General features: G+C 61.9%; 79 protein-coding genes, 2 pseudogenes and 1 riboswitch. Of the genes and pseudogenes, 34 read left to right on the top strand and 47 right to left on the bottom strand.

Annotation, left to right across the window (positions count from 1 at the left end; all coding sequences use genetic code 11):
- Positions 1-38: 38 nt before the first annotated feature.
- From HX815_RS12295 to HX815_RS12270, 6 genes are all read right to left on the bottom strand, one after another.
- Positions 39-1157 (bottom strand): succinylglutamate desuccinylase/aspartoacylase family protein, encoded by a 1119-nt coding sequence (locus tag HX815_RS12295; protein WP_177028327.1) that lies wholly within the window; start codon positions 1155-1157, stop codon positions 39-41.
- Between the two features lie 145 nt (positions 1158-1302).
- On the bottom strand, positions 1303-2556 hold the full coding sequence (locus tag HX815_RS12290; RefSeq protein WP_177028326.1) for an OprD family porin: 1254 nt from the start codon (positions 2554-2556) through the stop codon (positions 1303-1305).
- 112 nt (positions 2557-2668) lie between these two features.
- Positions 2669-4312, bottom strand: coding sequence for an ABC transporter ATP-binding protein (locus tag HX815_RS12285; RefSeq protein WP_023658920.1), 1644 nt, complete (start codon positions 4310-4312; stop codon positions 2669-2671).
- A complete protein-coding gene (locus HX815_RS12280; RefSeq protein ID WP_168197512.1) occupies positions 4309-5187 on the bottom strand; it encodes an ABC transporter permease in 879 nt (292 codons plus the stop codon). The genes HX815_RS12285 and HX815_RS12280 overlap by 4 nt, the downstream gene beginning before the upstream one ends.
- Positions 5184-6125, bottom strand: a complete 942-nt coding sequence (locus tag HX815_RS12275; protein ID WP_003208135.1) for an ABC transporter permease — start codon at positions 6123-6125, stop codon at positions 5184-5186. Before HX815_RS12275 ends, HX815_RS12280 begins: the two co-directional genes overlap by 4 nt.
- Before the next feature lie 2 nt (positions 6126-6127).
- The gene (locus tag HX815_RS12270; protein WP_008437103.1) at positions 6128-7687 is read right to left on the bottom strand and encodes an ABC transporter substrate-binding protein; all 1560 of its coding nucleotides are present in this window, start codon (positions 7685-7687) and stop codon (positions 6128-6130) included.
- A 389-nt stretch (positions 7688-8076) separates the two neighbouring features.
- On the opposite strand from HX815_RS12270, the gene HX815_RS12265 reads away from it, so the two are divergent.
- Entirely contained in the window at positions 8077-8991 is a 915-nt protein-coding gene (locus tag HX815_RS12265) for a LysR substrate-binding domain-containing protein (protein ID WP_003208132.1), read from the top strand.
- 25 nt (positions 8992-9016) lie between these two features.
- Positions 9017-10447, top strand: a complete 1431-nt coding sequence (locus HX815_RS12260) for a serine hydrolase (protein WP_177028325.1) — start codon at positions 9017-9019, stop codon at positions 10445-10447.
- On the opposite strand, the gene nadE is transcribed toward HX815_RS12260, so the two are convergent.
- Genes nadE through HX815_RS12245 form a run of 3 tightly spaced genes read right to left on the bottom strand, consistent with a single transcriptional unit; the run spans position 10427 to position 13128 of the window.
- On the bottom strand, positions 10427-11242 hold the full coding sequence (gene nadE, locus HX815_RS12255; RefSeq protein WP_177028324.1) for an ammonia-dependent NAD(+) synthetase: 816 nt from the start codon (positions 11240-11242) through the stop codon (positions 10427-10429). The two genes, HX815_RS12260 and nadE, sit on opposite strands and share 21 nt — an antisense overlap.
- Before the next feature lies 1 nt (position 11243).
- The gene (gene pncB, locus HX815_RS12250) at positions 11244-12470 is read right to left on the bottom strand and encodes a nicotinate phosphoribosyltransferase (RefSeq protein ID WP_003208126.1); all 1227 of its coding nucleotides are present in this window, start codon (positions 12468-12470) and stop codon (positions 11244-11246) included.
- Positions 12471-12480: 10 nt separating this feature from the next.
- Positions 12481-13128, bottom strand: a complete 648-nt coding sequence (locus HX815_RS12245; RefSeq protein WP_177028323.1) for a nicotinamidase — start codon at positions 13126-13128, stop codon at positions 12481-12483.
- 147 nt (positions 13129-13275) lie between these two features.
- On the opposite strand from HX815_RS12245, the gene HX815_RS12240 reads away from it, so the two are divergent.
- Positions 13276-13983 carry an NUDIX hydrolase gene (locus HX815_RS12240; protein WP_008437074.1) on the top strand — a complete coding sequence of 236 codons (708 nt, stop codon included), beginning with the start codon at positions 13276-13278 and terminating at the stop codon, positions 13981-13983.
- A 163-nt stretch (positions 13984-14146) separates the two neighbouring features.
- Here HX815_RS12240 and HX815_RS12235 read toward each other — a convergent pair whose 3' ends face one another.
- On the bottom strand, positions 14147-14920 hold the full coding sequence (locus tag HX815_RS12235) for an L-iditol 2-dehydrogenase (RefSeq protein WP_003208119.1): 774 nt from the start codon (positions 14918-14920) through the stop codon (positions 14147-14149).
- A gap of 22 nt (positions 14921-14942) precedes the next feature.
- A complete protein-coding gene (locus HX815_RS12230; RefSeq protein WP_177028322.1) occupies positions 14943-16253 on the bottom strand; it encodes a sugar ABC transporter substrate-binding protein in 1311 nt (436 codons plus the stop codon).
- Between the two features lie 214 nt (positions 16254-16467).
- On the opposite strand from HX815_RS12230, the gene HX815_RS12225 reads away from it, so the two are divergent.
- The 3 genes from HX815_RS12225 (at position 16468) to HX815_RS12215 (ending at position 19588) form a co-directional block, all read left to right on the top strand.
- On the top strand, positions 16468-17418 hold the full coding sequence (locus HX815_RS12225) for an AraC family transcriptional regulator (protein WP_177028321.1): 951 nt from the start codon (positions 16468-16470) through the stop codon (positions 17416-17418).
- Between the two features lie 155 nt (positions 17419-17573).
- Positions 17574-18530 (top strand): nucleoside-specific channel-forming protein Tsx, encoded by a 957-nt coding sequence (locus HX815_RS12220; RefSeq protein ID WP_032899590.1) that lies wholly within the window; start codon positions 17574-17576, stop codon positions 18528-18530.
- Positions 18531-18550: 20 nt separating this feature from the next.
- Complete coding sequence (locus HX815_RS12215) at positions 18551-19588, top strand: purine nucleoside permease (RefSeq protein ID WP_177028320.1); 1038 nt, start codon at positions 18551-18553, stop codon at positions 19586-19588.
- Between the two features lie 126 nt (positions 19589-19714).
- Here the strand turns inward: HX815_RS12215 and HX815_RS12210 are convergent, their stop codons facing one another.
- The 3 genes from HX815_RS12210 to HX815_RS12200 form a co-directional block, all read right to left on the bottom strand.
- Positions 19715-20674, bottom strand: a complete 960-nt coding sequence (locus HX815_RS12210) for a zinc-binding alcohol dehydrogenase family protein (protein ID WP_177028319.1) — start codon at positions 20672-20674, stop codon at positions 19715-19717.
- A 30-nt stretch (positions 20675-20704) separates the two neighbouring features.
- The gene (locus HX815_RS12205) at positions 20705-20878 is read right to left on the bottom strand and encodes a DUF1427 family protein (protein ID WP_003208108.1); all 174 of its coding nucleotides are present in this window, start codon (positions 20876-20878) and stop codon (positions 20705-20707) included.
- 89 nt (positions 20879-20967) lie between these two features.
- The gene (locus tag HX815_RS12200; RefSeq protein WP_008437064.1) at positions 20968-21732 is read right to left on the bottom strand and encodes a helix-turn-helix domain-containing protein; all 765 of its coding nucleotides are present in this window, start codon (positions 21730-21732) and stop codon (positions 20968-20970) included.
- A gap of 116 nt (positions 21733-21848) precedes the next feature.
- Here HX815_RS12200 and HX815_RS12195 point away from each other — a divergent pair, with 116 nt between their 5' ends.
- On the top strand, positions 21849-22091 hold the full coding sequence (locus tag HX815_RS12195) for a DUF6555 family protein (RefSeq protein WP_003208104.1): 243 nt from the start codon (positions 21849-21851) through the stop codon (positions 22089-22091).
- 117 nt (positions 22092-22208) lie between these two features.
- Here HX815_RS12195 and HX815_RS12190 read toward each other — a convergent pair whose 3' ends face one another.
- The 3 genes from HX815_RS12190 to HX815_RS12180 form a co-directional block, all read right to left on the bottom strand.
- The gene (locus HX815_RS12190; protein WP_177028341.1) at positions 22209-22379 is read right to left on the bottom strand and encodes a metallothionein; all 171 of its coding nucleotides are present in this window, start codon (positions 22377-22379) and stop codon (positions 22209-22211) included.
- Between the two features lie 101 nt (positions 22380-22480).
- Positions 22481-22936 carry a DMT family transporter gene (locus HX815_RS12185; protein WP_003208100.1) on the bottom strand — a complete coding sequence of 152 codons (456 nt, stop codon included), beginning with the start codon at positions 22934-22936 and terminating at the stop codon, positions 22481-22483.
- A gap of 4 nt (positions 22937-22940) precedes the next feature.
- Positions 22941-23426, bottom strand: a complete 486-nt coding sequence (locus HX815_RS12180) for a DMT family transporter (RefSeq protein ID WP_026078275.1) — start codon at positions 23424-23426, stop codon at positions 22941-22943.
- Between the two features lie 118 nt (positions 23427-23544).
- Between HX815_RS12180 and HX815_RS12175 the strand changes: the two genes are divergently transcribed.
- The 3 genes from HX815_RS12175 to HX815_RS12165 all read left to right on the top strand — a co-directional run bounded on the left by HX815_RS12175 (position 23545) and on the right by HX815_RS12165 (position 25361).
- Entirely contained in the window at positions 23545-24477 is a 933-nt protein-coding gene (locus HX815_RS12175; protein WP_102604793.1) for a LysR family transcriptional regulator, read from the top strand.
- A 138-nt stretch (positions 24478-24615) separates the two neighbouring features.
- Positions 24616-24987, top strand: a complete 372-nt coding sequence (locus tag HX815_RS31625) for a type II toxin-antitoxin system Phd/YefM family antitoxin (RefSeq protein ID WP_003208094.1) — start codon at positions 24616-24618, stop codon at positions 24985-24987.
- Entirely contained in the window at positions 24984-25361 is a 378-nt protein-coding gene (locus HX815_RS12165; protein WP_003208092.1) for a type II toxin-antitoxin system VapC family toxin, read from the top strand. The genes HX815_RS31625 and HX815_RS12165 overlap by 4 nt, the downstream gene beginning before the upstream one ends.
- 10 nt (positions 25362-25371) lie before the next feature.
- Here the strand turns inward: HX815_RS12165 and HX815_RS12160 are convergent, their stop codons facing one another.
- A complete protein-coding gene (locus HX815_RS12160) occupies positions 25372-26691 on the bottom strand; it encodes an Nramp family divalent metal transporter (protein ID WP_177028318.1) in 1320 nt (439 codons plus the stop codon).
- Positions 26692-26732: 41 nt separating this feature from the next.
- Complete coding sequence (locus HX815_RS12155) at positions 26733-28286, bottom strand: DUF726 domain-containing protein (protein ID WP_177028317.1); 1554 nt, start codon at positions 28284-28286, stop codon at positions 26733-26735.
- 181 nt (positions 28287-28467) lie between these two features.
- Between HX815_RS12155 and HX815_RS12150 the strand changes: the two genes are divergently transcribed.
- A complete protein-coding gene (locus HX815_RS12150) occupies positions 28468-28869 on the top strand; it encodes a RidA family protein (RefSeq protein ID WP_003208087.1) in 402 nt (133 codons plus the stop codon).
- Here HX815_RS12150 and HX815_RS12145 read toward each other — a convergent pair.
- From HX815_RS12145 to HX815_RS12135, 3 genes and pseudogenes are all read right to left on the bottom strand, one after another.
- Positions 28859-29755 carry a LysR family transcriptional regulator gene (locus HX815_RS12145; protein WP_256579771.1) on the bottom strand — a complete coding sequence of 299 codons (897 nt, stop codon included), beginning with the start codon at positions 29753-29755 and terminating at the stop codon, positions 28859-28861. The genes HX815_RS12150 and HX815_RS12145 overlap by 11 nt on opposite strands.
- A 118-nt stretch (positions 29756-29873) precedes the next feature.
- Positions 29874-30179, bottom strand: a complete 306-nt coding sequence (locus tag HX815_RS12140; protein ID WP_003208085.1) for an XRE family transcriptional regulator — start codon at positions 30177-30179, stop codon at positions 29874-29876.
- A pseudogene (locus HX815_RS12135) lies at positions 30172-30536 on the bottom strand (type II toxin-antitoxin system RelE/ParE family toxin). Before HX815_RS12135 ends, HX815_RS12140 begins: the two are co-directional and overlap by 8 nt.
- A gap of 359 nt (positions 30537-30895) precedes the next feature.
- On the opposite strand from HX815_RS12135, the gene HX815_RS12130 reads away from it, so the two are divergent.
- On the top strand, positions 30896-32704 hold the full coding sequence (locus HX815_RS12130) for a monovalent cation:proton antiporter-2 (CPA2) family protein (RefSeq protein WP_008437055.1): 1809 nt from the start codon (positions 30896-30898) through the stop codon (positions 32702-32704).
- Between the two features lie 72 nt (positions 32705-32776).
- Positions 32777-33355 (top strand): hypothetical protein, encoded by a 579-nt coding sequence (locus HX815_RS12125; RefSeq protein ID WP_177028316.1) that lies wholly within the window; start codon positions 32777-32779, stop codon positions 33353-33355.
- Between the two features lie 146 nt (positions 33356-33501).
- Here HX815_RS12125 and HX815_RS12120 read toward each other — a convergent pair whose 3' ends face one another.
- From HX815_RS12120 to HX815_RS12110, 3 genes are read right to left on the bottom strand one after another with little or no spacing between them, the layout of a single operon-like run.
- Positions 33502-34221: an alpha/beta hydrolase gene (locus HX815_RS12120; RefSeq protein ID WP_003208077.1), complete on the bottom strand. Its 720-nt coding sequence runs from the start codon at positions 34219-34221 to the stop codon at positions 33502-33504.
- Positions 34222-34233: 12 nt separating this feature from the next.
- The gene (gene cobF, locus HX815_RS12115) at positions 34234-34989 is read right to left on the bottom strand and encodes a precorrin-6A synthase (deacetylating) (protein WP_003208076.1); all 756 of its coding nucleotides are present in this window, start codon (positions 34987-34989) and stop codon (positions 34234-34236) included.
- A 58-nt stretch (positions 34990-35047) separates the two neighbouring features.
- A complete protein-coding gene (locus HX815_RS12110; protein WP_177028315.1) occupies positions 35048-35611 on the bottom strand; it encodes a histidine phosphatase family protein in 564 nt (187 codons plus the stop codon).
- Positions 35612-35638: 27 nt separating this feature from the next.
- Positions 35639-35778: riboswitch (cobalamin riboswitch) on the top strand.
- 31 nt (positions 35779-35809) lie between these two features.
- Here HX815_RS12110 and HX815_RS12105 point away from each other — a divergent pair.
- Positions 35810-36022 (top strand): CbtB domain-containing protein, encoded by a 213-nt coding sequence (locus HX815_RS12105; RefSeq protein WP_003208073.1) that lies wholly within the window; start codon positions 35810-35812, stop codon positions 36020-36022.
- Between the two features lie 15 nt (positions 36023-36037).
- Entirely contained in the window at positions 36038-36766 is a 729-nt protein-coding gene (locus HX815_RS12100; protein WP_177028314.1) for a CbtA family protein, read from the top strand.
- Between the two features lie 40 nt (positions 36767-36806).
- Here HX815_RS12100 and HX815_RS12095 read toward each other — a convergent pair whose 3' ends face one another.
- Complete coding sequence (locus tag HX815_RS12095; protein ID WP_177028340.1) at positions 36807-37361, bottom strand: DUF4865 family protein; 555 nt, start codon at positions 37359-37361, stop codon at positions 36807-36809.
- A 92-nt stretch (positions 37362-37453) separates the two neighbouring features.
- Between HX815_RS12095 and HX815_RS12090 the strand changes: the two genes are divergently transcribed.
- Entirely contained in the window at positions 37454-38320 is an 867-nt protein-coding gene (locus HX815_RS12090; RefSeq protein ID WP_087694167.1) for a LysR family transcriptional regulator, read from the top strand.
- Here HX815_RS12090 and HX815_RS12085 read toward each other — a convergent pair.
- Positions 38298-40391, bottom strand: a complete 2094-nt coding sequence (locus HX815_RS12085; RefSeq protein WP_102604784.1) for an EAL domain-containing protein — start codon at positions 40389-40391, stop codon at positions 38298-38300. The genes HX815_RS12090 and HX815_RS12085 overlap by 23 nt on opposite strands.
- A 254-nt stretch (positions 40392-40645) precedes the next feature.
- Between HX815_RS12085 and HX815_RS12080 the strand changes: the two genes are divergently transcribed.
- A complete protein-coding gene (locus tag HX815_RS12080) occupies positions 40646-41941 on the top strand; it encodes a serine hydrolase domain-containing protein (RefSeq protein ID WP_371135993.1) in 1296 nt (431 codons plus the stop codon).
- Positions 41942-41968: 27 nt separating this feature from the next.
- Positions 41969-42298, top strand: a complete 330-nt coding sequence (locus HX815_RS12075; RefSeq protein ID WP_087694170.1) for a DUF6388 family protein — start codon at positions 41969-41971, stop codon at positions 42296-42298.
- Here HX815_RS12075 and HX815_RS12070 read toward each other — a convergent pair.
- From HX815_RS12070 to tssA, 16 genes are read right to left on the bottom strand one after another with little or no spacing between them, the layout of a single operon-like run.
- Positions 42295-43173: a serine/threonine-protein kinase gene (locus HX815_RS12070; protein WP_087694171.1), complete on the bottom strand. Its 879-nt coding sequence runs from the start codon at positions 43171-43173 to the stop codon at positions 42295-42297. The two genes, HX815_RS12075 and HX815_RS12070, sit on opposite strands and share 4 nt — an antisense overlap.
- A complete protein-coding gene (locus HX815_RS12065) occupies positions 43161-43898 on the bottom strand; it encodes a PP2C family serine/threonine-protein phosphatase (RefSeq protein ID WP_087694172.1) in 738 nt (245 codons plus the stop codon). The genes HX815_RS12070 and HX815_RS12065 overlap by 13 nt, the downstream gene beginning before the upstream one ends.
- The gene (tssM, locus tag HX815_RS12060) at positions 43895-47281 is read right to left on the bottom strand and encodes a type VI secretion system membrane subunit TssM (protein ID WP_177028312.1); all 3387 of its coding nucleotides are present in this window, start codon (positions 47279-47281) and stop codon (positions 43895-43897) included. Before tssM ends, HX815_RS12065 begins: the two co-directional genes overlap by 4 nt.
- A gap of 15 nt (positions 47282-47296) precedes the next feature.
- Positions 47297-48157 (bottom strand): type IVB secretion system protein IcmH/DotU, encoded by an 861-nt coding sequence (icmH, locus tag HX815_RS12055; protein ID WP_177022762.1) that lies wholly within the window; start codon positions 48155-48157, stop codon positions 47297-47299.
- A 4-nt stretch (positions 48158-48161) separates the two neighbouring features.
- The gene (tssK, locus tag HX815_RS12050) at positions 48162-49490 is read right to left on the bottom strand and encodes a type VI secretion system baseplate subunit TssK (protein WP_134326852.1); all 1329 of its coding nucleotides are present in this window, start codon (positions 49488-49490) and stop codon (positions 48162-48164) included.
- Between the two features lies 1 nt (position 49491).
- Positions 49492-49974 (bottom strand): type VI secretion system lipoprotein TssJ, encoded by a 483-nt coding sequence (tssJ, locus tag HX815_RS12045; protein ID WP_177028311.1) that lies wholly within the window; start codon positions 49972-49974, stop codon positions 49492-49494.
- Between the two features lie 5 nt (positions 49975-49979).
- The gene (gene tagH / locus HX815_RS12040) at positions 49980-51161 is read right to left on the bottom strand and encodes a type VI secretion system-associated FHA domain protein TagH (RefSeq protein WP_177028310.1); all 1182 of its coding nucleotides are present in this window, start codon (positions 51159-51161) and stop codon (positions 49980-49982) included.
- 18 nt (positions 51162-51179) lie between these two features.
- Complete coding sequence (locus HX815_RS12035) at positions 51180-51311, bottom strand: hypothetical protein (protein ID WP_003208049.1); 132 nt, start codon at positions 51309-51311, stop codon at positions 51180-51182.
- Positions 51312-51344: 33 nt separating this feature from the next.
- Positions 51345-52877 carry a sigma-54-dependent Fis family transcriptional regulator gene (locus tag HX815_RS12030; RefSeq protein ID WP_177028309.1) on the bottom strand — a complete coding sequence of 511 codons (1533 nt, stop codon included), beginning with the start codon at positions 52875-52877 and terminating at the stop codon, positions 51345-51347.
- On the bottom strand, positions 52877-55441 hold the full coding sequence (gene tssH, locus HX815_RS12025) for a type VI secretion system ATPase TssH (RefSeq protein ID WP_177028308.1): 2565 nt from the start codon (positions 55439-55441) through the stop codon (positions 52877-52879). The genes HX815_RS12030 and tssH overlap by 1 nt, the downstream gene beginning before the upstream one ends.
- A 12-nt stretch (positions 55442-55453) precedes the next feature.
- Positions 55454-56461 carry a type VI secretion system baseplate subunit TssG gene (gene tssG, locus HX815_RS12020; protein WP_177019437.1) on the bottom strand — a complete coding sequence of 336 codons (1008 nt, stop codon included), beginning with the start codon at positions 56459-56461 and terminating at the stop codon, positions 55454-55456.
- On the bottom strand, positions 56425-58200 hold the full coding sequence (tssF, locus tag HX815_RS12015) for a type VI secretion system baseplate subunit TssF (RefSeq protein ID WP_177028307.1): 1776 nt from the start codon (positions 58198-58200) through the stop codon (positions 56425-56427). Before tssF ends, tssG begins: the two co-directional genes overlap by 37 nt.
- The gene (gene tssE / locus HX815_RS12010) at positions 58190-58615 is read right to left on the bottom strand and encodes a type VI secretion system baseplate subunit TssE (protein WP_102604773.1); all 426 of its coding nucleotides are present in this window, start codon (positions 58613-58615) and stop codon (positions 58190-58192) included. Before tssE ends, tssF begins: the two co-directional genes overlap by 11 nt.
- Positions 58612-60087 (bottom strand): type VI secretion system contractile sheath large subunit, encoded by a 1476-nt coding sequence (gene tssC / locus HX815_RS12005; RefSeq protein ID WP_177028306.1) that lies wholly within the window; start codon positions 60085-60087, stop codon positions 58612-58614. The genes tssE and tssC overlap by 4 nt, the downstream gene beginning before the upstream one ends.
- Before the next feature lie 28 nt (positions 60088-60115).
- The gene (gene tssB, locus HX815_RS12000; RefSeq protein ID WP_003208038.1) at positions 60116-60613 is read right to left on the bottom strand and encodes a type VI secretion system contractile sheath small subunit; all 498 of its coding nucleotides are present in this window, start codon (positions 60611-60613) and stop codon (positions 60116-60118) included.
- A 32-nt stretch (positions 60614-60645) separates the two neighbouring features.
- On the bottom strand, positions 60646-62199 hold the full coding sequence (gene tssA / locus HX815_RS11995) for a type VI secretion system protein TssA (RefSeq protein WP_177028305.1): 1554 nt from the start codon (positions 62197-62199) through the stop codon (positions 60646-60648).
- 476 nt (positions 62200-62675) lie between these two features.
- Here tssA and HX815_RS11990 point away from each other — a divergent pair, with 476 nt between their 5' ends.
- Positions 62676-63191, top strand: a complete 516-nt coding sequence (locus tag HX815_RS11990) for an Hcp family type VI secretion system effector (protein ID WP_003208034.1) — start codon at positions 62676-62678, stop codon at positions 63189-63191.
- A 55-nt stretch (positions 63192-63246) separates the two neighbouring features.
- Here the strand turns inward: HX815_RS11990 and HX815_RS11985 are convergent, their stop codons facing one another.
- Positions 63247-64068, bottom strand: coding sequence for an aldo/keto reductase (locus HX815_RS11985; protein ID WP_003208032.1), 822 nt, complete (start codon positions 64066-64068; stop codon positions 63247-63249).
- Between the two features lie 108 nt (positions 64069-64176).
- On the opposite strand from HX815_RS11985, the gene HX815_RS11980 reads away from it, so the two are divergent.
- The 15 genes and pseudogenes from HX815_RS11980 to HX815_RS11910 form a co-directional block, all read left to right on the top strand.
- The gene (locus HX815_RS11980; protein WP_003208031.1) at positions 64177-64671 is read left to right on the top strand and encodes a DUF1543 domain-containing protein; all 495 of its coding nucleotides are present in this window, start codon (positions 64177-64179) and stop codon (positions 64669-64671) included.
- Between the two features lie 104 nt (positions 64672-64775).
- Entirely contained in the window at positions 64776-65876 is a 1101-nt protein-coding gene (locus HX815_RS11975) for a polyamine ABC transporter substrate-binding protein (RefSeq protein WP_177028304.1), read from the top strand.
- A 25-nt stretch (positions 65877-65901) separates the two neighbouring features.
- Entirely contained in the window at positions 65902-67320 is a 1419-nt protein-coding gene (locus tag HX815_RS11970) for an aminotransferase (protein WP_008437001.1), read from the top strand.
- Positions 67317-68234 carry a response regulator transcription factor gene (locus HX815_RS11965; RefSeq protein WP_250884643.1) on the top strand — a complete coding sequence of 306 codons (918 nt, stop codon included), beginning with the start codon at positions 67317-67319 and terminating at the stop codon, positions 68232-68234. Before HX815_RS11970 ends, HX815_RS11965 begins: the two co-directional genes overlap by 4 nt.
- Before the next feature lie 87 nt (positions 68235-68321).
- The gene (locus HX815_RS11960; RefSeq protein ID WP_003208024.1) at positions 68322-68603 is read left to right on the top strand and encodes a peptidylprolyl isomerase; all 282 of its coding nucleotides are present in this window, start codon (positions 68322-68324) and stop codon (positions 68601-68603) included.
- A gap of 140 nt (positions 68604-68743) precedes the next feature.
- Positions 68744-70603 carry an extracellular solute-binding protein gene (locus HX815_RS11955; protein ID WP_003208022.1) on the top strand — a complete coding sequence of 620 codons (1860 nt, stop codon included), beginning with the start codon at positions 68744-68746 and terminating at the stop codon, positions 70601-70603.
- Positions 70603-71664, top strand: a complete 1062-nt coding sequence (locus HX815_RS11950) for a microcin C ABC transporter permease YejB (protein ID WP_177028303.1) — start codon at positions 70603-70605, stop codon at positions 71662-71664. Before HX815_RS11955 ends, HX815_RS11950 begins: the two co-directional genes overlap by 1 nt.
- Positions 71664-72686: an ABC transporter permease gene (locus HX815_RS11945; protein WP_003208019.1), complete on the top strand. Its 1023-nt coding sequence runs from the start codon at positions 71664-71666 to the stop codon at positions 72684-72686. The genes HX815_RS11950 and HX815_RS11945 overlap by 1 nt, the downstream gene beginning before the upstream one ends.
- An 11-nt stretch (positions 72687-72697) precedes the next feature.
- Positions 72698-74269, top strand: a complete 1572-nt coding sequence (locus tag HX815_RS11940) for an ABC transporter ATP-binding protein (RefSeq protein WP_177028302.1) — start codon at positions 72698-72700, stop codon at positions 74267-74269.
- Positions 74266-75663, top strand: coding sequence for a sigma-54-dependent Fis family transcriptional regulator (locus HX815_RS11935; RefSeq protein WP_003208015.1), 1398 nt, complete (start codon positions 74266-74268; stop codon positions 75661-75663). Before HX815_RS11940 ends, HX815_RS11935 begins: the two co-directional genes overlap by 4 nt.
- 295 nt (positions 75664-75958) lie before the next feature.
- Positions 75959-77350: a GntP family permease gene (locus HX815_RS11930; RefSeq protein ID WP_177028301.1), complete on the top strand. Its 1392-nt coding sequence runs from the start codon at positions 75959-75961 to the stop codon at positions 77348-77350.
- 7 nt (positions 77351-77357) lie between these two features.
- Complete coding sequence (locus HX815_RS11925) at positions 77358-78131, top strand: 3-hydroxybutyrate dehydrogenase (protein WP_177028300.1); 774 nt, start codon at positions 77358-77360, stop codon at positions 78129-78131.
- A gap of 169 nt (positions 78132-78300) precedes the next feature.
- Complete coding sequence (locus tag HX815_RS11920; RefSeq protein WP_177028299.1) at positions 78301-80259, top strand: acetoacetate--CoA ligase; 1959 nt, start codon at positions 78301-78303, stop codon at positions 80257-80259.
- A gap of 135 nt (positions 80260-80394) precedes the next feature.
- Complete coding sequence (locus HX815_RS11915) at positions 80395-82932, top strand: PAS domain-containing protein (protein ID WP_087694211.1); 2538 nt, start codon at positions 80395-80397, stop codon at positions 82930-82932.
- Between the two features lie 27 nt (positions 82933-82959).
- Positions 82960-83250, top strand: a pseudogene (locus HX815_RS11910) (peptidylprolyl isomerase); the annotation flags it as partial.
- A gap of 124 nt (positions 83251-83374) precedes the next feature.
- On the opposite strand, the gene HX815_RS11905 reads toward HX815_RS11910, so the two are convergent.
- From HX815_RS11905 to HX815_RS11895, 3 genes are all read right to left on the bottom strand, one after another.
- Positions 83375-84283: a sugar kinase gene (locus HX815_RS11905; RefSeq protein ID WP_177008261.1), complete on the bottom strand. Its 909-nt coding sequence runs from the start codon at positions 84281-84283 to the stop codon at positions 83375-83377.
- A gap of 129 nt (positions 84284-84412) precedes the next feature.
- Positions 84413-85621 carry an amino acid deaminase gene (locus tag HX815_RS11900; protein WP_003208003.1) on the bottom strand — a complete coding sequence of 403 codons (1209 nt, stop codon included), beginning with the start codon at positions 85619-85621 and terminating at the stop codon, positions 84413-84415.
- 9 nt (positions 85622-85630) lie between these two features.
- Positions 85631-86395: an IclR family transcriptional regulator gene (locus HX815_RS11895; RefSeq protein WP_003208002.1), complete on the bottom strand. Its 765-nt coding sequence runs from the start codon at positions 86393-86395 to the stop codon at positions 85631-85633.
- Between the last annotated feature and the right edge of the window lie 53 nt (positions 86396-86448).

Raw genomic sequence — 86448 nt, 5'->3', positions numbered from 1 at the left:
CCGCTCCCACATTTTGACCGTATTCCATAGCTGGCAAATCAGGCGCTGAGTAGCTTGCCGCTGCGAATCGGCGTGGCACCGGACACCCGGCCCAGCGGATCCCCCGGCTTCACAAAGCGCACGTCGCGGCGCATGTACAACACGCCGGTGTTGTGGCTGCAAACCGTGGTGGCCTGCCCACTGTGGGGATCAACGATATCGAACAACGCCTGCCCGGCCTCGATGCGACTGCCCACTGCCGCCCGGTGTACCAGCACCCCGGCGCATGGCGCATAAAACTGTTCGCTGCCGGCCAACGGCGTCGCCGGGTTGCGCAGGGCTGGCAATGGCGGTGGCGTGCCTTCAACCGCGCCCAGGTGGGTCAGGTAATCAATGATCGCCGTGGCGTCATGTTCTGCCAGTTCATAGGACACATCCCGCTGGCCACGATGCTCGACGGTCACCGCCACGCTGCTGTCCGGAATCGGAAACCGATCGCCAAACCGCTCACGCAGGTTGACCCACAGCAGGTACAGCGCCTCATCGAACGAGTTGGCCTGGGAATCGGTGGCCAGCAACGAGGCTTCAGAGCCGATGTAGCGCGCCAGCGGCTCCACGGTCGCCCACACTGCCTCGCCGGTGTACACATGCATCGCCGCTTCGCGGGAGCAGTGCAGGTCCAGCACGATGTCGGCATCGTGGGCCAGCAGCATCAGGGTGCGTTGCAGCGATTGGAATTCGTCCAGCGGCGCCGCGTCCAGCAGACATTCGCCCCAGGCCTGGCGGATCAGTTGGCGGTTGGCGTCGATGTCCTGGCCCAGCAGGTGCTCGATTTTGTCGGCGATTGCCTGGTACGGCACCGGAAAGCCCCGGTTGTAATTACGCCCGCTGCCCAGTTCGAAACGCCCGCTGGGCGCGCCCATGATGTATTGGCTCAGCCCGGTGGGGTTGGCCACGGCCACCAGCACGATTTGCGCATTCAGCCGGTTGGCATTTTCCAGTACTACCAATTGCCGGCGCAGGTGCGCGGCCACCAGCAGCGCCGGGGTTTCGTCGGCATGCAGCGCCGCCTGGATATAGATTTTTCGACTTGCACCCATTGCACCGTAATGCTCACTGTCCACGTGCCTGTGGGTACCTGGTGTCGCTTGCAGCAAGGGGTGTGATTTAAGTTTCATAAACCGGAAATCTCGATATTCGAGTGATGAACGCTGAAGAAATATTAACGAGCCGGCGTGATCGTCTGTAAGGGCGGCCCACACTATCTTGATCTGGTAATCCGATCAGTGTGGGAGCGGGCAACCCCGCTCCCACAGTGGGTGGTTACCAGAGCGCCAGGGTGTAACCCAGCATCACGCGGTTCTCGTTAACGTCGTTGAAGTAGTTGCCTTTGCTCAGCGCGTTGCGCCAGCGCATCGACACGCCCTTGAAGGGCCCGTTCTGCACCACGTAGCCCAGGTCCAGGTCGCGCTCCCACTCGCGGCCTTCGCGGTTGAAGCCGAGCACTTCAGCCGAATCACCCTTGGCGTACTTGATCCCAAACAACAGGCCGGGCAAGCCGAGATCGGCGAAGTTGTAGTCGTAGCGGGCGTGCCAGGCTCGCTCCTTGGTTTGGGTGAAGTTGCTGAACTGGTACTCGGTGAACAGGTAGGTGATGGAGCCGTCCAGGTAGGTAAACGGCGTGGTGCCGTATTGCTGCTGGAAGCCGCCGCCGATGCTGTGGCCGCCGTACTGGTAGGTCAGGCGGCTGCTCAAGGCGCTGTTGTCGACCTTGCCCGCCAGGCCCGCGCCGTCCTTGTCCGACTTGAAGTAGCGCACGTCGGTTTTCAGCGTGCCCGGCCCCAGGCCGAAGTTGTTCTTGAAGCCCACGTATTGCTGCTGGTAGATGCTGTCCAGCGCCGCGAAGTGGTAGCTGAGCAAGGTGTTTGGGGTCAGCGAGTAGTCGCCACCGGCAAAGCGGAACTGGTCGCTCAGGGCGGTGCTCTTGTAGACCTTGCTCACCGTGGTCAGCTTCATGTCTTCGTAGTTGGTGGAGTCACGGTCCTTGGCCTGGTCGATCTGCCCGAGGGTGATTTTCAGGTTGCTGATGTCGTTGGACACCAGCTGGGTGCCGCTGAAGGACTGCGGAAACAGACGGCTGGTGTTGGGTTGCAGGATCGGAAGGTCCGGCACCAGGTAGCCCACACGCAGCTCGCTTTTGGCGAAGCGGGCCTTGGCGGTCACCCCAAGCTTGGAGTACTCGTCGGAGACATTCTTGTCGCTGTCACGCTGCAGCAAACCGGTGCCGGACAGCCCCGGGCTGGAGTCGAGTTTCACCCCCAGCATGCCGGTCAGGTCCAGGCCGAAGCCCACGGTGCCTTCGGTGAAACCGGACTTGATACCGAGGATAAAACCTTGGGCCCACTCGGCGCGCATCGACTGGGAAGCGGCCTCGCGGTAGTCACGGTTGAAGTAGTAGTTCTTCAAGTCCAGCGTACCGCTGCTGTCCTTGATGAAGTCTGCATGGGCCAGTGACGGGACCAGCCCGCTGCTGACAACGCCGACGCCGGTGATGAGTTGAGTCAGGGATTTTTTCATTTTTTTAGCTCCTGGCAGTGGGGTGGGGGTTGGTGTTTTTATTGTTCTTCGGGCATGGCTTCGCCGTTCGCGCAAATCGGCGATTTGCGCGGCGGGTGACGTCAGTCCTGGGTTACAGCGCTAGCGGTACGGGGCCCTGGCGGATGCGGTAGCCACCGTTTTCAAGTTTCTCCAAGGGGCTGGCGGCGGCCAGCAGCTTGCGGGTGTAGGGGTGCTGCGGGCGGTCGAAGATCTCGTCGCGGGCACCCATTTCCACCACCCTGCCCTCGCTCATCACCGCCACCCGGTGGGCGATGCGTTCCACCGCCGCCAGGTCGTGGGAGATGAACAGGCAGGCAAAGCCGTACTGCGCCTGCAGGCGTTCGAACAGCTCGAGGATCTGCTTCTGGATGGTCATGTCCAACGCCGAGATCGGCTCATCGGCAATCACCAGTCGCGGGTGCCGCACCAGCGCCCGGCCAATGGCCACCCGTTGACGCTGGCCACCGGACAACTGGTGCGGGAAGCGGTCGACAAACTGTTCCGCCAGGCCGATGTCCACCAGGGTTTTCGCCACCCGCTCACGACGCTGCGCGGGCGTCATGCCGGGCACATGGCGCAGGGGTTCGGCGAGGATGTCGCCAATCTTCATGCGCGGGTCGAGGGACGAATACGGGTCCTGGAAAATCATCTGGCATTGCAGGCGATGGTCACGGTTGCCAGCCTTGAGAATGTCCACGCCCTCAAACTCGATGGCACCGGAACACGGGCTGTTCAGGCCGACAATCGCCCGGCCGAGGGTGGTCTTGCCCGAGCCGCTGCCGCCCACCAGCGCCAGGGTTTCCCCCGGGGCGATGGACAGGTTGGCCGAATGCACCACCCGCTTGAACTGGCTGCGGCCCCACAGGCTGCGCGGCCCCGGGTGCTCGATGCACACGTCCTTGACCGTCAGCAACGGCCGGTCCGCCTTGGGCAAGGCTGCCAGGGTGCCGCGCCGCGGCAGGGCCTCGAGCAGTTGCCGGGTGTACTCGGCCTTGGGCGCCAGCAGGATCTGCTCGATGGTGCCCTGCTCCACCGCGCGGCCTTCGCGCATCACCACCACTTTGTCGGCGTAGCGCGCCACCAGCGACAGGTCGTGGCTGATAAACAGGATCGCCGTGCCCTGCTCGCGCGTAAGGTCGAGCATCAGTTTCAACACGTCCAGTTGCGCCAGGCAATCCAGGGCCGTGGTGGGCTCGTCGGCAATCAGCAAGGCCGGGCGCAGCAGCATCACCGAGGCGAGCATGATGCGCTGGCGCATGCCGCCGGAGAACTCGTGGGGAAACGCCGCCAGGCAACGCTCGGCGTCCTTGATGCCGATATGCCCGAGCATCTCCAGGCTGCGCTCGCGGATCTGCGCATCGCTCAGCCTGGTGTGCAGGCGCAGGCCCTCGGCCATTTGCTCGCCGATGCTCATGGACGGGTTGAGGGACACCATGGGTTCCTGGAACACCATGCCGATCTTCGCCCCGCGCAACTGGCGCAATTGCTCCGGCGCAAGGCTGCCCAGGTCATGGCCCTGGAAACGCACCTGGCCGCTGCATTGCTCAAGCGGCGGTGGCAGCAGGCCGATGGCGGCGCGGGCGGCCATGGTCTTGCCGCTGCCGGACTCGCCCACCAGCGCCACGATTTCGCCGGGGGCGATGGTGAAGCTCAGGTCATTGACCGCCAGCGGGCCGTTGGCCCCCACGCGGATTTTCAGCTTGTCGACTGCCAGAAGGATGTCAGTCATGGTCATTTACTCATCCGCGGGTCGAGACGATCGCGCAAGGCATCGCCACACAGGTTGAACGCCAGCAACGCCATGGCGATGCAGACACCGGGAAACAGCCCCAGCCAGCTGGCCGTGGCGATATACGGCCGGCTGGCGGCGAGCATGTTGCCCCAGGTGGCGGCCGGCGGCGGGACGCCCAGGCCGAGGAAGCTCAGGGAGCTTTCCGCCAGAATCGCCCAGCCGAACATACTGGTGGCCAGCACGCACACCGGCGCCACGCAGTTCGGCGCGATGTGCCGCAGCATGGTGTACAGCTCGGAGTTACCGATCACCCGCGAGGCTTCGACAAACTCTTTCTCGCGCAACGACAACACCGTGCCGCGCACCACCCGCACCACCGACGGTGTGTAGGCCAGGCTCAAGGCAAACACGATGCCGTACAGGCTCGGGCCGATGATCGCCATCAAGCCCAGGGCCAGCAGGATCCCGGGAAACGCCAGCAACGCATCGTTGACCATCATCAAGCCCCGGTCGACCCAGCCCCGCAGGAACCCGGCCAGCAGGCCCAGTACCGTGCCGGCGGTGATCGCCAGCGTCACCGTCAACACACTCACCCACAGGCTGGTGTGCGCGCCGATCATCAGGCGGCTCAGCACGTCGCGACCGTACTCGTCAGTGCCCAGCCAGTGCGCGGCGGTGGGCGCCTGCAAGCGCGCCAGCAGGTTCAAGGCCAACGGGTCATGGGGCGTCCAGACCAGGCCCAGCAAGGCCATGATCAACAACAAGGCCAGCAGCAGCGCACCGATCAGCGCGTTCAGCGGCGGCACACGCCAGGCCCTGGGGGCACGCGCCGGTGCCGGCAACAGCACCTCGGGTGCGACAGGTAGAGGCTTATTCATAACTTAACCCTGGGGTCGAAGAGCGGGTACAGCAGGTCCACCAACAGGTTGACCAGCACATAAACAAAGGTCACCAGCAGCAGGCAGCCTTGCAGCACGGGGTAGTCCCGGGCGTAGATGGCGTCGACCATCAGCCGGCCGATACCTGGCAGGGTGAACACGGTTTCGAGCACCGCGATGCCGCTGAGCAGGTTGCCGAGGATCAGGCCGATCAGGGTCAGGGTCGGTGCAAACGAGTTGCGCAGCGCATGGCGCCACAACACCGCCCGCTCCGACAAACCCTTGGCGCGGGCATGGGTGATGTATTCCAGGCGCAGCACTTCAATTGCACTGGCCCGGGCCATGCGGGTGATCGCGCCGAGTTCCACCAACGTCAGCGTGACAATCGGCAGCACGATAAAACTCAAGGCCTGCCACGGCGATTGGCCGAATGACACGTAACCCACCACCGGCAGCCAGCCGAGCTTGATGCCGAACGCGTAGAGCAACAGCAGGCCCAGCCAGAAACTCGGGATCGACAGCAACAGGGTCGCGGTGGAGACCACGCCAAAGTCCAGGGAACTGTTCTGTTTCCACGCCGAGAGCAAGCCCGCCGGTACCGCAATCAACGCCGCGAGCAACACCGAGACCAGCACGATCCCGGCACTCACCTGGAAGCGGTCAAGGATCAGCGGCAACACCGCTTCATTGGTGGTGATGGAATGCCCGAGGTCGCCGCTGAGCACCGCCTTGAGCCAGATCACAAACTGCAGCGGCAGCGGCTGGTCCAGGCCCAGGGACGCACGGGCGACCTCCAGGCTGTGGGCATCGGCCATGTCGCCGAGCATCAGCAGCGCCGGATCACCGGGCACCAGGCGGATGATCGCGAACACCATCAGCGAGATCAGCAGCAAAGTCGGGATCGACATCGCCAGCCGTTGAAAGATGAAACGCAACATCCTCAGTTACTCCCGGTCGCAGGCACGCTGACGGTCCACAGGCGCGGCTTGGACACCGGCCAGGTGCGCAGGCCTTTGACGTAATCACGGCTGGCGGCGATGGCGTTGCCGTTGTACATCGGGATCATCGGCACGTCCTTGAGCATCTGCTGATGCAGTTGGTCGAACAGCGCCTGGCGCTTGCTGATATCGCCTTCGCGCTGGGCTTCACGCAGCCATTCCTGGGCCTGGGGGTTGTCCCAGACCTTGCGCGCTTCCTTGTCCTTGTCGCCGGTCATCGAGTCGAAACTCAGGGCCGGGTCAAGGCGTTCGGAATACGGGAACGCCATCATCTGGTAGTTGCCGGTCTGGTAGCGCTCCAGCTGGGTGCCCCACTCCAGGGTTTCCAGTTCCAGGTTGATGCCGCTGGCCTTGGCCATGGCTTGCACGAACACGCCCATGTCGAAGATCGCGGCGTAGCGCTTGTTGACGATCAGTTTGATTGGCTGGCCTTTATAGCCAGCTTCCCGCAGCAGTTGGGCGGTCTTGGCCGGGTCGAAATCGAAGCCCTGGTTCTCGATTGCCTGGTGGTAGTGGCTGCCACTGGCGACCATCGAATTGTTGGCCTGGGAACGGCCACCGGTCAGGGCGGCGACGATTTGTGCGGAGTCCAGCGAATGGGCGATGGCCTGGCGCAGGCGCACATCTTTGAGCAAGGGGTCGCGGGTCTGGAACAGCAACGCGTTGACTGACATGGTGCCGCTGGAGGTGACCTTGATGCCGGGGTTGGCAGCCAGTTCGGTGGCGTCCAGCGGCGTGACGTCAATCAGCAGGTCGACGTTCTTCGACAGCAAGGCCGCCTTGGCCGCCGCCGGGTCCGGGATCACCAGCAGGCGCACGCGGTCGAGGGTTGTGTTTTTATTGCCGGTGTAGCCATCCGGCTCTTTCTCGTCCCGCGGGGTGTAGTTGGCGTTGCGCAGCAGGTCGATGTATTGGCCGGGCTTCCACTCGCCCAGGCGGAACGGGCCGGTGCCGATGGGGGCTTTCCACTGGCCGTCGACCACCGAGTCGGGGTGCAGGATGCCGCTGCCACCGCATTCCGGCAGCGCGGTGCTGGTGAGGAACAGGCCGTTGGGCTTGTCCAGGGTAAACACCACGGTGAGTGGGTCCGGGGCGCTCATGTCGACGATTTTCGCGCCGCCATGGCCGTCGAATTCAGGGGCGCAGCGCCATTGGGTTTTCGGGTCGAGGTAGTGTTTCCAGGTCCACAGCACTTCGGCGGAGGTCAGTGGCGCACCGTTCTGGAACTTGACCCCGTTGCGCAGGTGGAAGGTGTAGCGCAGGCCGTCGTCGGACACCTGCACGTCTTTGGCCAGCAGCGGGCCGACGGTGGCATCTTCACGGAAGGCCACCAGTCCTTCGGTAATGTGCAAGATGACGGCGTCGGAATTGGTGTCACGGTTGACGCCTGGCTCGGTGCTGCGAATGTCGGCGTTCAACGCGACTTTCAATAGATTCTCGGCGTGGGCAGTGCCCACCAGCGCGGCGGACAAGGCGCCAGCCAGGAATAAAGTCTTGTTCATGATAAATGCACCTTGAATGATCCTTACGCTTGGGTTCGGACGCTGGCAGGACCCAAAAAGAGGCACGGCCGAACACCTGAATAGTTGTTGTTGTTTTAGTCGCTGATTACGGTTTGCGAATGTTCCTGGACCGATCTTATTCGCCACCCGATCAACTTGAGAAGAACGCTCCGAGTGATCGGGCTCGGTTTATCCGATCATCAACCGTCCGTGGGTTGCCCTGGCCTTACCGTACCGAGAAATCAGGGCCTTGAGCTGGAAAAGATGGGGTTTTCCTGATCAAAAATAATGATCGCGATCATCCAGACCGATCTGTGCTCACCTATAGTCATCAGATAAGCTGGCTGGCATTCAATGGTTTAAATGCAGCACTGAGCGAGCCCACCGTCATGACCCTCACCCATCTTCGCGCGTTCTGCTCCGTGGTTGAAAAAGGCAGCTTCCGCTCGGCCGCACGCCAGTTGGATGTGGCCCAAAGCACATTGACCCAGTCAATCCAGACCCTCGAAAAGGAACTCGGGGTGGTGCTGCTGCAACGCTCCAACCAAGGCATCAACCTGACCCCGGCCGGCGAGGTGTTCCTGGCCCGTGCCCGTTCCATCACTCTCGACTGCGAACGTGCCCTGCTCGACCTGCAACCCTGGAAAGGCGAGCCCGAAGGCCATATCGCCCTGGGCGTCACCTCCGAACCCTTGGCCGAATTGCTGCTGCCGGTACTGAGCAACTTCACCCAGCGCTTCCCGCGCATGCAGGTGCACGTGGCCAGCGGCACCACCAAGGGCCTGGTGGAAAAAGTCCGCGATGGCCGCCTGGATTTCGTCTTGTGCCCGCTGGCGCCCAACGTGGCCGATATCGACCTGGCCATCGACCGCCTCTACAGCTCAAACGCCGGCATCATTGCGCGCAAGGGCCACCCGCAGGCCCACGCAAAATCCGTGCAAGCCCTCACCGACTGCCAGTGGATCAGCGTACGCCCGGCCGGCGTAGTGGGCGGCGCGGAGAACCGCTTGATCGAGCTGTTCCGTACCCAGGGCCTGGCGCCGCCAAAGATTGCGATCACCACTGATTCGTTGCTGGAAACCCTGCACATCGTTTCGGAAACCGATTACCTGACCATCGAACCGCGCATGCTGCCGGGGATGAAGCTGTTCTCCAGCGCCCTGACCACCATCGCCATCGAAGAACCGCTGGCGACCCGCGATGTATGCCTGATCAGCCGCCGTTCGTCGCCGCTCACCAGCGTCAGCCAGGAACTGACCAGCATGCTGATTTCCTATTCGCGGCTGGTGCACCGCAGCCGTTGATTTCCCTCCCCCTACGAGCCTGTTTATGCCCATGTCCTACGATGGTTTGTCCCGCGCCAGCGCCAGCAGCGTCGGCGTTGATCCCGAGCACCTGATTGCCTTTCTCGATGAAGTGAAAGCGGCCGGCCTCGACCTGCAAGGCCTGATGCTGCACCGCCACGGCCACGTGGTCGCCGAAGGCTGGAGCTGGCCGGTGGACCCCAACGAGCCGCGGGTATTGCACTCGGTGGCCAAGAGCTTCACCGCCTGCGCCATTGGCCTGGCCGTGGATGAAGGCTTGCTGAAACTGGATGACCGGCTGGTGGCGTTCTTTGCGGAGTGTGTGCCGGTGGATGCCGACCCGCGCCTGGCGGACATGACCGTAGAACACCTGCTGACCATGCGCACCGGCCACGCCGCCAATACCTCGGGTTCAGTGTGGCGGGGTATCGAGACCAGCTGGATTGCCGAGTTCTTCAAGATACCGCTGGCCTATGCACCGGGCACCACCTACGTCTATACGAGTGCGGCCAGCTACATGCTCTCGGCGCTGATCAACAAGGTCACCGGGCAAACCTTGCACGCGTACCTCAAGCCCCGGCTGTTTGTACCGCTGGATATCCATAATGAAAGCTGGGACATCGGCCCCGATGGCGTGAATCCCGGCGGCAATGGCTTGAAGGCGCCGACCTCGGCCATGCTCAAGCTGGGTGTGCTGCATGCACAAGGCGGCGTGTGGGATGGCAAGCAGGTTCTACCGGCGGCCTGGGTTGCAGCGGCCACCCGGCCACAAGGCGGGCCGGACAGCCGCTACGGTTATCACTGGATGATGAAACCGGCACACGCCTTCAGCGCTGTCGGGGTGTTTGTGCAGATGGCGATGGTGTTCCGCGAGTACGGTGCAACGCTGGTGGTGATCGGCGGGATGAAGAATTCGGCGGAGCTGATTCCGTTTGTCGAGCGGCATTTTCCGGCGGCGTTTGGCGATGATTGCACGGTCAAACCCGAAGCGGATGCACGGTTGGAGCAACGTCTGGCGAGCATGGCACAGCGGCCTGAGTTGCTTTCAGCGTGTGCAGGGCCGAGAGATTTCACGGGCGTGTATCAGGTAGAGCCCAACGGGCTGGATGTGCAGCAATTGGCGTTCGCCGTCGAAGGCAATGTACTGCGCTTCCAACTGACCGACAGCAAGGCGACTCATGCCCTAGAGGTGGGGATTGATCACTGGATCGCCGGCACCACCAACATGCCGGGCCGGGCGTTGCACCACGGTTATGAGTTCAAGGATGCGCAGATCGTTGCCGGCGCGCGCTGGCTGGATACCGGGACGCTGGAGATGACCTGGATCTACCCGCAAACCGCGTTTCGCGATCGGGTGGTATGCGGGTTTGACGGTGACCGCGTGAGTGTGGCGCGTACGGTCAACGTCAACAGTGCCGGGAAGGAACAGGAAGTCTTAGTCGGGAACAGCCGGTAATGCTCGCTTGTGGGCGGTCTTGAGGTAGGCGCTCTCGACAATCGCCCTCACCCGCTCACTCACTGCCTCGCCCATCAGGTAGCGGTCGATCTCGTCATAGCTGCAGCCATACGCCAACTCATCCGGCTTGCCCGGTGCCAGTTCTTCCAGGTCGGCAGTCGGTGCCTTGGCCACCAACTGCCGTGGCCCGCCAAGGGCGCTGGCCAGCAGGCGCACCTGGGTCTTGGTCAGCCCTGAGAGCGGCGCCAGGTCGCAGGCGCCGTCACCGAACTTGGTAAAAAATCCCATCAGCGCCTCCGCGCCATGGTCGGTGCCCACCACCAGGCCGTTGTGCAGGTTCGCCACGGCGTACTGCGCCATCATCCGCGCCCGGGCCTTGACGTTGCCCTTGATAAAGTCGATGCGTTCAGCGCTGGCTTGCGCGGCAGACAGGCTGCCCATCAGCCCGTCGACGCAGGCGACGATGTTCAGCGTCTCGATCCGGTCCGGTGCGATAAAGTCCAGGGAAGCCTGGGCGTCGCGCTCGTCCGCCTGGGTTTTATAGGGCAGGCGCATGGCAATAAACCGCGCCTCGTAGCCTTCGTTGCGCAGTTGTTCCACTGCCAGTTGGCACAGCCGCCCGGCGGTCAGTGAGTCGACACCGCCACTGATGCCCAGCACCAGCGCACGGCAGCCGGACTGGCGCAAGGTGCCCTTGATGAAGTCGATGCGCCGTTGCAGCTCAGCGCCCTCGCCTCCCTTGCCGAGCAGCCGGTTGATCTTCAGTTCTTGTGCGATACGTGCCTGAGTGTCCATGTCACACCCCCAGTTGCGGATTGACGTTGCCGACGTTGAACACCTGCGCCGCATACTGCAGGAACGAGGCGTCTTCGCAGACGTTCTTGATCGGGTCATCGGAGAATTTCACCACCGGCTCGCCGTGCACCCGCACCAGTTTCATCACGATGCTCAGCGGCTCCACTCCGTCGACATCACAGGCCAGGCTGGTGCCCATGCCAAAGCCGAACTTGGCCTTGCCCCGCACGTGCCGCAGGATCGGCAGGCATTTCTCGAAATTCAGGCCATCGGAGAACATCAGGTCCTTGGTCATCGGGTCGATGCCCAGCTCCTTGTAGCGAGCCAACACCTTGTCGGCCCAGACGATCGGGTCACCGGAGTCCTGGCGCAAACCGTCGTACAGCTTGGCAAAGTACAGGTCGAAATCCTTGAGGAAAAAGTCGGTGCTGATGCAGTCGGTCAGGGCGATACCCAAGCGCCCACGGTATTCGCGCACCCAGTTTTCCAGCGCCGCATTCTGGCTTTCCCGCAGCCGCCCCAGTTGCTGGTGCACCATCAGCCACTGGTGGGCCATGGTGCCGATCAGCGGCAGGTCGAATTCGTAGGCCAGGTGTGCATTGCTGGTGCCGATGAACTGGCCGGGAAAGTCGCGGCGCATGATGTCGACCACTTCACGCTGGGCCTTGAACGACAACCGCCGGCGGGTGGAGAAGTCCGAGACACGCAGGTCGGCCAGTTCGTCGCGGGTGAGGTTTTTTTCCAGCCAGTCGAATTTCTGGTAGAGCTTGCGGGTGACGTCTTCGAGGCTGACGTCGGGGTATTTGTCGCGGTTGCGCAGCTCGCTGACCAGGGCCAATACCGGCTGTTCGAACATGATGCAGTGCAGCATCGGGCCGACCACGCGGACGTTCAGTTGGCCGTCGATTTCACTGACGTGGATATAGCGCAGGTTGAAGCGGAACAGCCCCAGGAAGCGCTCGAAATCCGGGGTCAAGTACTCACGGCGCTGGTTGAACAGAAAGCGCAGCTCGCCTTCGCGCATGCTGAGGCCGGCGAGTTTTTCCAGCTCCACCCGCAGCTCGGGAATCAGGTGCCCCAGTTTTTCTCTGGAGCGGACGATGAACTGGTATTCCACATCGACATTCGGGTGCTGGTGCAACACGGCCTGCATCATGGTGAAGGTGTAGTAGTCGGTGTCCAGCAGGCCCTGGATCACAGCGTTTTCGTAGTCGTATGCACTTTCCATGAGGTACTCCTTAACGCGCGGCCATCGCGGCCAGTTCTTCCCGATTGCGGGTAATTACAACGCCTGATTGTTGCAAATGGCTGACCGCCTGCACACCGCCCTCCTCGCTGATGCCACGGCATGCCGGCAGGTGCAGGATCACCTCGAAACCGGCCTTGAGCAGTTGCAAGGCGGTGGTCTTGACGCAGTAGTCCAGGGCCAGGCCGCCGACAATCACACGCTGGATGCCCTGGGCATTGAGGTATTCGATGACGCCGGTAGAGAGTTTGTCGTGGAGGTCGTGGTAGCAGGCGCCGTAGGGATGCAGGTCGGGTTCGACGCCCTTCCAGATGAAGTAGTCGTAGTCATAAGGCGTGGGCAATTCCTCCAACAGGGTGAAACCTTCAGTGCCGGGCACACAGTGGGCGACCCAGGTGACATCGGCATGTACCAGCCCGGTGGGTTGCAGCATCTCGCTGTGCTGTTGCACCACCCAGGGCGCGTGCGGGGTATGGGCGTCCTTGCTGCCGACACGGCGCGCGGCGAGGCTGGCCATGTAATTGAGCTCGGCGCCGATCTGGTCACCGCCAGCGACCGGCAATTCGTTGGGGCACAGCGGTGTGAAGCTCTTCTGGGCGTCAACGTCGAATGAGGCGATAGCGTTCTTAGAGACGGTCATGGTCGTGTTCTCCTGTGGCCTGGATATAAAAGTACACGTCATGTACTTTCATGGCAAGAAACATTTTGTTATCTATCCTGGATCAAGTACACGACATACCCGTTTGATCCGTTAGACTGTGCCCCACCGCTGCCAACAGGACCCGACATGCCAGACCACGCCCCAACCCTTAGCGCCTACCTGCACACCGTGGACTTGTGCGTGCTGTTCTATTGCCGTGCATCCGGGGAACTGAAGATATTGCTCAACCAGCGCGACGCCGAGCCCTTCGCCGGGCACTGGGCCTTGCCCGGTGTAGTGGTGAATGGCGGCGTGCAAGATCTGAGCCTGCAGGATGCCGTGGAGCGGTTGCGGGCCAGTGACAAGGTTGGGTTGCCGCTGGCCTGGTATGAGCAAGTGGGGACGGTGGGCGATGCGTTTCGCGATCCGCGCTGCTGGTCGTCGTCGACCTATTACCTGGCGATCGTGGCTGATGAGGTGGAGCTGGGGGGGCATCAAAAGTGGTGCTCTGTTGATGCCGTGGCGACTGGCGGGGTCAAGCTGCCCTTCGATCACAACGCGATTGTGGCAGCGGTACAGGAAAGGCTGTTTTCCAAGTCGCTGTACAGCAGCTTGCCATTGATGTTTTTGGGCAATGAGTTCAGTGCGCCGGAGGCGACTACGATCTTTTCGCTGGTATTGGCGCGGCCGGTGCTGAAGACCAGTATTCGCCAGCGGTTGCTGAAGTTGACCGAGGCCGGTTTTTTGCGGGAGACGGGGCGCAAGAAGCATGGCGAGGGCGGACGGCCGCAGGCGACAGTGGAGAATCTGAAGCCTGGGGCGGTGTACTTCTTTGATCGCAGCTTTGCCGAATAAGACCAAGCCCCCTTCCCAGGACAATGAAGATCAACTGTGGGAGCGGGCTTGCTCGCGAATGCGGAGTGTCAGTCGCCGGATAGATTGACTGATACACCGCTTTCGCGAGCAAGCCCGCTCCCACCTTTTTTGATCTGCGATGGTTCGAGGAGCTGCGTCCCGCTCAATTCATCCAGTTGCCGCCGTCGACGTTGTAGGTCTGGGCAACCACGTAGTCGGCTTCTTTGGACGCGAGGAAAACCGCCATTCCGGTCAAATCCTCGGCAGTCCCCATCCGCCCAAACGGTACCTCTGCTCCTACGCGCTTTTTCTTCTCGCCCAACGGCAGCCCTTCGTGCTTGGCAAACATCGCGTCCACCCCGTCCCAATGCTCGCCGTCCACCACTCCCGGCGCGATGGCGTTCACGTTGATGCCCTGCTTGATCAGATTCAGCCCCGCCGATTGCGTGAGGCTGATCACCGCCGCCTTGGTCGCGCAGTACACCGCCACCAGAGGCTCACCCCGGCGCCCGGCCTGGCTGGCCATGTTGATGATCTTGCCGCCATGCCCCTGCTTGATCATCTGCCGGGCCGCCGCCTGCAAGGTGAACAACGTACCGGCGACGTTGATCGAGAACAGCCGGTCGAAGCTCTCGCGGGTGATGTCGGTGATGGGCGCCAGGTCGAACAAGGCGGCGTTGTTGATCAAGATGTCGAGCTTGCCGGCCTGCGCCACCACGGCGGCAATCGCGGCATCGATGGACGCCTGGTCGGTGACATCCATCGCCACCGCGTAGGCCTTCGGGCCCAGCTCCGTGGCGGTGGCCCGCGCCCGCTCCAGGTTGATGTCGGCGATGGCGACGGTCGCGCCTTCGTTGATGTAGGCCTGGGCAAACGCCCGGCCAATGCCCCGCGCGCTGCCGGTGACCAGCGCACTTTTACCTTCCAGTCGTTTCATCAATGCAGTGTCCCTGAGGTGATTATTTCGGGTAGCCGGCGCGTTTCATTTCACGCTCGGTGGTGGACTGCGCCTCGGCCAGTGCCTTGTCGACCGTCATGCCGCCGGTGAGCGCTGCCGAAAACAGCTTGCCCACCGAGGTGCCGATGGCCTGGAACTCGGGGATCGTCACGTATTGGATGCCCACGTACGGCACGGGTTTGGCCGACGGGTGCGCGGGGTCGGCGTGTTGCATCATCTGCAAGGTCACCTTGGCGAACGGCGCCGCGGCCAGGTACGCCGCGTTGTAGGTGGACTGGCGCGTGCCCGGCGGTACGTTGGTGATGCCGTCCTTATCCGCTACCAGCTGGATGTATTCCTTGGAGGTGGCCCAGGTGATAAAGGCTCTGGCGGCGTCCTTGTGCTTGGAGGTGGCCGGGATCGCCAGGGACCAGGCGTACAGCCACGACGAACCCTTGTCGGTGACCTCGGTGGGTGCGGCGGCAAAACCCACGCTGTCGGCGACTATGCTTTGGGTTTTGTCGGTGGTGAACGAGCCGGCAACGCTGGCGTCGACCCAGATCGCGCATTTGCCGCTGTTGAACAGCGCCAGGGTTTCGTTGAAACCGTTGCTGGAGACGCCCGGCGGGCCATAGTTTTTCAGGGTGTTGACGTAGAAGTTCGCCGCCGCCGTCCACTCGGGACTGGTCAGCTCGGGTTTCCATTGCTCGTCGAACCAGCGTGCACCAAAGGCGTTGGCCATGGTGCTCAGCAACGCGATGTTTTCACCCCAGCCGGCCTTGCCCCGCAGGCACATGCCGTATTGGTCCTTGGCGGGCTGGTTGAGCTTGGCGGCGAACTCGCCCAGTTGGGTCCAGGTCGGATGCTCGGGCATCGCCAGGCCGGCCTGCTTGAACAGGTCGGTGCGGTAATAAGTGACGGTGCTTTCGCCATAGAACGGCAAGGCGTAGAGGGTGTCGTTCACCGACAGGCCCTGGCGCACGGCGGGGAAGATGTCTTCCAGGTCGTAATCGGCGGGAAGTGGCGTGATCGGCTCCAGCCAGTGTTTGGCACCCCACAGCGGGGTTTCATAGGTGCCGATGGTCAGTACGTCGAATTGGCCGCCCTGGGTCGCGATGTCGGTGGTGAGGCGTTGGCGCAGGACGTTTTCTTCGAGCACCACCCAATTGAGTTTCACCTCGGGGTGCTGCTGTTCGAACACCTTGGACAGGCGCTGCATGCGGATCATGTCACTGTTGTTGACCGTGGCGATGGTCACGGTTTCGGCAGCATGTGCGGCCATCGCGAGCGTGAGGCCGGAGAGCAGGAACAGCGCTTTCGGAATCTTGAGCATGGCGGTTTCCACTTATTGTTTTTGTTGTTGACGGCCCGATTACAGCAGCTTGCCCAAGGCCGGACAAACGACTGGCGGATGCCCGGCTGATACTTTTTTAACCGCATCGCCAAGATCAAAAAAGTATCAGTGGCGGGCAAAACCCGGGGTAGCGGCTACTTGGACAAAGGGCGTATTTTGGTCCCATTCCAAAAAGCCCAGAAGGGCCAAGCCCATGCCTGCAAGCCGATCCGCCCTTTTCGAGCAGCGCCCCGCCGAGCTGGAAGTGATTCTGGCCGAGCCCGAGCATGGCTTTCGCTGGTACGAACATGACTATCCGTTCGAGCTGGCCCGCTGGAACCATCACCCCGAATTCGAAATCCACCTGATCCGCCACGGCAGCGGCAAGCTGGTGGCGGGCGACTATATCGGTGCGTTTGGCGCCGGCCATGTCGCACTGATCGGCCCCGACCTGCCCCACGACTGGATCGGCGACCTGGCCCCCGGCGAGTACCTGACGGGGCGCGATGTGGTGTTGCAGTTCGACGGCGCCGCACTGCTGGCCCTGCGCACCACGCTGCCTGAGCTGGGCGACCTGCAAGGCCTGTTTGACCGGGCCCGGCGCGGCCTGGAATTCACCGGCGAGACGGCACTGAAGGCCGCGCAACTGCTGGAGTCCATCGGCCCTGCTCAGGGGCTCGCGCGCCTGATTCTGTTCATCCAGTTACTGCATACCTTGGGGCAGGCACCCTCCGGGGAAGCCCATTGCCTGGCCAGTGCCTGCTACACGCCAAGCCTGGATGCCCGCAGCTCGGAGCGTATCCACAAGGCCTTCGAATACCTGATGACGGAATTGACCGGCGACCTGCGGCTGTCGGTGATCGCCCAACGGCTGGACATGAGCGAACCGGGCTTCTCGCGTTTTTTCAAGCGCGTCACCGGCCACGGCTTTATCGACCTGATGCGCAAGTTCCGGGTGCAGCGCGCCTGCCGCCTGTTGCTGCAAAGCGAGATGTCAGTGGCCGATATCTGCTTTGAAGTGGGCTACGCCAACCTCTCCAACTTCAACCGGCACTTTCGCATCGAGATGAACCAGACGCCCAGCGAATATCGCCGGGAAACCGCGATGTACCTGTTTAACCGCAATGGCGATCAGGCGCTGCCGTTTACCAAGGCGCATTTTTGACCAAAAGGCCGACTATTTCCCACTTTTCTCAATTCCTTCATGCAATTGACACAAATTGGTACAACCTGTGCAAACGTTTGCGGAACGAACTTGGCAACCAGGTTCACCTCAACCCGAAGAATCGGGCCCCAACCGCGTACGAACAGGGATTTTCAATGCAACCCACTTCCAGACGATCCGCGTCGGCTACCCCTTTTGCTGTTTCCCTGCTACTGGCTGCCGTTACGGGAGTACTCAGCGGACCCATTTTGGCGCAGGAAAAACCCACCGATGACTCAGCACAGGGCGAAGCCCTGGCCCCGGAAGCCAGCCCGTCGAAAAAAGGCGTGTACCTGTCGGACTGGTTCAACCAGGACCTGACGGTGATCGGCAGCAAAGACATCAGCTTCGGCCCCAAACCCGCCGATGACGTGTACCTGGAGTACGAATACTTCGGCCGCAAGGGCCCGTTCGAACTGTATGGCTACGTCGACATCCCGAAGATCTTCGGGATCGGCAACAGCAACGACAAAGGCGCGTGGGACCACGGCTCGCCGGTGTTCATGGAGCACGAACCGCGCATCTCCATCGACTACCTGGCCGGTCGCAGCCTGGCCATCGGCCCGTTCAAGGAATGGTATGTAGCGTTTGACTGGATCTACGACCACGGCAGCAACAAGGACAACCGAGCCAACACCTTGTACAGCGGCCTGGGCACCGACATCGAGACCCACTCGCGGGTCAACCTGTCGGCCAACTTCTATGGCCGTTACCAGTGGGAAAACTACGGCGCCAGCAACGAATACTCATGGGACGGCTACCGTGCGCAGATGAAATACATCGTGCCCATCGGCAGCTTCGACAATGGTGCGTCGCTGACCTATATCGGCTTCACCAACTACGATTTCGGCTCGGATCTGCACAAAGACAACCCCGCGCGCACTGCCAACTCCCTGGTTGCAACAAACGTGCTGTTGTATTCGTTCACTCACCTGCGTTTCACCCTGGTAGGCCGTTACTTCCACAACGGCGGCAACTGGGAAGACGGCAGCGAGCTGAACTTTGGCGACGGCAATTTCCGCGCTCGCTCCAACGGCTGGGGTTACTACGCCGGTGTGGGCTATCAATTCTGAGTGTGAACAAGGAGCAGTAGATGAAGACCTTTACCCGCCTTTCAATCGCCATCGGCCTGGCCGCCGGGGCGCTGTTGCCGCAGGTCGTGCTGGCCGATGCACCGGCCCCGATCAAGCCCAAGGTGATGCTGATCACCATGTTCGCCCCCGAGGCGCAGAACTGGATCGACCGCCTGGAGCTCAAGCAGGAAGTACGCGTGCCGGGCTTGTCGGCCGAGTATCCGGTGATTCGCTGCAACACTCAGGACGTGTGCCTGCTGGTCACCGGCATGGGCCAGACCAACGCCGCCGCCTCGACCCTGGCACTGGCGTTGTCGCCCAAGTTCGACCTGCGCCAGAGCTACTTCCTGATCGCCGGGATTGCCGGGATCAACCCACACCACGGCACCATCGGCACCGCCGCGTGGGCGCATTACCTGGTGGAATTCGGTACCCAGTGGGAACTGGATTCACGGGACGCGCCGAAGGACTGGCCGACCGGCTACATCGGCATCAATACCAAGGGGCCGAACGAGAAGCCGCCACTGGACTACAAGACCGAGGTGTTCGAGCTCAATCCCAAGTTGCAAGCCAAGGCGTTTGCGCTGTCGCAGAAAGTCGAACTCAGTGAAAGCAAGGAGTCCACGGCCTGGCGCAAACACTATCCCTACGCACCGGCCAATCAGCCGCCGCAGGTCACCCAATGCGACACCCTGGCGGGCAATACCTGGTTCTCCGGGACGCGCCTGAGTGAGCGCGCCGAAGTCTGGACCAAGTTGCTGACGGACAATAAAGGCGTGTACTGCACCACCCAGCAGGAAGACAACTCCACCTATGAGGCGTTGCTGCGAGCCAGTCGTGAAGGGTTGGTGGACATCAATCGCCTGGCGGTGGTGCGGGCCGGTTCCGACTTTGATCGGCCGTACCCGGGCTACAGTGAAGTGGACAACCTGTTGAAGTATGCGGACCAGGGCGGATTTGTGCCGGCGCTGGAGAACCTGTACCGCACCGGCAATCCGCTGGTACAGGCGATTCTGAAGAACTGGTCGGCGTGGGAAAAAGGCGTTCCCGAAGCCTGAATAAAGATCAAATGTGGGAGCGGGCTTGCTCGCGAAAGCGCTGGATCAGTGCCGAATGTATTGGCTGACACACCGTATTCGCGAGCAAGCCCGCTCCCACACAAGCCCGCGCCCACAATGAGCGGGTCAGGGCAGGAAGATAATCTTGTCTGCACTGCCCTGGTTCACTTCCTCAAAGCACTGCACGCCTTCAGCCAGCGACACTTCCCGCAAACCGGTCGGCAGCGGCAACAAGTCCTCATCGAAGAACCGCCCGAACTGCTCCAGCATCACCGCGCATTGCTCGCAGTTGTAGAGCAGCGAATTGATCCCCACCACCGAACCACCCTTGCGATACAACGCCAGGGCCGGCAGTTGCACGTGCCCGTCCACCGGCGCGGCGATGATCGCGATACGGCCAAAAGGCGCCAGCGCCGCCACCGCTGCCGGCAACCAGAAGCCGGTGGTGTCAAAGATCACATCGGCGCCCGTACCGAACAGCGCATTAACCTGCCCGCCCAGCGCTTCCGGCTGGCCCAGTAACAAGCCCTCGAAACCCTGCTCGCGCAAGGCCTCGACCTGTTCCGGCCGACGCACGGCCCCGAGCACCTGGGCCCCACGAATCTTCGCCAGGGCCAGTGCCGCACTGCCTACAGCCCCATTGGCACCAATCACCAGCAAGCGCGTGCCTTTGGTTACACCGCTGCGCTCAAGGGCATCCCACGCCGTGGTGTACGGTACGCCGAGACTGGCGGCCTGGGCAAAGCTCAGATGGCTGGGCTTGTGCGCCACGCCCTTGGCCGACACGGTGAGGTACTGGGCGTGGGAACCGTCGGCGAAAAAACCCAGGTCGCGACCGGTGCCCCAGACCTCCTGGCCGACCAGTTCCTGTGGGCCTTCCACCACCACCCCGGCAAAATCACGGCCGGGAATGCGTGGCAACGTGGTGTAGGGGAAACGCCCGAGCACGTTCTTCACGTCGCTGGGGTTCAGCCCGGCAGCCTTGATCTGCACCAGGACTTCACCGGCCGCCGGCACCGGCGTGGCGACATCAACGTAAGCAAGGGCAGCGAGATCGCCGGTGGCGGAAAATTGCAGTGCTTTCATGACCAATATCCATCGAGGTTAAAAAGGGTTTCAGGAGAACCAGGCGCTGACCATTTGCCGGCCCATGGGCCAGAGCTTCTCGCCCATCAGCATGCCCATCAGCCCGATCAGGGCGATGGCAGGAGGCGCAGGCGAGCGAAAGTCCAGGGCACCGTAAATCACGCCGACCAACAGGCCGATGGCCAAGGAAATCAGGTAATTCATGGAACACTCCGCAGCAAGGGTTGAGGCGGTCAGTGTAGGGGGCCTGAAACCGAAGCATCGGCCAAGTGCTTCAGGATTTCGGCCAAGCCTCAGACGGGATACTGCGACGGCGCCATCCCCAGTTCACGGCGAAACATGTCGCTGAAACTGCTCGGCGAATAACCCAGGGAACGGGCGATCGCGCTGACCGACTGGCCCTGGATCAACTCGGCCACGGCGGTGGCCAACTGCACCTGGCGGCGCCACTCGGCAAAGCCCATGCCCAGGCTGTTCTGGAACAGCCGGGCCAGGGTGCGTACGCTGGCGCCGGCGGCTTCGGCGTGCTGTTCAAAGGGAATGTCCAGGGACGGTGACGCCATCACCGCCTGGCAGGCGCTGGTCAGGCGTCGGTCGGCGCCCACGGGCAAGGCAATGCGGATCGGCGAGCGCCGGGCCCGTTGCAATTCCAGCAGGGCCAGGCCGACCACGGCCTCGTAGTAGGCCTGGTCCCCCTTGTCGCCCTGCTCCACCAGCGCCACGATCAGTTCGCGCAGCAGCCCGCCGACCTCGATCACTTGCACCTGGCTGTCCAGGGTCGCTGCCAGCGCCGGGCGCAGGTAGATGTTGCGCATCTGCAAGTCCGACACCACGCGAATCCCATGCTCGACACCCGGCGGCAGCCACACCGCGCGCTGGGGCGGTACTACCAGCGCTTCCTGGGGTGTCTCGACCCACATCACGCCGCTCATGGCATACAGCAACTGGCCCCAATCGTGTTGATGGGGCTCGACATACAATCCGCGCGGATAGGTGCGCGCCAAGGGTTGCACGGGGACGGCGTGATCACTGAGGTCGGGAGGCGCGGCAAGGGCCATGGAAGACACATCGTTCAAGTATGGAGCGCCATGATAAGACGTGAACCGGATGATCCGAGTGAATTTTTACCACCTGCGCAGGGTCACTTAAAGACACAAGGAGGGTTTACGGATCCATGACTAACGCAAAACTTTTCGTGATCGACTACACGCTGCATGGCCAGCCCAAGTCATTCATCATCCGCCTGGAAAAACTCGACAACGCCGAAGCCTGGCATTGGGCGAGCTGCGACGCGGGCGTAGGCCGCATCGGGCGCTTTGCCCGTGAGCAGGTGAAGAAGACGAGCCAGCCCCAGGCCGAGAAATTCGGCATCGAAAACGTGCAATGGCGCCGCTCGGATGCGCGCCCCAGCGCGTGAAACAGTAGGAGCGAGCTTGCTCGCGAAGGTCGTTAACGATGTCGCGGGGCACCTGGTGCCCCGCGTCGCTCTCGGGTGTTTCGCGAGCAAGCTCGCTCCTACAGAAGGCAGCCTGCGTTAGCCGTGCGCCGACTTGGCACACTCGCACCCGGTCGCCGAAGCACAAGGCTCGCCATGGGCATGATGCTCGGCGCAGCCTTGGCAGCAATAGCCCTTGCCATCCTTCATCACCGCAGTTTCCCCCAACTGGCAGTTGCAGTCCTGGCAGGCGCATTTTTTTTCTTGCATGTCTTGCATGGTCAGACTCCTTTTTCGTGGTCGTCCAGGTGCGGCGAACGCCGGCACCTCAAGCAATGACTATAGGCAACGATTCAAGGTTCAAAGGCCCGTCAGTCAGCCCGACGAGCGTTGCTGCGGTACATGAACACCAGGGCCAGCGCGAGGCACAGCATCGCCACGATGCGGCTGCCGGACAGCTCGATCGCCGGGTTGCCGAGCCAGCCGAAGTTATCGATCAGCATGCCCATGCCCAGCTGCCCGACAATCACCGCCACCGTCGCCACTGCCGTGCCGACAATCGGGACCGCGCCGACCATCACCATCATGTACACCACCCCGAACAACGCCCCGGTCAGTTGCCACTTCGGCACGTCCAGCAGGCTGACCGCGTGGGCGGGCTCAAAGAACAGAATCAGCAACCCGGTACTGATCGCCCCCACGACAAAGGTCAGCAGGCTGCTGCGCAATACGCCCACCGCCTGCCCTAGGCGGCCATTGATGGCGGCCTGCACACTCAATACCGCACCGGCGGCCACTACCAATACCAACAACAGAATCAGGTTCATCGCCTTAACCTCGCGCAATCAGAACAAGTGCCACCACAATCAACGCCAGTGCAATCCAGCGCTCCACGTTGACCCGCTTGCGGGCAGTGCCAAACCAGCCGAAGTGGTCGATCAGCACGCTCTTGCCCACCTGGCCCGACAAGATCGCAATCATGGTCATCGCGATCCCGATATGCGGGGTCGCCAGGGTCAGCACCACCACGTACATCGGCCCCAGGAAGCCACCGATCAATTGCCAGCGCGGCAGGTCGGTCAACGCCGGACCCTTTTGCGGGCCGCTGAACAGCAACAGCAGGAACAGGATCGCCGAGCCGACGCCGAAGATGCTCAAGGTCGCCCACAGATGCCCGACCTGCACACCCAACGGGCCCAGCAACCCGGCCTCCACCGACAAGCCCATGCCGGCAAATATCACCAGCGGCAGCAACAGCAATCGAAGAAACGTCTTGGGCCGGGCCTGAGCCACACCCGCCATTGAAGAAGCCTGCATACATCACCTGCGCGTTAGAGAGAGGAACAATGGCGCGTATTATCCGGTGGCACTGCTGTGCGATAAATGGGAGCATGCCGACAACACCTTTGCGCAATACGCACAACATGGAGTGATGATGCAGGGTTTGAACGAACTGAGCTTCAAGGCGCTTCGCCTGTTTGTCGCGGTACTGGACTACGGCAGCTTTTCCGAAGTCGCACGCCGCGAAGGCCTGGCGCCCTCCTCCATTTCCCGGCAGATCCAGTTGATGGAGCAGGCCCTGGGCCAACAGTTGCTGTACCGCCATACCCGTGCGGTCAGCCCTACCGAAGCCGGTCGCCTGCTGGGCCGGCATGCGCGATTGATGCTGGAGCAACTGGAAGCCGCCGGCCAGGCGTTGCAGGAACAGGAAAGCGAACCCAGCGGCCTGGTGCGCATCAATGCGCCGATGGTGTTTGGCCAACGCCACCTCTCGCCGTGGCTTGGGGAGCTGTGTCGGCGTTACCCGAAGCTGCAACTGGATATCCAGCAAACCGACACCTACGTCGACCCGTTGCAAGACGGCACAGACCTGCTGTTTCGCATCGGTGTGCTGAACGATTCCGGCATGCAGGCGCGAATCTTCGCCCCCCAGCGCTTTCGTCTCGCTGCCAGCCCCGGCTATCTGGAGCGTTTCGGTACGCCCCGGCATCCGGACGAACTGGTGAACCACCAGTGCCTGGCCTACAAGGGCGTCACCGGCCAGCAGCGCTGGTTCTTCCGCCGCGACCAGGGCGACTGGACGTCCTACAGCGTCAAGGGCCCGATCACCGGCAACCACGCCGACACCCTGACCCACGCTGCCGAACAAGGCCTGGGGCTGGTGGTGTTCCCGTCATGGTTGATCGGTGAAGGCCTGCGCGCCGGCACGCTGCAGGCGGTGCTCAGCGACTATGAAGTGGCGACGACCCTGGAGCCGCAACAGATTGCTGCGCTGTGGCCGGGTAGCCGGCGGCTGTCGTTGAAGGTGCGGACCGTGATTGATTACTTCGTCGAGTGTTTTGGGGCAGTGCCTTACTGGGACCGTTGAGCAACTGTGGGAAACTATTCGGCCCGCACTGTCGGGAAAAATCCCCCTTCAAGTAAGTCCGATCTGATTTTCCACAACACGGGTCAAAAACCGCTTGCACTCGGGCAGACTTCGAGGAATTCCTTCAGGAGAGACGTCATGGATGCCAGTCATTACCCGTTCGGAAACCTGCAATCGTCCCCGCAAAAATCACCCTCCGCCAGCAGTCGGTTGATCTTTGCCTGCTTACGAAATTTTGGCTATATTTGGCCAAAACCTCGAGAAGACCAAATGATTACCGTACCGTTGGGTGAAGCAAAAAATAATTTATCAAAACTGGTCGATGATGCCGCCGCCGGCCAAATCATCACCATAGCCAAGCATGGGCGGGCGATGGCTCGCCTTGTTCCTGTCGGGAAACCGACAGGCCGGCGAATTGGCGCGATGAAGGGCAAACTGGTGGTGCCGGATGACTTCGATGCGCCATTGCCAGACGACATGCTGGATGCGTTTGAGGGAAACCACCCATGAGAATACTGCTGGATACCCACATCCTGCTTTGGGCCCTGAGCGATGATCCAAAACTGCCAGCGAAGGCCAGAAAGCTGATCGAGAACGCGGCTGAAATTTACGTCAGTGCCGCCACATTCTGGGAGCTGGCGATAAAGGTCGGGCTCGGGAAGCTCAACGTAAACCTGGACGAAATTCGCGAGTACTGCCTGGAAAGCGGCTACGTGGAACTGCCCATCACCTCGGAGCACGCCATCGCGGTCAAGGACCTTGAACACCATCACAGGGACCCGTTTGATCGGCTCATCATTGCAACGGCTATCATTGAGCCGATGAAGTTAGTGACAGCCGACCCGATGGTGGCGAAATACACATCATTGGCCGTTTTGACTTAATTCACTTCGCTCAAAACAACCACTGCCCGATCAGCCAGGCATTCGCCCCGCTGATCACCACAAACAAGCTCCAGGCCAGCAGCCGCGTAGGCAAGCTGTTGACGAACGGCCCCATCAGGCGCTTGTCACCCGTCATGCGGATCAGCGGAAACAACGCAAACGGCAACTGCAGGCTCAACACCACCTGGCTGAGGATCAGTAGCTTGCCGATGGCATCATCCCCCATCAGCCACACCCCGAGGAACGCCGGGATCAGCGCCAGGCCACGGGTGATCAGGCGTCGCTGCCAGCAGGGAATGCGCAGGTTGAGGTAGCCTTCCATGATCACTTGCCCGGCAATGGTGCCGGTGAACGTGGAGCTCTGGCCCGAAGCCAACAGCGCAACACCGAACAGCACGCTGGCGAACGCGCCACCCACCAGCGGGTCGAGCAAGTGATAGGCGTCCTGGATTTCCACCACATCAGTGTGGCCGGTCTGGTGGAACGCGGCGGCGGCCAGTATCAGGATTGCCGCGTTGACCAGCAGTGCCAGGGACAGGGAACCGATGGTATCGATACGCGCCAGTTTCACCGCGTCCTGGCGGCTGGCCAGGTCCTTGCCGAACAGCCGGGTTTGCACGATGGAGCTGTGCAGGTAGAGATTATGGGGCATCACCGTGGCCCCCAGTATGCCAATGGCCAGGTACAACGGTGCGGCATCACTGATGGCGGACAACGACGGGGTGAAACCACGAAACACGTCGGGCCAGTAAGGCTTGATCAGCACCAGCTCGATGAAGAAACACACGCCGATGGTCGCCACGAGTGCCAGCATGATCGCTTCCAGCCGGCGGAAACCTCGATTTTGCAGGGCCAGGATCAACAAGGTATCGAAGGCAGTGATGACAATCCCGGTGGTCAGTGACACGCCCAGCAACAGGTGAAACGCCAGGGCGCAGCCGAGGACTTCGGCGAGGTCGGTGGCGATGATCGAGATTTCCGCAAGGATCCACTGCACGAACGACGAGCGCCGGCTGTAGCGCTCGCGGCTCAGTTGCGCCAGGTCCTTGCCGGTGGCGATGCCCAGGCGTGAGCACAGGCACTGCACCGCCATCCCCGCCAGGCTCGCCAGCAGCACCACGAACAACAGGTTGTAGCCGTAGCGCGAACCGGCCTCGATGGCGGTGGCCCAGTTGCCCGGGTCCATATAGCCGATGGAGATCAGCAAGCCGGGGCCGGCAAACATCAGCGCACGTTTGAAAAACGAGGCACGGGGATCAACGACGATGGAGCCGGCGACTTCCGGCGGGCAGAACGGGGCGGTAGCGATTTTGGGCAGGCTGAATTTCACGCGGGGTACCAGGCTTTCACACAAGACGTGAACGCAGCTTATCAGTCAGACGCAACGGTACGCATCACCGTCTCCCGGGGCAGATCAAATGCCTCTACCACCTGGACCACCAGATCCATCTCCTGGTTCAGTGCTTCACGCTCCAGGCGCTCGCGAATCACCCCGATCACCAGCACCGCCAGGGTGGTGATGGAATACGCGGGGCCGGAAAACGCCCGCACGCCGGTCACCAGCAGCATCGCCGCCGCGAGCGCCTGCCCCACCACCGGAATGGCCGTGGCCGCGCCCCGGCGCAGGATAAACCCGGTCAACCCGGCCAGCGCGGTCCCGCTGAGGGCAGTGGTGGCTGAGCGCCCGACATCGAAACGATCGAAAAAACCCTGTTCCTTTTGTGCCGCGGCCTTCAACTCTGCCTCGAACACTTGGCGATCAGCCTGGCTGAGCTTGTCCTTGTATTGCTCGATCAGCCGCTCGGCAACCTGCAGTTCCAGATCAGCAAGGGCCACTTTCTCGATCGGTTGATCAAACTTGATACCCACCCGCTGCGCCACGTCCTGGGCGATTTCGCGATAGCTCACGCCATGACCACGGGCCAGGTTCATAAAGGTGTCGCCGCCCATGCGCTGCAACTCGATGGCCAGCTTCAAGGGCTCGCGCACGGTGGCGTCGATAGAGGCACTGCGCTTTTGCGCCATCAGCTCGGCGAAAAACTGCAACTCCTCCGGCCGCGCCTGCACCAGCAGCGGGAACAGCTCGACATCCTCTTCCGCAAAGCGCACTTCGCTGCTGCGTTGATCGGCGCGGATCATGCCCCGGCGTTCCTGCAGCAGGTCGGTGTACTGCACCACCGTCTTCAGTTGCGGCCAATACGCGGCGTGGTCGAACGTGGCCAGGTGCACGTTGGCGACCTTGGCCTTGAGCGCCGGTGTCAGCGGGATCGCATAACGACCGATGCAGCGCTCGGTGTCAGGCTTGAGCGCCAGCGCCCAATCCTTGCTCGAGTGGCAGTTGATCACCCGACCGCTGAGCGGCGCCGAGACCAGGTCCCAGGGGCTGGAGGTACAAATCGCACCGCCCATCAGCAGCAGGTTGTTCAGCGGCAACTCACGGGCCACCTCAGGGCTGGCCAGCAGGCTCTTGACCAGGATGCGCGCGCCCAGGGAGTGGCCGATCAGGTTGATCTGCCGCACCTTGATCGACTCGCCATGGAGGTAGTTGGCCAATTCGGGCAGCAGGCTTTTGGCGACCTCATCCACCCGCGCCTCGACGCTTTTGTAGTGGTCGAGGAAATAGGCAATCGCCTTGCCCACCCCGATGGTTGCGGCACCCAGGCTGCCGCCACCCAACATCGAGGTAATCACATCCTTGAACGGCGCAAACAGGTTTTCCAGGAAATGCCCTGCCGGCCAGAACAGCATCAGGTTGGTGGAGCCTTCGATGGTTGCCAGTTGCCGGGAGAAACTACCCAGTTGTTGCTGGTTGAAGAACGCCGAATAACCATGCACGTAGAGATTGAGCACATCCCCCTGGGGCTCGCCACACAACACAAACGTGGGCTTGCGGGTGCGGTGCATTTCATCCCACTGGTGTTGCATGTGACGGTGACTCCTGGCGACGACGGAGGGCGATAGTAACAAAGGGCGGGCTACGGGAATGTGAAAAACTGATACTCGGACTATCCATATCCCTGCACAGTGATGACAAAAAACGCGGATTTTGTTCGCAGATTCAGTCCATTAACCTTTGTCGGGTCAACCACTGAAACCGAGGAACACCATGAGCAAGCCCGAGTTTTTCATCACACCCGGTTACGGCGACATTGCACGCGAGACCCTGCATTACACCCAGGCGGTCAAAATCGGCAACCGCGTCGAAACCTCGGGCCAGGGCGGCTGGGATGACGAGTTCCAGATTCCCGAATCCCTCACCGACGAGATCGCCCTGGCCTTTCAAAACCTCGAACGCACCCTGGCGGCAGCCGGCGCCGGCTGGGAGCATGTGGTACACGTCAATTCCTACCACGTGGGAGGTTTCCCGCCAGAGGTGAACGAGCAGATGGTCAAGTGGTACCGCCATTACATGCCCAATCACGCCCCCATCTGGACTGAGCTGGGAGTAGAAGCCCTGGGGCTGCCGGCAATGCGCATTGAAATCCGCGTGACAGCGATTATTGCCTGACGCCGAACCGCTCGATCACCCAGTCGATAAATACCTTCAGCCGGGCGTTCTGATGGCGATTGGGTGGATAGATGATGTGCAACGGCGTGGCGGGCCGGGTCCAGTCTTCGAGTACCGGGACTAACTGGCCTGCCTCTACGTAGTAGTCAACGATGGTCTTGAAATGCTGCCCGACGCCCAGGCCGGCGAGCAGCATTTCCTTGAGGCCGTTGCCTTCGTTGGTGGAAAACGCGCAGTTGCCTACCTCATACCGAGTCGCGCCCTTCTCGAAAATCAACGGCTCCGGCTTACCCGACCCGGCAAAGAAATACCCCGCCTTGAGGTGGTTCTTCTCGAGGTCCTCGGGAGACACGGGCGTACCCATGCGCTCCAGGTAGCCGGGGGCCGCGCAAGTGACGTACTCGAGGTCGACAACCTTGCGGGCGATCATTGCCATGTCATCGAGCTTGCCAGCGCGCAGCACGCAATCCACACCCTCCCCCACGATATTCACGGCGCGGTCGCTGATGCCCAGGGCGATGGTGATCTCAGGGTACTCACGATGAAAATCCACCAGCGCCGGGATCAGCAGGCAATTGGCAAAGGACGCCGGCGCATCCACTTTCAGGTGGCCGCCGGGCTTGAGCTTCTGCCCGCGCAGGGCATTGTCCAGTTCATCGAGTTCCGCCACCAGGCACAGCGCGTGGCTGTAGTACTCCAACCCCTCCGGCGTCGCCGCCAGCGCACGGGTGGTGCGATGCATCAACTTGACGCCAAGGTGCTTCTCCAGGTCCGTGATGAGTTTACTGACGGTGGAACGCGGCAGTGCCAACTGGTCGGACGCGCGGCTGAAGGAGCCGGTTTCGACGACACGGACGAAGGCACGCATGGCGAGGAGTTGGTTCACGTTGATGTCCGATGAGGGCAAGAATGGCGAGTATTGTCCATTAAGCTGCACAATGACGACAGGCATTCAGCGAACAAAAAAGCCCGGCGCATGGCCGGGCTTTGACGGAGCGGATGACTCAGTGGGCAAAGTTCTCGATCTTTACCTGGCCATCAGGAAACGTAGCGACAATCTCCAGTTCTCCTCCCATGGCGCGGATATAGTTACGCAGCGTGCTGATATACATGTCGGTACGCCGCTCCATTTTGGACACTGCCGCCTGATTGATATTCAGCGCCTTGGCCAGCGTATCCTGGCTCATCTGTTGCGCCTTGCGCAGTTCATGCAGGGGCATTTCTTTCAGGTGTTGCTGGAAGATGCGCTCTGCATCGGCCCGGGCTTGCGGTGTCATGCGAGCCTGCAGCTCACTGAATTTTTTAGCCATGGTGACGGCCCTCTTTAAGCAGTGTTTCCAAATGTTCGTCATACAACTTCTCAGCCAGCGGGACGTATTCGTCATACCACCGGCCTCGACCGGTTTTATCCCCGCCAATCAGCAACAAGGCACACCGGCGCGGATCAAATGCATACAGGACGCGGTAAGGCCGCCCGGCATGTTGCACCCGCAACTCTCGCAGGCAGCCATGCCTGGAGCCCTTGATGTCACTGCTGTGGGGGAAGCCAAGGCCTGGCCCCAGAAGGCCCAGTAAATCCACACTGGCCGATACTGAGGATTGCTCCTTTGCATCCAGACCGCCCCACCAGATTCCAAACTCGTCCGTGTATCAACGTCCCAACTCATGCAAATATGCCATCCATGGAATATAAACTCAAGGGCATAACTGTAGGAGTTCCTGGCGTGTACAGGCTTCCGTCTGTCCCGGAAAAGTGTTTGTAGATTATTCCCGCACAATGCTCAGACCATAAAAAACCACCCTTTCGCGCGGCTGAAGACACGACCATAGCGCCGGCACCACGGATGATCCCGACCGCCACGTGCATAAAACTCATTGAAATAAATGGTATTAATAGTTTGGAGAGTGCCGCGAAAGAACCGGACGACATCCAATGAACCCGGAGGCGAAGGCCTTGGGACCTGCAAAGCAAGCTCGCTCCTACAGTAAAACCTGTTGATTCAGCAAAACGATCCCGGAGTCCCCAATGCCCCATGAAGGCAACCTGTTACAAGCGGCCGTTGTATTCCTGCTCGCTGCCGTCCTGACCGTGCCCCTGGCCAAGCGCCTGCAACTGGGTGCCGTGCTGGGTTACTTGCTGGCCGGAGTGATCATCGGCCCATCGGTGCTGGGCCTGGTGGGCAACCCGCAAAGCGTCAGCCAGTTTTCCGAACTTGGGGTGGTATTGCTGCTGTTCATCATTGGCCTGGAGTTGTCACCGAAGCGTCTGTGGGTGATGCGCAAGGCAGTGTTCGGTGTAGGCCTGGCGCAGGTGTTGCTGACGGGCACCGTAATCGGCGTGGTCGCGCTGTTCGTGTTTGGCCAATCATGGAACAGCGCGATTGTGCTGGGCCTTGGCCTGGCGCTCTCCTCCACCGCGTTTGGCCTGCAAAGCCTCGCCGAGCGCAAGGAACTCAACCAGCCCCACGGGCGACTGGCCTTTGCGATTCTGTTGTTCCAGGACATCGCCGCCATCCCGTTGATCGCCATGGTGCCGCTGCTCGCGGGCAGCGATCATCCCGCCACCACCTCCCAGGGCCTGCGACACGGCCTGGAAGTACTGGGCAGCATCGCCGTGGTGATCATCGGCGGGCGCTATCTGTTGCGGCCGGTGTTTCGCATCGTCGCCAAGACCGGCCTGCGGGAGGTCTCCACCGCCACCGCGTTGCTGGTGGTGATCGGCACCGCATGGCTGATGGAGCTGGTGGGCGTGTCCATGGCCCTCGGCGCCTTCCTCGCCGGGTTGCTGCTGGCAGACTCCGAATACCGGCATGAGCTGGAATCGCAGATCGAACCGTTCAAGGGCCTGCTGCTGGGTCTGTTTTTTATCAGCGTGGGCATGGGCGCCAATATCAGCCTGCTGTTCAGCGCGCCGGTGATCGTGCTGGGGCTGACCCTGCTGCTGATCGCCATCAAGTTGCCGCTGCTGTTTTGCGTGGGTCGCCTGGCAGGCGGCCTGAACCCTGAAAGCGCGCTGCGCCTGGGCGTGGTGCTGGCAGCCGGTGGTGAGTTCGCATTCGTGGTGTTCAAGATCGGCCGCGACCAGGGCCTGTTCGAGCCGCACCTCTACGACATCCTGGTGCTGACCATCACCCTGTCCATGGCCGTGACGCCATTGCTGCTGTTGCTCTGCCCGAAGCTCTTCAAGCCCAAGGCCAAGCCGGTGGAAGTGCCCGAGGAATACCGTGCCATCGAAAGCGATGCGCCACGGGTGGTGATCGCCGGGATGGGCCGCATGGGGCAGATCGTGGCGCGGATCCTGCGGGCACAGAACATCTCGTTCATTGCCCTCGACACCTCGGTGGAAACCATCGAACTGACCCGCAGTTTCGGCGGCATGCCGGTGTTCTACGGCGACCCGCAGCGCCCGGAAATCCTTCACGCAGCGAAAGTCGACCAGGCCGAGTTTTTCGTGATCGCCATGGACGACCCCGAGATCAACATCAAGACCGCCGAGCTGGTGCGCAGCCTCTACCCGCACATGAAGATCATCGCCCGCGCCCGTAACCGCCAGCATGTGCACCGCCTGGTGGACCTCGACGCGTCACCGGTGCGCGAGACGTTTTACTCCAGCCTGGAAATGAGCCGCCGCACCCTGGTGGGCCTTGGCTTGACCCAGGCCCAGGCCGACGCGCGCATCAGCCGCTTCAAAAACCATGACCTGCAATTGCTGGCGGCCCAACACGCCGTGTATGACGACGCGGCCAAGGTGATGCAGTCTGCCCAGGAAGCCCGGACGGAACTGGCACGGCTGTTTGAGATGGACCGGATCGAGGAAGAGTCCGACAAGGTGTAGGGATGGAGATGAACGATCTTGCGAGTTTTCTGACAGAATACGGCGCAATTTCGTTCATCCCTGGAGAGCTTCATGGCCACCCTCAGCAAGACCGCAGCCCTCTTGACCCTAGCGCTGGCCGCCGGCTTCGGCGCCAGCCAAGTCCTCGCCGCCAGCAAGCCAGCGGCGCAGAAGACCGCCACCCAGACCATCTCCACCCTGGATGGCAAGTTCAGCTTCAACCTGCCCAAGTCCTACCTGGCCGACCCACTGCCGGCCGGTGATGCCGAGCACGGCACCGCAGGCGCCAGCGGCACGATGTACAGTGACCAGGCCACCAAAAGCGTGATCTTCGTCGTCGAAAAACCGAGTGTCGCCGGCCTGATCAAGGACAACGACCCGCAGTTCCTCGACGGTGCCGTGGCGGATTTCGTCAAGGAACAAAGCGCCGCCCTGCCGGACTTCAAGAAAGGCGCCGAGAAGAAACTCACCGTGAAAGGCCTGGCCCTGCGCCAGGTCGACAGCACCGCGACCATGGGCGGCGGCAAGACACTGAGCTCCACCTTCCTGACGGGTTCCGGCAGCCACCAATTGGTGGTGCAGGCCATTTCCCGGGCGGATGATGAAGCCGGTCATGCACTGTTGGTGAAGCAGATTATCGGCGGTAAATAACCGGTTTTAATCTGGCAATGAAAATCCAATGTGGGAGCGGGCTTGCTCGCGAAAGCGGTGTTTCAGTCAACACAGGTATTAACTGACCCACCGCTTTCGCGAGCAAGCCCGCTCCCACATTTTTTATCGCGTTCACATCGCAGGATTCAACGCAGGCTCTTTTCCAGCCACTGCTTCAAGTCCAGCAACTCCGCCTCACCGACGGTATGAATCATCCCCGGGTAGCCGTGGAATTCCGGGGTGAGGCCAATCCCCTGCAATACCTCGTTGGCCCGCGTTGCCGAGTAGTACGGCAGCGCCTGGTCCAGCGTTCCGTGACCGATGAAAATCGCCAGCTTGCCCAGTGGCGCATCCGGCTTGAGTTCGGCCTTGAGTACCGGCAGCAGGCTGCCGCTCAACGCCGCAATCCCGCGCAGGGTTTCGGGATGTCTTAACCCGACTTCATACGACATGATCGCACCCTGGCTGAACCCTACCAGAAACACCCGCTCAGGTTGGGTGTGGTACTTGGTGGTGGCCTGGGCGACGAAGGCTTCGATCAGCTTGGCGCTGCTCTGCAGGTCGGCGGTCTCGCCATCAAAATCGCCATCGCCCGGCTTCTTGCGAAACCAGCGATAACCACCGCCCTCCACCGGCATCGGTGCCCGTGCAGACAGGTAGGTCCAGGTCGACGGCAAGCGGTCCTTGAGCCCGAACAGGTCGGCCTCGTCACTGCCATAACCGTGCAGGAAGATCACCAGCGGCTCGTTGCGGGCATCACTTTGAGTCTGTTCCAGGTAAGGCAGCGGCAGGTCGGTGTGCAATACGTCTTCGGCCTGTGCGGCGCCGGTAAACAGCGCTACCGTCAGGGCAATCAGTTTGAGCATGAGCATCAACCTCTAGGGTTTGCGCAACAAATAGGTATCCATGATCCAGCCATTGGCCTGGCGCGCCGCCTTGCGCACACGTTCAATCTCTTCGGCAACCTCGGCCACTTTGCCGCTGATCAGGATTTCATCCGGTGTGCCCAGGTAGGCGCCCCAGTAGATATCCAGGTCCTGATCGGCCACGGTGCGGTAGGAATCTTCGGCATCGAGCATGACAACCAGGGTGTCGGCATCACTCGCCTGCCCCGCCGCCAACCGGCGCCCGGTGGTGATTTCGATGGAGCGACCGATGCGGTTCAGCGGCACTTTGTGCTGCGCCGCCAACGCCTGGACGCTGGTGATCCCGGGGATCACTTCAAATTCGAATTCGCAGCTGCCGCTGGCGAGGATCGCCTGCAGGATACGAATGGTGCTGTCGTACAGTGCAGGGTCGCCCCAGGCCAGGAATGCGCCCACTTCACCGTCGGCCATTTCTTCATTGATCATCCGTTCGAAGGTCTGCTGCTTGTCGCGGTTCAGGTCCTTCACGGCGGTGGTGTAGTCGATATCACCGCGCACCCGCTCGGGGCAATCGGCCTCGACAAAGCGGTAGGCGTGATCGGTGATGTAGGTCTCGCAGATTTCCCGGCGCAGGTCGATCAGCTTGTCCTTGCTCTGGCCCTTGTCCATCAGGAAAAACACGTCGGTGCGGTTGAGCGCCTTGACCGCCTGCATCGTGATGTAGTCGGGGTTGCCGGCGCCAATGCCGATGATCAGGATGCGTTTCATGGGAAAGTCTTCATGGGTGGTCTCGGTGCGGGGAACGGATTTTGCCATGTTCGGGACGTCAGGCGTGAGTTTCCAGGCGCAGGCGCCAACGGCCGTTGAAGCGCAACTCGGTGGATGACAGCGGCTCCACGTCGATCAGGTTGAACATCGCGGGCGGGCATTGCATGACATGCAGCAGCGCTGCGCGGATCACAAATGGATGCGTCACCGCCACCACATGCCCCGGGGATTGCTCGAGGGACTGCAACCACTGCCCTACCCGCTCACACAGTTGCACTACCGACTCGCCGCCGTGGGGCGCCGAGGTGCTGTCGGTCAACCAGGCCTGAAGCGCTTCGGGTTCGGCCTGCTGAACCTCCTCGATCGCCAACCCTTGCCAGCGGCCGAAATCACAATCGCGCAGGGCTGTTTCAACCAAAGCATCGTCGGCAAACAGCGCCGCCGTCTGCCGGGCCCGCGCCTCCGGGCCGCACAGCACCCGGGGTGCACGCTTGAAGCGTTGCCCCTGGGAAAGCGCCGCCTGCTGCCAGTCCATCTCCACCGACTCATCCAGCGCAAAGCGTGCCTGTTTCTGGGCACGGGTGCTGGCGTGGGCAACAAGGGTCAAACGGGTGGCCTGCATGACAAATCGCTCTGGTTTTAAGGTGCAGTCAGCGTAGACTTGCGAAGTTGTTTCAACATGTTTCAACTATTCTGCAACAGGAAGCCGGTTCAATGCCGGCGCGGTCGCGCCACTGTATTCGGCCTTTTAGCCGTAAGCCAGACCCTGTTTCAGCCAACTCGCTATCCATTTCGGGACGCGTCATCCCTGGAGGTTCTCATGGCTTATACCGCTGCAACTGGCTCCGACGTTTCAATACCGTCCATTCCCCTGGGCGAAATCCTGCCCTGGGCGATCTTCGGCGGCCTGCTGCTGTTGCTCGCGATTTACTTCGTCGGCGCCGAGCAAGGCGCGACGGCCGTGTTCAAAGGCATGTACGTGCATGAGTTTGTGCATGACGGTCGCCACCTGCTGGGTTTCCCCTGCCATTGATTGGAGCGTGACGACATGACAGGGCATTTACTCGTTCGCGGGATGCTGGTGGGCCTGCTCGCCGGCATCCTGGCCTTCGGCTTCGCCAAGACCTTTGGTGAGCCGCAGATCGACAAGGCCATCGCCTTCGAAGATCAGATGGCACAGATTCACGGCGACGCGCCGGAAGAAGAACTGGTGAGCCGCGAAGTACAAAGTACCTTCGGCCTGTTCACCGGCGTGGTGGTGTACAGCGTCTCCCTGGGTGGCATTTTCGCCTTGGTGTTCGCCTACTCCCTGGGCCGCATCGGCAAGGTCGGCCCCCGTGGCTTGGCAGCGCTGCTGGCATTGGCGGCGTTTGTGACGATCATCGTGGTGCCGGGGCTGAAGTATCCGGCCAACCCACCATCGGTGGGCGACCCGGCCACCATCGCGCAACGCACCAAGCTGTTCTTCCTGATGCTGCTGGTGTCGGTGGCGGCTGCGGTGATTGCGATCAACGCGGCGCGCAAGCTGATTGCCAGCCGTGGCCTATGGGCAGGCGCGATCCTCGGTGTGGCGCTGTATATCGTGATCGTGTCGGTGGCCGGCAGCTTGTTCCCGACCATCAACGAAGTGCCGGAACAGTTCTCGGCAGTGTTGCTGTGGAAATTCCGCGTGGCCTCCCTGGGGATTCAACTGGTGCTGTGGTCCACCCTGGGCCTGGTGTTCGGCGCCGTGGCCGAGCGCAAGCTGAGCCAGCCTCAGGCGCGTCTCAATTCCTGACGGTACAGGTAGCCGCCGACGAATCGGCGGCTACCGGCATTCACACCCCGGGCCGCGCCAGGTAGAACACCTCGTAGCCATTGCCCGGATGGTTCACATCCAGCGCCTTGCCCGACAAGGTAATTCGCACCAGCTTCCACGCCTGCACATCCAGCGCCAGAAACACCGCGAAGTTATCGCTGCTGTCCGCGAGCTGCTGGTTGCGGGCCTTTTCTGCGGCGAGGATTTGCCCGCGGTCCGCCCCCGGCGCCAGCGCCCACTCCTCCCGATACAGGCTCAAGGCGTCTTGCGCCGGACCTCGCTGCACATCCAACGGTAACCAGGACTCAATGTGCGGCTGGCCAAAACTGTCGAGGACCTTCTGGAAGCGCTCGCCGAGCAAGAAATCCGCAGCCTGCAAAGGATCCGACCACAGATAAACCGACGAATACAGGTTACCCACCCCCGTCCCCTGCCCTCGCTCCTGGGCGATAAACGCCTTGAACAGCAAACCCTCGGCATGATCCCACAACGGCCCCAGGCGAGCGGCCCGCTCACGGATGACACCCATGTCGTAATCGGCTGGCAAGCGGTGTGAATACTGTTTGGCAAACATCATGGCGCTCCTGTTCAGATGAGTGTCCAGCTTGCGCAGCGCCCATGATTTCAGCAAGATATCACCGGATATAGGTGTGATAAGGAACTGAAATGACCGACGCACTCAAGCCGCTGGATATCGACACCGTGCACGCCTTTGTCCTGGTCGCCGATTTCGCCAGTTTCACCCGCGCGGCCCAGGCACTGGACACCTCGCAGGCAGCCATCAGCCTCAAGCTCAAGCGCCTGGAAGAACGCCTCGGTTATCGCCTGCTGGTGCGTACACCGCGGCATGTGCGGCTGTCGCCCCAGGGCGAGCAGTTCATCGTCGCCGCCCGCGCATTGCTCAATGCCCACGAACGGGCGTTGGGTGACATGGGCAATGGCGCCCCGCGACGGTTGGTGATCGGCATCAGCGACCACGTGGCCGGGCCGGACCTGCCACTGTGGCTCAGCCGCCTGGCTGCCTATGACCCGCTGGTGATCCTGGAGGTGCGGATCGCTTCGTCCCGCGACCTGGTGGCGGCGTTCGACCGCAACGAACTGGACGCGGTGATCGTGCGCAACGAAGGCGATCGCCAGGACGGTGAGGTATTGGTGGTGGAGCGCTTTGGCTGGTTCGCCGCGCCTACCTGGCAGCACACGCCCGGCACGCCCCTGCGCATGGCAACCATGGCCTCGCCCTGCGGCGTGCGACACCTGGCGGTGCGCGCGCTGGATGAGGCGCGGATTGACTGGACCGAAGTGTTTGTCGGCGGCGGCGTAATGGCGGTAGGTGCGGCAGTCAGCGCCGGCCTGGGTGTGGCGGCGCTGGCCCGGCGAGTGGCGCCGGCGGGCGCCGTGGACGTCAGCGAACAGTACGGATTACCGGCATTGCCCGTCAGTGAAATCGTGCTGCATAGCCGCATCAGCGACGGCCGCTCCCGCGAGACATTGCGGGCGTTGAGCGCAACCTTCAGAGGGGTTCTGGAGCGTTAGATTGCATCTGGGTATACCGCCCGCGCACGAACCGCTCCAGTTCATCGCCCGGCAGCGCCTTGCTGAAATACCAGCCCTGGATGATCAGCTCCGAGCCCGACTGCAAAAACGCCAGTTGCTCGGCGGTTTCCACGCCCTCCACCACCACCCCGAGGTTCAACGCCTCACAGAACCGCAGCATCCCGGTCAACACCTGGGCGCCCTTTGGATCATGCTGGGCGACCACGAAACTGCGATCGATCTTGATGAAATCCACGGGGAACTGGTGCAGGTAACTCAGCGCTGAAAATCCGGTGCCGAAGTCGTCGATATACACCTTGGCACCAATCGCCTGGAGCTTCTCGATCATCTGCCGCGTGCCCTGGATATCGCCCACCAGCGCATCCTCGGTGATCTCCACCGAAACCTGCCCGTGGGCCTGGGCCAGTATCTCCACCAGCCGATCACCATACGCCGGGGTAGTCAGCGTGGCGCTGGAGATATTGATCGTCATCGGCAACGTAAACCCGACCTTCTGCCACTTCTGGTACTGGCGCACAGCCTGGGATGCCACCCACACATCCACGTCGGGCATCAACCTGGCATGGGCCAGCCATTGCAGGAACTCCCAGGGTGAATGCACCGTACCTTCGGCGTCCCGGGCCCGCATCAACGCTTCGCAACCGGTGCATAGCCCGGTCCGGGTGGAAATCTGCGGCTGGAATTCGAGGTAGAACTCGTAGTCGCTGATCTGCTGGATATGACTCAACTCGCTGACCTGGCGCGCCTGGGCCTTGTGGGACGCCATCACCGGGTCCAGCTCCAGCAAGCGGCCTTTTTCTTCCAGGCCGCGAAAGGTCATGTCCAGCGACTTCAAATACACCGTGCCGCCCTCCGTGGCCTGGCGGTTGATCGCACGCACATAGGGCGCATAGATCAGCATGCCAACCCCCAGCAACACCACCTGCAGCAACACTGCCGCGAGATCGCCGTGGGTGCTCAGGTAGGCGTTGAGCAACACCGGCGCGGTAAATGGCACGCTCACCACCGCAGGCGACACCCAGCCAATCTGCACCACCATCAACGCCAGTATCACGTTGAACGCCGGGACCACCAGAAAGGGAATGAACAGCCGCGGGTTAAGAATGATCGGCAAGCCAAACAACAGCACTTCACTGACATTGAACAACGACAACGGCAGGCTCGCCATCGCCACCAATCGCATGGACCGGCTTTTGGAAAACAGCAGGATCGCCAGCAGCAGGCACAGGGCACCACCCGAACCGCCGATAAACGCGAAACTGCCCAGCAAGCCGCCATTCAGTAGATATTTGACCGGCTCGCCCGCGGCCACCGCCGCATTATTGAGCCCGACCGCCTGGTCCAGCACATCAAAAAACGGCTGCATGGCGTAGACCCCATGGATCCCGAAAAACCACAGCAGCGAATTCATCAGGGTCACAAACAGGCCGCTGCCATAGGGCGTCTCCAGTGCATCGAGCACCTGCGGCCCCTGAAGCTGTGCCACCTGCGGAATCTGCAACAGCAACGACAGCACGAGCACCAGCCCGAGCGCCGTGATTGCCCCCGGCACCACCATATTGAGGGTGCCCTTGAGGTTGTGCCCCACCAGGTCTTCGTTGATCAACCGCGTCCAGCGACGCCGATGCAGCCAGGCGATGGCGGGCACATTGATCAGCGGTGAGGCGATGGCGATGAACAACACGAAGGTCGCCGAGGCTCGGGGAAAATCCCGCAGCACAAACGTGGCGATCACTACATGGGCCAGGCACAGGAACGCTACCGGGAGTTGCGGCAGGCGGTGCTGGATCGCGAGCATGTAACCGATGGAGGCTGCCACCAGCAGCGGGATCACCGAGCTGATCTGGTTGTGCAACCCCGCCAGGAAGGCCACCACCTGAGGGTCGAAACCCAGCACTCGGGCGCATTCGGACAGGATCAGGAAACCGGCCGATACCAGCAGGCACGGCAGGATCCACAACAGCCCCTCGCGTATGGCCCGCAACGACTCGGTACTGGCGAGGGCCGCCAGCCGCTGGGTGAAGAAAAGCTTGAACAGCGTTTGCGCCATCACCTGTCCCTCGGTCCCTGATGCCAGGGTCGCAAAATAACACCTGGCTGTCGCCTTATCACGGGGTAACGCTACACGCCCTGACACCGCAAGCGAAAGGCTTTTGCCGCCCCTGGCGCATTTATTCAGAATCACCGCAGGGGCTTGCTGCTTGTCGATTGGCTCGGGTTGGCCCATCCTTTGGCGCACTGGTTGTCGTAAAAAACGACGCCCCCCTCGAACGGACTCGACTGATGCTGCGATTCACTCCCCTCATGGCCTGTGCGCTGCTTGGGCTGACCAGCCCGTTGGCCGGCGCCGCCACCCCGACCTTCGCCGATGCCCAGGCCAGCGACCCGGCCAGGCTGCAATGGATGGTCGGCGCACCGCCGCCGGCCGACCGCACCGTACGCTTTGAAGACGGCAGCTATTTCCGCTTCCCGGCGATGCGCTGGAGTGTCGCCAACTTTCGCCAATTGATGCCCACGGTTAACGTCTCCCGCGGGCTCGGCGCACCGCTGGCATTGCCACGCAAACTCGACCCGGCACTCGATGCAATCCCCGTGCAGCCAGTGGGTGCAGCCCAGCCGCTGACCTGGCGCCAGGCCCTGGACGCCACCTACACCGATGGCATCGTGGTGATGCATCGCGGCACGGTGGTTTATGAGCGTTATTTCGGGGTGCTCAAGGACGATGGGCAACACGCGGCCATGTCGGTTACCAAATCGGTGATCGGTACCCTGGGCGCGATGCTGGTGGCCGATGGCACCCTGGACCCACAGAAAAAGATCGTCGACTACGTGCCCGAACTCGGCCGTTCGGCCTTTGGCAGCGCCACCTTGCGCCAGGTGCTGGACATGACCACCGCCCTGGACTACAGCGAAGATTATGCCGACCCCAACGCCGAAGTCTGGGCCCACGCCCAGGCCGGCAACCCGCTGCCCAAACCCAAGGACTACACCGGGCCGCGCAGCTACTACGAGTTCCTGCAAACGGTTAAGCAGCGCGGCGAACACGGGCGTGCCTTCGGCTACAAGACCGTCAATACCGACGTACTCGGCTGGGTGATTGCCCGCGCGACCGGGCGCAATGTCGCGCAACTGCTCAGCGAACGCATCTGGAGTCGGCTTGGCGCCGAACAGGACGCCTACTTCACCGTCGACTCCATCGGCACACCCTTCGCCGGTGGCGGCCTGAACACCGGGCTGCGGGACCTGGCCCGGTTTGCCGAGATGCTGCGCAACGGCGGGCGCTTCAATGGCCAGCAGATCGTGCCCGAAAACGTGGTGACGGATATTCGCCAGGGCGGCGACAAGCAGGCGTTCGCCCAGGCCGGCTACGCTCAATTGAAGGGCTGGAGCTATCGCAACATGTGGTGGGTAACCCACAATCCCGACGGGGCGTTCATGGCGCGTGGGGTGCATGGCCAGAGCATCTACATCGACCCCAAGGCTGAAATGGTGATTGTTCGCTATGCCTCCCACCCGGTGGCCGGCAACGCCGCCAATGATGGGGTGACCTTGCCCGCCTATGCAGCCATGGCGGCTTTTTTAATGTCCAAGCCAGACTGACCGTCTCTCTTACCGTGGAGTAAACCTTTGTCCCAACCCGGCGAAAACCACCAGCTAGCCCTGGACCGATTCTTGAGTGAACACCCGGCACTGGCCGCGGAACTGAATACGTTGAACCCCCTGGCGGCCCAGGCCAAAGGGGAAACCATGGAGCAGTACCGCGCCGAGCGCCTGCATGAAGCCTTCGAGGCAGAAGCGGAGCAACAGGGCTTGTTTGCCTGGGAACTGACGCTGAAATTGACGGCGCATTCCCCGGCGGAGTTCGAGGCGCAACGCCTTGAGGTGCACAAGGAGGTGGCGCAAATGGCAGGCCTGAGTTGGTTCGAGTATTGCCAGCTGCACGACTTGCCCGTCTAGAACCAGCGGCCCAGGCCCTTCCTGCGATCAGCGAGCACCGCGCGTAATTCATCAAGGGTAACGGCCCTGCGTTCAGGGTCAGCCGTCAACGCCGTACGCAATACAGGCCAGCAATGGCGAGGCAGTTGCCGGGGCCGGGCCGGCCTGTCACTGGCGTGGCGTCGGCCTTGTGCCAACTCGTACAATACACAGGCCACTGCATACAGGTCGGCGCTGGCCGACAGTGCTCCGCCAGCCAGCAACTCCGGCGCGGCGTACGCGGGCGTCCAGGCATTGAAGCGGCTGCGACTCAAGCCTGGAGAACCTGCCGGGGCCTGTCCGCAAGCCTCGCCCAGACCGAAATCGAACAAGCGCAAGCCGCCGTCTCCCACCATGACATTGGCGGGTTTCACATCCCCGTGCAGCACACCCTGCTGATGGCTATGGCGCAACGCGTCGAGCAATTGCACGGCGATGCCTTGCAGCGCTTGCCAGGGTAAACCGCCGGGGCACTCCAGCAGCAACCGGTCCAGGGTCATGCCCTGGAGCAGTTCCATGGTAAAGAATGCGATCTGGCCGGGAGCATCCACTTCAAATGAATACACACGCACCACCTGCTCATGCCGCAGGCTGCGGGTCAGGGCAAACTCGTTGTACAGCAACACGTGGGCATCCGCAGACTCGCGGATGGCTTCGCCCAACACCTTGATCGCGACACTGGAACAGGGTTCGCCAAACTGTTCGTGCAGCAGGTCCCGCGCACGATAGACCACGCCCATGCCGCCTGCGCCCAACACGCGCTCGATCAGGTACCGCCCGGCCAGCAACTCGGGGGCTCCGTCGCGCGGTGGGTTTATCGGGGCCTTGGCAAAGGCAAAGTGGGTCAGGTCGCGCATGACTGCACCACCACAGCGGTCAGGTTGTCGCCGGCCGTGCCGCGCAAGACACCTGCAAACAGCTGGTCCAGGACACGTTGCGGGTTTCCCTGGCTCAAGGCCTGGCCCAACTCAGAGTGGCTAAGCGCCTGGTACAGGCCGTCGCTGCACAACAGAAACACATCCCCTGCCAAGGTACCGAGTTCCAGGACCTGCGGGCTCAGTGGTGCCCGCGAGCCGATGGCCCGGGTCAAGGCCCGTGCGTCTGGATGGGCCCTGGCCTGTTCCGGGCTCACCTGCTGGTCAATCAATTGCTCACACAGCGAATGGTCTCGCGACAGCTGGTACAGCGTCTGCCCGCGCCACAGATAGCAACGACTGTCACCGGCCCAGACACACGCAGCGCGATCGCCCTGAAGCAACAACGCCACGACCGTGCTTCCCATGATGGCCTCGGCGCCATGGGAGGCCAGCGTCAATTCATCGCCCAGCCGCCGGTTGAGCCATTGCAGGCAACGACGGGTCGCCTCGACGCGTTCATCCAGGCTGCCCTGGCCGGGCAATGACGCCAGGCCATCGACCACCAACTGGCTGGCGATATCCCCCGCCTGATGCCCGCCCATCCCGTCCGCCACGGCCCAGCAGCCCGTCCCGGGGCAATCGAGAAAGGCATCCTCGTTGCGTAAACGGACCTTTCCACGGTCTGTGCGACCGGCGCTGTGCCAGCGGTCGCGAGGTTGGCTCACAACTGCTCCGGCAGGCGAAAGGTTCGCCACTGCGCCATCTGGAATGGATTGGGTGTGCGTCGGCTGGTCAGCAGGTAGTTGGCGCGCAAGCCTGCCAGGTCAGCCTTGAGGATCAGCTCATCCTGCCCGCTGGAGGGTTCGTTCTGCATCAAGTCGAACAAGCGAAACAGGGACCAGGCCCCGGTATTTTTTTCGAGCCCCAACGCCCGCTCGCTGCCCCGCTCCAGCACCAGGCTGCTGCGACCATTCTCAGCCTCGGCTGGCCATTGCATCGCAATGGGGACAATCGGCCCGTGCCGGTACTCCATCTGCTGGCCACCCAAACGCAAGACCGCGCGACTCACCGACGGGTCCAGGCTATAGGGTGCGAGCGTGAAACGAACCTGCAAGTCCCCCGGCTCATCCGCAAAAAAACCGCGCCTGATCACCTGCACCTTCGCCTGCTGGTCGAGCAACGCCCGAGACATCGGCAAGCTGCGCCCATCCAGGCTACGCAGCCTGTAGCGCCCGGAATCACCGCTGACGAAAGGCTTCAGATAGCTGTCAAAGAATCGCGCCATGATCCCCTCAGGCTTGAAAAACTCCTGGAAGTCGTTGAGGGAAACGTCGCTGCTGGCGTGGGCATTGAACGGGAAACGCAGCTTGATCGCCCGGCTGTAGAAACCATATACCTCGCTCTGATAACGCTGGTTCACATGCCGATAGGCCTGGTCGAGCATGAGGCGCCAATGCTCGTCGGCCAGGCTTTCGAACCAGCCCGCCAGCGGCAGCGGCAAACGAGCGGCCACGTTGCGCAGGTTACTCAGCGCATCCTGTTGCCCCTGGATCCGCCGCTTGACCATCTCGAACGCGACCGGCTCCGGCGCGCCTTCGCGATTCAAGCTCGCCAACTGCAGGTGCAAGTCGTTGAGCGCCTGTAACACGCCGGTCAACTCGGCTCCCGGGTTCTCATGGTTGTCCAGCAACTGGTGCAAGGGCTCGAAGCGGCGCTGCATGGCTCGCCGTGCGCTGTCGGGCAAGGCATTGACCAGCCCGGCGGCGGTCGGCAACCGCTCTGCCGCAGGCCCAGGCAGCTTGGCAGCCAGCTCGTCGAGGCGCTCACTGGCCGACGGCAGGCGCGTGTGGTCACGAACCTGCTGCAACAACTGCAACAACGGCGACTGGGCCGACGTCAAGCTGGCGAGCTGCTCGGCGCCTTGCCTGGAGTTTTCAGTTTCACGCAGGCCAACCTGCCCAAGCGCCTCGCTCCAGGCATCGGCATACTCGCTGAAGTAGCGTTGTTCAAGCTCCACCATCAACCGTTGCAAATCCATGGCGCTCAGGTCGGCGCCCTCTCCCAGCACCCAGTTGTCCTGGACGATGGTATTCACCAGCCGCGCGCCCTGCGCTTCAAAATGCCGTTGGTACGTGCGTGTATAAAACCCCGGAATGGAACGCTCGCCCCCCTCAAACACCCGCCCGTGTGCAAGGCGCAACGGTTCAAGGCCGCGAGCTTGTTCGCGCAGCACCCGGTACACCACGTCAACCAGCGATTCGCCGCGCAACACGTGGCGCGCGCGGGCCACCAGCTCGTCATCGAGCGGCTGCACGAACGGCTGCTCAAGCAAGCGCGCGAAATGTTCATTCAACCGGTTTTGCACGGAGGGCTCACCGGCAAACCGTACAGACCAATGCCCCGCCACCCGCTCACGCAGCCAGCCGACATCCCGACGCTCCCGCAGGTTGAGCATCAGGTACGCCCGGAGGTTATCCAGCAGCCGCTCACGATCTTCCAGGCTGCCGCGAACCTGTTCCTGCAGCATCTCGCTGACCTGGGACAGCAACAGCCGGCCCAAGGCACGCTCGTAGGCCTGCTCCAGCACCGGACGGCTCATACTGCCCTGATACAACCCCATCCGCTCAACCAGCCTGGCTTCGCCCGGCAAGGGGAAAATCCGCGTGGCCGCCAGGCGGCTGTCCAGCAGCGGCAGGAGTGCCTGGGTAGCGTCTGACCCAGGCTGCACGGGTGCGGGCTGTCGTGCCAGCGCCTGCAGTTGCTCCAGACGTTGATGATTGGAGGAGTAACTGTGGGTCCACAGCAAGCCCGCCGCCACGACGACCACTAGTGCGCCCAGGGCCAGCCCCCCCTGGTGCCGGCGGATTCGACGGCGCTCCTGGCTATCGAGGTCCGCCAGGTCGGCTTGCGCCAGAATCACCCGGCTGAACAAGCCCTGGATAAAGTGCGAACGTGGTTCAAGTGCCTGTGGGCCACCGTCGGCGCTGGTCAAGTAGAAACCACGAAAGCCGTTGGTGTGCTGATAACGCGGGCCGCAAAAAGCAACGTCGATATAGAGGCTCAGGCGTTCGCCAATCCGGGCCGCCTGATGGGGAAAGTCGAGCATCCGTCCGCGCAGATCACTGTTGCGTTCCTGGTGCAGGCGCTGCACAAGCTCACCGCTCAAGCGCTGCAGCAGTGCTTCAAACGCCTGTCGTACCTGGGCAATGCCAATACCCGCTTTGCCTGGGACGATAGATTCGCCCAACACCGCATCACTGCCTTCGCCCAACGGCCGCTCGAAGAACTCCGCAAACCCCGGCAGGCGGTCGGCCTGGGTCACCACCAGGTAGACCGGCACCTCCACATGCAACGTCTGGCGGATCTCCAGCAACCGACTCTGGACTGCCCGCGCCTCATTCTCCAGCTCACGCTCGCTGCCATGGAGCAATGTGTCCGTGGACAGCGCCACCACCACACCATTGAGCGGGCGTGTCCGGCGCCGCACCTTGAGCAGCTCCAGCAGCGTCGACCAACCCGCGCCATCCACCTGGCTGTCAGGCTGGGTAAGGTAGCGGCCGGCGATGTCGAGCAACACGCCGTCCTCGGCGAAATGCCAGTCACAGTCCCGCGTGGCACCGCCCTGGGTCGCTACCGACGCGCCCTGATCCTGGAGCAACTGCAAGCCACTGGCGGCCAACATCCGGGACTTGCCACTGCCTTCCTTGCCGATCAGCAAATACCAGGGCAATGCATTACGCCAACGCGGGCTGCGTTCACCATAAATCCGGGAGTGTTTCAGGGTGTACAAAGCGTCCTTGAAGCGACCGCGCAGGTGCCGCTGCTCGTTTTCAACCTGGCCTTTGCGCGGGCGTGGCTCGCCGTCATCGACGGTTGATTGCCGGGCCATACTGCGCCAATTGGCATACACCATCGCCAGGCCCCACAACAAAAACAGCCCGCTGATTGTCAGCAAGCGCGATGCCGCCGCTTGCCAGAATCGATAGTCGTCGACAGCCAGCAGTGGCCCGAAGAACCACACGGTCATTGCGACCGCGAGCACCAGCAGCAGGCTCCAGACCCAAACCCTGCCCAGCACGGCGCCCGCGCTCCTGAAGAATGCGTTCATGCGTTGCTCCCTGCGTTAGAGCGGCGCCCGGAAAATATCCGGCGCCACGAGTTGATACGGTTGCAACACCGCTTCACGCTGCTGGCCCAGCACCCAGGCAAATCCTGCATACAGGCTCAACAGGCTGGCGGCGACAAACACTGCAATCCAGGTGAGCGACACGACTCTCAGCCGTTTCCGGCGCGGCTGTTCCGGCCTGGGCGACGGCGCGCACGCCGCAGGCGTATCACCCCGCACATGCCGGATCTGCCGATACAGCGCGTCCCGAACCTGTTCAAGCTGCAACAACCCACGCTCCATGACCCGGTACTTGCCCTCAAACCCGAGGGACAGGCACAGGTACATCAACTCCAGCATCGCCAGGTGCTTGAAGGGGTCCCTCGACATGCGCTCAAGCAACTGGAAAAACTTCTCGCCGCCGAAGGTTTCGTTGTGAAAACTGCTCAGCAGGCTCATCTTCGACCAATCGCTCTGGCTGCCCCATGAGGTGGTGACCACTGCCTCGTCGATCACGCTGCACAGCACATACCGCGCCGCCATGACCTCGCTGGCCTGGGCCCCGTCATGCCGGGCCCGCGTCTCGAACAGCGTGACTGCAGCCGAGAGTCGTTCATTCAGGGCGCGCAGGCTTTCCTCGGCGGTACTGCGCTTGAGGCGGACCACCTCGGACAACAGCTCCCAGGCAGGCGCCACCAAACTGTTCAGGCCAATGTCGAAATGCTCCGCGCCCTGCAAGCGGGCCGCGTAGATCATCCGGTCTTCCAGTTGTTCGAAACGCGGCGGCGATGCGAAGTCGGTCATCGGTCCCTGCGCCGGTCCGCGTCCCTGTCGATCAAGCAGGACGGTTTTCTCGTCCTGCGGGTATTCCCTGTCCATGGTCTCAGTTCCTGATGGCCCAGAATTTCAGTTCCAGTTCGGCAAATTCACCGCTGACGTGGAAGGCAAATCCTCCCGACTGCTTCAACTGCTCAATGTCCCGGGCACCGAGTTCAAGCATGAAATAGGTGTTGGCGGCATGAAACGGTATCTGCCGGGGAGCCACCGGCAGCGGCTTGACCTTGATGCCCGCCAACTGCAGGTTGACCAACTCGCGAATCCGCTCCACGGGGCCGACCTTGAGGTGCGCCGGAAGCCGGTGTCGAAGCTCCTCGGCGTCACAATGGGCGCTGGCGGCCAGAATGAAGGTCGCCGAACCCAGCAGGTTGAGATCGCTCACCGGGCACACCAGCACCCCGTACTGGCGAGGCTGCAGCGCCAGCTCAATGGCATGCTGCTCAAGCACCATCGACAGCAGGCTGCGAATCGGCTCCATCAATCCACGAAAGCTGGCGCCCTGGTCGCTGTGCCGGTAATGCCCCTCGAAGTGCGCACGCTTGCTGTCGCTGGCAAACGTCGCGAGTTCACCCAGGATCGACAGCAATGTTCGATACAGCGTTTCAGGGCTGACCTGGCTCAGGCCCAGGTAGTGACGCAAGACCAGTTCGGTGCGATTGATCAATTGCAACATCAGGAAGTCGCCAACCTCCGCGCCGGCGGCGGTACCGTTGGCGCGAATCCGCTCGGCGATGGCATCCCCCCGGTAAGCGAGCAGGCTGATCACTTCCTTGAGGCAAGACAGCAGGTAGCCGGAACCATGCAGGTGAATGAAGCTCGGGATAAAATCGGGGTCCAGGCTGACGCCCTCCTCGGTGCAACTGAGCACCTGGGCAACCTTGAGCTTCACGTAATGCGGGTCGCTGTGTTGCTCCCCCAGCAACAGGCGAAAATCCAGCTGCCCGCAATTGACCTGACGACGAGCTTCTTCCCCGGCGTTGGAGTCGCTGACGTCTACCGCAAGAGTCTTGTAGCGCGCCAACACATCAATCTGCTCGGGTCGACGGGCTTCAACACAGTTACCTGTGGCCAGCGGCAAGGCCAGGTAGATCGACTGCTTCCCGGTATTTACCGGAACCTCCAGCACCAGCGACTCCATCGCGCCACCCAGTTCGAACAGACTGCCATCCGGCAATATGCCGCTGGCCTGGCTGATAACGACCTTGCCCATATTGAGGTATTGCACATCGATTTCCAGGGCCAGGAAGCCCCAGGCGTGACGGCACAACAGCTGGGTGCGGCGCGTGAGTTGCTGATCGTGGTACCGATCGTTTTGCTGGAAATGCTGAGGGCGCAACAACATGCCTTCCTGCCAGATGACTTTTTGGCTGTACATGTCAGTCGCCCACCTTCGCGGGTTGCGGGTTGACCAACCGAATGCCGGCCTGATCAAGGATCAGTTCAGCGCCGGTCAATCGCTGCGCGGTCACCGGCAACACATAGCGCCATTGCGAGTGAGGCAAATCACGGTACGCCGCCAGCACGCCGACATAACGACTGCCTGGCTCGAGACTGAGTTTGAGCGTGGAGTGATCGCCGGGGCGCAACTCCAGCTCTTCGAGGTTCACCAGGTCCTTGGGCAACGTGTGCTCGGCATGAGCATAAAGGCTGAAAAAGTCCGCATTTTCAAAAGCCACGGGGTGTCGAAGCTCCATCAGGTGCACCACGATCGGCGACGGGCGACCATGGAGATCAGGGTTGACCCGTTCGCTGGCGGTCAGTGTCAGGTCCAGCTTGGTCAACTTCGAAAAGGGCGACAGGGAGCAACCACCCAGCAAACCCATTACAGCGCACAACAATGCAACGGTGACTCGGGCCATGAAGATCATCCTGGATAACGGTGAAGGGTTGAGATCAGACGAATCTGTTCCTCGTACGCCTTGGCGAAGTCGCTGCCCAGCAGGCGCTCGCTCAAGTGCTCGTCCTCGATCAGTGTCTGGTAATGGCGCTGATACGCGCGCCAGCGGGCGCCACACCGGGGGATCAGCGGCGGCCTTGCCTGGCGTTCGAAGCACAGCAGCAAATGGCCGGGCGCAAAGGCTGCCAGAGCGCCGCGTACTGCCGCGCGGCAGGCCGCCAGCAAGGCCACCTCGTGAGCCTGCATGTCGCGGTACGCCCGCATGACAAGCATCTCGGCGGAAACCTGCCCCAGCTGCCCGACACCCAGCAGCGACCCCAAGGCCGCACTGGCGTCTGCGCTGTCTCTAAGTGGGTTGGGGCTTTGGAGCGGTGTCTGGGTGAGTGCCAGTTTCAGCTCTTGCCTGAGCTCGTTACGGGTGCCCAGGCTCTGTTGCAACCCTTCAGTCATTTGCCGGAGCAAGCTCGCGGCCTTGATCGCCAGGACTTCTCTTGCCGACTCATCGAGGTCGCCCAGATCAATACCGAGTGCCTGCGCAAACCCCAACCAGAATGGCCCTGAGCCGTGACCTGGAAAGGGCGATTGCGGACTTGGGGCAACCTGGCGCGCAGGCTTCACAAGTTCGGGAACCGTCAGGTGATCCCGGTCCGCCGCCGCGTGGTCCGTCCAGCGCAATGTCTCGTAGGTGGTCATGTTCAGGGCCGCCAGCTCTTGCGACCCGTCCTCGCGCTGCAGTTCGCTGGCCAGTGCCCGCAGTGGGTCCAGCTCAAGGAATGCATCATCGGGAATCAGCCTGTGTAATCCGTCCTGGCCCTGTCCCAGCGGTGGGCTGACCAGTCGTGCGCGAATACTCAGCGGCCCCAGCTGAAATACCGCGCCGTCATCTATCGGTTGCTGCTGCCCCTCATGCAGACGCTCACTGCGGCCTGCCAGGCGGGTTCCATTGCTGCTGATATCCGTCAGGAAATACCGGCCGTCACGATAACTGATCACCGCGTGACGACCGGAAACCTGGCGACTGGTGTCAGGCAGGGTCCAGTCGCAACCGCCCCCCCGGCCGATGACGCCCCCCACACCGTCAAAGACTTTGCGCAGCGCCGGCGCGGACTCTGCTGGCCCCGCAGGGCACACCTCAAACACTAGCTGCATGGCAGGACTCCTCCGCGCTCACAGGCCACGACCGGTGGACCGCGGATCACCCAGCGGACGGTAGTCATCGTCGTCAAAGACATGATTGGTGTTACAGCCACTCAGCAAAAACAACACAAGCACCAGGGCTTGCCACTGACTAACAGGCATCAGGTATCTCCCGGAATTGAAAGGGTGTGCCATTCAGCACTCTCCCTGGACTTCGCCAAACGGAATGTCCAGGCGAGCAAGGCGGTACAACAACGTGCGCCGGGCGAGGCCCAGTTCACGGGCGGTGCGGGTTCGATTGCCACGGTTCTTGCGCAGGCAGTCGATCAGCACTACCCGCTCGACTCGCTCCATGCGCTGGCGCAGCGTTGCGTCGACGGCGGGCGCGGACAGGGTTGATGGCAGCGATAAATGCGCAGGCAGGATCACCTCGTCGTCGCACAGCAGCACCGCCCGCTCCACCATGCATTTGAGCTCACGAACGTTGCCGGGAAAGTGGTGGCTGGACAGTTGATCCAGGGCCGCACTCGACCAGCCCACCGTGGCTCGCCCCAACAGTGCACAGGCCTTGTCGGCGAAATGCCGGGCCAGTTGCAGCACGTCCCCGTCCCGCTGGCGCAGCGCCGGCAACTCGATAGGAAACTGCGCCAGCCGGTAATAAAGGTCCTCGCGAAAGCTTCCTTCAGCCACCATGCTGGTGAGGTCCCGGTGGGTCGCCGCGACGATTCGCACGTCGACCTTGTGGGACGTGTTGGCACCCAACGGCCGAATCTCGCCCTCCTGCAGGACCCGCAACAACTTGGCCTGCAGTGACAGCGGCATATCACCGATTTCGTCGAGCAGCAGCGTGCCGCCGTGGGCGGTGTCAAACAGGCCGGCGTGGTCTCTTTCGGCCCCGGTGAACGCGCCTTTGCGGTAACCGAACAACTCACTTTCGAGCAAGCCTTCGGGAAACGCTGCGCAGTTTTGCACCACAAATGCCTTGCTGCTGCGCGGGCCGGCAGCATGAATGGCCCGGGCGACCACCTCTTTACCGGTGCCGGTCTCGCCCCGGAGCAGCACGGTGTAGGGGCTATGCACCACCTTGCCGATCAGGCGGCACGTCTCGTCCATGGCCGTGCTGTTTCCGATCAAGCCGTAGGCGCTGGTGCTGCGGGTGCTGCGAACCACCTTCAACGCACCGGGAGCCCGGCGCATTCGCCGCAACAGGGCCAACTGGCTCAAGACAAAACTGCCCAATTGGCCCAGGGACGCACCATAGCCAGCCAGCTCCGTCGCTCGCAGGCTGGCACACAACACCATCCCGGATACCTGCTTGCTCGGCCCCGGTAACGGCACGCACAGGAGTGATTGCCAGGACGCCGCGCCCGCTGGCAGAAACCCCGTGTCATACACACTGCTGCCTGCCTCGGTGAGGTTAAACACCCGGTTCTGTTGCAGCACGTACTGCAACAGTTGCTCGTTCCGCAAATCCGCGCCCGAGCTCACAACCGCCCCTGGCGGCGACAGGCCCGGCAAATACTGGGCAGCCAGTTCGAGGCGGCCGGTGGCCTGGTCGAGCAGGTACAACTGGCCAAGCTCGCAGCCGCTCAGTTGCGCGGCGCCCGTCGCAAAGTCATCGGCCAATGTCGATTCGTCGCTATTGATGCCCAACCGGGTAAACCATCCCAACAAGGCAGTGGCGTAGTCCAGCGGGCTTGGCAACTGGGTAAACGGATTGTCCGCCATCAGCTGAACTCACAGATTACGGTGCCATTGGCATCCAGCCTGGCATGGACGAACTGCAGGGACTTGCCAACGGCCATCGCATCCAGCAGGCGATCCACCACCTGCGGCAACAGGTTTTCCTCGATCCATTGGTCGACAAACCGCGCGCCACTCCCACTGTGGCTACAGTGCTCGGCCATGTGTGCGACAAGATCCCCTGCGTGACTGAATGCGAGCTTGCGCTGAAGCAGACGCTGGCCCAGGCGCTGAAGTTTGTGTTCAATCAGTTGGTGCAGCGCCGCGCCTGCCACCGGGTAATACGGCACGACTCGCATACGGGCCAGCAGCGCCGGCTTGAAATGAGCTGTCAGTACCGGCCGGATCGCGGCGTGCAGTACTTCGACAGCCGGTCGTTGACTGTCGGCGCACAGCCCGGTGACAAGATCGCTGCCCAGGTTGGAAGTCATCAGGATCAGGGTATTGCGAAAGTCGATTTCACGTCCTTCTCCATCATTGGCTACCCCTTTGTCGAACACCTGGTAAAACAGGTTCAGGACATCCGGATCGGCCTTTTCCACCTCATCGAGCAGCACCACTGAATAGGGCTTTTGCCGCACCGCCTCAGTCAGCACCCCGCCCTCCCCGTAACCGACATAACCCGGTGGTGCGCCGATCAGCCGGGACAGTGAGTGTTTCTCCTGGTATTCAGACATGTTGATCGTGGTGACAAAGCGCTCGCCGCCATACAACAGGTCGGCCAGGGCGTGGGCTGTTTCAGTTTTGCCGACACCACTGGGGCCCACCAACAGAAATACCCCCACGGGGGCATCAGGCCTTTTCACACCGGCCGCGACAGCCCGCAGGCAACGATCCAGGACCTGCACGGCACCTTCCTGGCCGAGGATGCGACCACGCAGATCATCCGCAAAGTTCAGGACCTTCGCGCTGTGTTCGCAGGCAAGCTGTTCCAGGGGAATACCCGTCCAGGCGCTGATAACCTGTGCCACCAACCGTGGGCATACTTCGAAGCTGACCAATCGCTGTTCGTGCTGTATGGCCTGCAACGCCTGATGGTTCTGGGCCAGGAGCGAAGCGAGAGCCTCAGTGCTTTCGCCAAGGTTACCGGCGTCGGCCAGTTGCTGGCGCAGCGAGAGTACCTTCTCGGCCAGTTCGCGCTGGTGGGTCCAGCGTTGTTCAAGCTGGAACTGTGCGACTTCTACTTCTTCCAGTCTCCGGGTGAGGTGCTGCAGCACCTGTTCATCGATGGCCAACCCCGCGTCGGCATCCCTGCGCACGGCACGTTGCTGGCGCGTGCCCTCGGCCAGTTCGGCGCGCAACTGCTGCAGTTCGTCCGGCGCCGTGACCAGGCTGATCCGCACCCGGGCACAAGCAGTGTCCAGCACGTCCACAGCCTTGTCCGGCAACTGGCGGCCGGCCAGGTAGCGGGCACTCAACTGCGCGGCGGCGACCACGGCGTCATCGCGCACGTAGACTCCGTGGCTGGCCTCATACACCGGGACCAACCCACGCAAAATCGTCACGGCATCGTCAACCGTCGGCTCGTGCACCTGCACCGGCTGAAAACGCCGCGCCAACGCAGGGTCTTTCTCGAAGTATTTCTTGTACTCCGACCAGGTCGTCGCGCCGATGGTACGCAACTCACCTCGTGCCAGCGCTGGCTTGAGCAGGTTGGCGGCATCGGAGCTGCCGGCCGAGCCGCCTGCGCCGACCAGGGTATGAGCCTCATCGATGAACAGGATGACCGGTTGCGGCGAGGCGTTGACCTCATCGATCAAGCCTTTGAGGCGGCGCTCGAACTCACCCTTGATGCTGGCACCGGCTTGCAGCAGGCCCATGTCCAGGGTCAGCAGGCGCACCTTCCTGAGCACCTCTGGCACTTGCGCGCTGACGATCCGCAGGGCCAGGCCCTCGACTATCGCGGTTTTCCCGACACCCGCCTCGCCCACCAGAATGGGGTTGTTCTTGCGCCGCCGCGCGAGCGTATCGATCATTTGCCGGACTTCGTTATCGCGACAGAGCACGGGGTCGAGTTTCCCGTCCCGGGCCTGGCGAGTCAGGTCATGGGTAAAGCGCTCCAGCAAGGAACTCCCCGCCTCAGCGGGAGCCGCCTGCGCGTTTTCACTCAAGAGAAATCCGAGCACACGCGGTGCATCAAGCGTGCTCATCACCGCCTGGTAACGGCTGCCAGCGTGCTGCATCGGGTTGCGCAACAAGGCGAGCAGCAAGGCGCCATGGTCCACTTCCCGTCGGCCCAGCTCCAGATGGGCAACCAGCAACGCCTGCTGCAGCCATTGCACCAGGGCGGGCGAAAACACCGGATTGCGGGAAGCGCTCTGGTCGACCCGAGGATGCAGCACGGCCTGCAATTCCCCGGCATCCACGCCCGCATCCTGCAGCGCTCGCATAAGAACACCCTCGGGATGCTCCAGGAGCGTCAGCAGCAAGTCTTCCACCAGGACCTCGCCGCCGCCCCGGGTGACACAACGCTCGGCGCTGCGTTCCAGGTCGCGCCGTGTGGACGCCGTCAATGCCTGGATAAGTTGTTGCAGATCCACATTCATCATATCCATCAATCCCTAATGATTTTTACTGGCCAGGATGACCACGCCGTCTGCCCGCTCATGCCCCAGCCAACTGGTCCAGCCCAGGCGGCAGACGTTGTGCTCGCCAAGGTGCAACGGCCGGACCTCGCCCGCCGCCAACACCAGTCGCACGTCGTATTCCAAGGGGTCCCGGGCGGCAAAACGCACCAGCGCACACAGCGGCTCGTAACCCGCCCCGGTGGGCAAAAACTCGTGAAAACGCTGCCAGTCGAGTGCCAATACATGAACCCTGAACATGCCACTGCGGTCGATAAGGCACTCCCCCAGCACCAGGTCCGAACCCAACGAGCTATAGGCGCGACCAAGATCATTGCGCTGCTCCTGGTCGATCACTACCCTGCGCTCGACCCACTGCTCGATGACCAGCCGGTTGTGCTTGAAGTAATAACGCAGCACGGTCTCGATCAGCGCGGCGGAGTGCACGCGCAGGCTCAGCAGCCCCAGGTAGGGCAACAGGCGTTTCCAGTTCAGTTGAGCCGCGCTGCGAATCGCGCTGCCACCCAGGCCCACCCATGCAAACATCTGCTCGGAAAAGGGATCGCGGGCGCCCGTTTGAAAACTCGCCTGATAACGATATTTTCGCCAGATCGGCACTATCAGCCGGTGCAGGCGATGGTGAAAAAGATCAAGAAATTCCCGCGTCGGATTACCGCCCGCTACCTCGGCAAAGGCTTGCTCGCCATAGAACGCCGGCAGCGGTGACCCTGTACCAAACAGGCCCAGCACATTGAGGCGAAGCCGTGCCCGCAAATGGCCGTGCTCGACAAAAAACTCCACACGATCAATGTCGTTGCCGGGAAAGCCAAAGCCTGGGTTGGCTTGGAACTCCAATTGATCGTAGAGCGCATCCTCGTCCAGCGAGGGATGCGCCTCGCGCAGACGCTCGATAATCTGCGCGACCGCCTGAAACACCGAGTACTCGCGAATCACTCGGGACAGTGCGGTTAAAGCAGGGGCTGCTGGCCCATCCGGGGTGGCCATAGGTACACGTCTCCTTGTGTGCTGATGACTCGCAGTTCGTGGTACGAGTTGAGGCTGGCGTAAAGCGCGAAGAACTCGTTGAGCACCGAGGCAAAGACGAACACGTCGCCCTCCCCCAGGTAGCCTTCAGGATCGATGGTGAGGTCAACCCGCAAGCCGCGAAATGGCAGGCCTCGGTGCAGCCGGTCTACGGGCTGGTGACTGATCGAACGGAGGGCGCCCAGCCTTCGCCTGCTGACCTTTTCCACCTGGCGGTCGTGATAACGCGGCAGGTCGTAGGTTTCGAGGATCACCCTCAAGGCGTTGATATCGGTCAATGACAGATAGTTGAGCGACATATTGCTGATCAGTCGCCACAGGAAGTCGCTGTCCAGGGGTGGCGCAAAGCTGGGGGTTGCCGCGGTGATGTTGCGAAACGAGAGAAACTCGGGCGTCTGTTCGCACGCCTGATTGATATCGCCCACCTGCAGCAGGCATGGCAGGTTGTGGTTGGTGCAGGTCAGTTCAATCGACAGGGTTTCCTGTTCATGCACTGGACACCGGTCGAAACTCAGCCAGGTATCCAGGCCGGCATGTTGCAGGGATGGCCGCTGGCGAACGCCATAGCTGGGCGCGGCGCTGCCAAAATCGTGCTCAAACGATTCGAACGGAACATATTCCTGGTACCCGAGGCCTCCCGGCCGCCATCCCGTGACCTTGTCGACGGAAAATACACCGCAGTTCCCCCTGGCGTATTCGCCAGGCAACAACAGGTATTCGTCCTGCTTGCCGTCCAGGCGAATCGGTACGCCGTCGTGCTTGAACAGATTGACGATGGGCGTGCAGTACAGCTTCACGTTGTCCAGGGTAGGCGCCATTCGCTCAATACCGCGGCCACGCATGTCGAAGCGTAACGTCACGCCATGTACCTGCTTGAGTACGTCAATAGGCAACCTGCTCAACGCGCCAAGGCCACTCACATCGACAAACAGGTATTTGTCGGGAAAGGCGAAGTACTCCTGCAAATGGCGATAGCCACGAAAGGTATTCAACGGATAAGGGATCAGTGCCTCATCCTCGGAAAAGCCCACAGGACTGATATCGTTGCTGGACAGACGCAATGAAACAGGCTTGCCGTCGGCGCCGATGACCGGCAGCCCGTCGCGCCCGAAAGGCTGCAACTCGAACCCGTCCAGGTGACGCAAAAGCCCCAGGTAAAGCGCCTGGCTGACGGGCTGCTCCCCCGCGAGATGCAAACGCAGGCAGTTCAGTTCCAGCTCACTGAAGTTGCCCTCGGCCGTCATCTCCAGACGCAGGCAGAGCAAAGCGCCCTCGCCCTGTACCGAGTACTCCATGGCGGCCAGTTGCAGCGGCAAGACCTGCGTCGGGTAACAGGTACGAAAACGGCAGCGTTCACCGTCGATCGCAATGCTTTCCACCGGTGTATCCCGCTCGACCCTGATGGCCGGCCCTGTGCGCTTGAGCGGATCAAACTGCAGCATGCTGAACGACGGCAGCGGCCGCATATAGTTGGGCCACAGCAGATGCATCAACGAGTGACTCAACTCCGGCAATTGATCATCAAGCTTCTGCCGCAGGCGACCGGTGAGGAATGCAAAACCCTCAAGCAACCGTTCTACGTCCGGGTCCTGGCCAGCGTCCCCAAGAAACGGCGCGAGTGCCGGGTTGCGCTCGCAGAACCGTCGCCCCAACTGTCGCAGTGCGCTCAGCTCGCCCTGGTAGTAGCGGTTAAACGACATCCGGTTTGACCTCGACCCGTGCGCCGTGAGCCAGGCTGGCGCAAAAGGCGACCGCTTGCGTCATGCCATTGACTTCCATGGCCCCCTCGATGGAAAAAGCCAGCACCATCGGGTCACGGTCCTGAGGCAATGCCTTGACACGGACATCCTTCAGACGGGGTTCGTAGGCCTGGATAAAGCGCTCGATCAGGAACCGAGCCTGGCTCAACGCGTCATGCAGGCTGAGGCGCATGTCATTCAGATCAGGTAACCCGTAATCAGGTAGCGTCTGGACACTGCCCGCACGGGTGCTGAGCATTTTCGCCAGATGACCCGCCACGGATTCCACGACGCAACCTTGCGGGCTGCGCCCCACGCCGGACTCCAGGCGCTCGAAAAGGCTGCGGTTTTGGGTAATCACGTGGCGGCGGCTCATTCTTTATCGAGCTTGCCGACGAGCGACAGAGTGAAGTCTGCCCCCATGTACTTGAAGTGCGGGCGAACGCTCAGGTTGACGCGATACCAGCCAGGCTCCCCGTCGACATCACTGACAACAATGCGCGCAGCCCGAAGCGGGCGCCGTCCACGCACTTCAGTGCTGGGGTTGTCCTGGTCGGCTACGTATTGGCGAATCCATTTGTTGAGTTCCAGCTCAAGGTCGGTGCGCTCCTTCCACGACCCCAGCTGTTCACGCTGCAGGACCTTGAGATAGTGGGCCAGGCGATTGACGATCATCATGTACGGCAATTGGGTACCGAGCCGGTAATTCAGCTCGGCAGCCTTGCCTTCGGCACTGATTCCAAAAGACTTGGGTTTTTGCACCGAACTGGCGGAAAAGAACGCTGCATTGTCACTGCCCTTGCGCATGGTCAGGGCAATGAAGCCCTCTTGCGCCAGCTCGTATTCGCGTCGGTCGGATACCAGCACCTCGGTAGGAATCTTGGTTTCGATCTCGCCCATGCTGTGAAAGTGATGCAGCGGCAAGTCCTCAATTGCACCACCACTCTGCGGGCCAATAATGTTCGGGCACCAGCGATACCGGGCGAAACTGTCCGTCAAGCGGGTAGCAAAGGCATAGGCCGTATTACCCCACAGATAGTGTTCGTGGCTGCTGGCCACATGTTCCTGGTAGGCGAACGTCTTGACCGGGCAATCAACGGGATCGTACGGCGTACGCAATAGAAAGCGCGGTACGGTGAGGCCGATGTAGCGGGCATCTTCGCTCTGGCGAAAACTCTGCCATTTGGCAAACTGCGGCCCTTCAAAATGGTCCTTCAGGTCCTTGAGGTCAGGCAGGCCGGTAAAGCTCTCCAGGCCGAAGAAGCCAGGACCCGCCGCCGCAATGAACGGTGCATGGGCCATGCAGGCCACGCTGGAAACGTACTGCATCAGCCTGACGTCGGGAGCACTGGGGGAAAGGAAATAATTGGCGATGATTGCCCCTACGGGCTGGCCGCCGAACTGACCGTATTCGGCACTGTAGATGTGCTTGTAGAGTCCGGACTGAGTCACCTCCGGTGAGTCCTCGAAGTCATCCAGCAGGTCCTGGCGGGAGACGCTGAGCAGTTCGATCTTGATGTTTTCACGAAAATTGGTGCGATCAACCAGCAACTGCAGGCCACGCCAGGAAGACTCCAGTGCCTGGAAGTCGGGATGGTGCAGGATTTCATCCATTTGCTGGCTGAGCCTTGCGTCAATCTCGGCAATCATCCGGTCAACCAGGCGCTTCTTGACCGGCTCGCCCTTGTTTTGCGGCTTGATCAGCTCCTCGATAAATGCCGAGACTCCGCGCTTTGCAATACTGTAGGCCTCGTCGTCGGCGCTGAGGCGGGTCTGGGCAATGATGTTGTCGAGAATGCTGTACTCATCCGTGATGGGCGCATGCGACGGGCTTTGGCTGGTAGTCATGGTGTCAGTGTCCTTTTAACTGAGAGAGTCATACGGCGGAGCTGTCCAGCCCCAATTCAGCCAATACCCGCTTGCGCGAATCGTCATCGGCGAGGGCATTTTCAATGGCCTTTCGAAAGCTCGGCGTGTTGCCCAGCGGCCCCTTGAGCGCCACAAGTGCATCGCGCAGGTCCATGAGCTTTTTCAGCTCGGGTATCTGCTCAACCAGCTGTGCAGGATTGAAGTCCTTCATCGAATTGATCCTGACCCGGATCGCCAACTCGTCAGGTTCGGCTGAATCCTGCAGCCGGTTGGGGACGCTCAAGGCCAGGCCCAAGGCCTGCTTGGCCAGCACCTCGTCGAGGCTGTTCTTGTCGATGCCGACGGGCTTGCGGTCTTCGAGCTTGCGCAGGTCTTCACGCTGGGTGAAGTCACCAAGCACCAGCAATTTCAACGGCAGCTCGACCTCTTCCTGCGCAGTGCCGACGGCGGGTTTGAACGTGATATTGATGCGTTCCCTGGGGGCTACCGAACCTTCTTTCGCCATGGTGTTTCTCCTTTTTCGGGGGGCTCGAAAGCCTATTCAATTACCGCTTCGAGATCGAAGTGGCACAGCCTGCGATGGACATCTTCCTTGCGCTCACGCACGGAATGGCTTTGGGGCAATACGTCACAGCAGCCATGCAAGAGCTGCAGCACTTCAACCGCCAACTCGGGCTCCCAGCGCTGCAGGCCTGAGTGCTGCAGCTCGTGGTCCAGGTGATCGAGCTGGACTTTGGCCAGGTCATGCTTGCCTGCCAGCAAACACAACCTGGCCAGGCCAAGCCGCCAATGAAACCGGGCACGATCACCTGTTGCGGTTTGCATGCCCTGCTTGAGGGACCGCACAGCCACCTTGAACCCGTCCTTGCGCAGCACGGGCATGACGTCGTGCAACGCTTTGTCCCAAGGCGCAGCCGGGGCATCAGGTGCCGACCTGAGTGGAACCGGGGCTTGCAAATGGCGGGCAACCTGGGTGTTGATCCAGCCACGGGTGACGTCGTCGGCGAAGGGTGTTCCGTCGTGGAAGCGCAGCTGTGCAAGCCCCGGCAAACGCTGGAGCAACAGCGCGAAGTGCACTTCCAGCTCGGTCATGGCCAGGTCGGCCTGGAGTGCCTGCAGGCACTCCCACACCCGGTACAAGCCGTCGAACCAGAAAGGTGCTCCGGCCAGGCTGCCCTCAAGCTCCAGCAGCAGGTCGGTATGCTGCCCTTGGGCAAAGCGCTCCTGGTACCGCTTGAGCTTGTCGGGCGCCGGCCCGCGCAAAGGCGTTACCTGTTCGCTGTCACAGTCCGGAAGACTGGTGATCGTCAGCCAGGTCAACGTTCGGTTCAGACGCAGTGCGCGCAGGTCAGTGGCATTCTGGCGCTGCCACCAGGCCGACAACGGCCGGGCATGTTCCTGCAGCGTGCGCAGCAGCTTGTGGGCGTCCTTTTCGTTTTCCACAATGGGCTCGGGCGCCATCAACTGAGTCGCGACCTGCCTGATATGGGCGATCACCCCTGTGCTACCGCCTGCTGGAGGTTCGCTCTCGGTGGACTGTTGCAATCGGTCCGACAGCTGCCTGCGAACCGGCAGTAACAGTGGCGCATCTTCGAGAAGGTGTTCGGTCCACAACTCGTCCAGCCGCGCCAGGTGTTCGAGCATGCAGTGGAACAAGGGCCGCTGATCCTTGAACGAAACAGGTTGTGCAAGCACCTGCTCGAGGCGCGGGACCAGCCAGCCAAAGGCGGCACTGCGGGTACGCAGCTTGCCCGGATAGACGACCGCCCAATGATGCTCACAGAGGTAGCGCAGCAATCCGAGGCCTGCGAGTAGCCCGGGGAAGGACTCGCGCTGATGCAAGGCCCAGGTCAACCAGACAGCGACCCGCAAGTCCTTGGACTGGTGGCGTAACAGCGCCTCGCTTTTTTCCACGACCCATTGCCAGTCAGGCTGACTGTTTCCGTGAATGGAGTGCGCCTTGCCCAGTTCAGTTTCAAGCGCCTCATACTCGGTCGAAAAACGCATATCGGCCCCCGCATAACTCGTTTTCGAGTTGGGTGCCTGCGCAAGTTCGAGGTAATAATCGGAAAGCCTGTCTGAGTAAACCATTATGGGCCGCACTTTACTTTCCTGAACATGTTCAGTGAACTAATGGCCATTCAAGCGCACATCAGGACATTGATTAAAGTTTGCCTTCCCTACGAGAAGAGCACGAACCTTATCCATGCAAAAAGCATTGTTCAAGCCACCAAATAGCAGTTAAGGAGTTTCCTACAAGAATAGAAAAATCACCGACGCGCAAGAATTTGCGCAGCCAAGGCGCCAGGCATCATCATGAATGACGTGAACTCTGCGAATAACACCGTCCATCAACATGAGCAACTAACTGCACACCCCTGCGCAAACAAGTACAACTAAATCGAATTAGAACCTTTAATGCCGCTCAAAATAAAAACCAATAAAACCTTAACCCCCTGCTTTCATTGACGTTCGAACTTTCCGGCACGCTTCTTGATATCGAGCATTACCCGGCAGGCAAGTCCGTCGGCCGGGACGACCTCATTTATCAGGCAAGGAAAACCGTCATGCCAACACCCGCGTATCTATCCATCACCGGCACCAAGCAAGGCTTGATCACGGCAGGCACGTTCACCCAGGACTCGGTCGGCAACATTTACCAGGAAGGCCATGAAGACCAGATCCTGGTGGAGGCATTCCAGCATCAGGTGATCATTCCCCGTGACCCGCAATCCGGCCAGCCCACCGGCCAGCGTGTGCACAAGCCCCTGATGATCAGCAAGGTATTCGATAAATCGTCGCCATTGCTGTTCAGCGCATTGACCTCCGGGGAAATGGTCAAGTGCCGCCTTGAGTGGTACCGAACCTCTTCAGCCGGAACCCAGGAACACTACTTCACCATCGAGTTGGAAGACGCGATCCTGGTGGACATCCAGTCACGGATGCCCAATTGCCAGGACCCGAACAACGCACACTTCACGCACCTGGAGGATGTGTATTTCACTTACCGGAAAATCGTCTGGACCCATGAGGTCTCCGGTACCTCTGGCTCTGATGACTGGCGCAGCCCGGTAGCCGGCTAAGCAGCCACCGAAACAGAAACGGCATCGCCATGGACGGCACCGTTTCTGTCGGCCACTAGACCATCGCCAGCGGATGCTTGCGCTTCGGCGCCCCAAAAACCCGGTCAATCGCGTCCAGGTCGTGCTCATCCAGCACCAGCTTCGCCGCTGCGGCATTGAGCCGGACATGCTCTGGCGTAACAGCCTTGGGAATCGCGATCACCCCGTCCTGGCGCAAGACCCAGGCCAGGGAAACCTGGGCGGGTGTGACCTCGTGGCGACGGGCAATTTGCTTGAGGGTCGGGCTGGCCAACAGCTCGCCACCCTGGGCGATGGGACAGTAGGCCATCAACGGTAAATTGTGTTGCTGCCACCATGGCAGCAGGTCGAACTCGATGCCGCGCTCCTCGATGTTGTAGAGCACCTGATTGGTGGCACAGGCCGGGGAAGCCAGCTCCTGCAGGTCTGCCACATCAAAGTTGGACACACCCCAACGACCGATCTTGCCTGCCTCACGCAAGCGCTCGAAGGCTTCTACCGTTTCTTCAAGGGGGTATTGCCCACGCCAATGCAACAGATACAGATCAATGTAGTCGGTGCCCAGGCGCTGGAGACTGGCCTCACATGCACGTGGAATGCCCTTGTGGCTGGCATTGTGCGGGTACACCTTGCTGACCAGGAACACCTGGTCGCGCTTGCCGCGAATCGCCTCGCCGACGACTTCTTCGGCACCGCCTTCGCCATACATTTCAGCGGTATCGATCAGGGTCATGCCCTCATCGATACCCAGTTGCAACGCGGCCACTTCGGCGCTGCGCTTGCCGGGATCCTCGCCCATGCGCCAGGTCCCCTGGCCGATGACAGGGACGGGTACGCCGGCCAGATCAATGGTGCGCATGACAACCTCCTGATGAATTTGCGAATTAACAGTGTGGCACCGACTGGACAAAAGGGTTCAATCGAAGGAAGGTGGCCCTTTCCATCCCAGCCATAGAAAGGGCCTGCAATGCTGTTTGTGGTCATGTTGGGGGGTAAGCACCCCCGGGCGAAAATCGAAGTGCATGATGTGGTGTTCGCCGTCGCCGACACCCTGGAAGCCGCCTACCCGCAACTGCGCGAGGGCTGGTTTGGCAGCCAGAAAGGTGTGCATATCGACTCCTGGATGACGGTGGATGGCGTTGACGGCTGGAAAGTCCAGCTCAGCCACCTGGCGCCGAACGCCGGGGCGCCGCGCCTGTATTTCATCAACCTGGGCGGGTATGAATCGAACGTCTTTGGCGAGGCACACCACTACCTGCTGGTGGTTGCGCGTACGGCCAGGGAGGCGGCAGCCCAAGGCAAACAGCAGATGCTCACGCACTGGACGCAATCCCACACCGACGGCGTACTGGATATCGACGACTGCCTGCCCATCGACCTGGTAGACGGGCGCTACATCCACCTGGAACCCGGCGTGCACCGCCCGGTCATCACGCGAAACGACTACATCGTACTGCCCTGACCGCCTCCTACCCGAACGGGGTATGGCGCCCCACCCGCCACCTGCCTGAAAGTGCAATCAGCCCCTCGGCCTGACAACAAGCACAACATCAAGGTGGGTTCGCCATGCATAAAGCCGTTATCGCCCTGTTCAGCGCTGTCTTGCTTGCATCAACGTCCGTCAGCCAGGCCGCTGACGACCCGGGCAACACCTTGCGCATCTACAACTGGGCCGATTACATCGGGGAACACACCCTCGCCGACTTCGAGAAAGCCTCCGGCATCAAGGTGATCTACGACACCTACGATTCCTACGAGACCGTGCAGGGCAAGCTGCTGTCCGGGCGCTCGGGTTATGACCTGGTGGTGCTCAATGCGTCACTGGTACCGCTGCTGATCAAGGCCAAGGCCTTCCAGCCCCTCAACAAAGCGCTGCTGCCGGACTGGAACAACCTCGACCCGCAAGTGCTGAAAAGCCTGGAAACCCATGATCCGGGCGTGACCTATTCCGCGCCTTACACCTGGGGCAGCAATGGCGTGACCTACAACATCGACAAGATCAAGGAACGCATGCCAGATGCGCCCATCGGCTCCCTGGCGATGATCTTCGATCCCAAGATCGTTTCGCGCTTCGCCGACTGTGGCATCACCTTCATGGACTCCCCTACCGACATGATCCCGCTGGCCCTGACCTACCTCGGCCTGGACCCCAACAGCGTGGCGCCCAAAGACCTCAAGGCCGCTCAGGACGTGCTGATGGCCGTGCGCCCGTACATCCGCAAATTCGACTCCAGCGGTTTTATCAACGGCCTGGCCAATGGCGAGCTGTGCATGGCCACCACCTGGTCCGGCGACTACGCCACGTCCCAGGCCCGGGCGGCGGAAGCCGGGGCCAAGGTCAACCTGGGTTACTTCATCCCCAGGGAAGGCTCGCTGATCTGGTTCGATAACTTCTACATCCCGGCCGACGCACCCCATGTGGCGAATGCCCACAAGTTCATCGAGTTCCTCCTGCAACCGCAAGTGATCGCCGGCGTCAGCAACACCATTCACTACGCCAACAGCAACCTGGCCTCCAAGCCCTTTGTAAATGCCGATATACGCGACAACCCGGCCATCTACCCGGACCCGGCGACGATGCAGCGCTTGTTCACCCAGAAAAGCCAGTCCCAAGCCGCCGTGCGCCTGATCACCCGTACCTGGAATGCCGTGAAGACCGGCAAGTGAAACCCAGCCATTGAAGGTAAACGCCATGACCCTGCCAAATCCTGACTTTTTCGCCCAGTTCGACCACGACCAACTGGACGCCGCCGACAAGGCCCATTACATGCACGGTTTTCATATGTTCGACGAACACCGTGAACAAGGCTCACTGAATATCGCGGCGGGTGACGGCGCCTACATCTACGACACCGCCGGCAACCGCTACCTGGATGCGGTCGGCGGCATGTGGTGTACGAATATCGGCCTGGGCCGCGAGGAAATGGCAGACGCCATCGCCAACCAGGTTCGCCAGCTGGCGTACTCCAACCCGTTCTGCGACATGGCCAACGTCACCGCCATCGAACTGTGCGCCAAGCTTGCCAGCCTGGCTCCCGGCGATCTTGATCATGTGTTCCTGACCACCGGCGGTTCCACCGCCGTCGATACTGCCTACCGCCTGGTGCAGTTCTATCAGAACAGTCGCGGCAAGCATGAGAAGAAACACATCATCTCGCGCTTCAGTGCGTATCACGGCTCGACGTTCCTCACGATGTCCATCGGCAACAAGGCCGCCGACCGAGCGCCGGAATTCGATTTCATGAGCGACTTGTTCCACCACATTTCGTGCCCCAACTACTACCGGGCGCCGCAGGGCATGAGCGAGGCGCAGTTCCTCGATTTCCTGGTGGATGAGTTCGAAGACAAGATCCTGACCATCGGCGCCGACAAAGTGGCCGCGTTCTTTGCCGAACCGATCATGGGCTCGGGCGGCGTGATCATTCCGCCCAAGGGTTACCACCGGCGCATGTGGGAAGTCTGCCAACGTTATGACCTGCTCTACGTGGCGGATGAAGTGGTGACGTCCTTCGGCCGGCTGGGAAAATTCTTTGCCTCCCAGGAAGTGTTCGACATGCAACCGGACATCATCACCACCGCCAAGGGCCTGACGTCCGGCTACCTGCCGTTGGGCGCGTGTATTTTCTCGGAGCGCATCTGGCAAGTGATCGGCGAGCCGGGCAAGGGCCGCTGCTTTACCCACGGCTTCACCTACAGCGGCCACCCGGTGAGTTGCGTGGCGGCGCTGAAGAACATCGAGATCATCGAGCGGGAGAACCTGCTGGCCCATGTCGAAGACGTCGGCGTGTACCTCGAACAGCGCCTGCAAACCCTGGCCAGCCTGCCGCTGGTGGGCGATGTGCGCTGCCAGCGGCTGATGGCCTGCATTGAGTTCGTCGCCGACAAACACACCAAGGCGCTGCTGCCGGACGCGGTGAACATCGGCGAGAAGATCCACCTGCGGGCCCAGGCCAAAGGCTTGCTGGTACGGCCCATTGGCCACCTGAATGTGATGTCGCCGCCGCTGATCATCACCCATGCCCAGGTGGATCAAGTGGTGGAAATCCTGCGCCAGTGCATCCTCGACACCGCCGAAGAGCTGCGCCAGAGCGGCGAGTATCAAGGCCGATGAGCCTGGGCGCCCCGGTGCTTTTGCCGGGGCCCTGGCCGGCGGGTAGACTGGCCGGCATGAACGAGCATGCCGATCACTGCCCTGCCCCGTCCTTCCAGGTGCTTGACGCCTGGAATGGTGCGTTGGCCCACGCCTTCGCCAGCGTCGACGAAGCGTCATTCCTTGAACACCTGGCCTGCGCCCTCAGTGCGCTGACCCCTATCGAATCGATGATGATCAGCCTGGAGCGCCAGGGTCAGGCGCCACACTTGCTCTACCAGCAAGGCATCCCCCGGCCGCACTACGAAGAGATCATCAACCGTTACTTCTCCCGGGGCTACCTGCTGGACCCGTTCTGTCTCGCGGTAGACAAGGGCCTGGCCGAAGGTTTCTACCACCTGGCGCAGATCGCCCCGGACGATTTCTTCAACAGCGAGTACTACAAAACCTACTACCTGCGCAGCGGCGGCGCCCAGGAGAGCTACTACATCGTCGACCTGTGCCCCAACAGCAAGATTTCGTTGTGCATGTTCCAGGGGCTGAGTGCCGGCCAGTTCAGCGACGAACAACTGGCACTGCAACGAACCGCCCAACCCATCGTGCGCGAACTGCTGCGCCGCTTCGGCACCACGGGCGGGCTATGCAAGGTGATCAGCGACGAGGCCTTCACCCAGACCCAGGTGCATCAGCAGATTGAAGCGGCGTTCATGCATTTTGGCAGCGGCGTATTGACCGTGCGCGAACGGGAAATCGCCCACCTGATATTGCGCGGGCACTCGGTGAAATCCACCGCGCAGGTGCTGGGCATTTCCCCGGAAACCGTGCGCATGCACCGCAAGCATTTGTATACCAAGCTTGAAATCAACTCCCAGGCGGAGCTGTTTGCGCTGTTTATCGATTGGCTGACCCACAGCGGCGTAATGGCCCGATCCTGACCGTCCAGGCAACCCAGGGGAACTTTGCCAGGAAATAACCACCTGAATCCGGTACGCTCAGCATTTTTACCCAAGGAGATACCCCTCATGGCCAAAGCCACCGCCCGTCACATCCTCGTTGCCACCGAAGACAAGTGCAACGAACTGAAAGCGCAAATCGAAGGCGGCGCCGACTTCGCCGAAGTTGCCAAAGCCAACTCGTCCTGCCCGTCCAGCCGTCAAGGCGGCGACCTGGGTTCGTTCGGCCCGGGCCAAATGGTCAAGGAATTCGACACCGTCGTATTCAGCGCCCCGGTCAACACCGTGCAAGGCCCAGTGAAAACCCAGTTCGGTTATCACCTGCTGGAAGTAACCAGCCGTCAGGACTGATCCAGTCCGCGCTAATGTTTAAAACAACGGCCCACCCTTTGGTGGGCCGTTGTGCATCTGTGACAGTGTGATGACTGGCGAGGCGTACGCGCATAGCGTACAAATCCCTTTACCTCTTCACCCGGCGCCCAAGGCTGATAATGCGAGTCGCTTTTTCTACCCTGTTTTGCTCCACCCTGGCCCTGTTGCTGGCCAGCACCGCCGTGATCGCCGCGCCGCAATCGGCATTGACCGTGTACGGCGAGCCGGCCAAATACCAACCCGGCTTCACCCATTTCGACTACGCCAACCCCAATGCCCCCAAGGGCGGCAGCCTGCGGCGTTCGGCGATCGAAATCGGGCGCTACGACCATGTACTGCCTTATGGCGACAAAGGCATCGGGGTCAGCCAGGTCGACGGCTGGCTGTATTCGCCCCTGGCCCTGCGTTCGCTGGACGAGCCCTACACGGTCTACGGCCTGGTGGCGGAAAAGATGGAGCGGTCAGACGACGGTCTGTCCCTGCGTTTCTACCTGAACCCCAAGGCGCGCTTCGCCGATGGCCAACCGATCACCGCCGAAGACGTGCGTTACTCCTTTGACCTGCTGATGACCCAGGGCAGCCTGCGCTACCGCACGCTGTTCGCCGACGTCAAACACGTCGAAGTCGAAGGTCCGCGCCAGGTGCGCTTCGATTTCGCAAGCAATGAAAACCGCACCCTGCCCCTGGATGTCGCGACCCTGCCGGTGTTCCCCGAACATTGGTGGAAGACCCGCAACTTCGCCGACGGCGGCGGCTACGAGATTCCCCTCGGCAGCGGCCCCTACACCATCAGCAAGGTGGATGCCGGCAACACCATCACGTTCAAGCGTGACCCGAACTGGTGGGGCAAGGACCTGCCCATCAGCCGCGGCCTGTACAACTTCGATCACCTGAGCCTGGAATACTTCGGCGACACCGAAGTGGCGCGCCAGGTCCTGCGGGGCGGCGCCTATGACTTCAACCGCGAATTCTCTGCCACCGGCTACTCCATCGGCTACAACGGCCCGGCCCTCGATGATGGCCGCCTGCAACGCGCGCACCTGGCCAAAGAGGCACCGCAGCCGGCCCAGGGCTACGTGTTCAACGTGCAAAAACCGATGTTCAAGGACCGCCGCGTGCGTCAGGCCCTGGCCATGCTGTGGGACTTCGAGTGGGCCAACCGGCAGATGATGCGCAACATGTACATCCGCCAGCAGAGCTTCTTCTCCAACAGCCCGCTGGCGGCGACCCAACTGCCGGATGCCCAGGAACTGGCGATCCTGGAACCTTTGCGCGGGCAGATTCCCGACGAAGTCTTCACCCAGGTGTTCAAGGCCCCCACCACCGACGGTACCGGGATGATCCGCGACAAGCAGCTGCAAGCCCTGGCCCTGCTGGAACAGGCCGGCTGGAAGCCCGACGGTGACAAGCTGGTGAATGCCGAGGGCGAGCCGCTGGAGTTCACCTTCCTCAACGCCCAGAACGGCCTTGAGCGCCTGTTGTTGCCGTACAAGCGCAACCTGGCGCAGATCGGCATCACCCTCAACATCCGCCGCATTGACTCCTCGCAATACGTCAACCGCCTGATGGCCCGGGACTACGACATGATCGTCACCGGCTTCCCGGTTACCACCTCGCCGGGGATGGAGCTGTACAACTACTTCGGTTCGGCCGCCGCGTTTGATACCGGCGCCAACAACTACATGGTGCTGAAAGACCCGGCCGTCGACAGCCTGATCAACGGACTGGTCAAGGCCGATACCCAGTCGCTGATGCTCAGTTACGCCCACGCCCTGGACCGCGTGCTGCAATGGAATTACCTGTGGATCCCCAACTACTACCCGCCGGGCACCTCCGCCGCGTGGTGGAACCGCTTCGGCCGCCCGGCCGTGGAAGCCAAGACCGATGAGGCCCTGGAAACCTGGTGGGAAATCAGCCCCACGCCGCTGACCAATGAACAGATGAAAGCAGAACTGACCAAACGCCCGGGAGCCCGCTGATGTTTGCCTATATCGTGCGGCGCCTGCTGCTGATCATTCCCACCCTGGTGATTATCCTGCTGGTGAATTTCGTTATCGTGCAGGCCGCGCCCGGCGGGCCGGTGGAACAGGCCATCGCCCACCTGCAAGGCATCGGTGGCGGTGGCGTCGGCGGCTCGTCTGCCGAAAGCCTCAGCAGCGGCTCCCGGGCCAGCCGTGGCCTGGACCCGAAACTGATCAAGGACATCGAAAAACAATACGGCTTCGACAAGCCCGCGCCGGAACGCCTGTGGCTGATGCTCAAGAGCTACGCCCAGCTGGACTTCGGCAACAGCTTCTTCCGTGGCAAAAGCGTGACCGACCTGATCCTCGAAAAGATGCCGGTGACCATTTCCCTCGGCCTGTGGGCCACCTTGATCACCTACCTGGTGTCGATCCCGCTGGGCATTCGCAAGGCGGTGCGCCATGGCAGCAGTTTTGATGTGTGGAGCAGCACCGCGATCGTGATTGGCTATGCGATGCCGGCGTTCCTGTTTGCGATGTTCCTGATCGTGGTGTTCGCCGGCGGCACTTCGTTGAACTGGTTCCCGGTGCGCGGGCTGGTCTCGGAAAACTTCGAACAGTTGAGCACCGTCGGCAAGATCGCCGATTACTTCTGGCACCTGGTACTGCCGGTCAGCGCCCTGGTGATCGGCGGCTTCGCCACCTTGACCATCCTCACGAAAAACTCGTTCCTCAATGAAATCACCCGCCAGTACGTGGTCACCGCCCGAGCCAAAGGCTTGAGTGAACGCCGGGTGCTTTACGGGCATGTGTTCCGCAATGCCATGCTGTTGGTGATCTCGGGGATTCCCCAGGCATTTATCGCGGTGTTCTTTGCCGGTTCGCTGCTGATCGAGGTGATCTTCTCCCTCGACGGCCTCGGTCGCATGAGCTACGAAGCTGCAGTTTCACGGGATTATCCGGTGGTGTTCGGTTCGTTGTTTATCTTCACGCTGTTTGGCCTTTTGATAAAACTCATCGGTGACCTCTGCTACACCCTGGTGGACCCGCGTATCGACTTCGCCGCGAGGAACGCCTGATGCTCAAGCTCTCTCCCGTGGCCCGTCGGCGCTTTGAACGCTTCAAGAAAAACCGCCGCGGCTGGTGGTCGCTGTGGCTGTTTATCGGCCTGTTTATCCTGACCCTCGGCGGCGAGTTGATCGCCAATGACAAACCCCTGGTGCTCAGCTACCAGAACGAGCTGTATTTCCCGGTGTTCAAGCGCTACACCGAGCAGGAGTTCGGCGGGCAACTGCCGTTCCAGGCGGATTACCGCAGTGAATACGTGCAGAACCTGATCAAGAAGGACGGCGGCTGGATGCTGTTCCCGCCAATCCCGTTCAGCGACGACACCCCCAACTATGAGCTGACCCGCCCTGCCCCCAGCCCGCCCTCCAGCGTGAACTGGCTGGGCACCGATGACCAATCCCGCGACGTGCTGGCGCGGGTGATCTTCGGTGCCCGGGTGTCGATCCTGTTTGCCCTGGCTCTCACCGCCATCAGCGCCGCCATCGGCATCGCGGCGGGTGCGTTGCAGGGATATTACGGCGGCTGGGTCGACTTGCTCGGGCAACGAATATTGGAAGTGTGGTCCGGGCTGCCGGTGCTGTATCTGTTGATCATCCTGTCAGGTTTTGTCGAACCGAATTTCTGGTGGCTGCTGGGGATCATGGCGCTGTTTTCCTGGCTGGCCCTGGTGGACGTGGTGCGCGCCGAGTTCCTGCGGGGGCGCAACCTGGAGTACGTCAAGGCCGCGCGGGCGTTGGGCCTGGGGGACGGCAAGATCATCCGCCGGCATATCCTGCCGAATGCGATGACCGCCACCCTGAGCTACTTGCCGTTCATTTTGACCGGGGCGATTTCTACCCTGAGCGCCCTGGATTTCCTCGGTTTCGGCATGCCCGCCGGCAGCGCGTCACTGGGTGAGCTGATCGCCCAGGGCAAGCAGAACCTGCAAGCGCCGTGGCTGGGGCTGACCGCGTTTTTCACCCTGGCGCTGATCCTGTCGTTGCTGGTGTTTATCGGCGAGGCGTTGCGTGACGCCTTCGACCCACGCTCATGAAGGCCGTTGAGATGACTGAAAACCTGATCGAGATTCGCGACCTGAGTGTCGCCTTCAACGGCCAGACGGTGGTGCGCAAGCTGTGCCTGGACGTGCGCCCCGGCGAGTGCCTGGCGCTGGTGGGCGAGTCGGGTTCGGGCAAATCGGTGACCGCCCATTCGATCCTGCAACTGCTGCCCGAAGCCGGCACCGAAACCACCGGCTCGGTGCGCTATCGCGGCCAGGAACTGCTCGGCGCCACGCCCGCCACCCTGCAAAAACTGCGGGGCAACCGGATTGCGATGATCTTCCAGGAGCCGATGACGTCCCTGAATCCGCTGCACAGCATCGAGAAGCAGATCGGCGAAACCCTGCTGTTGCACAAGGGCCTGGGCGGCAAACAGGCCCAGGCGCGGATCCTCGAATTGCTCGAACTGGTGGGCATCCAGAAACCCCGGGAACGCCTCAAGGCCTACCCCCACCAACTCTCCGGCGGCCAGCGCCAGCGGGTGATGATCGCCATGGCCCTGGCCTGCGAGCCGGAACTGCTGATTGCCGATGAGCCGACGACTGCACTGGATGTGACGGTGCAGCGCAAGATCCTGCTGCTGCTCAAGTCACTGCAACAACGCCTGGGCATGTCGCTGCTGCTGATCAGCCACGACCTCAACCTGGTGCGCAGCATTGCCCAGCGGGTGTGCGTGATGAAGGCCGGGGAGATTGTCGAACAGGCGGATTGCGAAACCCTGTTCTGCGCCCCGCAGCACCCTTACAGCCGCCTGCTGCTGGATGCTGAACCGGCAGGCATCGTCTTGAATCACGAGGCGCGGGAGACGGTGTTGCAGGTGGATAACCTGAGTGTGCAGTTCCCGCTGGGCGGCGGGCTGTTCCGGCGCAAGCAGTACCTGCAAGCGGTGGATGGCATCAGCCTGGAGGTACAGCGCGGCAAGACACTGGGGATTGTCGGCGAGTCCGGCTCGGGCAAATCCACCCTGGGCCAGGCGATTCTGCGGCTGCTGGATTCCAGCGGCACGATTCGCTTCCAGGGCGAGGCCCTCGACGGCCTGACACAAAAGCAGATGCAACCGTGGCGCAAGCAGATGCAGGTGGTGTTCCAGGACCCGTTCGGCAGCCTCAGCCCGCGGATGTCGGTGGCGCAGATCATCAGCGAAGGCCTGGAAGTGCATGCGCCGTGCAGCCTCAAGGACCGCGAAGCCCAAGTGATTCGCGTGCTGGAAGACGTGGGCCTGGACCCTGCCAGCCGCCATCGCTACCCCCATGAATTCTCCGGCGGCCAGCGCCAGCGCATCGCCATCGCCCGTGCGCTGGTGCTCAAGCCGGCGCTGATCCTGCTGGACGAACCCACTTCTGCACTGGACCGTACCGTGCAGAAACAGGTGGTCGCCCTGCTGCTTGAGCTGCAGGAAAAGTACGGCCTGACGTACCTGTTTATCAGCCATGACCTGGCGGTGGTGCGGGCCCTGGCCCACGACATGATCGTGATCAAGGACGGCAAGGTGGTGGAACACGGGCCCAGCGATGAAGTGTTTGCCGCGCCTCAACACCCTTACACCCGGGAACTCCTCGCGGCGGCGCACCCATGAGCACCACTGGCAGCCTCAAGGATTACCAATACGTTCGCGGCCTGGCGATCCAGTCGCTGTTCGAGATCATCGAGCAGTCCAGCGAAGGCACGGTGATTGTCGACGGTGACGCGAACATCGTCTGGATGAACGAGCGCTACGCCAAGCGCTTCGGCCTGAAAAGCGCCGACGAAGCCATCGGGCAACCCTGCGAGCAGGTGATTTCCAACAGCCTGTTGCGCCAGGTGGTGCGTAACGACCAGCCGATATTGCTGGATATCCAGGACACGCCCAAAGGCCCGCTGGTGGTGATGCGCCTGCCGATCCATGACGACGCCGGCAAGGTGATCGGCGCCATCGGGTTTGCGTTGTTTGATGAGCTGCGCAACCTGTCGCCGCTGATCGAGCGCTACCTGAGCATGCAGCAGGAACTGGCTTCCACTCGGTCGCTGCTGAGGTCGCGGCAGAGTAAATACAACTTCGCGCACTTTATCGGCACCAGCGCGGCCAGCCTGGAAGTCAAACGCCGGGCGCGGCGCAGTGCGAGTGCGGAGTCGCCAGTGTTGCTGCTGGGGGAAACCGGGACCGGCAAGGAGCTGCTGGCCCAGGCGATTCACGGTGCATCGCCTCGCGCCCATAAAGCTTTCGTCAGCATCAACAGCGCAGCCATCCCGCATGATTTGCTGGAGGCGGAATTCTTCGGCACGGCGCCCGGCGCATTTACCGGTGCCGACCGCAAGGGCCGCCCCGGCAAGTTGCAGATTGCCCAGGGCGGCACGCTGTTTCTGGATGAGATCGGCGACATGCCGCTACCACTGCAAAGCAAATTGCTGCGGGTGTTGCAGGAGAAAGAGTTCGAGCCGGTGGGCTCCAACGAGATGATCCACAGCGATGTGCGGGTGATTGCGGCCACGTCCATGGACCTGGAAGCGGCAATCAAGCGCGGCGAGTTTCGGGCGGACCTGTATTACCGGCTGAATGTGCTGCCGATCCAGGTGCCGCCGTTGCGCGCGCGGCTGGATGATTTGCCGGCGTTGAGCGAGGCGATTCTGGAGGAGTTGCGCAGCCAGCATGAGCTGGACCGCGAGGCCTTGGCGTTATTGGCGCAGCATGCGTGGCCGGGGAATATCCGCGAGCTGCGCAATGTGCTGGAGCGGGCGGCGCTGTTGAGTGATGACCTGGTGCTGGATGCCAGTGAAATTCGCGCGGCGATTGGTACGTTCAGCCCGGTTGAGCAGAGTTCGGTAGAGACCGTTGAGGGCGAGAGTTTCAGCGCGGCCCGGGAGCGGTTTGATCGGCAGGTGATTGGGGCGGCGTTGAAGCACTGTGAGGGGAATGTGGTGGAGGCAGCGAAGCGGCTGGGGCTGGGCCGGTCGACCTTGTACAAGAAAATGGTTGCCTTGGGCATCGCCTAGTCTCCAAAAAGAGACACAATTCCAAATACAGAGAAAATCCAATGTGGGAGCGGGCTTGCTCGCGAATGCGGTGTGTCAGTGCCTGAATTACTGCCTGATACACCGCATTCGCGAGCAAGCCCGCTCCCACATTTGATCTCCAACAGTCTCAAATTCGGGACAAAACTTGAGAACGCTCTCACAGATCAAGAATTTATCTATATATTTCAACAGGTTAATAACTTGGCACACATCTCGCTATAGCCCTCCCCACCGCCTCACCCCCACAAAAATAACAATCAGATGGAGACACACCATGAGTGTGATCATTGCCCTCGCCGCCCTGGCGCTGCTGATGCTGGCCGCCTACCGTGGCTACAGCGTCATCCTGTTCGCCCCCATCGCCGCCCTCGGCGCCGTGCTGCTCACCGACCCTTCCGCCGTCGCTCCCGCGTTCACCGGGGTGTTCATGGAGAAAATGGTCGGCTTCCTCAAGCTGTATTTCCCGGTATTCCTGCTCGGTGCGGTGTTCGGCAAGCTGATTGAAATCTCCGGCTTCTCGCGCTCCATCGTCGCCGCCGCGATCCAGTTGCTCGGCACCCGCCAGGCGATGCTGGTGATCGTGCTGGTGTGCGCCCTGCTGACTTACGGCGGCGTGTCGCTGTTCGTGGTGGTGTTCGCGGTGTACCCGTTTGCCGCCGAGATGTTCCGCCAGAGCAATATCCCCAAACGCCTGCTGCCGGCGACCATCGCCCTCGGCGCGTTCTCGTTCACCATGGACGCCCTGCCCGGCACGCCGCAGATCCAGAACATCATTCCCAGCACCTTCTTCAACACCACCGCCTGGGCCGCGCCGTGGCTGGGGCTGATCGGTACGATCTTCGTGTTCTGCGCCGGCATGCTGTACCTGGCCCGCCAGCGCAACAAGGCCCAGCGCGCCGGTGAAGGCTATGGGACCGAGCTGCGCAACGAGCCGGAAACCGCCGAAGACATCAAGATGCCCAATCCTTGGATCGCGCTGTCGCCGCTGCTGCTGGTGGGCCTCATGAACCTGCTGTTCACCCACTGGATTCCGCTGTGGTACGGCAAGACCCACACCCTCAGCCTGCCGGGCATGAGCGCGCCGGTGCAGACCGAAGTCGCCAAGCTCACGGCAATCTGGGCGGTGCAGGCGGCGTTGCTGGTGGGGATTATCGTAGTGCTGGTATTCGGCTTCTCGGCGATTCGCAGCAAGCTCGCCGAGGGCAGCAAGAGCGCGGTCAGCGGGGCATTGCTGGCGGCGATGAACACCGCTTCGGAATACGGTTTTGGTGCGGTGATCGCCTCGCTGCCGGGCTTCCTGGTGCTGGCGGACTGGCTCAAGGGCATTCCCAACCCACTGGTCAACGAAGCGATTACCGTGACCCTGCTGGCCGGCATCACCGGTTCCGCCTCGGGCGGCATGAGCATCGCGCTGGCGGCCATGTCGGAGAGCTTTATTTCAGCGGCCCATGCGGCCAATATCCCCCTTGAAGTACTGCACCGGGTCGCGGCGATGGCCAGCGGCGGCATGGACACCCTGCCCCACAACGGCGCCGTGATCACGCTGCTGGCGGTCACCGGGCTGACCCACCGCGAAGCCTATAAAGATATTTTCGGCATCACGATCATCAAGACCCTCGCGGTGTTCGTGGTGATTGGTACTTTCTACGCCACCGGCATTGTGTGAGGTTGATATGACGACATTGAACGGCAAGACCGCCCTGGTCACCGGTTCCACCAGTGGCATCGGCCTGGGCATTGCCCTGAGCCTGGCCAAGGCCGGCGCCAACCTGATCCTCAACGGCTTCGGCGATGCCAGCGCGGTGATCGCCCAGGTGCAGGCCTTCGGCGGCAAGGTCGGGCATCATCCGGCCGACGTCAGCGACCCGGCGCAGATCGCCGAGATGATCGCCTACGCCGAGCGCGAGTTTGGCGGCATCGACATTCTGGTGAACAACGCCGGGATCCAGCATGTGGCGCCGGTGGACGAATTCCCGGTGGAGCGCTGGGATTCGATCATTGCGATCAACCTGTCGTCGGTGTTCCACAGCACGCGTTTGAGCCTGCCGGGCATGAAAGCCAAGGGTTGGGGGCGGATCGTCAATATCGCCTCGGTGCATGGGCTGGTGGGTTCGGTGGGCAAGGCGGCTTACGTCGCGGCCAAGCACGGGGTGATCGGGCTGACCAAGGTGGTGGGCCTGGAGACCGCCCAGAGTAATGTCACCTGCAATGCCATCTGCCCGGGCTGGGTGCTGACGCCGCTGGTGCAGAAGCAGATTGATGACCGCATTGCCAGCGGGATTGACCCGCAGCAGGCGCAGCAGGATTTGCTGGCGGAGAAGCAGCCTTCGCTGGAGTTCGTGACACCGCCGCAATTGGGGGAGCTGGTGCTGTTCCTGTGCAGCGAAGCCGGCAGCCAGGTGCGGGGCGCGGCGTGGAATATCGACGGTGGCTGGCTGGCCCAGTAAACGACGATTCCCAAGACACCGCAGCTCAAATGTGGGAGCGGGCTTGCTCGCGAATGCGGTGTATCAGTTAACACATCTGGAACTGACCCACCGCATTCGCGAGCAAGCCCGCTCCCACATTTTGATCGGTGTCGTTAGATAGATCAGATAATAAAAAAGAGATTTCCTGATGTCCGAAATACTCTGGCAACCCTCCCCCGAACGCATCCACAACACCCGGATGGACCAGTTCCGGCGCTTCATCAATGATCGCCATGCCTTGCAGATCAGCGACTACCCGGCCCTGCACCAGTGGAGCATCGACCAGCGCCCGGACTTCTGGCAGTCGATTGTCGAGTTCTTCGACGTGCAGTTCCGCACGCCGCCCAGCGCGGTACTGATCGAAGACGCCGAGATGCCCAGCGCCCAGTGGTTTCCCGGCGCTACCCTGAACTTTGCCGAACACCTGCTGCGCCGCCGCGACGATCACCCCGCCGTGGTCGCGATCAGCGAAGACGGCCAACGCGAGCAACTGACCTACGCCGAACTGGCCCGCCATGTCGCCGGCCTGCAACGCAGCCTGCGGGCGGCCGGCGTGGGCGTGGGGGACCGGGTGGCCGCGTGCATGCCCAACACCTGGCAAACCCTGGTGGGCATGCTCGCCACCACCAGCCTCGGCGCCATCTGGTCGTGCTCCTCGCCGGACTTCGGCACCCAGGGCGTGATCGACCGCTTCGGCCAGATCGAACCCAAGGTGCTGATCACCTGCGCCGGTTACCGCTACGCCGGCAAGGTCATCGACCAAAGCAGCAAGCTCAATGAAATCCTCGAACGGCTGCCGTCCCTGCAACAACTGATCATCGTGCCGTATGCCCGCCCGCAGGCGCGTCCCGAGGAGTATCAGACCCGGGCCCACGTCGTACTCTGGGACGACTTCTACAGCCCCGGCGGCGAGCCCGATTTCGTCGCCGTGCCCTTCGATCATCCGCTGTACATCCTCTATTCCAGCGGCACCACCGGCGTGCCCAAGTGCATCATCCACGGCACCGGCGGCGTGCTGCTCACCCACCTCAAGGAACACGGCCTGCACGCCGACCTGTCGCGGGACGACTGCCTGTTCTACTACACCACCTGCGGCTGGATGATGTGGAACTGGCTGGTGTCGGTACTGGCCATCGGCGCCACGGCGGTGCTGTATGACGGCTCGCCGTTTCACCCCGGGCCGGAACGCCTGATGGACCTGATCGACCAGGAAAAAATCAGCGTGTTCGGCACCAGCCCCAAGTTCCTCGCCACCCTGGAGAAGGCCGGGCTGCAACCGCGGCTGAGCCATGACCTGGGCAGCCTCAAGGGCCTGATTTCTACCGGCTCGCCGCTGTCGCCCCAGAGCTACGACTACGTGTACCGCGAGATCAAGCCCGAGCTATGCCTGTCGTCGATGTCGGGTGGCACCGATATCGTGTCCTGCTTCGTGATCGGCAACCCGGTGCTGCCGGTGCGCCGTGGCGAGATGCAGTGCAAGAGCCTGGCAATGGCTATCGAAGTGTGGGACGACCAGGGCCACCCGCTGGTGGGCGAAAAAGGCGAACTGGTGTGCACCCGGCACTTCCCGGCAATGCCTATCGGTCTGTGGAATGACCCGCACCAGGAAAAACTGCGGGCCTCGTATTTCAGCCAGTTCCCGGGCGTGTGGGCCCAGGGCGACTACGCCGAACAGCGACCCAATGGCAGCTTGCTGATCCATGGCCGCTCGGACGCCGTGCTCAACCCCGGCGGCGTGCGCATCGGCACCGCAGAGATCTATCGCCAGGTGGAAAAAGTGCCTCAGGTCCTGGAAAGCCTGGCCATCGGCCAACGCTGGCAGGATGACGTGCGGGTGGTGCTGTTTGTGCGCCTCAACGATGGCATCGAACTGGACGACGGCCTGGAGCAGCAGATCCGCCAGGTGATCCGCGCCAACACCACGCCGCGCCACGTGCCGGCGAAGATCCTCGCGGTGACGGATATCCCGCGCACCATCAGCGGCAAGATCGTCGAGCTGGCGGTGCGCAACGTGGTGCATGGCGAGGCGGTCAAGAACACCGACGCACTGGCCAACCCCGAGGCGCTGGAGCAATTTCGTGATCGCCCGGAGCTGGCAGAAAGATGAAACGTTTTAGCCTTTAAGCACTCATTTGAAGACAAACCCCTCAAGCATGCTATTTTTCGAGGGTGGAAAGCCGATCACTCCTCACGGGATAATCGGCTTTTGTCATTCTTCAAGCGTTACGCGCAGGGCATTTTCATGAACGTATCACCCACCGGCAGCGAGGCCGCAGCACTGATTGCGCGGCTGGACTGGGCACGAAGCCCCCTCGGTGACGCCATTGATTGGCCGCAAAGTCTCCGTACAGCCGTCGACATCGTGATCCATTCACCGATGCCGATGCTGTTGCTGTGGGGCGCCGAACTCACCCAGATCTACAACGATGGCTTCGCGATGCTGGCCGGCAACAAGCATCCTGGCGCCTTTGGCCAGCCTGCCGACCTGATCTGGCCGGAGCTGAAGCCGTTCACCGATCCGATCTACAGCGCCGTCTTCGCGGGCCAGGTGCGCACGTTCACCGAGCAGCGTTTCGTGCTGCAACGCAATCACCGCGACACCGAGATCTGGCTCGACCTGACCTACAGCCCGATCCGCGACGAGCGTGGCGAGGTCGCCGGGATCCTGATTACCGCCATCGAAACCAACGAGCGCCGGCGCATCGCCCTGGAACTGCAGCAGCGCACCGAGAACAGCCTCAAGGCCCAGCGCAACACCGAGCAACGCCTGCAGCTGGCCCTGGCCGCCACCGATGCCGTGGGCACCTGGGACTGGGATATCGGCGAAGACCGCTTTATCGCCGACGCCCATTTCGCCCAACTGCACGGTGTTGACCCGTGCGACGCCGACCTGCTGCCCATCAGCGACTACCTGCAAGGCGTGCACCCCGAAGACCGTGGCATGGTGGCCCGCAGCATCAAGCACTGCATCACCCACGGCACCGAGTACGCCGAGGAATACCGCCTGCAGCGCGCCGACGGCGAAGTGCGCTGGGTGTTTGCCCGGGGCCGCTGCTACAAGGACCACCATGGCCGACCGGCGCGTTTTCTCGGCGCCGCCCTCGACCTGACCGAGCGCAAGCACACCGAACAGGCCCTGCGCCAAAGCCAGACCGAGCTGCAACTGATCATCAACGCCATGCCGGTGTTGATCGGTTATGTCGACCACGAGCAGCGTTTTCGCCTGAACAACAGTGCCTATCTGGAATGGTACGGCATGACCCCGCAGGAGCTGTACGGCAAGAGCATCCGCGAAGTCGTGGGCGACGAAATCTATGCCGGGCGCGTCGACAAGATCGAGGCGGCACTCAAGGGCAAGGCGTGCAGTTTCGTTACCGTCACCCCGCACCATGACGGGCGGCCACGCCACGCGCTGATGAAGTACCTGCCGCGTTTCAGCGCTGACGGTTCAGTCAACGGTTTCTATATTTTTGTAATCGACGAGACCGAGCGCAAACTCACCGAGGAAGCCCTGCGCCACCTCAACGAAAACCTCGAAGAGCGCGTCAGCCAGCGCACCCAGGCCCTGGCCGAAGCCAACCAGCGCCTGCAAAACGAGATGTTCGAGCGCGAGCGTGCCGAAGACGCCCTGCGCCATGCCCAGAAGATGGAAGCGGTCGGCCAGCTCACCGGCGGCATCGCCCATGACTTCAACAACATGCTCACCGGGATCATCGGCAGCCTGGACCTGATGCAACGCTATATCGCCGCCGGGCGCAGCGACGAGATCGGCCGTTTCACCGACGCCGCCGTATCCTCGGCCCATCGCGCCGCTGCGCTGACCCATCGCCTGCTGGCCTTCTCCCGCCGCCAATCCCTGGACCGCAAGCCGGTCGACCCGAATCAATTGGTGGCGTCCCTGGAAGACCTGTTCCGCCGCACCAAGGGCGCGCACATCGAACTCAAGGTGCAACTGGGCACCGACGTGTGGCCGGTGAACACCGACGCCAGCCAGCTGGAAAACGCCCTGCTCAACCTGGTGATCAACGCCCGCGATGCGATGCCCGACGGTGGGCAATTGTGCATCGAAACCGCCAACAGCTACCTCGACGGCACCGACATCACCACCCTGGAACCGGTCAAGGCCGGCGACTATGTGATGCTCGGCGTGAGCGACAACGGCGCCGGCATGACCGCGAAAATCCTCGCCAAGGCCTTCGACCCGTTCTTCACCACCAAGCCCATCGGCCAGGGTACCGGCCTTGGGCTGTCGATGATCTATGGGTTTGCACAGCAATCCGGCGGCCACGTGACCATCCAAAGCGAACCGGGCCAGGGCACCTGCGTGCGCCTGTACCTGCCGCGCCTGCATGGCACGGCACTGGAGCGGACCACGCCCGCTACCCAGGGCGAAGCCCCGGTGGCGCTGGAAGGCGAAGCCGTGGTGGTGGTCGAGGACGACCCGGCAGTGCGGATGCTGGTGGTGAATGTGCTGGATGAACTCGGCTACACCGCACACCAGGCGGCGGATGCACGGGCGGCGCTGCCGTTGCTGGAGTCCGACTTGCGCGTGGATTTGCTGGTGACTGATGTGGGCTTGCCGGGGATGAACGGCAGGCAACTGGCGGAAATCGCCCGGCAACACCGGCCGGACCTGAAGGTGCTGTTCATGACCGGTTACGCCGAGAAAGCCGCCGAGCGCCAGGGGTTCCTGGAGGAAGGCATGGACATGGTGGCCAAGCCGTTTTCGATTGACCTGCTGGCCAACAAAATCCGCAGCATGATCAGCTCAGAGGCCTGACTTCAGGCATAATCGCGCGCCGTTTCACATCAGGACCGATCAATGAAAGCCCAAGCCCGTCACATTCTGGTGAAAACCAGTGAGGAAGCCGAACAGCTCAAGCAGCGTATTGCCAAGGGCGAAGCGTTTGATGTGTTGGCCAAGAAGTACTCCACCTGCCCTTCCGCCAAGCGCGGCGGTGATTTGGGTGAAGTGCGGCCGGGGCAGATGGTGGGGGTGATTGATGCGGTGATCTTCAAGAAGCCCGTGAAGGTGGTTCATGGGCCGATCAAGAGCAAGTTCGGGTATCACCTGGTGCAAGTGTTTTACCGCGATTGATGGCTGATCGTTCCCACGCTCCGCGTGGGAATGCCTCACCTGACGCTCTGCGTCCGCTCTTGGGACGCAGAGCGTCCCTGGCTGCATTCCCACGCGGAGCGTGGGAACGATCAGCCGATCAGCGTCAGTCTCGGGGAATGAGTGCACCTGGCACCTGAATCACCCGGCTCGCCAGCCGATGCCCGGCCAGTGCTGCATCCTGCGGCGAGCCGCCCTTGAGCCGACTGGCCAGGTACGCCGCACTGAACGAATCCCCCGCCGCCGTAGTGTCGACCACCTTCTCCACCACCAGCGCCGGCACCTCGAACCGCTCATCCTCCCAGCGAATCAAACACGCATCCGCCCCGCGCTTGAGCACCACCTCGGCAATCGTCGGGTACGCCGCAAACACCTGCTCGCTGTCTTCATAGCCGAACAACGCCCGTTCGTCATCCTCGGTCAGCAAGGCGATATCCACCTCGGCCAACACCGCGTGATACGCCGCGCGTGCGGCGTCCATGCTGGCCCACAGGCGTGGCCGGTAGTTGTTGTCGAACACCACCTTGCCGCCGCGCTTGCGGGTTTCGACCAGGGTTTCCAGCAGGCGCGCACGGCCCACTTCGCCCAGCACCGCCAGGGTGATGCCGCTGAAATACACCACGTCGTACGTCGGCAACGCTGCCAGGATCGGCTCGGCCGCCGGTGTGGTGAAGCAGTCGCGCACGGCCGCTTCATTGCGCCAGTAGAGGAATTTGCGCTCGCCGTTGGCATCGGTCTGGATGCAGTACAAACCCGGCAGGCGCCCGGGCAGGCGCTGGACCATGCCCAGGCCCAGGCCTTCTTCGGCCCAGTGCTTGCACATGGCATCGCTGAAGCTGTCATCGCCCAGGGCGGTGACGTAGTCGACGGTGCTCGGTTCACCCAGTTCGCGGCGCAGGTAGACGGCGGCGTTCAGGGTGTCGCCGCCGAAGCTTTGTTGCAGGCTGCCGTCGGCGCGGTGTTGCAGTTCGATCATGCATTCGCCGATCAGGGCGATGCGGGGTTTTGTGTTCATGCCTGGGGTCTCTCGATGTACTGGAGGGCCTCTTCGCGAGCAAGCCCGCTCCCACATTTGAATGCATTTCAACTGAAGGAACTCGGTCGAATGTGGGAGCTGGCTTGCCTGCGATGGGCGCGACTCGGTCTAGAAGCAGGTATGCAGGCTTTCGATCACCTGCAATTGCTCATCCACCAGATTACCCACTTGCCACTTGTCGAAGGTCAGGCACGGGTGGGATGTGCCGAAGGAGATGATGTCGCCAATGCGCAGCTCAACCCCCGGTGCGACGACCATGAACGCATGCTGGTCCATCACGGCGGTGACCTTGCACGCGGTCACGTCATCACCCTCGGCTGGCAGCACGCCAGCCTTGTAGCGCTTGAGCGGCACCGGCAGGCCGGCGTCGTAGGCGACGTCGCGCTTGCCCAGGGCGATCACCGCGAAGCCCGGCTCCGGCAGCGACTGCACATGGGCCCAGACTTCCAGCGCCGGGCGCAGGCCTTCGTTGAGGTCGCTGCGACGGTCGAGTACGCAGCACTGCGCGTCTTTGTAGATGCCGTGGTCGTGAGCCACGTAGCTGCCCGGGCGCAATACGCTGAGGAAACGGCCAGCGGCGTTCTGGGCTTCGAAGGATTCGGCAATCAGGTCGTACCAGGCCGAACCCGAGGCGGTAATGATGGGCTTGGCCAGGTCGAAGGCGCCGCTGTTTTGCAGGTCGACGGCCAGGCGTACCAGGGAGGCGGCGAATTCGCGGATGCCACTGATGGCGTGCTCGCCATGGATCACCCCTTCGTAGCCTTCGATGCCGGTGAGGGCCAGCGCAGGCTGGGCCTTGATCGCCTTGGCCAGGTCGAGCACCTGTTGTTCGGTGCGGCAACCGCAACGCCCGCCGACCACGCCGTATTCGATCATCACGTTCAAGCGCAGGCCACGGGCGGCGAAGAACAGGCCCAGGTCGGCGACGTTGTCCGGGTGGTCGACCATGCAGTGGAAGTCGAATTCGGGGTCGGCCAGCAGGTCGGCGATCAGCGCCATGTTCGGCGCGCCCACCAGTTGGTTGGCCATCAACACCCGGCGAACCCCACCGGCGTACGCAGCGCGGGTCTGCACGGCGTTGGCCAGGGTGATGCCCCAGGCGCCCTGCTCGATCTGCCGCTGGAACAGCGCGGGCATCATGCTGGTCTTGCCGTGAGGCGCCAATTGCGCACCGCTGTTGCTGACGAAATCCTGCATCCAGCGGATGTTGTGTTCCAGGGCGTCACGGTGCAACACCAGGGCTGGCAGGCTGACGTCACGGACCAGATGTGCACCGATGGCGGCGGCGCCTTTTTCAACGGCATTGAAGGCAGACATAAGGGTTTCCTATTCGTTGATGCGACGGGCCAGGTTGTTCGCACTGTCGATCAGCACCCGGCGGTAGTCGTTGTAGTTTTTGATCGCATCGGCCCGTGGGGCGACGATGCACAGGGTCGCAATGCTGATGCCTTGGGCGTCCCGGACCGGGGCGGCAAAGCAGTGGGTAAAGGTGTCGGCGACACTGTCGAAGGAGAAGAATCCGTCGAGGGTGGCCTGACGGATTTGCCCGAGGAAGGTTTCCAGAGGCAGGCGCTGACCGTCCGGGAGGATGAAGTCGTCGTAGTCGATCAGGTCGATGATTTGCTGGTCGCTCAGGTGGCCCAGCAGCAGGCGGCCGGAGGCGGTCCAGGGGATCGGCGCGTTCTCGCCGATGTCTGAGGAAATGCGGAAATGCCGCTCGCCTTCGCGCATCAGGGCCACGGTGTATTTGCGGCCATTGAGCAGGCACATCTGGGCGGTTTCGTGGGTTTGGCTGACGATTTCCTGCAGGGCGTGGTCGGCTTCGCGGGTCAGGTCGAAATGGCGCAGGTGGGCCTGGCCGAGGAAGTACAGCTGACGGCCGAGGTAGACATGACCGTCCTTGCCGACGGTTTCGAGGATGCGCCGTTCCAGCAGCGAGGCCACCAGTTCGTAGACCGTGGATTTGGGGCTGCCGATGCCGCTGGCGATGTCATTCGGGCGCAGGGGCTGGCCGATTTCCTTGAGGAAATCGAGGATATCGAACGCCCGGTCGAGGCCTTTGGCGCGGCGTTTGATGGTGTCTTCGGTCATGGCAGTCGTCGGTCCCGTTTGAAGATGTAGCTATCAACACAGACCCCCTGTGG

The organism is Pseudomonas sp. E6002 (assembly GCF_013385565.1).
Classification (GTDB): Bacteria; Pseudomonadota; Gammaproteobacteria; order Pseudomonadales; family Pseudomonadaceae; genus Aquipseudomonas.
The sequence above is the reverse complement of the archived record's forward strand: the minus strand, read 5'-3'. Positions and strand labels throughout refer to the sequence as shown.

Coding starts and splice junctions, on each gene's coding strand:
- HX815_RS12270 (WP_008437103.1), bottom strand. CDS start 7,687: ATGAACAAGACTTTATTCCTGGCTGGCGCCTTGTCCGCCGCGCTGGTG.
- tssE (WP_102604773.1), bottom strand. CDS start 58,615: ATGAGCCGCCGCCACGTGATTACCCAAAACCGCAGCCTTTTCGAGCGC.
- HX815_RS12140 (WP_003208085.1), bottom strand. CDS start 30,179: ATGGCTAAAAAATTCAGTGAGCTGCAGGCTCGCATGACACCGCAAGCC.
- HX815_RS12280 (WP_168197512.1), bottom strand. CDS start 5,187: ATGAATAAGCCTCTACCTGTCGCACCCGAGGTGCTGTTGCCGGCACCG.
- HX815_RS11970 (WP_008437001.1), top strand. CDS start 65,902: ATGACCCTGCCAAATCCTGACTTTTTCGCCCAGTTCGACCACGACCAA.
- HX815_RS12180 (WP_026078275.1), bottom strand. CDS start 23,426: ATGCAGGCTTCTTCAATGGCGGGTGTGGCTCAGGCCCGGCCCAAGACG.
- HX815_RS12105 (WP_003208073.1), top strand. CDS start 35,810: ATGGCTTATACCGCTGCAACTGGCTCCGACGTTTCAATACCGTCCATT.
- tssJ (WP_177028311.1), bottom strand. CDS start 49,974: ATGGCCCGAGTCACCGTTGCATTGTTGTGCGCTGTAATGGGTTTGCTG.
- HX815_RS12080 (WP_371135993.1), top strand. CDS start 40,646: ATGGCCTGTGCGCTGCTTGGGCTGACCAGCCCGTTGGCCGGCGCCGCC.
- HX815_RS12175 (WP_102604793.1), top strand. CDS start 23,545: ATGCAGGGTTTGAACGAACTGAGCTTCAAGGCGCTTCGCCTGTTTGTC.
- HX815_RS11990 (WP_003208034.1), top strand. CDS start 62,676: ATGCCAACACCCGCGTATCTATCCATCACCGGCACCAAGCAAGGCTTG.
- HX815_RS12295 (WP_177028327.1), bottom strand. CDS start 1,157: ATGAAACTTAAATCACACCCCTTGCTGCAAGCGACACCAGGTACCCAC.
- HX815_RS12195 (WP_003208104.1), top strand. CDS start 21,849: ATGACTAACGCAAAACTTTTCGTGATCGACTACACGCTGCATGGCCAG.
- HX815_RS11960 (WP_003208024.1), top strand. CDS start 68,322: ATGGCCAAAGCCACCGCCCGTCACATCCTCGTTGCCACCGAAGACAAG.
- tssH (WP_177028308.1), bottom strand. CDS start 55,441: ATGATGAATGTGGATCTGCAACAACTTATCCAGGCATTGACGGCGTCC.
- tssM (WP_177028312.1), bottom strand. CDS start 47,281: ATGAACGCATTCTTCAGGAGCGCGGGCGCCGTGCTGGGCAGGGTTTGG.
- icmH (WP_177022762.1), bottom strand. CDS start 48,157: ATGGACAGGGAATACCCGCAGGACGAGAAAACCGTCCTGCTTGATCGA.
- tssA (WP_177028305.1), bottom strand. CDS start 62,199: ATGGTTTACTCAGACAGGCTTTCCGATTATTACCTCGAACTTGCGCAG.
- HX815_RS12185 (WP_003208100.1), bottom strand. CDS start 22,936: ATGAACCTGATTCTGTTGTTGGTATTGGTAGTGGCCGCCGGTGCGGTA.
- HX815_RS12235 (WP_003208119.1), bottom strand. CDS start 14,920: ATGAAACGACTGGAAGGTAAAAGTGCGCTGGTCACCGGCAGCGCGCGG.
- HX815_RS11900 (WP_003208003.1), bottom strand. CDS start 85,621: ATGTCTGCCTTCAATGCCGTTGAAAAAGGCGCCGCCGCCATCGGTGCA.
- HX815_RS12095 (WP_177028340.1), bottom strand. CDS start 37,361: ATGTTTGCCAAACAGTATTCACACCGCTTGCCAGCCGATTACGACATG.
- HX815_RS11920 (WP_177028299.1), top strand. CDS start 78,301: ATGTCCGAAATACTCTGGCAACCCTCCCCCGAACGCATCCACAACACC.
- HX815_RS12100 (WP_177028314.1), top strand. CDS start 36,038: ATGACAGGGCATTTACTCGTTCGCGGGATGCTGGTGGGCCTGCTCGCC.
- HX815_RS12070 (WP_087694171.1), bottom strand. CDS start 43,173: ATGCGCGACCTGACCCACTTTGCCTTTGCCAAGGCCCCGATAAACCCA.
- HX815_RS11930 (WP_177028301.1), top strand. CDS start 75,959: ATGAGTGTGATCATTGCCCTCGCCGCCCTGGCGCTGCTGATGCTGGCC.
- cobF (WP_003208076.1), bottom strand. CDS start 34,989: ATGAAACGCATCCTGATCATCGGCATTGGCGCCGGCAACCCCGACTAC.
- tagH (WP_177028310.1), bottom strand. CDS start 51,161: ATGCAGCTAGTGTTTGAGGTGTGCCCTGCGGGGCCAGCAGAGTCCGCG.
- HX815_RS31625 (WP_003208094.1), top strand. CDS start 24,616: ATGGATGCCAGTCATTACCCGTTCGGAAACCTGCAATCGTCCCCGCAA.
- HX815_RS12260 (WP_177028325.1), top strand. CDS start 9,017: ATGCCCATGTCCTACGATGGTTTGTCCCGCGCCAGCGCCAGCAGCGTC.
- HX815_RS12125 (WP_177028316.1), top strand. CDS start 32,777: ATGGCCACCCTCAGCAAGACCGCAGCCCTCTTGACCCTAGCGCTGGCC.
- HX815_RS12155 (WP_177028317.1), bottom strand. CDS start 28,286: ATGCAACACCAGTGGGATGAAATGCACCGCACCCGCAAGCCCACGTTT.
- HX815_RS12085 (WP_102604784.1), bottom strand. CDS start 40,391: ATGGCGCAAACGCTGTTCAAGCTTTTCTTCACCCAGCGGCTGGCGGCC.
- HX815_RS12030 (WP_177028309.1), bottom strand. CDS start 52,877: ATGGCGGACAATCCGTTTACCCAGTTGCCAAGCCCGCTGGACTACGCC.
- tssB (WP_003208038.1), bottom strand. CDS start 60,613: ATGGCGAAAGAAGGTTCGGTAGCCCCCAGGGAACGCATCAATATCACG.
- HX815_RS11915 (WP_087694211.1), top strand. CDS start 80,395: ATGAACGTATCACCCACCGGCAGCGAGGCCGCAGCACTGATTGCGCGG.
- HX815_RS12165 (WP_003208092.1), top strand. CDS start 24,984: ATGAGAATACTGCTGGATACCCACATCCTGCTTTGGGCCCTGAGCGAT.
- tssF (WP_177028307.1), bottom strand. CDS start 58,200: ATGTCGTTTAACCGCTACTACCAGGGCGAGCTGAGCGCACTGCGACAG.
- nadE (WP_177028324.1), bottom strand. CDS start 11,242: ATGGACACTCAGGCACGTATCGCACAAGAACTGAAGATCAACCGGCTG.
- HX815_RS12190 (WP_177028341.1), bottom strand. CDS start 22,379: ATGCAAGAAAAAAAATGCGCCTGCCAGGACTGCAACTGCCAGTTGGGG.
- pncB (WP_003208126.1), bottom strand. CDS start 12,470: ATGGAAAGTGCATACGACTACGAAAACGCTGTGATCCAGGGCCTGCTG.
- HX815_RS11950 (WP_177028303.1), top strand. CDS start 70,603: ATGTTTGCCTATATCGTGCGGCGCCTGCTGCTGATCATTCCCACCCTG.
- HX815_RS12120 (WP_003208077.1), bottom strand. CDS start 34,221: ATGCTCAAACTGATTGCCCTGACGGTAGCGCTGTTTACCGGCGCCGCA.
- tssC (WP_177028306.1), bottom strand. CDS start 60,087: ATGACTACCAGCCAAAGCCCGTCGCATGCGCCCATCACGGATGAGTAC.
- HX815_RS12220 (WP_032899590.1), top strand. CDS start 17,574: ATGCAACCCACTTCCAGACGATCCGCGTCGGCTACCCCTTTTGCTGTT.
- HX815_RS12130 (WP_008437055.1), top strand. CDS start 30,896: ATGCCCCATGAAGGCAACCTGTTACAAGCGGCCGTTGTATTCCTGCTC.
- HX815_RS12275 (WP_003208135.1), bottom strand. CDS start 6,125: ATGTTGCGTTTCATCTTTCAACGGCTGGCGATGTCGATCCCGACTTTG.
- HX815_RS11965 (WP_250884643.1), top strand. CDS start 67,317: ATGAGCCTGGGCGCCCCGGTGCTTTTGCCGGGGCCCTGGCCGGCGGGT.
- HX815_RS12210 (WP_177028319.1), bottom strand. CDS start 20,674: ATGAAAGCACTGCAATTTTCCGCCACCGGCGATCTCGCTGCCCTTGCT.
- HX815_RS12205 (WP_003208108.1), bottom strand. CDS start 20,878: ATGAATTACCTGATTTCCTTGGCCATCGGCCTGTTGGTCGGCGTGATT.
- HX815_RS12150 (WP_003208087.1), top strand. CDS start 28,468: ATGAGCAAGCCCGAGTTTTTCATCACACCCGGTTACGGCGACATTGCA.
- tssG (WP_177019437.1), bottom strand. CDS start 56,461: ATGGCCACCCCGGATGGGCCAGCAGCCCCTGCTTTAACCGCACTGTCC.
- HX815_RS11945 (WP_003208019.1), top strand. CDS start 71,664: ATGCTCAAGCTCTCTCCCGTGGCCCGTCGGCGCTTTGAACGCTTCAAG.
- HX815_RS11940 (WP_177028302.1), top strand. CDS start 72,698: ATGACTGAAAACCTGATCGAGATTCGCGACCTGAGTGTCGCCTTCAAC.
- HX815_RS12240 (WP_008437074.1), top strand. CDS start 13,276: ATGCCAGACCACGCCCCAACCCTTAGCGCCTACCTGCACACCGTGGAC.
- HX815_RS12110 (WP_177028315.1), bottom strand. CDS start 35,611: ATGCAGGCCACCCGTTTGACCCTTGTTGCCCACGCCAGCACCCGTGCC.
- HX815_RS12290 (WP_177028326.1), bottom strand. CDS start 2,556: ATGAAAAAATCCCTGACTCAACTCATCACCGGCGTCGGCGTTGTCAGC.
- HX815_RS11975 (WP_177028304.1), top strand. CDS start 64,776: ATGCATAAAGCCGTTATCGCCCTGTTCAGCGCTGTCTTGCTTGCATCA.
- HX815_RS12090 (WP_087694167.1), top strand. CDS start 37,454: ATGACCGACGCACTCAAGCCGCTGGATATCGACACCGTGCACGCCTTT.
- HX815_RS11935 (WP_003208015.1), top strand. CDS start 74,266: ATGAGCACCACTGGCAGCCTCAAGGATTACCAATACGTTCGCGGCCTG.
- HX815_RS12035 (WP_003208049.1), bottom strand. CDS start 51,311: ATGCCTGTTAGTCAGTGGCAAGCCCTGGTGCTTGTGTTGTTTTTGCTG.
- HX815_RS12225 (WP_177028321.1), top strand. CDS start 16,468: ATGCCTGCAAGCCGATCCGCCCTTTTCGAGCAGCGCCCCGCCGAGCTG.
- HX815_RS12230 (WP_177028322.1), bottom strand. CDS start 16,253: ATGCTCAAGATTCCGAAAGCGCTGTTCCTGCTCTCCGGCCTCACGCTC.
- HX815_RS12245 (WP_177028323.1), bottom strand. CDS start 13,128: ATGACCGTCTCTAAGAACGCTATCGCCTCATTCGACGTTGACGCCCAG.
- HX815_RS11980 (WP_003208031.1), top strand. CDS start 64,177: ATGCTGTTTGTGGTCATGTTGGGGGGTAAGCACCCCCGGGCGAAAATC.
- HX815_RS12265 (WP_003208132.1), top strand. CDS start 8,077: ATGACCCTCACCCATCTTCGCGCGTTCTGCTCCGTGGTTGAAAAAGGC.
- HX815_RS12285 (WP_023658920.1), bottom strand. CDS start 4,312: ATGACCATGACTGACATCCTTCTGGCAGTCGACAAGCTGAAAATCCGC.
- tssK (WP_134326852.1), bottom strand. CDS start 49,490: ATGTACAGCCAAAAAGTCATCTGGCAGGAAGGCATGTTGTTGCGCCCT.
- HX815_RS12200 (WP_008437064.1), bottom strand. CDS start 21,732: ATGGCCCTTGCCGCGCCTCCCGACCTCAGTGATCACGCCGTCCCCGTG.
- HX815_RS11985 (WP_003208032.1), bottom strand. CDS start 64,068: ATGCGCACCATTGATCTGGCCGGCGTACCCGTCCCTGTCATCGGCCAG.
- HX815_RS11955 (WP_003208022.1), top strand. CDS start 68,744: ATGCGAGTCGCTTTTTCTACCCTGTTTTGCTCCACCCTGGCCCTGTTG.
- HX815_RS11895 (WP_003208002.1), bottom strand. CDS start 86,395: ATGACCGAAGACACCATCAAACGCCGCGCCAAAGGCCTCGACCGGGCG.
- HX815_RS12215 (WP_177028320.1), top strand. CDS start 18,551: ATGAAGACCTTTACCCGCCTTTCAATCGCCATCGGCCTGGCCGCCGGG.
- HX815_RS11925 (WP_177028300.1), top strand. CDS start 77,358: ATGACGACATTGAACGGCAAGACCGCCCTGGTCACCGGTTCCACCAGT.
- HX815_RS11905 (WP_177008261.1), bottom strand. CDS start 84,283: ATGAACACAAAACCCCGCATCGCCCTGATCGGCGAATGCATGATCGAA.